This window comes from Cryobacterium algoritolerans, assembly GCF_004402785.1.
Classification (GTDB): Bacteria; Actinomycetota; Actinomycetes; order Actinomycetales; family Microbacteriaceae; genus Cryobacterium; species Cryobacterium algoritolerans.
Genome location: NZ_SOFP01000046.1, coordinates 227,250 through 314,400 on the forward strand (window position 1 = coordinate 227,250; position 87,151 = coordinate 314,400).

82 protein-coding genes, 7 tRNA genes and 1 pseudogene (1 of these 90 running past the window's edge) are annotated in these 87,151 nt (G+C 67.5%); 79 read left to right on the forward strand and 11 right to left on the reverse strand.

Going from position 1 to position 87,151, the window contains the following annotated elements; all coding sequences use genetic code 11:
• On the forward strand, window positions 1-210 hold the 3' end of the coding sequence (locus E3O19_RS09545; RefSeq protein ID WP_134567084.1) for an alpha/beta hydrolase family protein. Its footprint begins 978 nt before the window's first position; the window shows 210 of its 1,188 coding nt (coding positions 979-1,188); its start codon lies off the left edge, out of view; its stop codon occupies window positions 208-210.
• 39 nt (window positions 211-249) lie between these two features.
• Here the strand turns inward: E3O19_RS09545 and E3O19_RS09550 are convergent, their stop codons facing one another.
• Both E3O19_RS09550 and E3O19_RS09555 read right to left on the reverse strand, forming a co-directional pair.
• Window positions 250-693, reverse strand: a complete 444-nt coding sequence (locus E3O19_RS09550; protein ID WP_134567085.1) for a SufE family protein — start codon at window positions 691-693, stop codon at window positions 250-252.
• 71 nt (window positions 694-764) lie between these two features.
• A complete protein-coding gene (locus E3O19_RS09555) occupies window positions 765-1,667 on the reverse strand; it encodes a sulfurtransferase (protein ID WP_134567086.1) in 903 nt (300 codons plus the stop codon).
• 176 nt (window positions 1,668-1,843) lie between these two features.
• Here E3O19_RS09555 and zapE point away from each other — a divergent pair, with 176 nt between their 5' ends.
• The 3 genes from zapE to E3O19_RS09570 all read left to right on the forward strand — a co-directional run bounded on the left by zapE (window position 1,844) and on the right by E3O19_RS09570 (window position 6,223).
• The gene (zapE, locus tag E3O19_RS09560) at window positions 1,844-2,893 is read left to right on the forward strand and encodes a cell division protein ZapE (protein WP_134567087.1); all 1,050 of its coding nucleotides are present in this window, start codon (window positions 1,844-1,846) and stop codon (window positions 2,891-2,893) included.
• Between the two features lie 223 nt (window positions 2,894-3,116).
• Entirely contained in the window at window positions 3,117-4,388 is a 1,272-nt protein-coding gene (locus E3O19_RS09565) for an ammonium transporter (protein WP_134567088.1), read from the forward strand.
• Window positions 4,389-4,759: 371 nt separating this feature from the next.
• Window positions 4,760-6,223, forward strand: coding sequence for a flotillin family protein (locus E3O19_RS09570; RefSeq protein WP_166804531.1), 1,464 nt, complete (start codon window positions 4,760-4,762; stop codon window positions 6,221-6,223).
• Here E3O19_RS09570 and E3O19_RS17810 read toward each other — a convergent pair.
• Window positions 6,211-6,369, reverse strand: a complete 159-nt coding sequence (locus E3O19_RS17810) for a hypothetical protein (protein ID WP_166804522.1) — start codon at window positions 6,367-6,369, stop codon at window positions 6,211-6,213. The genes E3O19_RS09570 and E3O19_RS17810 overlap by 13 nt on opposite strands.
• On the opposite strand from E3O19_RS17810, the gene E3O19_RS09575 reads away from it, so the two are divergent.
• The 3 genes from E3O19_RS09575 (at window position 6,335) to E3O19_RS18330 (ending at window position 7,867) form a co-directional block, all read left to right on the forward strand.
• Window positions 6,335-7,066: a YqjF family protein gene (locus E3O19_RS09575; RefSeq protein ID WP_134567090.1), complete on the forward strand. Its 732-nt coding sequence runs from the start codon at window positions 6,335-6,337 to the stop codon at window positions 7,064-7,066. The genes E3O19_RS17810 and E3O19_RS09575 overlap by 35 nt on opposite strands.
• 380 nt (window positions 7,067-7,446) lie before the next feature.
• Complete coding sequence (locus E3O19_RS18580) at window positions 7,447-7,635, forward strand: hypothetical protein (RefSeq protein WP_134567091.1); 189 nt, start codon at window positions 7,447-7,449, stop codon at window positions 7,633-7,635.
• Complete coding sequence (locus E3O19_RS18330; protein WP_277613021.1) at window positions 7,568-7,867, forward strand: hypothetical protein; 300 nt, start codon at window positions 7,568-7,570, stop codon at window positions 7,865-7,867. The genes E3O19_RS18580 and E3O19_RS18330 overlap by 68 nt, the downstream gene beginning before the upstream one ends.
• A gap of 208 nt (window positions 7,868-8,075) precedes the next feature.
• Here the strand turns inward: E3O19_RS18330 and E3O19_RS09585 are convergent, their stop codons facing one another.
• Complete coding sequence (locus E3O19_RS09585) at window positions 8,076-8,786, reverse strand: M50 family metallopeptidase (protein ID WP_134567092.1); 711 nt, start codon at window positions 8,784-8,786, stop codon at window positions 8,076-8,078.
• 4 nt (window positions 8,787-8,790) lie between these two features.
• Complete coding sequence (locus tag E3O19_RS09590) at window positions 8,791-9,762, reverse strand: MinD/ParA family ATP-binding protein (protein ID WP_134567093.1); 972 nt, start codon at window positions 9,760-9,762, stop codon at window positions 8,791-8,793.
• Window positions 9,763-10,073: 311 nt separating this feature from the next.
• Between E3O19_RS09590 and E3O19_RS09595 the strand changes: the two genes are divergently transcribed.
• On the forward strand, window positions 10,074-11,477 hold the full coding sequence (locus tag E3O19_RS09595) for an acyltransferase family protein (RefSeq protein ID WP_134567094.1): 1,404 nt from the start codon (window positions 10,074-10,076) through the stop codon (window positions 11,475-11,477).
• Between the two features lie 197 nt (window positions 11,478-11,674).
• On the opposite strand, the gene E3O19_RS09600 is transcribed toward E3O19_RS09595, so the two are convergent.
• Window positions 11,675-11,747: transfer RNA gene (locus E3O19_RS09600), tRNA-Val, on the reverse strand.
• 153 nt (window positions 11,748-11,900) lie between these two features.
• Here E3O19_RS09600 and E3O19_RS09605 point away from each other — a divergent pair.
• The 19 genes from E3O19_RS09605 to E3O19_RS09695 all read left to right on the forward strand — a co-directional run bounded on the left by E3O19_RS09605 (window position 11,901) and on the right by E3O19_RS09695 (window position 26,954).
• A tRNA-Gly gene (locus E3O19_RS09605) sits at window positions 11,901-11,972 on the forward strand.
• A 49-nt stretch (window positions 11,973-12,021) separates the two neighbouring features.
• A tRNA-Cys gene (locus E3O19_RS09610) sits at window positions 12,022-12,095 on the forward strand.
• A gap of 24 nt (window positions 12,096-12,119) precedes the next feature.
• A tRNA-Val gene (locus E3O19_RS09615) sits at window positions 12,120-12,191 on the forward strand.
• Window positions 12,192-12,321: 130 nt separating this feature from the next.
• A tRNA-Gly gene (locus E3O19_RS09620) sits at window positions 12,322-12,393 on the forward strand.
• A 49-nt stretch (window positions 12,394-12,442) separates the two neighbouring features.
• Window positions 12,443-12,516 (forward strand) — tRNA-Cys (locus tag E3O19_RS09625).
• A 24-nt stretch (window positions 12,517-12,540) separates the two neighbouring features.
• Window positions 12,541-12,612 (forward strand) — tRNA-Val (locus E3O19_RS09630).
• A 765-nt stretch (window positions 12,613-13,377) separates the two neighbouring features.
• On the forward strand, window positions 13,378-15,351 hold the full coding sequence (thrS, locus tag E3O19_RS09635; RefSeq protein ID WP_241981304.1) for a threonine--tRNA ligase: 1,974 nt from the start codon (window positions 13,378-13,380) through the stop codon (window positions 15,349-15,351).
• Window positions 15,352-15,960, forward strand: coding sequence for an HIT family protein (locus E3O19_RS09640; RefSeq protein WP_134567096.1), 609 nt, complete (start codon window positions 15,352-15,354; stop codon window positions 15,958-15,960).
• Between the two features lie 71 nt (window positions 15,961-16,031).
• Entirely contained in the window at window positions 16,032-16,934 is a 903-nt protein-coding gene (gene pdxS, locus E3O19_RS09645) for a pyridoxal 5'-phosphate synthase lyase subunit PdxS (RefSeq protein WP_134567097.1), read from the forward strand.
• Between the two features lie 10 nt (window positions 16,935-16,944).
• Window positions 16,945-17,538: a pyridoxal 5'-phosphate synthase glutaminase subunit PdxT gene (pdxT, locus tag E3O19_RS09650; protein WP_134567098.1), complete on the forward strand. Its 594-nt coding sequence runs from the start codon at window positions 16,945-16,947 to the stop codon at window positions 17,536-17,538.
• A gap of 9 nt (window positions 17,539-17,547) precedes the next feature.
• Window positions 17,548-18,090: a DUF1697 domain-containing protein gene (locus tag E3O19_RS09655; RefSeq protein ID WP_134567099.1), complete on the forward strand. Its 543-nt coding sequence runs from the start codon at window positions 17,548-17,550 to the stop codon at window positions 18,088-18,090.
• Between the two features lie 139 nt (window positions 18,091-18,229).
• Entirely contained in the window at window positions 18,230-18,994 is a 765-nt protein-coding gene (locus E3O19_RS09660; protein WP_134567100.1) for a YebC/PmpR family DNA-binding transcriptional regulator, read from the forward strand.
• A gap of 6 nt (window positions 18,995-19,000) precedes the next feature.
• The gene (ruvC, locus tag E3O19_RS09665; protein WP_134567101.1) at window positions 19,001-19,603 is read left to right on the forward strand and encodes a crossover junction endodeoxyribonuclease RuvC; all 603 of its coding nucleotides are present in this window, start codon (window positions 19,001-19,003) and stop codon (window positions 19,601-19,603) included.
• The gene (gene ruvA / locus E3O19_RS09670) at window positions 19,600-20,223 is read left to right on the forward strand and encodes a Holliday junction branch migration protein RuvA (protein ID WP_134567102.1); all 624 of its coding nucleotides are present in this window, start codon (window positions 19,600-19,602) and stop codon (window positions 20,221-20,223) included. The genes ruvC and ruvA overlap by 4 nt, the downstream gene beginning before the upstream one ends.
• A gap of 2 nt (window positions 20,224-20,225) precedes the next feature.
• Window positions 20,226-21,302 carry a Holliday junction branch migration DNA helicase RuvB gene (gene ruvB / locus E3O19_RS09675; RefSeq protein WP_134567202.1) on the forward strand — a complete coding sequence of 359 codons (1,077 nt, stop codon included), beginning with the start codon at window positions 20,226-20,228 and terminating at the stop codon, window positions 21,300-21,302.
• A gap of 95 nt (window positions 21,303-21,397) precedes the next feature.
• The gene (gene yajC, locus E3O19_RS09680; protein ID WP_241981294.1) at window positions 21,398-21,781 is read left to right on the forward strand and encodes a preprotein translocase subunit YajC; all 384 of its coding nucleotides are present in this window, start codon (window positions 21,398-21,400) and stop codon (window positions 21,779-21,781) included.
• Between the two features lie 63 nt (window positions 21,782-21,844).
• Window positions 21,845-23,566 (forward strand): protein translocase subunit SecD, encoded by a 1,722-nt coding sequence (gene secD, locus E3O19_RS09685; RefSeq protein WP_134567104.1) that lies wholly within the window; start codon window positions 21,845-21,847, stop codon window positions 23,564-23,566.
• A complete protein-coding gene (secF, locus tag E3O19_RS09690) occupies window positions 23,566-24,576 on the forward strand; it encodes a protein translocase subunit SecF (protein ID WP_134567105.1) in 1,011 nt (336 codons plus the stop codon). Before secD ends, secF begins: the two co-directional genes overlap by 1 nt.
• Window positions 24,577-24,674: 98 nt before the next feature.
• Window positions 24,675-26,954, forward strand: a complete 2,280-nt coding sequence (locus E3O19_RS09695) for a RelA/SpoT family protein (protein ID WP_134567106.1) — start codon at window positions 24,675-24,677, stop codon at window positions 26,952-26,954.
• 29 nt (window positions 26,955-26,983) lie between these two features.
• Here the strand turns inward: E3O19_RS09695 and E3O19_RS09700 are convergent, their stop codons facing one another.
• The 3 genes from E3O19_RS09700 to E3O19_RS09710 all read right to left on the reverse strand — a co-directional run bounded on the left by E3O19_RS09700 (window position 26,984) and on the right by E3O19_RS09710 (window position 29,762).
• Window positions 26,984-27,529 carry a hypothetical protein gene (locus tag E3O19_RS09700; protein ID WP_134567107.1) on the reverse strand — a complete coding sequence of 182 codons (546 nt, stop codon included), beginning with the start codon at window positions 27,527-27,529 and terminating at the stop codon, window positions 26,984-26,986.
• A gap of 110 nt (window positions 27,530-27,639) precedes the next feature.
• On the reverse strand, window positions 27,640-28,872 hold the full coding sequence (locus E3O19_RS09705; protein ID WP_134567108.1) for a DUF349 domain-containing protein: 1,233 nt from the start codon (window positions 28,870-28,872) through the stop codon (window positions 27,640-27,642).
• A gap of 89 nt (window positions 28,873-28,961) precedes the next feature.
• Window positions 28,962-29,762, reverse strand: coding sequence for a peptidylprolyl isomerase (locus tag E3O19_RS09710; RefSeq protein WP_134567109.1), 801 nt, complete (start codon window positions 29,760-29,762; stop codon window positions 28,962-28,964).
• 173 nt (window positions 29,763-29,935) lie between these two features.
• Here E3O19_RS09710 and E3O19_RS09715 point away from each other — a divergent pair, with 173 nt between their 5' ends.
• The 21 genes from E3O19_RS09715 (at window position 29,936) to E3O19_RS18830 (ending at window position 48,910) form a co-directional block, all read left to right on the forward strand.
• On the forward strand, window positions 29,936-31,276 hold the full coding sequence (locus tag E3O19_RS09715) for a replication-associated recombination protein A (RefSeq protein WP_134567204.1): 1,341 nt from the start codon (window positions 29,936-29,938) through the stop codon (window positions 31,274-31,276).
• A 261-nt stretch (window positions 31,277-31,537) separates the two neighbouring features.
• A complete protein-coding gene (rpsD, locus tag E3O19_RS09720) occupies window positions 31,538-32,167 on the forward strand; it encodes a 30S ribosomal protein S4 (protein WP_134524780.1) in 630 nt (209 codons plus the stop codon).
• Window positions 32,168-32,321: 154 nt separating this feature from the next.
• A complete protein-coding gene (locus E3O19_RS09725) occupies window positions 32,322-32,696 on the forward strand; it encodes a DUF948 domain-containing protein (RefSeq protein WP_134567110.1) in 375 nt (124 codons plus the stop codon).
• Between the two features lie 155 nt (window positions 32,697-32,851).
• The gene (locus E3O19_RS09730; protein WP_134567111.1) at window positions 32,852-33,088 is read left to right on the forward strand and encodes a hypothetical protein; all 237 of its coding nucleotides are present in this window, start codon (window positions 32,852-32,854) and stop codon (window positions 33,086-33,088) included.
• A gap of 51 nt (window positions 33,089-33,139) precedes the next feature.
• Window positions 33,140-35,794, forward strand: a complete 2,655-nt coding sequence (alaS, locus tag E3O19_RS09735; protein ID WP_134567112.1) for an alanine--tRNA ligase — start codon at window positions 33,140-33,142, stop codon at window positions 35,792-35,794.
• Between the two features lie 3 nt (window positions 35,795-35,797).
• Entirely contained in the window at window positions 35,798-36,268 is a 471-nt protein-coding gene (gene ruvX, locus E3O19_RS09740; protein ID WP_174776914.1) for a Holliday junction resolvase RuvX, read from the forward strand.
• A 2-nt stretch (window positions 36,269-36,270) separates the two neighbouring features.
• Complete coding sequence (gene mltG / locus E3O19_RS09745) at window positions 36,271-37,566, forward strand: endolytic transglycosylase MltG (RefSeq protein WP_134567114.1); 1,296 nt, start codon at window positions 36,271-36,273, stop codon at window positions 37,564-37,566.
• Window positions 37,559-38,449 carry a shikimate dehydrogenase gene (locus E3O19_RS09750; protein WP_134567115.1) on the forward strand — a complete coding sequence of 297 codons (891 nt, stop codon included), beginning with the start codon at window positions 37,559-37,561 and terminating at the stop codon, window positions 38,447-38,449. The genes mltG and E3O19_RS09750 overlap by 8 nt, the downstream gene beginning before the upstream one ends.
• A 4-nt stretch (window positions 38,450-38,453) precedes the next feature.
• Window positions 38,454-39,662 carry a chorismate synthase gene (gene aroC / locus E3O19_RS09755; protein WP_134567116.1) on the forward strand — a complete coding sequence of 403 codons (1,209 nt, stop codon included), beginning with the start codon at window positions 38,454-38,456 and terminating at the stop codon, window positions 39,660-39,662.
• A gap of 43 nt (window positions 39,663-39,705) precedes the next feature.
• Window positions 39,706-40,215, forward strand: a complete 510-nt coding sequence (locus E3O19_RS09760) for a shikimate kinase (RefSeq protein ID WP_420898601.1) — start codon at window positions 39,706-39,708, stop codon at window positions 40,213-40,215.
• Complete coding sequence (gene aroB, locus E3O19_RS09765) at window positions 40,212-41,333, forward strand: 3-dehydroquinate synthase (RefSeq protein ID WP_420898602.1); 1,122 nt, start codon at window positions 40,212-40,214, stop codon at window positions 41,331-41,333. The genes E3O19_RS09760 and aroB overlap by 4 nt, the downstream gene beginning before the upstream one ends.
• Before the next feature lie 112 nt (window positions 41,334-41,445).
• Window positions 41,446-42,831 (forward strand): sigma-54-dependent transcriptional regulator family protein, encoded by a 1,386-nt coding sequence (locus E3O19_RS09770; RefSeq protein WP_134567118.1) that lies wholly within the window; start codon window positions 41,446-41,448, stop codon window positions 42,829-42,831.
• An 81-nt stretch (window positions 42,832-42,912) separates the two neighbouring features.
• Window positions 42,913-44,436, forward strand: a complete 1,524-nt coding sequence (gene exaC, locus E3O19_RS09775) for an acetaldehyde dehydrogenase ExaC (RefSeq protein WP_134567119.1) — start codon at window positions 42,913-42,915, stop codon at window positions 44,434-44,436.
• Window positions 44,437-44,547: 111 nt separating this feature from the next.
• A complete protein-coding gene (locus E3O19_RS09780) occupies window positions 44,548-44,970 on the forward strand; it encodes a DUF779 domain-containing protein (protein ID WP_134567120.1) in 423 nt (140 codons plus the stop codon).
• A gap of 94 nt (window positions 44,971-45,064) precedes the next feature.
• A complete protein-coding gene (locus tag E3O19_RS09785) occupies window positions 45,065-45,469 on the forward strand; it encodes a hypothetical protein (protein ID WP_134567121.1) in 405 nt (134 codons plus the stop codon).
• 35 nt (window positions 45,470-45,504) lie between these two features.
• Window positions 45,505-45,858 carry a zinc ribbon domain-containing protein YjdM gene (locus E3O19_RS09790; RefSeq protein WP_134567122.1) on the forward strand — a complete coding sequence of 118 codons (354 nt, stop codon included), beginning with the start codon at window positions 45,505-45,507 and terminating at the stop codon, window positions 45,856-45,858.
• A 16-nt stretch (window positions 45,859-45,874) separates the two neighbouring features.
• Entirely contained in the window at window positions 45,875-46,312 is a 438-nt protein-coding gene (locus E3O19_RS09795) for a type II 3-dehydroquinate dehydratase (protein WP_134567123.1), read from the forward strand.
• A 127-nt stretch (window positions 46,313-46,439) separates the two neighbouring features.
• On the forward strand, window positions 46,440-47,000 hold the full coding sequence (gene efp / locus E3O19_RS09800) for an elongation factor P (RefSeq protein ID WP_104100509.1): 561 nt from the start codon (window positions 46,440-46,442) through the stop codon (window positions 46,998-47,000).
• Window positions 47,000-47,419: a transcription antitermination factor NusB gene (nusB, locus tag E3O19_RS09805; protein WP_134567124.1), complete on the forward strand. Its 420-nt coding sequence runs from the start codon at window positions 47,000-47,002 to the stop codon at window positions 47,417-47,419. The genes efp and nusB overlap by 1 nt, the downstream gene beginning before the upstream one ends.
• A gap of 19 nt (window positions 47,420-47,438) precedes the next feature.
• Window positions 47,439-48,545 carry a DUF4190 domain-containing protein gene (locus E3O19_RS09810; protein WP_134567125.1) on the forward strand — a complete coding sequence of 369 codons (1,107 nt, stop codon included), beginning with the start codon at window positions 47,439-47,441 and terminating at the stop codon, window positions 48,543-48,545.
• A gap of 143 nt (window positions 48,546-48,688) precedes the next feature.
• The gene (locus E3O19_RS18830) at window positions 48,689-48,910 is read left to right on the forward strand and encodes a GNAT family N-acetyltransferase (protein ID WP_134567126.1); all 222 of its coding nucleotides are present in this window, start codon (window positions 48,689-48,691) and stop codon (window positions 48,908-48,910) included.
• 41 nt (window positions 48,911-48,951) lie between these two features.
• Here E3O19_RS18830 and E3O19_RS09820 read toward each other — a convergent pair whose 3' ends face one another.
• The gene (locus E3O19_RS09820) at window positions 48,952-49,482 is read right to left on the reverse strand and encodes a hypothetical protein (RefSeq protein ID WP_134567127.1); all 531 of its coding nucleotides are present in this window, start codon (window positions 49,480-49,482) and stop codon (window positions 48,952-48,954) included.
• A 246-nt stretch (window positions 49,483-49,728) separates the two neighbouring features.
• Between E3O19_RS09820 and E3O19_RS18835 the strand changes: the two are divergent.
• A pseudogene (locus tag E3O19_RS18835) lies at window positions 49,729-49,854 on the forward strand (nitroreductase/quinone reductase family protein); the annotation flags it as partial.
• A gap of 17 nt (window positions 49,855-49,871) precedes the next feature.
• On the opposite strand, the gene E3O19_RS09830 reads toward E3O19_RS18835, so the two are convergent.
• Complete coding sequence (locus tag E3O19_RS09830; RefSeq protein WP_134567128.1) at window positions 49,872-51,428, reverse strand: HNH endonuclease signature motif containing protein; 1,557 nt, start codon at window positions 51,426-51,428, stop codon at window positions 49,872-49,874.
• A 199-nt stretch (window positions 51,429-51,627) separates the two neighbouring features.
• Between E3O19_RS09830 and E3O19_RS09835 the strand changes: the two genes are divergently transcribed.
• The 30 genes from E3O19_RS09835 (at window position 51,628) to pyk (ending at window position 86,899) form a co-directional block, all read left to right on the forward strand.
• Complete coding sequence (locus E3O19_RS09835; RefSeq protein WP_134567129.1) at window positions 51,628-52,467, forward strand: class I SAM-dependent methyltransferase; 840 nt, start codon at window positions 51,628-51,630, stop codon at window positions 52,465-52,467.
• Between the two features lie 162 nt (window positions 52,468-52,629).
• Window positions 52,630-53,196 (forward strand): bifunctional pyr operon transcriptional regulator/uracil phosphoribosyltransferase PyrR, encoded by a 567-nt coding sequence (gene pyrR / locus E3O19_RS09840; RefSeq protein WP_134567130.1) that lies wholly within the window; start codon window positions 52,630-52,632, stop codon window positions 53,194-53,196.
• A complete protein-coding gene (locus E3O19_RS09845; protein ID WP_134567131.1) occupies window positions 53,193-54,143 on the forward strand; it encodes an aspartate carbamoyltransferase catalytic subunit in 951 nt (316 codons plus the stop codon). Before pyrR ends, E3O19_RS09845 begins: the two co-directional genes overlap by 4 nt.
• A complete protein-coding gene (locus tag E3O19_RS09850; RefSeq protein ID WP_134567132.1) occupies window positions 54,144-55,493 on the forward strand; it encodes a dihydroorotase in 1,350 nt (449 codons plus the stop codon).
• Window positions 55,486-56,028, forward strand: coding sequence for a PH-like domain-containing protein (locus E3O19_RS09855; RefSeq protein WP_134567133.1), 543 nt, complete (start codon window positions 55,486-55,488; stop codon window positions 56,026-56,028). Before E3O19_RS09850 ends, E3O19_RS09855 begins: the two co-directional genes overlap by 8 nt.
• A 1-nt stretch (window position 56,029) precedes the next feature.
• Window positions 56,030-57,220 carry a glutamine-hydrolyzing carbamoyl-phosphate synthase small subunit gene (gene carA, locus E3O19_RS09860; RefSeq protein ID WP_241981296.1) on the forward strand — a complete coding sequence of 397 codons (1,191 nt, stop codon included), beginning with the start codon at window positions 56,030-56,032 and terminating at the stop codon, window positions 57,218-57,220.
• Window positions 57,220-60,507: a carbamoyl-phosphate synthase large subunit gene (gene carB / locus E3O19_RS09865; RefSeq protein ID WP_134567134.1), complete on the forward strand. Its 3,288-nt coding sequence runs from the start codon at window positions 57,220-57,222 to the stop codon at window positions 60,505-60,507. The genes carA and carB overlap by 1 nt, the downstream gene beginning before the upstream one ends.
• A complete protein-coding gene (gene pyrF, locus E3O19_RS09870) occupies window positions 60,504-61,391 on the forward strand; it encodes an orotidine-5'-phosphate decarboxylase (protein WP_134567135.1) in 888 nt (295 codons plus the stop codon). The genes carB and pyrF overlap by 4 nt, the downstream gene beginning before the upstream one ends.
• The gene (gmk, locus tag E3O19_RS09875; RefSeq protein ID WP_134567136.1) at window positions 61,384-62,325 is read left to right on the forward strand and encodes a guanylate kinase; all 942 of its coding nucleotides are present in this window, start codon (window positions 61,384-61,386) and stop codon (window positions 62,323-62,325) included. The genes pyrF and gmk overlap by 8 nt, the downstream gene beginning before the upstream one ends.
• 104 nt (window positions 62,326-62,429) lie before the next feature.
• Window positions 62,430-62,687: a DNA-directed RNA polymerase subunit omega gene (gene rpoZ / locus E3O19_RS09880; protein ID WP_134567137.1), complete on the forward strand. Its 258-nt coding sequence runs from the start codon at window positions 62,430-62,432 to the stop codon at window positions 62,685-62,687.
• 27 nt (window positions 62,688-62,714) lie between these two features.
• Window positions 62,715-63,941, forward strand: a complete 1,227-nt coding sequence (coaBC, locus tag E3O19_RS09885; RefSeq protein ID WP_134567138.1) for a bifunctional phosphopantothenoylcysteine decarboxylase/phosphopantothenate--cysteine ligase CoaBC — start codon at window positions 62,715-62,717, stop codon at window positions 63,939-63,941.
• A gap of 123 nt (window positions 63,942-64,064) precedes the next feature.
• On the forward strand, window positions 64,065-65,258 hold the full coding sequence (metK, locus tag E3O19_RS09890; protein WP_134567139.1) for a methionine adenosyltransferase: 1,194 nt from the start codon (window positions 64,065-64,067) through the stop codon (window positions 65,256-65,258).
• A 2-nt stretch (window positions 65,259-65,260) separates the two neighbouring features.
• Window positions 65,261-67,360, forward strand: coding sequence for a primosomal protein N' family DNA-binding protein (locus E3O19_RS09895; protein ID WP_134567140.1), 2,100 nt, complete (start codon window positions 65,261-65,263; stop codon window positions 67,358-67,360).
• Window positions 67,361-68,278 (forward strand): methionyl-tRNA formyltransferase, encoded by a 918-nt coding sequence (fmt, locus tag E3O19_RS09900; protein ID WP_134567141.1) that lies wholly within the window; start codon window positions 67,361-67,363, stop codon window positions 68,276-68,278.
• Complete coding sequence (locus E3O19_RS09905; protein ID WP_134567142.1) at window positions 68,275-69,699, forward strand: RsmB/NOP family class I SAM-dependent RNA methyltransferase; 1,425 nt, start codon at window positions 68,275-68,277, stop codon at window positions 69,697-69,699. Before fmt ends, E3O19_RS09905 begins: the two co-directional genes overlap by 4 nt.
• 63 nt (window positions 69,700-69,762) lie before the next feature.
• Window positions 69,763-70,431: a ribulose-phosphate 3-epimerase gene (gene rpe, locus E3O19_RS09910; RefSeq protein ID WP_134567143.1), complete on the forward strand. Its 669-nt coding sequence runs from the start codon at window positions 69,763-69,765 to the stop codon at window positions 70,429-70,431.
• Window positions 70,432-70,443: 12 nt separating this feature from the next.
• A complete protein-coding gene (locus tag E3O19_RS09915; protein ID WP_134567144.1) occupies window positions 70,444-70,707 on the forward strand; it encodes a phosphoribosyl-ATP diphosphatase in 264 nt (87 codons plus the stop codon).
• Between the two features lie 62 nt (window positions 70,708-70,769).
• Complete coding sequence (gene hisG, locus E3O19_RS09920; protein ID WP_134567146.1) at window positions 70,770-71,609, forward strand: ATP phosphoribosyltransferase; 840 nt, start codon at window positions 70,770-70,772, stop codon at window positions 71,607-71,609.
• Between the two features lie 37 nt (window positions 71,610-71,646).
• Window positions 71,647-72,408: an imidazole glycerol phosphate synthase subunit HisF gene (gene hisF, locus E3O19_RS09925; protein WP_134567148.1), complete on the forward strand. Its 762-nt coding sequence runs from the start codon at window positions 71,647-71,649 to the stop codon at window positions 72,406-72,408.
• A 62-nt stretch (window positions 72,409-72,470) separates the two neighbouring features.
• Entirely contained in the window at window positions 72,471-72,866 is a 396-nt protein-coding gene (hisI, locus tag E3O19_RS09930; RefSeq protein ID WP_134567150.1) for a phosphoribosyl-AMP cyclohydrolase, read from the forward strand.
• 2 nt (window positions 72,867-72,868) lie between these two features.
• Window positions 72,869-74,407, forward strand: coding sequence for an anthranilate synthase component I (locus tag E3O19_RS09935; protein ID WP_134567152.1), 1,539 nt, complete (start codon window positions 72,869-72,871; stop codon window positions 74,405-74,407).
• Window positions 74,408-75,034: a Trp biosynthesis-associated membrane protein gene (locus E3O19_RS09940; protein ID WP_134567154.1), complete on the forward strand. Its 627-nt coding sequence runs from the start codon at window positions 74,408-74,410 to the stop codon at window positions 75,032-75,034. It begins immediately after the preceding gene.
• A 59-nt stretch (window positions 75,035-75,093) separates the two neighbouring features.
• Window positions 75,094-75,321, forward strand: a complete 228-nt coding sequence (locus E3O19_RS09945) for a DUF6704 family protein (protein WP_134567156.1) — start codon at window positions 75,094-75,096, stop codon at window positions 75,319-75,321.
• A gap of 4 nt (window positions 75,322-75,325) precedes the next feature.
• A complete protein-coding gene (trpC, locus tag E3O19_RS09950; RefSeq protein ID WP_134567158.1) occupies window positions 75,326-76,096 on the forward strand; it encodes an indole-3-glycerol phosphate synthase TrpC in 771 nt (256 codons plus the stop codon).
• A gap of 2 nt (window positions 76,097-76,098) precedes the next feature.
• Window positions 76,099-77,310, forward strand: coding sequence for a tryptophan synthase subunit beta (gene trpB / locus E3O19_RS09955; RefSeq protein ID WP_134567160.1), 1,212 nt, complete (start codon window positions 76,099-76,101; stop codon window positions 77,308-77,310).
• Window positions 77,307-78,116, forward strand: coding sequence for a tryptophan synthase subunit alpha (gene trpA, locus E3O19_RS09960; protein ID WP_134567162.1), 810 nt, complete (start codon window positions 77,307-77,309; stop codon window positions 78,114-78,116). Before trpB ends, trpA begins: the two co-directional genes overlap by 4 nt.
• 105 nt (window positions 78,117-78,221) lie before the next feature.
• Window positions 78,222-79,199: a prolipoprotein diacylglyceryl transferase gene (gene lgt / locus E3O19_RS09965; RefSeq protein WP_241981297.1), complete on the forward strand. Its 978-nt coding sequence runs from the start codon at window positions 78,222-78,224 to the stop codon at window positions 79,197-79,199.
• Window positions 79,200-79,315: 116 nt separating this feature from the next.
• Window positions 79,316-83,893 carry a glutamate synthase large subunit gene (gltB, locus tag E3O19_RS09970; protein ID WP_134567164.1) on the forward strand — a complete coding sequence of 1,526 codons (4,578 nt, stop codon included), beginning with the start codon at window positions 79,316-79,318 and terminating at the stop codon, window positions 83,891-83,893.
• Window positions 83,886-85,343 (forward strand): glutamate synthase subunit beta, encoded by a 1,458-nt coding sequence (locus tag E3O19_RS09975; RefSeq protein WP_134567166.1) that lies wholly within the window; start codon window positions 83,886-83,888, stop codon window positions 85,341-85,343. Before gltB ends, E3O19_RS09975 begins: the two co-directional genes overlap by 8 nt.
• Before the next feature lie 110 nt (window positions 85,344-85,453).
• Window positions 85,454-86,899, forward strand: coding sequence for a pyruvate kinase (gene pyk / locus E3O19_RS09980; protein WP_134567168.1), 1,446 nt, complete (start codon window positions 85,454-85,456; stop codon window positions 86,897-86,899).
• Window positions 86,900-87,151: the final 252 nt, after the last annotated feature.

Consider the following 87,151-nt stretch of genomic DNA (forward strand, 5'->3'; position numbering starts at 1 on the left):
GCCGAACTTGACCGGCCGGTCCTGCTGATGCACAGCGATGACGACGGTTACGTGCCGGCGACCGGTTCGCGGGCCCTTGCCGTGCGTCGACCCGACATCGTCACCTTCCTGCCGTTCACTGTCGCCCGCCACACCAAGCTGTGGAACTACGACCGGGAGAGCTGGAACCAGGCGATCATGAACTGGCTGGCGGCACTCCCGACACGGTGACTCGGGCTCGGGCTTTGGCTCCTGCGAGCAGCCGCGTGGTCAGGCACCGGTCTCGCGGAGCCGTCGTTTCGTGCGGGCGAGCATCGCCGTCATCCCGCGGATGCGCAGCGGCGACACGGCCTTCGTCAGGCCGATCGACTGCGGGTAGTCGTCAGGAACGGCGAGTACCTCCTCGGTGCTGAGGCCGTCGAGACCCTGAGCGAGGATGGACGCGAAGCCCCTGGTGGTCGGTGATTCCCTGGGCGCAGTCGCGTAGAGGTGCACCGATCTGCGGGCGTCGTCATCCACCTCGACGAACATGAACACGGGGGACTGGCACTCGACGACCCGTTCGAGAAGGTCGGGATGCTCGTCGTATCTCGCGGGGAGCGCCGGGAGCTCATTGGCGAACTCGAGCAGGAGCAGCAGGCGGTCGGGTTGCTCGAGGGCGAGGAAGTCACCCTGGATCTCGGCCAGTTTCGCGGGCAGTTCGGTGTAAGTCATCGAGCATATTCTGCCACGCGCCGCAGAGAGGCGGCGCGTGGCCGGCGAGCCGGGAACACTCGGCGGGAGGATCAGTGGGGGGACGGGGCGGCACCAGGGTCGGTGCCGAGCGCGATCGGCACGTGCACCGCGTTGCCCCATTCGGTCCAGGAACCGTCGTAGTTGCGGACGCCCTCGAAGCCGAGCAGGTGAGTGAGCACGAACCAGGTATGGCTGGAGCGCTCCCCGATCCGGCAGTAGGCGATCACCTTGTCGCCGTCGGTGAGACCGGCCTCGCCGCGGTAGATGGTGTCGAGTTCGGCCCGGGTGCGGAAGGTCGCATCCGGTGCGGCGGCGCGGGCCCACGGCACGGACGCGGCCGACGGGATGTGGCCGCCGCGGAGGGCGCCCTCCTCCGGGTATGCCGGCATGTGTGTACGCTCCCCGCTGTACTCCTCGGGGGACCTCACGTCGATCAGCGGATTGCCGAAGTGGGCGAGCACATCGTCCTTGAACGCGCGGATGGGCGCGTCATTGCGGGGGACGACCGGGTAGTCGACCGGTGTCACCCGGCTGGCGACGGTTGTGGTCTCGCGCCCCTCGGCGATCCACTTGTCCCGGCCTCCGTCGAGCAGGCGCACATCGGTGTGGCCGAAGAGGGTGAACACCCACAGGGCATACGCGGCCCACCAGTTGTTCTTGTCGCCGTAGATGACCACCGTCGTGTCCCGCGCGATCCCCTTGGAACCGAGCACTGCCGCAAAGGCGGTGCCGTCGACGAAGTCACGTTCCACCGGGTCGTTGAGGTCGGTGTGCCAGTCGATCTTGACGGCGGCGGGGATGTGCCCGGTCTCGTAGAGCAGCACATCCTCATCGGATTCCACGACGACGAGGCCGGGCTCGCCGAGGTGAACCTGCAGCCAGTCGGTGGACACAAGCCGCTCGGGGTGGGCGTAGGCGGCGAACTTGGGGGCCGGATCGAGTGCGACGGACATGGGGATAACCTCCGGGGAGCGTCGGAACGACACGGGATTGATTTGGCTGCGGTTTAGGCTGGTCAGCGTCCGCTCTTCGAATCTACGCGGTGTGGGCGGCGAACGCATCCGGTCGGTCACACGATGACCCGGAGGCGTGTTCCCACCAATCGACACAGAAACACGGGTGTTCCACCATGGCTCCAGAGGCGCCTCGCCGTCAGCCTCGGCTGATCGATCGTTCCCCCAGTATCACCGGAGCCGAAATCGTCGCCGAGTTGACGCCGCCACCCCAGTTCGAGCACGCCTCCTTCGATTCCTACCGGCCGGACCTGAACTTCCCGTCGCAACTCGAGGCCGTCGAGCGGTTGAACGCCTTCGCCGGCGCATGGCTGCCCCAGCGCCCCAGCGGTTTCTTCTCCCGCACCCGCAAGCCCAAACCAGAGCTTCCCGGGATCTACCTGGACGGCGGCTTCGGAGTGGGCAAGACCCACCTCCTCGCCGCGCTCTGGCATGCCGCCCCCGGCCCCAAATACTTCGGCACCTTCATCGAGTACACGGCGCTGGTCGGCGCCCTCGGCTACGCGGCCACGGTCAAGCAGCTCTCCGGCGCCCGTCTCATCTGCATCGACGAATTCGAGCTCGACGACCCGGGCGACACAATGCTGATGACCCGGCTGCTCGCGGAACTCGTCGCCTCGGGAACCCGCGTCGCCGCAACCTCGAACACCCCGCCGAACTCCCTGGGCGAGGGCCGTTTCGCGGCGATCGACTTCCTGCGGGAAATCCAGGCGATGTCGGCGAACTTCGAAATCGTGCGGATCGACGGCCTCGACTACCGCCGGCGTGACATCGAGGGCCACGCGATCGCCGTGTCGGAAGATGTGCTCGAGCACCTCGTCCGTGCCCTCCCGGGGCGGGGATCGATCGTCACCCTCGACGATTTCGGCGCCCTGATCCGACATCTCAGCACGGTGCATCCGTCGAAGTACATCAAGATCATCAACGGCATCGACGTGATCGCACTCACCGACGCCTACCTGCTGACCGACCAGACGGATGCTCTGCGCCTGGTGGCCTTCATCGACCGGGTCTACGACGCCGAGATCCCGATCATCGCCAGCGGCCAACCGCTCAACGAGGTTTTCGACGACGAGATGCTGTCCGGCGGGTACCGCAAGAAGTACCAGCGCTCCCAGTCGCGCCTGGTGGCGCTGACCACGGGAGAGCTCCCGCCGCACGACTGATTGGCGCCCCGGCCTGGCGCCCCGGCCTGGCGGCCGGGCCGGAACCGTGTCGGAAACGCGATGTTAACACGTTCGCCGACCGCGTAACGCGGCCGAAACATCCGCGCGCATTCGCCGAAACGTGGCAGTTCCAAACTAACTCTTGTACCCGCCGAGACACGATCAATTGCTCACCCTGTGCACGTCGACGGCAATCCTGAGTTAGAGAGAGGTAACCATGCCCATGGTTGAACTGTCAGTCCTGTTGAACGCCACGACGGATAAACTATCCCTTAACCTCAATTCGCTGTGGCTGCTCGTCGCGGCGGCCCTGGTGCTCCTGATGACGCCCGGCGTCGCGTTCTTCTACGGCGGCATGGTCAAGGCGAAGAGCGTTATCAGCATGATGATGATGAGCTTCGGCGCCATGGGTGTCGTGGGCGTGCTCTGGGTTCTCTACGGGTACGGCATGGCGTTCGGGCCGGCGCTCATCCCCGGCTTCCTGGGCAACCCGTCATCGTTGCTCGGCCTGAGCGGGCTGCTCGGCGCAGGCAAGGACGGCGCACTGGCGCCGGACCTGAACGGTCTCGCCTTCGCGGGTTTCCAGGCGACCTTCGCCATCATCACCGTCGCCCTGATTTCCGGCGCGATCGCCGACCGGGCGAAGTTCGGCGCATGGTTGATCTTCGCCGCCGTGTGGTCGACGCTGGTCTACTTCCCCGTCGCCTACTGGGTCTTCAACCTCGCCGACGGCTGGGCTCCCGCCGCACTCGGGGTCAATGACTTCGCCGGGGGCACCGCGGTGCACATCAACGCCGGTGCCGCCGGGCTGGCTCTCGCGCTGGTCCTGGGCAAGCGCGTCGGCTTCAAGAAAGGCATCTCGAAGCCGCACAACGTTCCCCTGACGCTGCTGGGTGCCGCTCTTCTCTGGTTCGGTTGGTTCGGCTTCAACGCTGGTTCAGAAGCCGCCGTCGACGGCATCGCCGCCCTCGCCTGGGTGAACACGCTCGCCGCTCCCGCCGCCGGCATCCTCGGCTGGCTGATCGTCGAGAAGATCAAGGACGGCAAGCCCACGTCGATCGGTGCCGCGTCCGGTGCCGTCGCCGGCCTGGTCGCCGTCACCCCGGCCTGTAACATCCTCACCCCCGGCTGGGCGATCGTGCTCGGCGTGCTCGTCGGCGCGGTCTGCGCGGTCGCCATCGACCTCAAGTTCAAGTGGGGCTTCGATGACTCGCTCGATGTGGTGGGCATCCACCTCATCGGCGGCATGATCGGCACACTGTTCATCGGCATCTTCGGTTCGGGCATCGGTCTCCTCGACACGGGCAGCCTGGCGCAGCTGGGAGTGCAGGCGATGGCCGCCTTCGGAATCGCGATCTTCTCGTTCGTGATGGCGTACGCAATCGGCTGGGTCATCCAGAAGACGATCGGCTTCCGGATCAACAACGAAGACGAGGTGGCCGGAGTCGACACCATCGTGCACGGCGAAGAGGGTTACGCTCTGGACACGGTCTGATCCTCGGGCCCCTCGGGCAGTGGTGGGACGGAGTCCGGTTTCAACCGGGCGCCGCCCCACTCTGTGCAGCAGCCCTGCGATAGTCCCGCCCACAGCCGTTGTACAGCCCCTTGCCGAGAGATCATTCCTGCGGGAAGCTCAACGTGCTGGCGATGCACCCGAACATCGCGAGATTCCCCGAGCCGGTTTCTTTATTGAGACCGGGTCGGGGATTTTTTTTGCCTGCCGGGTCCATGCCGGGCCCGTGGAGGCCGCCCTCCCGATAGCGTGGCCTGGACAGGACACGGATGCACGCCGTGCGGGGGTCCTGTCGCCGGCCGATGGCCGGTGATCAGCGCTGCCGCTGCCAGGGCGGAAAACGAAAGGATCCAATGTTAGATTTCCTGCTCAGTCCCATTCCCGGGTTCATCGTGCTGGCGGTCATCGCCTTCCTGATCGTGTTGCTCTATGCCCGGTCGATCTACAAGAACGCCGGCCCTGACGAGGCGCTCATCATCACCGGCAAGAAATCGAAGAAGACCATCGTCGACGGCGCCACCCTCGAGCAGTCCGGGCAGCGGGTCGTGCACGGCCAGGGAGTGTTCATCACCCCGTTCTTCCAGAAGGCCTTCAAGATCAGCCTGCGCAGCCGGGCCATCGAAATCACGGCCATCGCGCAGGACAAGATGGGTATCACCCTGACGGTCGAAGCGGTCGCCATCGTGAAGGTGGGCGACGACCCGGATGCCATCCGAGCCGCCGCCCAGCGCTTCCTCGGCCAGGACAAGAACATCGACAACTTCGCACTCGAGGTGCTGTCCGGTTCCCTGCGATCCTCGATCGGTGCGACCGACGTGATGACGATCATCCAGAAGCGCGACGAGCTCGGCGCCTCAGTGCTCGCCACCGCCCGCGAATCGCTGGCCAACCAGGGCCTGGACGTCGACTCGTTCGAAATCAAGGGCATCAGCGACGCCAACGACTACATCAAGGACATGGGTCGAGCCGAGCAGGCCAAGGTGCGCCGCCAGGCCGAGGTCGCCGAACACCAGGCCAACCGGGAGGCCCAGGAGGCGGCGATCGCCGCCGAACAAGCCATCGCCGTCGCCCAGAACACCCTCGCCCTGCGCCGCGCAGCCCTGCAGCTCGACACCGACAAGGCGGCCGCCGAGGCTGCCGGTGCCAGGCCGCTTGCCGAGGCGAAGACCCAGCAGGCGATCGTGCAGGAGCAGGAGCTCACGGCCCAACGCCGCGCGAGCCTGCGCAAGGCCGAGCTGGAATCCGAGGTGAATGCCGTCGCGGACGCCGAGGCATACCGTATCCGGGTCACCGCGGCGGCTGCCGCCGATGCAGCGGTGACCGCGGCGAACGCAGACCGGGACAGCCGCAAGGCGAATGCCGAAGCGATCCGTGCCGAGGGCCAGGCCAACGCCGACGCCATCCTCGCCCGCGGCGCTGCCGAGGCCGAGTCGACCCGGCTCAGCGCGGAGGCCCTCGCCCAGCAGTCGGAGGCGCTCATCCAACTGCGAATGGTGGAAATGCTGCCCCAGATCGCCCACGAACTCGCGGCGCCGATGAGCAACATCGACAACCTGACCGTCATCTCGACCGACGGCGCGAGCCAGCTCAGTAAGAGCGTGGCCGCGGGCTTCACCGAGGTGGATGCCGTGCTCTCCTCCACGATGGGGGTCGGTATCCGTGATCTGCTCGGCAGCCTCGTCGGCGGGGCGGTCGCCGGGCAGGGGTTCGCGAGGGCAGCGTCGCCGGTTGAACCGGCGGGGGAGCCGGCAGCCGTTGCCGCGTCCGATGCGTCGCCCATGTCGCAGCCGGAGGCGGCCGAGGTCTACGCCGAATAGCGGCGGCGCACCACGGGTGCGCGGTCGACGAGCCGGGTGCCGTAACGTGAACCATCGGCATCGGCATCGGCATCGGCATCGGCATCGGCAATACAGACAGGAAGGTCCACTATGACGGGTGCAGGGACGCAACCGATTTCGTCCATTGCGCCGCTGCTGGCAGGTCGTGCATCGGCCAGCCAGCGGTGGTCGCACCTGGTCTTCCTGCACTGGCGGGTGGAGGCGGCGCAGGTGGCCCCTCTCCTGCCTGCCGGGCTCGTTCCGGATGAGTTCGACGGCAGCAGCTGGGTGGGTCTGATTCCGTTCGTGCTCGACCGGGCGACGGTCTGGGGAAGCCCGCCGGTGCCATACTTCGGCAGTTTCGTCGAAGTCAACGTCCGCCTGTACGCCGTCGATGCCGCCGGCCATCGAGGAGTGGTCTTCGTGTCGCTGGAGGCCTCGAGGCTCGCCGCGGTGATTGCCGCCCGGACCCTTTTCCGGATTCCGTACCGCTGGTCCCGCACCAGGCTCGCCAGGTCGGCGGGGGAGTTCAGCTACACCTCCCGCAGGCACCTGGCTGTTTCCGCCCGGACTGACATCGTGGCGCGCCGCACGGACCAGCCTGTCGTCGACGATGCCCTGGCCGACTTCCTCACCGCGCGATGGGCACTTTTCACCACGGTGCGCGGTCGAACGGTGCACCTGCGCAACCACCATGAGCCGTGGCCATTGTTCCGCGCAGAGCTGGTGCGGCTCGACGACACTCTCCTGGCCGCGGCCGGGTTCCCCGATGTCGCCGACCGGCAGCCCGATTCCGTGCTCTACTCGCCGGGGGTGACCACTCGGTTCGGACGAGCCGGTTGAGGCGTTGGGCACCCGCAATACCTGCCGGAGCCGAGACGCTGACGGGTACCGTCGGGGCGAGGACCCCGTGATCAAGGCGGCGACCCCGATCGGCGTTTTCTCGGTGCTCCGGTCCGTGATCGGATTCCCGCGCTGCGTGTTCGTGCTGCCGGCACTGGCGAACAGCCTTGTTGCCGGGGACGCCTCCACCCGAGCGCCCCGGCCTGGTGGGTGGGCGCTCTCAGAAACATTCTGTCTGGTGTGCTGGGACAAGCGTCCGTGAGGCTGCGAGCTCAGCAGGCGCTGATCGGCCTTGTATCTCAGATCCGGGTGAGCTACGCCGAGAAGGTGGCGCCCCTGCTGGTGCATCCGGCCCTGGATGACCGGTCAGGTTTATCAGCATGTACTGGGGCATCGTCACGATCAACGCGCTCATCGCCATCGCCGGTGCCAACATCGCGATGATTCTGTTCGGCTGGCTGCAGGAAAAGATGAACCTCCTGCACGAACCTCCACCACCCCGTGGGTTGCAATGGTCATCAATGTTTCGCTGCTCAGAGACGAAAACCTACCCGCAGCGCTGTATGTGATCCTGATCGTTCAGGGAGTCTTCTTCTTCTTCTTCTTCTTTTCTTCTTCTTCTTCTTCTTCTTCTTCTTCTTCTTCTTGTGCTGCTGCTTCGCCCTCAACCAGTGGCTTCAGTATCGGCAGGTTGGCCCGTGGCGCAACTACGCATTCGGTGAAAAGACGTATCTGGTGCTCAGCCTCGCGGCAAAGTCACTCTTGGCGTGGCAGATCTTCGCGGCGTCGCTCGTTGCGTGACCAGAACGTTCTCCTGCGAAACGTGGGTCACGTAGCGGCGCGAGAGGGACATCAGATCGCCGAGCACTCGCCATGGCCCTGCAGTTCGAGTGTTGGCAAACTTCCTGCACTTCTCTCGGCCAGCACCGGAGCAGTTCGATCGAATGACCGTGATGGTGTCGCTCGACTCGTCTGGGACCAAGTGCAGAGGGGCCGGGACGAACTCCGGTCAGGCGGAGATCTGGAGAACGCTCGCCGCAAGTCCGACGCACAGCACCGCGACCAGGATGAACAGCCCAGCCCAGACGGTGCCCGGAACGTGGGTGAGCCGGGCGAGCTGGTCGGCATCGGAGGAGTGCCCGCCGCGGCGGGACCGGGACACCTGCAGTTCGAGCGCGGTGCGCACGGCGCCCAGCAGCAGGAACGTCGTGATCAGCAGGGCCCCGATTCCCTGGACCAGGGCAGAGCCGAACCAGGTGACCGCGAGGATAAGTGTGCCGGTCACCAGGACCGACCAGAGCCCGAACCAGTTGCGAATCTGAACGAGGATCAGCGTGAGCGCGGCGAGCATCAGCCAGAGCAATCCGGTGGCAAAACCGGCGCCCAGCATCGAGGCCGCGGCGAGGCCGAGCAGGGCCGGCGCGGTGTAACCGGCGAGCAGGGTGAGAATCATGCCGAATCCTCGCGGTCGTCCGCGGCTGACCGTGAGCCCCGACGTGTCGGAGTGCAGGCGGATGCCGCCCAGCCGGCGCCCGGTCAGTGTCGCCACCAGGGCGTGGCCGCCCTCGTGCGCGATGGTGACCAGATGGCGTCCATGCCGCCATAACGCCGGAACCAGAACGAACACGGCGGCCGTGAGCACGGTGAGCAGGGCTGTCGTCGGGGGGAGCGCATCCTGATGGGCGCAGACGCGCCCCCAGAAGCCGAGAAGTACGTCCACCGGCTCAGAGGCCTTCGGCAATCGTCGCCGTCGCGCGGAGCCAGGCCAGGCGAGTGTGCGGGGCCAGGGCGTGGATGTTCAGCGGTCCGCCGGCGACGATGGCCGGGTCGTATGGCACGTCGCAGACGGCCCGGGTGAGCTGGCCGAAGTGGTCGTGCAGCCGCCTGGAGAGCGCGGCGTCGACGGCCGTGGCCGGCATGGTCAGGATTGTGACGGCCTGGGCTACCTTGTCGGCGTGTCCCTTCTGGCGCAGTCCCTCCAGGAGCGCGGCCGCACCGTACCCGGTGTCCTCGCGAATCGTGGACACGACCACGAGCTGATCGGCCGTTTCGACCGCGGCCTCCCAGTTGGTGGCGCGCATGTTGTTGCCTGTGTCCACAATCAGCACCCGGTAAAAACGGCTGAGAATGCCGAAGAGCCTGCGGTATGCCGGTCCGTCGATGGTGGACACGCCCGCCGGGTCGAGATCGGACGCCAGGGCGTCGAACTGGGCATCCCCCTGTGAGTGGACATAGTTGTCCAGGTCACCGAGCCGAATCGAGTGTCCGTTGTCAAAACGGCCGAGGTCCCGCAAAAGATCCATGGCGGTATTCGTGTGCCCGCCGGCCATGATCCGTACCCCAAGGTTACCCATCGACTCGTTATTGTCCCAGGCAAGGGTGTATCCGCCGCGGTACATTCCCATGGTCGCGGCTATCAGCAACGTCGCAGTCGTTTTGTTCGCTCCGCCCTTGGGATTGAGCACCACGATCGTCCGTGGGCCGTCGAAGGCGCGTTGGACTCTACCGATCGCCCGGCGTTGCCCGCGCTCGGCGCGACCGGGGCCGCAGGCGATGAGTCCGCGGGTCAGCCGCACCACCCTCCCCTGCCACCCGTGCTGGGCCGGCCCAGCTGTCGACGGGTTGGCCGGCGGATGAGGGCTGAGGAAACCGGCATGAGCGGCGGAACCATCGGTGCTGGGGGTATTCAGCGTCATGGTCGGTCTCTTTCCGTCGTGATTCACCGGTGTTGCGCCTCATCGGGAATGGAGCTTCAACGTCCTCAACCGTAGGAGGTTCTCCACGGTCGTCCAAAACCGGTTGGTGCGGACCATGCTCCTGCCGGGCAACGGGCACCGAAACGGGCCTGACCTGCCTGCCGGCCGGGGGCCTGCGACGACGAGGCGATTCGGTGCAACACTGGGTCGCAACAGCAGCTCCGCCGGAACGGAGGTGGAAGTTGGCAAAAGTATCGCACAGACCGGCCACCGCGGTAGTCTCTGACCGGTCTGCGCCGCGAGATGCGGTGATGGACCTCACCCGCGTTGCCAGTCTCGTCATCGTGGTGATCGGGCACCTTTTGATGCTCGGAGCATCCGTCGCCGCTGACCACCGGTTGGTGGTCCAACGCACACTGACCCTGCAGTTCTGGTTCACGCCCGTGACCTGGATCGCACAGGTCATGCCCTTGTTTTTCGTGGTGGGAGGATTCGCCGGGGTGAGGAGCTGGCGCCGGATCGAGGCGCGGGGCGAAACGGCGGCCGTCTTCATCCGCGCGCGGGTGCTCCGCCTGGCCGGGCCGACCCTGCCGCTTTTCGCGTTCCTGGCGCTGGCGATCCTCGTGCTGCACCTTGCCCGGCTGGCCCCTGACACCGTGGCGGAGATCGCGACCGGGGTCGTCTCGCCGCTGTGGTTCCTCGCCGCGTACACCTTCTGCCAGGCCTTCCTCCCGGGCATGGCGACACTGCACACACGGGGGCCGATTCGACTGCTGAGCTGCCTTGCCGGAGCGATGGTGATCGTGGATGCCGTACGGATGGGCACACACACGCCGGAACTCGGTCTGCTCAACATGATCTTCGTCTGGCTCTTTGTGCAACAGATGGGCCTGTGGGCGGCCGATGGCTGGTTCGGCCGAAGGTCGCGTCGTTTCCTGCTTGCGCTCGCCGGCGTGAGCTACGCGGTGCTCGGTCTGATCACGACCGTCGGACCATACCCGGCGAACATGCTGGAGAACCTCAATCCGCCGACCGTGGCACTGGCCGTGCTGGCCGTCGGGCAGTTCTCACTGCTGATGGCCGCGCGACCGCAGCTGGAGCGCCTGATGCGGAGTGCGCTCCTGCAACGCGTCGTGGCCGGAATCGGTGCCCGGATGATGACGGTGTATCTCTGGCACCTTCCAGTTCTGGGACTCATCGTGGGAACGATGCTGCTCGTGCCCGTCCCGGGGCCGGTCCCGGGCGGCGCGGGCTGGTGGCTGACCCGCCCGCTGGTGCTCGCGGCTGCCATAGCTGCCCTGATGGGCGTCGCGGCGTTGTTCGGTCGATTCGAGCATCCGGCCCGGTCGCCTGCCGGTGCGGCGGGGGCGGTGCGCGACTGGCGCGTCGGCATGTCGACCGCTCTGATGATCATTGCGCCGTTCACCATCATGCTCTTCGGCCTCAACCTGGTCATCGCCGTGACGAGCGAGCTGTTGCTTGCCGTGGCGGTGCTGCTGCAGTCGCCGATGCCGTCGGCGCCACTAGGCGAAGATGCGAACCAGGTTCACCAGGATCGCCGCCAGAGCCAGGATGATCGCGGTGAGGGTCAGCCCGCGGCCGCGCGCGCCGACCGGGATGACCCCGAAGGCCTTGCCGGAGAGCAACACGCCGATGACCGCGAGGATGAGCCCCGCAGAGGGAACGGGCACGGCCAGGACGATCCCGGCCACTGAGAACCAGAACCCGGGCACCCGTCCCGGCGTCTTCGACCAGTCGACCCGAGGGGCGCCGAGTCCGAGGAGGCCGTTACCCTCCATGTTCGCACGCGGGTCGTCCACAGGCGATTCCTTCCGTTGCGTCAGTCTTGCACGATCCGCGCGGCTGGGTCAGCGGAGACACAAAAACCCCGGATGGCCGGGGTTTTAAACGGTGGGCGATACCGGACTCGAACCGATGACCTCTTCCGTGTGAAGGAAGCGCGCTACCAACTGCGCCAATCGCCCATTGTGGCCTGAGCAACAACCACGAGACTTGATACTAGCCCAGAGCAGGGACCTGGTGCACATCGAGCGGGGCTCAAGATGTCGGGTCCGCCGGTTTGAAAATGCACCGGGATATCGGCTAGAGTCTTCAAGCGCGCAGAAATGCGGGTAGTTGCGGATGTGGCGCAGTGGTAGCGCATCACCTTGCCAAGGTGAGGGTCGCGAGTTCGAATCTCGTCATCCGCTCGAATTGAATCGGCCGAAAGGTCGGTTCTTTTTGGTGTGGACCCTATGTGGTGGATTGGCCGAGAGGCGAGGCAGCGGCCTGCAAAGCCGTATACACGGGTTCGAATCCCGTATCCACCTCCAGTCCTGATGAAGTTTTCAAGATATGGGCGATTGGCGCAGCGGTAGCGCGCTTCCCTGACACGGAAGAGGTCACTGGTTCGATCCCAGTATCGCCCACAGACAAACCCCCGGTGAATTGGGGGTTTTTTTCTTGCCCGGTGCGTCCGCCACGCGGAAGCGACTGTGCGTGCGCCGATCCACGCCAGAATCGGCTAGAGTCTTCAAGTCAGCAGAAATGCGGGTAGTTGCGGATGTGGCGCAGTGGTAGCGCATCACCTTGCCAAGGTGAGGGTCGCGAGTTCGAATCTCGTCATTCGCTCGAATTGAATCGGCCGAAAGGTCGGTTCTTTTTGGTGTGGACCCTATGTGGTGGATTGGCCGAGAGGCGAGGCAGCGGCCTGCAAAGCCGTATACACGGGTTCGAATCCCGTATCCACCTCCAGTCCTGATGAAGTTTTCAAGATATGGGCGATTGGCGCAGCGGTAGCGCGCTTCCCTGACACGGAAGAGGTCACTGGTTCGATCCCAGTATCGCCCACAGACAAACCCCGGTTCGCCGGGGTTTTTTGTGCCTGGAGGAGATCGCGCATCATTCGTGCGGCGTCAGGTGCGAAACCTGGGCCGCCATAGCGCCCACTCCGACGACAGCCAGACACCGTAATCGGGTTTCTCCAACGTCCCGCCGAACACCTACGCAGGGGCCACGGGTTGGCGCCCCGCGTCCAGGTGCGGCCGGAGTCCCTGACCCTGCCGACGACCTCCTGAAGCCCATCCAAAGGATCGAGCACGGTGCCCGTGATCGGCACAGGCTGATAGATTCGGCGCCTTCGCTTCGCGGCGCCCGGGGACCCCAACGACCGGTGGGACATGAACGCCAACGACCAGGCCGACAGGGGAGAGAACCGGCCCCAGCCCCGGCACAGAACAACAAGACAGAGGACGAAACCGCCAACGACAAGCAGCTACGCGGCTGTTCCTGCGCCACCGCCCCATCCGTCTGCAGAAAGCGTTCATTGTTCTCTCTGGCCTGGCCTGATCCTCCCCGGGCGACACGCGTGCGCACACCGTCGAATTCGCACACCGCCCAATTAGAGGAACAGGTTGTCGCCTGCGCCTTCATCTGTTCCGACGGCTGCCTCGCGCCGCCAGGATTGCGCTGAACAACCGGAACGTGGTCGTGGCCGGGTTGGCGGGGACGGAGGCTTCATGTGCGCCGCTAAAGTTGGAGGGGTTCGCACACAATTGAGGAGTTACACACGTGGTTGACGGCTTTGAGCTTTTCACCGACCGGTCCGTTGTCGCAATGCGCGTCAACGGCGAGCTCAGGGACCTCGCTGCGACGGTGACACCGACGGATGCCGTTGAGCCGGTCACCCTCTCGTCGGCTGACGGTCTCAACATCCTTAGGCACTCGGCCGCGCACGTGCTCGCTCAGGCCGTGCAGAACGTGAATCCGGCCGCGCGCCTCGGCATCGGGCCGCCCGTCACCGACGGCTTCTACTACGACTTCGACGTCGCTGAGCCGTTCACCCCCGATGACATCAAATCGCTCGAGAAGGCCATGGACCGGATCATCCGCCAGGGCCAGCGCTTCGTGCGCCGGGTCGTCACCGCCGAGGAGGCCAGGGCCGAACTCGCCGCCGAGCCGTACAAACTCGAGTTGATCGGGCTCAAGGGGGTCTCGACGGGCTCGACCACCGGGGACGGCTCGACTACCGGGCCTGCTGCGGACGCCGAGCTGGGCGCCGACAACGAGTCCGTCGAGGTCGGCGGCACCGAACTGACTATCTACGACAACGTCGACCCGAGGACGGGGGAGACCGTGTGGAAGGACCTCTGCCGTGGTCCCCACCTGCCCAACACGCGCATGATCGGCAACGGCTACTCGCTCACACGGCTGGCCGCCGCGTACTGGCGCGGCTCGGAGAAGAACCCGCAGCTGCAGCGGATCTACGGTACGGCCTGGCCCACCAAGGACGAACTGCGCGCCTACCAGGCCCGTCAGGAGGAGGCCGCCAAGCGCGACCACCGCAAGCTCGGCGCCGAACTCGACCTGTTCAGCTTCCCGGAGGAGATCGGCTCCGGCCTGCCCGTTTTCCATCCCAAGGGCGGCATCATCCGCCAGGAGATGGAGAACTACTCCCGCAAACGCCACGCCGAGGCCGGCTACGACTTCGTCTACACGCCGCACATCACCAAATCGAACCTGTTCGAGACCTCCGGGCACCTCGACTGGTACTCCGACGGCATGTTCCCGCCGATGAAACTCGACGCCGAATACGACGCTGACGGTCACATGACCCGACAGGGCGTCGACTACTACCTCAAGCCGATGAACTGCCCGTTCCACAACCTCATCTTCCGCTCCAGCGGCCGCAGCTACCGCGACCTGCCGATGAGGCTGTTCGAGTTCGGCTCGGTCTACCGCTACGAGAAGTCCGGGGTGGTGCACGGCCTCACCCGGGTGCGCGGGATGACCCAGGACGACGCCCACATCTACACCACGAAAGAGGGGATGAAGGAGGAACTCACCTCCACGCTCAACTTCGTGCTGAAACTCCTCGCCGACTACGGCCTCGAGGACTACTACCTCGAACTCTCCACCAAGGATCCGAAGAAGTTCGTCGGCAGCGACGAGGCGTGGGACGAGGCCACTCAGACTCTCGCCGAGGTCGCCGAGGCATCCGGGCTCGAACTCGTCTCCGATCCGGGCGGAGCGGCCTTCTATGGTCCGAAGATCTCGGTGCAGGCGCGGGACGCCATCGGCCGCACCTGGCAGATGTCAACGATCCAGCTTGACTTCAACCTGCCCGAGAGATTCGATCTCGAGTACACCGCGTCCGACGGTTCCCGCCAGCGCCCGGTCATGATCCACCGTGCCCTATTCGGTTCGATCGAACGCTTCTTCGCCGTGCTCACCGAGCACTACGCCGGTGCGTTCCCGGTCTGGCTGTCGCCGGTGCAGGTCGTCGGCATCCCCGTGTCAGAGCAATACGGTCCCTACCTCGACGAGATCATCGAGCGGCTCACGGAGGCAGGGGTGCGCGCCCAGGTCGACCACTCGGACGACCGCATGCAGAAGAAGATCCGCAACCACACCAAGGCCAAGGTTCCCTTCCAGCTGATCGTGGGGGAGGAGGACCAGGCCAACGGCGCGGTCAGCTTCCGCTTCCGCGACGGCAGCCAGGACAACGGCGTTCCGATCGACGAGGCGATCAGCCGCATCGTCGCCGCGATCGAGACCCGCGCCCAGGTCACCGGTCAGGGGCAGAGCTAGATGGTCCCCGTAAACGACGACGTCGGCACCGGCGCGGCCGGCACCGGCGCGTCCGCCGACGACCGGTTCGGAGGGATCGAGCACTCGTCCGACTTCGCCGCGGTACCGGATGCCTTCCAGCGCCTGTGGACGCCGCACCGCCTCATCTACATCCAGGACGGCCAGCAGCCGGACGAGTCCGACTGCCCGTTCTGCCTCGCGCCGAACATGACCGACGAGAAGGCTCTGATCGTTGCGCGCGGCACGCACGCATATGTGTTGCTGAACCTGTTCCCCTACAACAGCGGGCATCTGCTCGTCTGCCCGTACCGGCACATCGCGACATACGACGAGGCGACGCCGGAGGAGGTCGCCGAAATCGGGAGCCTGACCCAGGTGGCGATGCGCGTGCTCACCGAGGTGTCCCACTGTGACGGCTTCAACATCGGCATGAACCAGGGCCGGGTCGCCGGCGCGGGCATCGCGGAGCACCTGCACCAGCACATCGTGCCGCGCTGGGCGCTCGACTCGAACTTCTTTCCGATCATCGCCAGGACGAAAGCAGTTCCCCGCCTACTCGGCGAGGTACGGCGCGAGGTGGCCGACGGCTGGCCGAAAGTCGAAAACTAGTTTCACTTTCACGCTCCGCGCGGCACTTCGCCGTGCGAAACACATGAAACGCATGGAATAGAATTATACCTATGACTGAAACCACTTCCGCCGAGCAGTTTGGTTCGAGCCGCGTCAAGCGCGGACTCGCCGACATGATGAAGGGCGGCGTCATCATGGACGTCGTCAACGCCGAGCAGGCCCGGATCGCCGAGGATGCCGGTGCCGTCGCCGTGATGGCCCTCGAGCGAGTGCCGGCCGACATCCGTTCCCAGGGTGGCGTCGCCCGGATGAGCGACCCCGACCTGATCGACAGCATCATCGCCGAGGTCTCCATCCCGGTCATGGCCAAGGCGCGAATCGGCCACTTCGTCGAAGCGCAGGTCCTGCAGGCCCTGAACGTCGACTACATCGACGAGTCAGAGGTGCTGAGCCCCGCCGACTACGTCAACCACATCGACAAGTGGAACTTCACGGTTCCCTTCGTCTGTGGTGCGACCAACCTGGGTGAGGCGCTGCGCCGCATCACCGAGGGCGCGGCCATGATCCGGTCCAAGGGCGAGGCCGGCACCGGCGACGTCTCCGAGGCCATGAAGCACATCCGCACCATCAAGGGTGAGATCGCTCGCCTGTCGTCGCTGAGCAAGGACGAGCTGTACGTCGCCGCCAAGGAACTTCAGGCCCCGTACGAGCTGGTCGCCGAGATTGCCGGCACGGGCAAGCTCCCCGTAGTGCTGTTCGTCGCCGGCGGCGTGGCCACCCCGGCCGACGCGGCCATGATGATGCAGATGGGCGCCGACGGTGTGTTCGTCGGCTCCGGCATCTTCAAGTCGGGCAACCCGCAGGCTCGCGCGAACGCCATCGTGAAGGCCGTCACGTTCTACGACGACCCCAGCGTCGTCGCCGCCGTGTCGCGCGGACTGGGCGAAGCCATGGTCGGCATCAACGTGTCCGACCTGCCCGCACCACACCGCCTTTCCGAGCGAGGCTGGTAGTCACTCGTCCGTGAGCGTTGGAGTTCTCGCCCTCCAGGGTGATTTTCGTGAGCATGCCGAGGTTCTTCGGTCCCTCGGCGCCGACGTCGAACTCGTTCGCCGCCCGGAGGAACTGGCCCGCATCAGCGGGCTGGTGATCCCGGGCGGCGAGTCCAGCGTGATGGACAAGATGGCTCGCGCGTTCGGCCTCGCTGAGCCGCTCCGCGCGCAGATCAGAGCTGGACTTCCCGTATACGGCACCTGCGCCGGCCTGATCATGCTCGCCGACAGCGTCCTCGACGCGATCCGCGGACAGGAGAGCCTCGGCGGGCTCGACATCGCGGTGCGCCGCAATGCCTTCGGCTCCCAGACGGCGTCCTTCGAAACCGACCTCGACGTTCCCGTGCTCGGCGCCACCCCGGTGCATGCGGCGTTCATCCGTGCGCCGGTCGTCGAGACCGTCGGACCGCGCGCCAGGGCGCTGGCCACCCTCGCTGACGGCCGCTGCGTCGCCGTCGAGCAGGGGAACCTCCTTGGCACCTCCTTCCACCCCGAGATCACCGGAGAGCACCGGTTCCACGAGTACTTCCTGGGTACGGTCGCGCGGGTCGGATTCCGTGGCTGAGGCCCGCCAGTGACCCGGTTCGTCGCCCTCCTGCGCGGCATCAACGTCAACGGAATCACGATCACGATGAACGACCTCCGCGGCACGTTCCAGGCCCTCGGCCACACCGGCGTGGAGACTGTCCTGGCCAGCGGCAACGTGCTCTTCGACACCGACCTGACGGATGCCGCCGCACTCAAGGCGCAGATCGAACGAGCCCTCAGCGGCAGGTTCGGCTACGAGGCGTGGATCGTTCTCATCGACACGGACAGCCTGGCGCGGGTGGTGCGGGACTTCCCGTTCGATCCAGGCCGGGACGGCTGGCATCCGTACGTGCTCTTCGGATCGGTACCGGCCGTGCTGGGCGAACTCGCCGCGGAGGCACCCGGGCTGGACCCGGCCGTCGAACGGGTGGCGTCCGGAGACGGGGTGCTCTACTGGCAGGTGCTCCGCAGCGTCGGCATCACGAGCCCGTTCAGCAAGATCACGGGCAAGGCCAGGTACCGGTCGACGACGACGACCCGCAACCTGCGCACCCTGGACAAGCTGCTCGCCGCGCCACCGGCTCGATGAAACGGTTCCCCACCGGGCACCTCGGGTTAGAATGAGCAGCACCCAATCGGTGCGATGACCACGCAGTACTGCGTTCGGCGGCACCGGGCCGGCACTGGCCGACACCGATCGACAGCCAAGCGAGACAAACGGGAGATTCATGTCCGGACATTCCAAGTGGGCGACAACGAAGCACCAGAAGGCAGTCACCGACTCTCGTCGGGCCAAGGCCTTCGCGAAGTTGATCAAAAACATCGAGGTCGCGGCCCGTATGGGCGGCATCGACTTGTCCGGCAACCCGACCCTGGTCGACGCTATCCAGAAGGCCAAGAAGACGTCGGTTCCCAATGAGAACATCGACCGCGCCGTCAAGCGCGGCGGCGGACTGACCGGCGAGGCCGTCGACTACTCAACCATCATGTACGAGGGCTACGCGGCCCACGGCGTCGCCATCATGATCGAGTGCCTGACCGACAACAAGAACCGGGCCGCGGCCGAGGTACGCACCACCGTCACCCGCAACGGCGGCAACATGGCCGACCCGGGCAGCGTCGCCTACAACTTCCACCGCAAGGGTATCGTCGTCGTTCCCAAGGGCAACAACGTCACCGAAGACGACGTGCTCGCCGCCGTGCTCGACGCCGGGGCCGAAGAGGTCATCGACGAGGGCGACAAGTTCGAGGTCCTCAGCGAGGTGCACGATCTCGTCGCCACCCGCACGGCCCTGCAGTCGGCGGGAATCGACTACGACTCCGCCGACGTGGCCTTCATCCCCCAGCTCAAGGTCGAGGTCGATGCCGAGACCGCCCGCAAGGTGTTCCGGTTGATCGACTCGCTCGAGGAACTCGACGACGTGCAGAACATCTACAGCAACTACGACGTGTCGGTCGAGGTCATGGCGGAACTCGAAGCCGAAAACGAGTAGCGGACGATGAGCGTCCGGGTGCTCGGCATCGACCCCGGGCTCACCCGCTGCGGTGTGGGCGTGGTGGACGTCGCGGGAAACCGCACCGCGACCCTGGTGGACGTCACCGTTCTGCGCAGCGGTCCCGACCTTCCACTGGAACAAAGGCTGCTCCTGATCAGCCGGGGACTCGAGGAGATGCTGGACCGTCACAAGCCGGCCTTCGTCGCGATCGAGCGGGTGTTCGCGCAGAACAACGTGCGTACCGTGATGGGCACCGCCCAGATCAGCGGTGTCGCCCTGTTGCTGGCGGCCCAGCGCGGCCTGCCGGTGACGCTGCACACCCCGAGCGAGGTCAAGGCCGCGATAACGGGTTACGGGTCGGCCGACAAGGCGCAAGTCGGTGCCATGGTCGCCCGCGTTCTCGGCCTCGCCGAGGTGCCCAGGCCAGCGGATGCCGCCGACGCCCTGGCCCTCGCCATCTGCCATGCCTGGCGCACCGGAATCTCCGGTGGAACGCTGCCCAGCGCGCCCGGTGTCACGGCCGGTACCCTGACCCCGGCCCAGAGGGCGTGGCGCGCCGCCGAACGAAGCTCGGTGTCGCCCGTGCCCCGTAGTCTTGAGCGGTGATCTCCTCCGTACGTGGCCTCGTCCTTTCCGCCCTGGGTTCCACGGCTGTGATCGAGGTCGGGGGAGTCGGCCTCGCCATCCAGGTCACCCCCACGACCGCGCTGTCGCTCCGCACGGGCACCGAAGCGCGCCTGGCCACCACCCTGATCGTGCGTGAAGACTCCCTGACCCTGTACGGCTTCCCCGGCGCCGACGAACTCGGAGTCTTCGAACTTCTCGTCGGCGTGACCGGGGTCGGTCCCAAGTCCGCCCTCGGCGTGCTTGCCGTGCTCACCCCCAACCAGATCGCGCAGGCGGTCGCGGCCGAAGACGACGGCGTCTTCCGTCGGGTCAGCGGCATCGGGCCGAAGACCGCCAAGCTCATAGTGCTCTCCCTGGTGGGCAAACTGGCCGTCACACCCATGGCATCCGCCACCGGCCGCCCGGTGGCCAGCACCGTGGCCGCGGGCGTGCAGGCCGCGCTGATCGGCCTTGGCTGGTCGGAGCGGGTGGCAGCGCAGGCCGTCGAGGAGACGCTCGCCGATGCCGCCGACCCCGACCAGGTCGGCGTGGCGAGCCTGCTCCGCCTGGTCCTGGCCCGCCTCGGCCCAGCCCAGCAGGCATCGGAGCGCCGCTCATGACCATGAACCCCGGCGCGACCAACCCGGGCCTGGCCGGCGACCCCGGCGTCGAAGTGACCAACCCTGCGCTCGAGGGAGAGGCGGAACTCGCCTTCGAGGGTGCCCTCCGCCCCCGCAGCCTGGGCGAGTTCGTCGGTCAGCACAAGGTGCGCGGACAGCTGCAGCTCCTGCTGACCGCCGCGACCATGCAAAACCGAACGCCCGACCACATCCTGCTGGCCGGCCCGCCCGGACTCGGCAAGACCACCCTGGCCATGATCATCGCCTACGAGGGCAACCGCCCGCTCCGGATGTCCAGCGGCCCGGCCATCCAGCACGCCGGAGACCTGGCCGCTGTGCTCTCCTCGCTGGTGCCCGGCGAGGTTCTCTTCATCGACGAGATCCACCGGATGGCCCGGTCCGCGGAGGAGATGCTCTACCTGGCGATGGAGGACTTCCGAATCGACATCATGGTCGGCAAGGGAGCCGGAGCCACCTCGATTCCGCTCGATCTCGCGCCGTTCACCCTCGTCGGCGCCACGACGAGGTCCGGCCTGCTGCCGAACCCGCTCCGCGACCGGTTCGGCTTCACCGCCCACCTCGAGTTCTACGCGGAGTCGGAACTGGAGCTGGTGCTCGGTCGCGCCGCCAGGCTGCTCGACCTCCCCATCGACCGGGAGGCCCTGGCGGAGATCGCCGGGCGCTGCCGTGGCACCCCTCGGATCGCGAACCGCCTGCTGCGCCGGGTGCGGGACTACGCGCTCGTGCACGGGGGAGACGCCGACCTGGCCGCCGTGCACGCGGCGCTGGAGCTCTATGATGTGGACGCGATCGGGCTGGATCGACTCGACCGCGAGGTCATGCAGATCGTCCTTACCCGTTTTGGGGGTGGGCCGGTCGGGCTGAACACCCTGGCCGTGTCGGTCGGTGAGGAGTCGGAGACAATCGAAGCGGTCGTTGAGCCGTTCCTGGTGCGGATAGGCTTCCTCACGCGCACCCCGCGTGGGCGCGTGGCTACTCCGGCGGCCTGGCGGCACTTCGGTCTCGCCGGTCCGCAGGTCACCGCGCCTCCGGTCGCCCTCACCCTGGATGACCTATAATTCGAGTTGGTTCGCCACGAGCCACTCGCGCAAGCTTCGGCCACCGCGCCGCAACCGGAAGGTTTCACAGTTTTATGGATCCGTTGACTCTTGTCATGCTCGCCGTTCTGGCCGTGCTTGTCTTTTTCATGTTCCGCAATGGCCGCAAGCGCCAGAAGGACCAGGCAGCACTGCAGTCCCAGATGGTGGCAGGGGCCGAAGTCATGACCAACTTCGGCATGTACGGCACCATCCTGTCGATCGATGAGGAAGCCAACAAGGTCGCCCTCGAGATCGCCCCCGGCACCGTCGTGCACCTGCACCGTCAGACCATTGCCCGCGTCGTCGAGCCCACCGTGGCCGAGAGCGACTCAGAGGTCGAGCCTGCGCCGACCGCCCAGCTGAACCAGGACAACGCGATCGTCATGGGCGAACCCGAGTTCGGCCAACGAGTCACCGATGCAGATTCCGACGAAGAACCCAAAAAGGGCGACGCGTAACCAAACCCTCTCCCGTGCCCGCGCCGGTGGCGCAGGCATGTGAAAAGAAAGCTGAGTTTCAAGGTGGCAAAGTCGACTCCGGCCAAGAAGGCCTGGCGTTCCCTGACGTGGCTGGGTGTGATCATTGTCGGTCTGATCGCCCTCAACAGCGCCGGCGTCCTCACCGGAGGCGGTTCCTGGGCCCCCAAACTGGCCCTGGACCTCGAGGGCGGCACGCAGATCATTCTCGCGCCGAAGCTCGAGTCCGGTCAGTCGGTTTCCCAGGAGCAGCTGAACCAGGCCGTGTCGATCATCCGGCAGCGGATCGACTCCGCCGGGGTCTCCGAAGCGGAGATCAACACCCAGGGCGGCCAGAACATCGTCGTGTCCATTCCCGGGATCCCCGATGACGCGACGATCAACCGGATCGAGTCCTCGGCGAAGCTCGAGTTCCGCCCGGTCCTCGTCGCGGCGGCACCCTCGGCGGCCAGCGTCGGTGGTGACGCCACCTCCAGCGCGACCCCGTCGCCCACGGTTGACCCAAACCTCTCCACCACCCCCACCGCGGTCCCGACCAACGGCAGCGACCTCAGCTACGTCACGCCGGCGCTCCAGGCCCAGTACGGCGCGTTCGACTGCAGCAAGATCGACACATCCAATGTGGCACCGGCCAAGGAACCCCTGGTCACCTGCGAGTCTGACGGGTCGGTCAAGTACATCCTCGGCCCGGTCGAGGTGAGTGGCCAGAACGTCTCCAACGCCACCAACGGCCAGAAGACCACCCAGAGCGGCGCCACCACCGGCGAATGGGTGGTCAACATCGCGTTCGACGGCACCGGAACCACGGACTTCGCCACTGTCAGCACCCGCCTCAGCGGCCTCAAGGGGGTGCAGAACCAGTTCGCCATCGTGCTCGACGGCAAGGTCATCTCGGCTCCGCGCACCCTGGCCGTGATCACCGACGGAAACGCGCAGATCAGCGGAAACTTCACCCGGGACTCCGCCAAGACGCTCGCGGACCAGCTCAAGTTCGGAGCGTTGCCGATCAGCTTCACCGTGCAGAGCCAGGACACAATCTCGGCCACGCTGGGCTCGACCCAGCTCGGCAGCGGCCTGATCGCAGGCCTGATCGGCCTGATCCTCGTCGTGCTTTACTCGCTCGTGCAGTATCGCCTGCTCGGCCTGGTGACGGTGGCGTCGCTGACGGTGGCGGCCCTGATCACCTACCTTCTGATCACTATCCTGTCCTGGCGGCAGGGCTACCGCCTCTCGCTCGCCGGGGTCGCCGGGTTGATCGTCGCCATCGGCATAACCGCCGACTCGTTCATCGTCTACTTCGAACGGGTGCGTGACGAACTGCGCGATGGTCGCGGACTCGAGTCCGCGGTCGAGGCAGGCTGGAAGCGCGCCCTCCGCACCGTGCTGGCGTCGGATGCGGTGAACTTCCTCGCCGCCGGCGTACTGTTCATCGTCGCCGTCGGCAACGTGAAGGGCTTCGCCCTCACCCTCGGACTCACGACGATCGTCGACGTCGCCGTCGTGATGCTCTTCACCCACCCGATGCTGCAGCTTCTCGCCCAGACCCGGTTCTTCAATGAGGGCCATCGGTTCTCCGGGCTTGACCCGCGTGCACTGGGTGCCACCTACCGAGGCAGGGCCAGGTTCGCTCCCTCCACACAGCTGCCGTCCGGAAAGTTGGCCTCGGCAAGTCGCGAGGCCGCCAAGCGTCAGACCATCGCCGAGCGCAAGGCGGCAGAACTCGTCGGCTCCAGTACGGATCGGTCGACCGACGGGAAGGATTCCTAATGGCCAGCTTCTCCCAGTTCGGCAACGACCTGCACACCGGTAAGCGTTCGTTCAACATCATCGGACGACGCAAGACCTGGTACACGGTCGCGGCGGTGATGATCCTAATCGCCCTCGTGGTGCCGCAGGTCCGCGGCGGTTTCGTTTTCGGCATCGAGTTCACCGGTGGGTCCGAATTCGTGGTGTCGGACGTGCCCAAGCAGGATCAGGCGATAGCCGCCAAGGCCGTGAACAGCGTGGTGCCCTCCGCCGTACCCAAGGTCTCCAACGTCAGCAACACCGGCATCCGGGTTCAGACGGACCAGCTCAGCAGCCAGGCAACCCGTTCGGTGCGTAACGCCCTGGCCAACTCGTACGGTGTGCCGGTCGACAAGGTTACGGCGTCGTTCATTGGCCCGTCGTGGGGCGCGGACATCACCGGCCAGGCACTCCGCGGCCTCATCATCTTCCTTGTGCTCGCTGCCATCGGCATGGCGCTGTACTTTCGCACCTGGAAGATGTCCCTTGCTGCTATGGTCGCGCTGCTGCACGACCTGCTCATCACCGCCGGGTTCTACGGCATCACCGGTTTTGAGATCACACCGGCCGCCGTCATCGGCTTCCTCACCATCCTCGGCTACTCCCTCTACGACACGGTCGTGGTCTTCGACAAGATCAGGGAGAACACCAGACAGGACGGGCCGGAATCACGGCGCACCTTCGCCGAGTCGGTGAACCTCGCAGTGAACCAGACGCTCGTGCGCTCGATCAACACCTCGATCGTCGCCGTGCTGCCGGTCGGCTCGATCCTCTTCATCGGCGCGTTCGTACTTGGTGCCGGAACCCTGAGGGACATTTCCCTTGCACTCCTGATCGGGATCATCGCCGGAGCATACTCGACCATCTTCATCGCCTCGCCCCTCTACGCCCAGCTCCGCACCCGCGAGCCTGATGTGCGTAAGCGTGACAAGAAGGCGCTGCTCCTGCGCGCAAAGGCAGGCTCGGCCTCCAAAGTAGAGGTCTCCGTGTGAACCGTGTATTCGCGCCGGTACTCGGGGCTGCCCGACTTCCGGTAATCTGATTCAACTCTTCGAAGAGGGATAATTGGGTGAGGAAGTGAGGTGACACGATGACCGAGATAACGACTCCTCCTGCCTCGTCGTCGTCAGCGGCGTTGCCGCCGGCCTCCCTTCGACGCCTGGTACCGCGGATCTTCTCCCGGGCACAGCCGGCCGGCGCGGTGGACACCCTGTTGAAGACCGTGCGGATGCACCATCCGAAGGTCGACCTGTCGATCATCGAACGTGCGTACGCTGCAGCTGAGGGAGCCCACGAGGGCCAGTTCCGCCGAAGCGGAGAGCCGTACATCACCCACCCGGTCGCGGTCGCCCAGATCCTCGCCGACCTCGGCATTGGTCCGAAGACCGTCGCGGCGGCGCTACTTCACGACACCGTCGAAGACACCGAGTACACGCTTGACCAGCTTCGCTCCGACTTCGGCGATGAAATCACGATGCTCGTCGACGGTGTGACCAAGCTCGACAAGGTCAAGTACGGTGACAGCACGCAAGCCGAGACCGTGCGCAAGATGATCGTGGCGATGTCCAAGGACATCCGGGTACTCATCATCAAACTCGCCGACCGGCTCCATAACGCGCGCACCTGGGGTTTCGTGCCGGCGGAGTCCGCGGTCCGCAAGGCGACCGAGACGCTGGAAATCTACGCCCCGCTCGCGCACCGGCTGGGCATCCAAACGATCAAGTGGGAACTCGAAGACCTCTCCTTCGCCGTGCTCTATCCCAAGCTCTACGCCGAGATCGAGAGCCTGGTCAAGCAGCGCACGCCCCAGCGGGAAGAATTCGTTCAGCACGTCATCGACGCCATCGTCGACGACCTCAAGGCCGCCCGGATCAGGGGCAAGGTCGCCGGCCGACCGAAACAGTACTACTCGATCTACCAGAAGATGGTGGTGCGCGGCCGCGAGTTCGACGAGATTTACGACCTCGTCGGCATCCGCGTGCTCGTCAACTCGGTGCGCGATTGCTACGCCGTGCTCGGAGCCATTCATGCCAGGTGGACGCCGCTGCCCGGCCGGTTCAAGGACTACATCGCCACCCCCAAGTTCAACCTGTACCAGTCCCTGCATACCACGGTGCTCGGCCCGAGCGGCCGAGCCGTCGAGATCCAGATCCGCACCCAGGAGATGCACCAGCGTGCCGAGTTCGGCGTGGCGTCGCATTGGAAGTACAAGGAGCAGACCACCGGGAAGAGTTCGGGGCCAGGCCCACAGAGCGACACGGACATGGCGTGGCTCGCGCACATCTCAGACTGGCAGGCCGAGACGGCCGATCCCGGCGAATTCCTCGACTCCCTCCGTTACGAGATCGGTGCCAAGGAGGTTTACGTCTTCACCCCCAAGGGCAGGGTGATCGGGTTGCCGACAGGCGCGACTCCCGTGGACTTCGCCTACGCCGTGCACACCGAGGTCGGCCACCGCACCATGGGTGCCAAGGTCAACGGGCGGCTCGTGCCTCTGGAAAGCCCGCTGATCACCGGAGACGTGGTCGAGGTTTTCACCTCGAAGAACCCCGACTCCGGTCCGAGCAAGGACTGGCTCAACTTCGTCAAGAGCCCCCGTGCCCGCAACAAGATCCGCCAGTGGTTCACCAAGGAACGGCGCGACGAGGCGATCGAGCAGGGCCGGGATGCCATCGCCCGCGCCATGCGTAAGCAGAACCTGCCGCTGCAGAAGCTGATGAACCAGGACTCCTTCGCCGAGGTGGCGGCGGTGATGAAGTATGAAGACGTGTCCGCGCTCTACGCCGCCGTAGGCGAGGGACACGTGTCCACGCAGTCCGTGCTGGAAAAGGTCGTCGCCACGCTGCAGAGCGTGGAGGAGAGCGATGCCACGGACCTCCCGTTCGCCCCGCACGGCAGAACCCAGACCCTCCGGAACAGCGACTCAGGAATCCTCGTTCGCGGCGCACCCGACATCCTGGTCAAACTGGCGCGCTGTTGCACGCCCGTGCCCGGCGACAAGGTCGTCGGCTTCATCACCCGCGGGGCCGGGGTGTCGGTGCACCAGGCCAGCTGCCGCAATGTGCAGTCCCTGCTCAAGGAACCCGAACGGATGATCGATGTCGACTGGGCTCCGACGTCGAAGAGCCTGTTCCTAGTGCAGATCCAGATCGAGGCGCTCGACCGGTCTGGTCTGCTGTCGGATGTCACCAGGGTGCTCTCCGAGCACCACGTGAACATCCTGTCGGCGACCGTGCACACCTCGAGTGACCGCCTCGCGATCAGCCGGTTCGTTTTCGAGATGGGTGACACCACCCACCTCGACCGCGTGCTGAACGCGGTCCGACGGATCGACGCCGTCTACGACGTCTATCGCGTCAATGACGGCTAGGTGGCTGGACGGCTTACGATACGTTGCGGCTAACGGTGGCCGGACGCTGCGAGCCGATTCAGCGCGAGGCGGCGAAAGGGCACGTACGCTCGGTTACAGCGCAGCAGTGCCTGCTCGGGGCCGTCCGGTCCGCACAGGCTGAGGAGCGCGTCGATCAGCGGGACGACGTCGACGTCGGGCTTGGGCCAGCGGGCGAGGTCGACGAGCGTGCGAAGCGGCCGGGTCACCCGAAGGCCGGCGATCGTCACCGTGTCCGCCGGTGGGCAGGTCACCTCGCGCAGGATCAGCCGGGCCGAGGGCTGCGGATGCACCCGCGCGCCGACGTCCACGCAGAAGTGGTGACGTCGCGGCTCAGGTGCGAGTCCGTAGATCCACGCCGCGGTCAGGCGTTCGGCGATTGCCCTGGGCGGCACGAGGAGCGCCGCGGCCTGTGCCCGCGTGAGCGGCCCGTCGGGTTCGTCGACCGCGCACCAGAAATCGCCCAGGCTGAAAAGCTCACCGTCCAGCCGGGCGCTGGACAGTTCGGCGACCGGCAGGTCCAGGCCGGACAATACGGAGCGCAGCCTGGTCGTCATGCGCCCAGAGTGAAGCCGGCATGGGCGCCCGGAGAAGCGAAACGGGGATCTGTGGACAGATCCCCGTTTCCACGGCTGTGGACGAGCCGGACAGAACCGGCTCGGCCCTACTACTGCCCGATGGCTTTCAGCCACGCCTTGCGGGTCTCGAGGGCTTCGGTCGCCGCGGCGATGGCTGCGGCATTCTTCCCTGCCCTGGCTTCGTCGAGCTCAGCCTCGAGCTTGGCGATGGCATCGTGCAACTGGCCGGCGAGACCTTCGGCACGGGCCTTCGTCTCCGGGTTGTTTCGCTTCCAGTGATCGTCGTCGAGCTTGCGGACGGCGGCCTCCACCTTGCGCATGCGGTCCTCGACAACCTTCACCGAGTCGCGCGGAACCTTGCCGAGTGCGTCCCAACGGCGCTGGATCGAACTGAGGGCGCTGCGCGCCTTGGTGCGGTCCATCTCGGTGAGCAGCAGTTCGGCCTCGGTCAACAACTCGAGCTTCTGCGCCAGGTTGCCTGCGAACTCCTCGTTGTCCTGGGCGTCGATCTCGCTCTTCACCGAGTACAACACGTCGCCGGCGGCCTTGAACTTGGCCCACATGGCGTCGTCCTGCTTCTTACCGCTGCGCCCGGCCGACTTCCAATCGTCCAGGAGGGTGCGGTAGACGGGGATGCCATCGGCACCCTTCGGGGCAAGCGCCTCCGCCTGCTCGATGAGCTGCTGCTTGCGGTTGCGGACGTCCTTGTGGGCGCTGTCCAGCTCGGCGAAAAAGGCCTTGCGGTTCTGCTCGATCGTCGTGCGTGCGGCGCGGAATCGCTTCCACAGGTCGTTGGCCTCGCCCTTGGGGATGCGAGGCGCGTCGTGCTGGTGTGCCTGCCACTTCGCGAAGAGCGCCTCCAACGCGGCGCTGGTCTGCTTCCACTGAGTCTTGGCAGGATCCTCGGCGGCAAGCGTCTCGGCCTCGGCCACGATGGCGGCGCGCTCTGCGACGGCGGCAGCGGCCGCTGCCTTCGCCTCGGCACCCTGCTGTTCGGTGAGCTCAGTCACGGCACCGCCCAAGGCTCCGAGGCGAGCCGCGAGGGCAGCAAGGTTGCCGACGGCGTTCGCGGTTGCGACGGCCTCGGTCAGATGCGCGACGGACTTTGCGATGTCTGCTGCCGGAGCGCCGCCCTTGGCGCGCTGTTCGAGGAGCGTGACTTGTCCATTGAGCTCAACGTACTTTCGCTCGAAGTAGGCCAGGGCCTCTTCCGGGGTAGCGTCCGGGTACTGGCCGACGGCACGCTCGCCCGTCGCCTCGCGCACGTAAACCGTGCCGGATTCGTCTACGCGACCCCATGGTTGCTGATCTGTCGTAGTCAAGAGCCTCACCTTTAAATGTCGTTGTCTGCCCACGAATGAGCCAATACCCGTCCAAGCCTATTGCAAGGCCGACCGCTGTTCGCCTGAAACTACTTAACTGATACCTGAGTGATGGTCGTCGGGACGACGGGCTTGCCATCGGTGGCGCCGCCCTCCACCCCTGCGGCCACGATCTCGGCCTTCACCCGGTCGAGTCCGCTGGTTACCCGGCCGAGCACGGTGTAACCGCCCACGGCGTCCGCCGGAATGGTCGTGTCCTCGTACACGATGAAGAACTGGCTGCCGATGCTGTACGCGTTTCCGCCCTGGCGGGCCATGGCGATGGTGCCGGCCGGGTAGACGTTGTCGGCCGGGGCGTTCTCGACCGGACCGTAGCTGTAGCCGGGGCCGCCCGTGCCGTCGCCCTTGGGGTCGCCGCACTGCAGCACGGAGAATCCGCCGGTGGTGAGCCGGTGACAGGACACGCCCATGTAGAAGCCGGACTTGACCAGGCTGATCGTCGAAGACACGGCCTGCGGGGCTGTGGCGCCGTCGAGTTCGATCCCGAGGGGGATGCCATTGAGGTCCATCGTTCCCGTCCACGTGCGGCCCGCCGCGAGCGTGCTGGCGGGCACGTCGCCCGTATTCGCCCCGGCGGTGGCGGTCGGCGCGGCACCGGGCGTCGCCGCGGCCGAAGCCGACGGCGCGGGGGTGCCCGGTCCGCCATTGAAGAAGAAGACCTGGGCGGCTATGGCGAGCACGATCACGACGGTGACGCCGACACCGGCCAGGACGTTGTCGCGCATGCGCCGGTTCTCCTGGTGCTCGTGCACGGCCCGCCGGGCCTGGTACGCCCGGATGCGGGACCTGGCCTCGCGGTTTTCGCGGTCTTGCTTCTTGTTCGATACCACGTCGAATCCTCCAAGGGCTGCCACAGGGGCCAGGTCAGACAGGGAAAATGGGGGCACGCGCGAGCCCGGACCACGTTGAACTCTACGCCAGCAACACTCGGCGGCCGTCCAGCCGCGCGGGCGGCCGCCGATGGCTGATCGGCCCCGTCACCGGCACAAACTACGCTGGACTCATGGTCGATGTTCAACCGGGTCTGCGCAGCGGCGCAACACCCCTTGCCGTGCGAATGCGCCCGACGTCGCTGGCCGAGGTCGCCGGGCAGCGGCACCTCCTCACGCCGGGCTCCCCGCTGGTCAGCCTCGCCAGCGACAAGACTGGCGAGCAGGGCTCCGTCTCCGTCATCCTCTGGGGCCCACCCGGAACCGGCAAGACCACGCTCGCCCAAGCGATCGCGCACAGCTCCGGGCGACGGTTCGTCGAACTCTCCGCCGTCTCCGCGGGAGTGCGCGACGTGCGCCAGGTGATGGAGGAGGCTCGCACGAGCCGCGACCTGTACGGCCTGTCCACCGTCTTATTCCTCGACGAAATCCATCGATTCAGCAAGGCCCAGCAGGACGCACTGCTGCCCGGGGTCGAAAACGGCGTGATCATCCTCGTCGCCGCCACCACCGAGAACCCGTCGTTCTCGGTCATCTCGCCACTGCTGTCCCGGTCGCTGTTGCTCACGCTCGAGACACTGAGCGATGACGACCTCGGCATCGTCGTCGACCGGGCGGTCACCGACCCTCGCGGCCTCGCCGGGAGGTTCACGCTCGACCCAGATGCCAGGGCCATGATCATCCGGCTCGCCTCCGGCGACGCCCGGCGGGCCCTGACGGCGCTGGAGGCGGCATCCGTCTCGGCGGCCACGGCCGTCGAACCGGGCTCCGACGAACCAGCACTGATCACCACCGAGATCGTCTCGCTCGCCGTGGACCGGGCGCTGCTGCGCTACGACCGCAACGGCGACGAGCACTACGACATCATCAGCGCCTTCATCAAGTCCGTGCGTGGTTCGGATGTCGACGCGTCCCTGCACTACCTCGCCCGGATGATCGAGGCAGGGGAGGACCCCCGCTTCATCGCCCGCCGGATCATCGTGCTCGCGTCGGAGGACATCGGCATGGCCGACCCGCAGGCCCTGGTCATCGCGGTTGCCGCGGCCGATGCGGTGCAGCTGATCGGCATGCCGGAGGGCCGCATCCCGCTCGCCCAGGCCGTGGTGCACCTCGCCACCGCCCCGAAATCCAACGCCGCGTATATGGCGCTGGACAGGGCCATCGCCGACGTGCGGGCCGGCAAGACCGGCCGGGTCCCGAAGTCCCTCCGCGATGCCCACTACGCGGGGGCGAAACGGCTCGGGCACGGCAAGGGGTACAAATACCCCCACGACGACGTCCTCGGCGTGCTCGCCCAGCAGTACCCGCCCGACGAGCTCAAATCGGTCAGGTATTACGAACCCACTGAGCACGGGAATGAGCGTGAGGTGTCCGCCCGGCTCGCGAAGCTCCGCCGGATCATCCGCGGCCAGTAGGCGAAGCTCCGCCGGATCATCCGTGGCACGCCACCAGGTCGGCGGCAGGAGAACCGCCGGAACATTCGCTGTGGTAGCCTGATCTCGCCTACAACGGGTTTGGCATGCGGCTGCGTCCAGACCTAAGTTGAGGGGATTGCTCTGTAGCCGAGGGTCCCGTGGCACCACCCCTCTGATCTCCCATGACGTCCCGCGTTCTCATTTGAGAGCGCCAGCGCCCTGGATTCCCCGTTTTGTTTGCCGTTCCATCGAAAGGACACCGTGTCTACCAAGTCACGTACCCGCAGTAAGACCCGCCTCTCGCGGGCACTGGGCATCGCCCTGACCCCCAAGGCCGCTCGCTACCTCGAGAAGCGTCCGTACGCTCCGGGCGAGCACGGCCGCACCAAGCGCAAGACGGACTCCGACTACGCGGTGCGCCTTCGTGAAAAGCAGCGCTTACGTGCCCAGTACGGCATCCGCGAGGCACAGCTCAAGATCGCCTTCGAGGAAGCACGTCGCGCCCAGGGCCTGACCGGTGAAAACCTGGTCGAGATCCTCGAGACACGTCTCGACGCCCTTCTCGTGCGTTCGGCCATCGCCCGCACCACCGCTCAGGCCCGCCAGATGGTCGTGCACCGTCACATCCTGATCGACGGCCAGCTGGTGGACCGCCCCTCCTTCCGCGTGAAGCCGGGGCAGCTCATTCACGTCAAGGCCAAGAGCGAAGGCATGGAGCCGTTCCAGGTCGCAGCTGCCGGCGGTCACGTCGACGTGCTCCCGAAGCTTCCGCCGTACCTCGAGGTCGAGATCGACAAACTGCAGGCGCGCCTCGTGCGTCGCCCGAAGCGGATCGAAATCCCCGTGACGTGTGAAGTCCAGCTCGTCGTGGAGTACTACGCGGCCCGCTAGGTCCCGATTCACGTGCATCGCCGCCGCGCGGTGCATCTGAACTACGCTGGAGAGCGGATCATCCTTCGGGGTGGTCCGCTCTTTGCTTTTTATCCCGCCGCGCCCTTCCGTGTGGCGCCTTGTCGCATGCCGAATCTGGAATGGATGGTTGTCAATGTCAGGTGGGGATATCGCCGGGCTGATCGCGGCCGCCGTGTTCGCGGTACTTGTCGGCGTGCTCGCGGTTCCGCTCGTCAAACTCGGCCGTGTCTTCGACGAGACGACGGCGGCCATTCGGGAACTGAGCCAGAACGTAACGCCCCTCCTCGAGGAGACGACAACCACCATCCAGGAAACCAACAAACAGCTGGCCAGGGTGGACACCATCACCGGGAACGTGGCGGATGTCACCGGCAACGTCTCCGCCCTCGTCGCCCTGGTCGCGGCGACCGTCGGGGGTCCGATGGTCAAGCTGGCTGGGTTCTCGGCCGGTGTCCGCGCCGCCGTACTGGCCGCTCGGCCGTCCCGCGCCCGTCGGAGGCGCGGCTAGTCGGCTACGCTGGAAAGGTGCCGGTCGAGTCTGGGATTCGCCGGCCAGCCCGTGTTCGACGGCATGCACGACCCGCAACTGCCGTCCAACGCATGTCTCAACCCGGATCCGGGCCGCCACAATCAGGGTCTCCACACACCTCAGGGAGCATTGTCATGAAGAACTTCATCTGGTTCGTCGTCGGCGTCGGCGTCGGTCTTGTCATTTCCCGCGAAGCGAGCAAGACGCGCCAGGGCAAGCAGTTCTTCAGTGACCTCGACACGAAGGCCCGCGAGTTCGGCGAAGCCATCTCCGAGGGTTACCGCAAGCGCGAGGCCGAATTGCGCGACGCGATCGGGGATGCCGCTGCCGGCGACGCGGGCGTCGCCATCGGAAACCTGGCCAAGCCGTAGGCTGACCGCCCGGCAACCCTCTCCACCTCGTCTCAACGAACTACGGAACACATGCAGACTGCTGAAATTCGCGGGCGCTGGCTCGACTTCTTCGCCGATCGCGGGCACACCGTTGTCCCCTCCGCGTCGCTCGTGAGCGACGACCCCACACTGCTCTTCACTGTTGCCGGCATGGTGCCGTTCGTGCCGTACCTGACCGGTCTCGTGCCTGCCCCGTACCCGCGTGCGACCAGCGTGCAGAAGTGCATTCGCACCAACGACATCGAAGAGGTCGGCAAGACCCCGCGCCACGGAACGTTCTTTCAAATGAACGGCAACTTCTCGTTCGGCGACTACTTCAAGGAACAGGCGATCGGTTACGCCTGGGAGTTGTTGACGACGTCGGAAGCCGACGGCGGGTACGGGTTCGCCGAGAAGGACCTCTGGGTCACCGTCTACGAGGACGACGACGAGGCCTTCCGTTACTGGAGAGCACTCGGCCTGCCCGAGGGACGAATCCAGCGCCTCGGCATGGACACGAACTACTGGTCGACCGGCCAGCCCGGACCGGCCGGTCCCTGCTCCGAGATCTTCTTCGACCGGGGCCCGGCCTACGGCATCGACGGCGGCCCGGCCACCGACGACGACCGGTACGTCGAAATCTGGAACCTCGTCTTCATGCAGTACCTCCGCGGCGAGGGCACCGGCAAGAACGACTTCGTCATTCTCGGTGACCTTCCGAAGAAGAACATCGACACCGGCATGGGGCTCGAACGCGTCGCCTTCCTCAAGCAGGGTGTCGAAAACATGTACGAGATCGACCAGGTCCGCCCGGTTCTCGACCGCGCAGCCGAACTCTCCGGGCGCCGCTACGGCGCCTCCCACGACGACGACGTGCGGATGCGGATCGTCGCCGACCACGTGCGCTCCTCCCTGATGCTGATGAGCGACGGAGTCATGCCGTCCAACGAGGGCCGCGGCTACATCCTGCGCCGGCTGATGCGTCGCAGCGTGCGGGCGATGCGCCTCCTCGGCGTCGACACGGCGTCCTTCACCGAACTATTCCCGGCATCACGCGACGCAATGGCGAGCGCCTACCCCGAGGTCAAGGCCGACTTCTCTCGGATCAGCCAGGCCGCCTACGCCGAGGAAGCGACCTTCCTCCGCACGCTGGCCAGCGGCAGCAGCGTGCTCGACCTCGCCGTCGCCAAGACGAAGCAGGCCAACAAGAGCGTCCTCCCCGGCCAGACCGCCTTCCTCCTCCACGACACCTACGGGTTCCCGATCGAGATCACCCTCGAAATGGCCGAGGAAGCCGGGCTGAGCGTCAACCGGGATGCCTTCGACACCCTGATGAGCAAGCAGCGGGCCATGGCCAAGGCCGACGCGAAGGCGAAGAAAACGCACCTCGCGGACCTGTCCGTCTACAGCGCCTTCCGCGCCGAGGGTGAAACCACCTTCACCGGGTACGAGACACTGCAGACCGAGTCGACCGTGCTCGGCATTATCGTCGACGGCGTGTCCGTCACCAGCGCTGTGGCCGGCGAAATCGCCGAGGTGATCCTCGCCGAGACCGCACTCTACGCCGAATCGGGAGGCCAGGAGGCCGACGCCGGACTCATCGTCGGCACCGGCTACGAGCTCGAGGTCCTCGACGTGCAGAAGCCCGTCAAGGGCCTGATCAGCCACAAGGTCCAGGTCGCAAGCGGCGAGGTCGGCGTCGGCGACCAGGCAACCAGCGTGGTCGACCCCGACTGGCGCCGCGGCGCCCGGCAGGCGCACTCCGGTACCCACGTGCTGCACGCCGCCCTCCGCCAGGTGCTCGGCCCGAACGCCCACCAGTCCGGCTCGTACAACAAGGCCGGCTTCTTCCGCCTCGACTTCTCCTGGAACCAGGCGCTGTCCCCGGCGACGCGCAGCGAGATCGAGGAGATCTCCAACAACGCCATCCGCGACAACCTGCCGGTCACCACCAGGGAGCTGCCGCTGGCCGAAGCCAAGGCGCTCGGCGCCATGGCCCTGTTCAGCGAGAAGTACGGCGACCGTGTCCGCGTCGTCGACATCGGCGGCCCCTGGTCGCGGGAGCTGTGCGCCGGAACCCACGTCACGACGAGCGCCGAGATCGGCATGATCAGCCTGGTCAGCGAGGCATCCGTCGGCTCCACCAACCGGCGGGTCGAATCGCTCGTCGGCCTCGAGGCGTTCCGCGACCTCGCCGCCGAGCGTTCCATCGTGTCCCTCCTCACCTCGAGCCTCAAGACGCCGAAAGATCAACTGCCCGCGCGCATCAACGAACTGGTCCTGAATCTCAAGGCCGCCGAAAAGAAGATCGCCGTGTTCGAAGCCAGGGCGCTCACCGACAAGGTTCCAGCGCTGGTGGCCACCGCCGCGCGCGCCGGCTCTGTCATGGTGGTGGCCGAGAAACTCGGTACCCTGGGCTCCGCCGACGACCTGCGGATGCTGGTCACGGCCACCAGGGAACGCCTCGGCAGCGAACCTGCGGTCGTCGCCCTCGCTGCGGTGGTCGCCGACAAGCCGGTCGTCATCGTCGCCACCAATCAGGCCGCCCGGGACGCCGGCCAGCGGGCGGGTTCGCTCGCGAAGCAGGTCGCCGGGATCCTTGGCGGCGGCGGCGGCGGAAAAGATGACCTCGCCCAGGGTGGCGGCACGAATGTGGCAGCCATCCCGGCGGCCCTCTCCGCCGTTCGCACCACCGTCGCGGGCTGACCGGTGCGTCACGGCGTGCGCGTCGGGGTTGACGTCGGGACCACCCGGATCGGGCTGGCCAGGAGCGACCCGTACGGCATGCTCGCGACGCCGGTCGAGACCGTCAGCCGAGACCACTCAGGTACCACCGACGTGGTGCGGATCGTGGCCGTGGTGGCCGAACTCGACGCCATCGAGGTGGTGGTCGGACTACCTCTGGCCCTCTCCGGCAACCGGACGGCGTCAACCAACGACGCCGTCGGGTTCGCCGAGGTGCTCGCGCGGAGCCTGGCCGTGCCGGTGCGTCTGGTCGACGAACGCCTCTCCACCGTCGCCGCCCAGTCCGTGCTCCGGGCCGCCGGGCGGAAGGCGAAAACACAGCGCCCAGTGGTCGACCAGGTTGCCGCGACTATAATTCTCCAGCATGCCCTGGACACCGAACGTGCCCTCGGAAAGCCACCCGGCTCGCCCGTAGCTCCGACCGAAGGGCCGTAACCGTGTCGAATCTTCCCCCCGAGCCCGTTGATCCGCCGCGCGTACCCGACTCCGTTGACTGGGATGCGTTTCTCGGCGGACGGGCCCAGGGGGAGGACACGCCGGCGGCCGAACCGGTTCCCGCCGCAGCGCCGGTGACGGCCCTCCCGTCCAGGCGCGCCATCCGCGATTCGCACATCGGGGGCACCCGGTCCAGCCGGCGCACCCAGCTCGCCCCGCCGAGGGAGAAGCGCAGCCGGAAGGGTGCCTGGGGCTGCCTGGTTGTGCTCCTGGTCTTAGCCGGCCTCGTCGCCGGGGCGGCTGTGTTCCTGCAGGCGCCGATCGCCCAACTGGTCGCCACCGTGCAGGGCCCGGCCGATTACGCCGGCACCGGCACGAAGAAGGTCGTGTTCATGATCCACGACGGCGAGACCGGCCAGGACATCGCGCAGTCCCTGGCCGACCAGGACGTGGTGAAGAGTTTCGACGCGTTCTACGGTCTGCTGTTGAAGGAATCTCCGGCCCCGGTGTTCCAGCCCGGCGCCTACCAGCTCTCCGCGAAGATGAGCGCCCGGGCGGCACTGGGCGCCCTGGTGGACCCGGCTAACAAGCTCAAGCAAACGGTGGTGGTGCCGGAGGGCACCGCGGCCGTCGACGTGCTCCAGCTGATCAGCGAGGGCACGAGCCTGCCGCTGGCCGACCTCACGGCCGCCGCGGCAGACCGGGCCACCTTCGGGCTGCCCGGCGAGGCGACAACCCTCGAAGGCTTCTTGTTCCCCGCCACATACACCTTCCCACCCGGGGTGTCGGCGCATGACGCGGTCAAGACTCTCGTCGACCGTCAATTCAAGGCCCTTGACAGCGCCGGCGTCGCCCCGGCCGACCGGTGGCGAACCGTGGTGCTTGCCTCCCTGATCCAGCGTGAGGCCGGCCTCGCCCCGGACTACTACAAGGTTTCGCGGGTCTTCCTCAACCGGCTCGACCCGGCCAAGTGGGCGAGCGGGCTCCTCCAGTCCGACGCCACGGTGGCGTACGGCACCGGCAAGACCAACCTCGTGACCACGACGGATGCCGAACGCGCCGACACCGGAAACACCTACAACACCTATCTGCACCCCGGGCTCCCCGCCGGGCCGATCTCCAACCCGGGCGACCTCGCCATCGACGCGGCCCTGCACCCGGCGGACGGCAGTTGGCTGTTCTTCGTCACCTGGAACCTCGACACCGGTGAGACGATTTTCTCCACCACCGCGGACGAGCATGCGGCCGCCGTGGTGAAATGGCAGTCCTGGATGAAGGAGCACCCCGAATATGGTTGATTCCACCTCGTTCCCAGGCACCCCCGCCGGCACCCGGCTGGCCGTGCTCGGCTCGCCGATCGCCCACTCGCAGTCGCCGGCCCTGCACCGGGCCGCGTACGCGGCGCTCGGCCTCGACTGGGGCTACGACGCCATCGACGTCCCGGCCGGCAGCCTGGGCGAGTTCCTCGCCGATCTCGACTCCGACTGGCGAGGACTTTCCTTGACCATGCCTCTGAAACACGAGGTGCTCGGCCACCTGGCCGGCCTCGACCGGGTCGCGACCGTGACCGGCTCGGCGAACACCGTGTTGATCGGCCAGGTCGACGGCCGGCGCACGCTGCACGGCTTCAACACCGACGTCACCGGCCTGGTCAGGGCACTCGCCGAAGGCGGCATGCGGCGTGCCGGCCATGTGACCGTGCTCGGTGCCGGCGCGACCGCGGCCTCAGCGGTCGTCGCCGCCGCCGAACTGGGCGCCGAAGCGGTCGAGGTGCTCGCGCGCACCCCCGCGAAGGCAGCCCCGCTGGTCGAACTGGGCCGCAGCGTCGGGGTCGTCGTGACGCTCTCCTCCTGGGCCGGTGCCTCCGAGTCGGGCCGCACCAGCGACCTCGTGATCAGCACCCTTCCCGGTGGCGTCACCCCGCGGGACGACTTCCCCGTCGAGTTACGCAGCCAGGCGCTGCTCCTCGATGTGAGCTACTCGCCGTGGCCGAGCGCCCTGGCGTCGTCGTGGTTGGAGGCGGCAGGCACGGTGATCTCCGGACTGGAGTTGTTGCTGTACCAGGCCGTCGTGCAGGTTCGGATCTTCCTGAGCGGGGATCCGTTCGAACCGTTGCCCGGCGAGGACGCTGTGCTCGCCGCGATGCGCGGCGCGCTGAGCCGACAGCCTGTGAAAGAATAAAGGCATGCTTCGTTGGCTCACCGCCGGAGAGTCCCACGGTCCCGAACTCATCGCCATTGTCGAGGGTTTGCCCGCTGGGATCCCGGTTTCTCTTGATGCGATCCGCCTCGATCTTGCGCGCCGCAAACTCGGTTACGGCCGAGGTGCCCGGATGTCGTTCGAACAGGACGAACTCAACGTCTCCGGGGGAGTGCGGCACGGCTTCACCCTCGGTGGTCCGGTCGCCCTGCGGATCGGCAACACCGAATGGCCCAAGTGGGTCGAGGTGATGAGCCCCGAACCGGTGGACGCTTCGGCAACCACCCGCGGCCGCGGCGCCCCGCTCACCCGCCCCCGCCCCGGCCACGCCGACCTGACCGGGATGCAGAAATACGGCTTCGACGAGGCCCGCCCGGTGCTCGAACGCGCCAGCGCCCGGGAGACCGCCGCGAGGGTTGCCCTCGGCGCGATCGCCAGGTCCTTCCTCGCCGAACTCGGGATCACCCTGGTCAGCCACACCCTTGCGATCGGGCCGGTCCGCGTTCCGGAAGACTCACCGCTGCCGAGCGCCGCCGACGTCGACGTGCTCGACGCCGACCCACTGCGCTGCTTCGACGCCGCCACCTCGGCCCTGATGGTCGCCGAGGTCGACCTGGCGCACAAGGAGGGAGACACCCTCGGCGGTGTCGTCGAGGTGCTCGCCTACAACCTTCCCCCCGGACTCGGTTCGTTCGTGCACTGGGACCGTCGCCTCGACTCGCAGCTCGCGGCCGCGCTGATGGGCATCCAGGCGATCAAGGGAGTCGAGGTGGGCGACGGCTTCCTCACCACGACCCGCCGCGGCTCCGACGCCCACGACGAACTCGTCCAGGCCGACGGGGCCATCCAGCGCGTCAGCGACAGGGCCGGCGGCACGGAAGGCGGCATGAGCACCGGAACCGTGCTGCGTGTACGGGCGGGCATGAAACCGATCGCCACGATCCCGCGGGCTCTACGAACCGTCGACGTCGCCACCGGCGAGGCCGCCCCGGCGCACCACCAGCGGTCGGATGTCTGCGCCGTGCCGGCCGCCGGGGTGGTCGCCGAGGCCATGGTCGCGCTCGTGCTCGCCAACTCGGTGCTCGAGAAGTTCGGCGGCGACGCCCTCGAGGAGACCAGACGCAACCTGGAGTCCTACCTCGCGCACATTCCAGCGAACCTCAAAACGGGCGCGTCGAGCGACGCCTCCCTGTGAGCCGCCGGCGTGAGGCGACCCGGGCCGGGTCGGGGCGGAGAGCGTGACGGACCATCCGTTGCTGCCCCTGGTGCTGATCGGGCCGATGGCCTCCGGGAAATCGAAGGTGGGCCGCCGGGTCGCAAAAACCCTCGACCTGCCGTTCATCGACACCGACACCCGGATCGTTGCCGATCATGGTCCGATCCACGAGATTTTCGAGAGGCACGGCGAGGAGTACTTCCGGGCGCTGGAACGCCAGGCCGTCGCCGACGCCGTCGCCGAGGACGCCGTGGTGTCCCTCGGTGGCGGAGCCGTGCTCGACCCTGCCACCCAGGCCGCCCTCTCCCGGTGCACCGTCATCTACCTGAGCGTGTCAGCCAATGCCGTCAGGGCCCGCATCGGCGGCAGGAAACGTCCGCTGCTGAAGGACGGCCTCACCGACTGGAAACGCATCTATGCCGAACGTCGGCCCCTCTACGAAGCCCTGGCGAACACGAGCTTCGACACCTCACACCGACCGCTTGACGTCATCGCCAGAGACGTCGTGAAATGGGTAAGAAAGAGATCGTGACCGGAATAACTGTGCCAGAATCCACCGACCCGACCCCCGAAGCCGCGGCAAGGACGGTGATCAGGGTGAGCGGCACCGAACCCTACCCGGTGCTCGTGGGCCGAGGCCTCGTCGCCGACGTCAGCGAACAGCTCGGCGACACGGTCGCCAAGGTGCTGATCGTGCACACCTCCACCCTCGGCGCCAGGGCCGTCGCCCTGCGCGAGAGCCTTCTCGGCCGTTACGAGGTGCTGATCGCCGAGGTGCCCGACGCCGAGGCCGCGAAACGGGTCGAGGTGGCCGCGTTCTGTTGGCAGGTGATGGGCCAGGCCGACTTCAGCCGCACGGATGCCGTGATCGGTTTCGGTGGCGGCGCCGTCACCGACCTGGCCGGTTTCGTCGCCGCCACCTGGTTGCGAGGGGTTCGTCTCGTGCAGGTCCCGACCAGCGTGCTCGGTATGGTCGACGCCGCCGTCGGCGGCAAGAACGGCATCAACACCGCCGAGGGCAAGAACCTGGTCGGCACGTTCTACGCCCCGGCAGCAGTGGTGTGCGACCTCGACATCCTCGACGATCTCCCGCGCAACGAGCTCCTGGCGGGTTTCGCCGAGATCGTCAAGGCCGGGTTCATCCAGGTCCCGGAGATACTGGACATCATCGAAGCGGACGTCGCCGCGGTGACCGACCCGACGACACCGCAGTTCCGTCGGGTGCTCGAGCTGGCGATCGGGATGAAGGCTCGCGTCGTGGGCGAGGACTTCAAGGAATCCGGGCTGCGCGAGATCCTGAACTACGGCCACACGCTGGGCCACGCCGTCGAGCATGCGGAACGTTACGGCTGGCGTCACGGGGCTGCCGTCGCCGTGGGGATGATGTTCGCCGCCGAGCTGGCCCGGCTGAGCGGGCGGCTCTCGGACGAGGCCGTGGACCGGCACCGGAGCATCCTCGAATCGCTGACCCTGCCGACGAGCTACCCGGTCGGCCGCTGGAGCACCCTTCTGGCCACCATGCAACGGGACAAGAAGACCCGCAGCGGAATGCTGAGGTTCATCGTGCTCGACGACGTCGGCAAGCCGACCGTGCTCGAAGGACCGGACTCGTCGCTCTTGTTCGCTGCGTACCAGGAGATCGGGTCCTGACCTGCGCCTGATCTCGTGGGCGGTGCGGGCATTCGACCAGGTGTGCCTAGAATGACAATTGACCGGGAGATATTCTTCGGTCGCCCCTGACCAGAGCCGATCGGAGGTGGGAATGACGAGTCCGTGGACCGTCGATTCGATCGGCGAACCAGGTCCCGAGTTGTTCGTGAAACTGGAACAGGCGCACGAGGCCGCGCTCACCGACCGGATCGTTAGATCCGGCGTGCGCCGGCTGGTGCAGGAGTCCTGGGACAGGTCGCTCACCCTCCGCCTCGACCCGTCAAAGCTGGCCCCGGAGCGCGAGGTCAGCGCCGGGGAACTCCGGGATCTGCGCGACCGACATCCGTTGGCCGCCGTGCTGCCCGTCGTGCACAACCTTCTGATCCGGCATGCCTTCGCCTCCGGCCTGATCGTGGCCATCGGTGACGAACGCGGCCGCCTGCTCTGGATCGACGGCGACCGCGTCGTTCGGCGCAAGGCCGAGGAAATGCTGTTCGTTGAGGGTTCCGACTGGTCAGAGCGGCGGGTCGGCACCAGCGCGCCCGGCACGGCGCTGGCCCTGGACCATGGAATCCAGATCCAGCGCGCCGAGCACTTCAGCCAGCTCGCGCATCCGTGGAGCTGCACCGCTGTACCGATCCACGACCCCGACACGGGAGCGATCCTGGGTGTCATCGACATCACCGGCGGTGCGGAGGCGGTGGCGCCGCAGACCCTCCCACTGGTGGAGGCCGCCGTGGCAGCGATGGAGGCCGAGCTGCGGATCCAGCGGCTGAGCCGCCCGGCCGGCCGACCCAGGGTGGCCAGGTCCCCCACCGTTTCCGTGACCACGGCGGCACCCGGGCCGGCGCCGCTGCGCGCCGTACCCGCGCGCCTGGACGTACTCGGCCGCGATCACGGGCGACTCGAAAACGGGGCAACCTCCGCCGTGATCAGCCCGCGGCACGCCGAGATCCTCACCCTGCTCGCGTGGAATCGCGACGGCCTATCCGCCGACCGTCTCTCGGTGCTGCTGACCGACCAGTCGGACTCCGTGGACAACCTCCGCGCCGAGATGGTGCGGTTGCGCCGGGTGCTCGGGCAGGCGACCCCGCCGATCGGCATCGCCTCCCGGCCGTACCGCCTCGAGTCGGCCGTCGACCTCGACGCCCTCCGAGTGCTCGCACTGCTCGAGCGAGGCGCGCACCGGGTTGCGCTTGGGGCCTACCGGGGACCGGTGTTGCCCAGTTCGACGGCGCCCGGCATCGTCGACATCCGGGCCGAAGTCAGTGCACGGCTCCGGGAGGCGATGCTCACCGACGCCTCGGCCGAGCTGCTGCTCGAGTACGCGCGCACCGACGAGGCCACCTACGACAGCGAGGTGTGGCGGGCGTGCCTCGAGCTGCTGCCCGCGCGGTCGCCCAAGCGGGCGTCCGCCGTGGCCAGGCTGAAGCGGATCGAGGCGGAACTCGACCCCGCAGGCTCGGCGGGCGAGGCCCGCAACCCGCCGCTACGGTGAAGCAACCTTTCCTTTCCTAGGCTCGACGCCAGGTCCGCAGCACGCGGTACCCACCGACAATGTCGTCGACGAGGAGAGAACATGACCGTCTATTCCAAGCCCGGAACACCAGGCTCGCTAGTCACCTTCAAGACCCGGTATGAGAACTGGATCAACGGCGGGTGGGTCAAGCCCGTCAAGGGCCAATACTTCGAGGACATCTCCCCGGTCGACGGCAAACCGTTCGCCGAGGTTGCCCGCGGAACGGCCGAAGACATTGAACTGGCCCTCGACGCCGCCCACCGGGCCGCACCAGCCTGGGGCAAGACCAGCGCCACCGAGCGCGCGGCGGTGCTCAACAGGATCGCGGACGTCATCGACGCCAACCTCGAACTGCTCGCCGTCGCCGAAACGTGGGACAACGGCAAGCCGATCCGGGAACCGCTGAACGCCGACCTGCCCCTCGCATCCGACCACTTCCGCTACTTCGCCGCCGCGATCCGATCTCAGGACGGCGACCACGCCGAGCTCGACAACGACACCGTGTCGTACCAGTTTCACGAACCGCTCGGCGTCGTCGGCCAGATCATCCCCTGGAACTTCCCGATCCTGATGGCCGTCTGGAAGCTGGCCCCCGCCCTTGCCGCGGGGAACGCGATCGTGTTGAAACCGGCCGAGCAGACTCCCGTGTCCATTATGGTGCTGATCGAGCTGATCGGGGACATCCTGCCGCCCGGGGTGCTCAACATCGTCAACGGCTTCGGCCTGGAGGCCGGCAAGCCGCTCGCGTCGTCGCCGCGCATCCGCAAGATCGCCTTCACAGGGGAGACCACCACCGGCCGGTTGATCCTGCAGTACGCCAGCGCGAACATCATCCCCGCCACCGTCGAACTGGGCGGGAAGAGCGCGAACATCTTCTTCAGCGACGTCGCCCAGGAGCAGGACAGCTTCTATGACAAGGCGCAGGAGGGCTTCGTGCTCTTCGCCTTCAACCAGGGCGAGGTGTGCACCGCCCCCAGCCGGGCGCTGCTGCAGAAGCCGATCTACGAAAGCTTCCTCTCCACCGCCGTCGAGCGCACCCGGAAGGCGATCCAGGGCAACCCGCTCGACACCGACACCCAGGTCGGCGCGCAGGCCAGCAACGACCAGCTCGAGAAGATCCTCTCCTACATCGACATCGGTAAGCAGGAGGGCGCCCGGGTGGCGCTCGGCGGCGAGCGGGTCGACCTCGGCGGTGACCTCAGCGGCGGTTTCTACGTGGAGCCGACGATCTTCGAGGGCAACAACAAGATGCGCATCTTCCAGGAGGAGATTTTCGGCCCGGTGCTCGCCGTGACGAGCTTCACCGACTACGAAGACGCCATCTCCATCGCCAACGACAACCTCTACGGGCTCGGCGCCGGCGTCTGGTCGCGGAACGGCAACGTGGCCTACCGGGCAGGACGGGACATCCAGGCCGGCCGCGTCTGGATCAACAACTACCACCACTACCCGGCCGGCGCCGCGTTCGGCGGGTACAAGAGCTCCGGCATCGGCCGTGAGAACAACAAGCTGGCCCTCGGCCACTACCAGCAGACGAAGAACCTGCTCGTGTCGTACTCCGAGAAGCCGCTCGGCTTCTTCTAACCAAAGCCAACTGCCCAACCGATGCAGTGCCGGGCAGGGCCACCGACCAACCGGTCGTCGGCCCTGCCCGGTTCCACCTCGCAACACGAATTCACGAAGGAGCACCCGACCATGTCCGAACCAGCATCAACGGCCACCGTCGTCGGCACCATCACGGTGCCGGGGGAGAACCTTCCCCGGGTCGAACTCAGCACCACGGCCGTCTCCACCCTCCGGGAGCTGTGGGAGGACTTCGGGCCACTGATGTTTCACCAGTCCGGCGGCTGCTGTGACGGTAGTTCGCCGATGTGTTTCCCTGCCGGGGAGTTCATCACCTCCGACCGGGACGTACTCCTCGGCCGCCTCGACATCGCCCCGGCCGGTGCAGAGCCTCAATGGATCGATTTCTGGATCTCTGCCGAGCAGTTCGAGTACTGGAGCCACACCTTCCTCACCGTTGACGTCGTCCCCGGCCGGGGGAGCGGTTTCTCGGTGGAGGCACCCCGCGGGGTGAGGTTCCTGATCCGGTCGCGCCTGATGGACTCGTTCGCCTGACCCTGTTCGCCCGGTTCTCCTCGGCAGGACGCCGACGGGGGCAACCCTGTGCACAGCCGCGTCGCCGCGCCGCGCAGGGGACATTCTGATCGGCATGACCCGCTCGCTCCGCATCGAAGACTCCGCCCCGGTGACGACCATGGCGGAGGCGCGAGAGCGGGTGCGCGACCTTGTGGGGCACGCGGTCCAGCCCCAGCTCTGGTTCATGCTGCTCGACCGCCACGGCCGCCAGCTACCACTGCTGATCCCGGTGGACGGCATCCCGCTGCGCCCCGAGTCGGGACGTCTGACCGTGCTGGCGGCAAGGCTGAACGATCTCCTCGCCGAGCTCGCCCCCGGCGGCAGCGTCATCGTCACCCTCGAACGGCCGGGCTCGGCCGCCCTGACGCCTCCCGACCAGGCCTGGGCAGGGGAGCTGGCCAAGGCCTTCGGCACGGTCGTGAAGATCACGGGCATGTTCGTGGCGCACGACGACGGCGTCTGCGAACTGCGGGCGTGATCCAGGTCCCCGCGCCCCTCGACTATTCTGGGGACGTGAACGAGACCTTGCCCCCGTGCCCTGAATGCTCCAGCGACCTCACCTATGAGATGGGTGCGCTCCTGGTCTGCCCGCTCTGCGCGCACGAATGGACCCCCGAGCACGACGACGACGCCGAACCGGCCGGGGATGCCGTGATCACGGATGCGTTCGGCACGGTGCTGGCCGATGGGGACACCGTCACGGTGATCAAGGACCTCAAGGTCAAGGGCAGTTCGAGCGTGATCAAGGTCGGCACCAAGGTGCGCGGAATCCGCCTGGTCGACGGCGTCGGCGACCACGACATCGACTGCAAGGTGGACGGCGTCGGCTCGATGCAGCTCAAATCCAGCCTGGTGAAGAAGGTCTGACCTCTAGGCTGGGTGGATGAGCACAGTCCTCGTCCTGAACGGTCCGAACCTGGGGCGCCTCGGCAGCCGCGAACCCGACGTGTACGGTTCGGCGAACCTCGAGCAGCTGCGCACCATGCTCACCCAGGCGGCCCCGGAGGAGGTCACGGTCGACGTGCGTCAGACCGACGACGAGGCCGAACTGATCCACTGGCTTTATGAGGCCGTCGACGAGCGGATCCCGGTCATTCTGAACCCCGCCGCGTTCACCCACTACAGCTATGCGCTGCGGGACGCCGCCGCCCTTGTCACCAAGGCGGGCATCACCCTGATCGAGGTGCACCTTTCCAACCCGCACGCGCGGGAAACCTTCCGTCACACCAGCGTGGTCAGCGCCGTCGCGACCGGCGTGATCGCCGGATTCGGGTTCGACTCCTACCGGCTCGCACTGGACTTCATCACCCGCTCTCCGTGATGCCGGCCGCCGACCGCGACAGGCCGGACGTTCCCTTTGGCGCATGGCCCAGGGCCAACTACACTCGTCTGGGGCCGTTTCGGCCGCGCACCTTCCTAATTGAACTAATTGAACGGAAATCCTTTCCATGGCATCAACCGCCGATATCCGCAATGGCGTCGTCCTCAACATCGATGGCCAGCTGTGGGCAGTCACCGATTTCCAGCACGTCAAGCCGGGCAAGGGCGGTGCCTTCGTTCGCACCAAACTGAAGAACGTCGTCACCGGCAAGACCGTCGACCGCACCTTCAACGCCGGTGCCAAGATCGAGACCGAGAACGTTGATCGCCAGGACTTCCAGTACCTGTACGCCGACGGCGACTCCTACGTCTTCATGGACGTCTCCGACTTCGACCAGCTGCACGTCCCGGCCGTCGTCGTCGGCGACGCGGTGAACTTCATGCTGGAGAACCAGAACGTGACCATCGCCCTGCACAACGGCAACCCGCTCTACGTGGAGCTGCCGGCATCCGTGGTGCTCGAGATCACGTACACCGAGCCGGGGCTCCAGGGCGACCGTTCCACCGGCGGCACCAAGCCCGCCACTGTGGAGACCGGTTTCCAGATCCAGGTGCCGTTGTTCCTCGAGCAGGGTACCCGCGTCAAGGTCGACACCCGCACCGGTGACTATCTGGGCCGCGTCAACTAGTGAGCGCACGGACCAAGGCACGCAAGCGCGCCCTCGACATCCTCTACGCCGCCGATGTGCGCCAGACGACCATCCCGGAGTCGCTCGCCGTCGAAGCCGAACGGGCCGCGAATGAGCCCGCGCGGATGGCCTCCTGGTTGTACGCCCGTGACATCGTCGACGGGGTCGTCGAGCACCGCGAGGAGATTGACGAACTGATCGAAACGTACTCGCAGGGCTGGTCCCTGGCCAGGATGCCCACCGTCGACCGCGCAATCCTGCGCATCGGAATCTGGGAGATTCTCTTCAACGACGCCGTGCCGCACGCGGTTGCCATCGACGAGGCGGTCGAGTCCGCGAAGATCCTGTCCACGGATGACTCCGCCGGCTTCGTGAACGGACTGCTCGGCCGGATCGCCCAAACCGCTCCAACCGTGTAGCGCTTCAAGGGGGACAACAATGACCACCGACCCGACGGACCAGCCACAGGGGAACCCGGACAAACCCGAGGGCGTCCCGGACGTCCCGGCTTGGGCCCAGGACGGTTCGGAGGTCCCGGCATCGCCTTTCTCGCCGGTCGCCCCGGTCAGCCCGGTCAGCCCGGTCGGGCCGGGCTTCGAGCCGCACTCAAAGGCCAATCCGGTGTTCCCGCAGACCTACGGCCAGCAGCCGTATTCCGCGGTACCGAAGACCAACACACTGGCGCTCGTGTCGCTCGTGTCGTCGTTCTTCGTCTCCCTCGTCGCGGTCATCACCGGCCACATCGCCCTCGGCCAGATCAAGCAGCGCGGCGAAGCCGGCCGCGGCCTCGCCCTCGCCGGCCTGATCATCGGCTACGTCGGCATTGCCACCACGGCCCTGTTCCTGGTGCTCGCCGTCGCCTTCGCGGCGACGTTCGGCGCCATCATCGCGGCCGTCGCCGGCGGTGCCGCAGGCCCGTTCCCGACCGTCTCCGACACGCCCTCCGAAGCACCCGCCGACTCCTCGTCCCCAACCGGCCAGGTGGGCGCCGCCGACTTCGACGCGGGATACCTCGCTGTCGGCACCGGGCCGAAGACCGTCGACGTCTACTTCGACCCGATGTGCCCGTACTGCAAACAGTTCGAGGACGCCAACGGCGCCCAACTGAGCGCCGCGGTCGACGCAAACGCCATCACCCTGCGGCTGCACGCGCTGACCTTCCTCGACCCGGCGTCGCAGGGCACCGACTACTCCTCGCGGGCATCCGCCGCCCTCACCTGCCAGGCCACCCTGCGCCCCGAGTCCACCCTCGACTACCTGGCCGCTCTGTACACGCACCAGCCGGCCGAGAACTCTCCCGGCTTCACCGACGACCAACTGGTCGCGCTCCAGGGTTCCGACATCGACTTCACGGACTGCGTGGCGAGCGATCGCTACCTCGCCTGGTCGCAGGACAACACGAAGACGGCCCTGAACGGGCCGATCCCCGACGCGGAGATCTACTCGATCCAGGGCACACCCACTGTCCTGGTGGACGGTGCACAGTACCTGGGAGCCATCGACGATCCGCAGGAGTTCGCAGCGTTCGTCGCCGGCCGAATGTAGTTCCGGCTCATGTTGCGCGTCGTCCCGCAGAAACTCGGGGGCGACGAGCCGTGGAAATCCAGCCTGCTGATCCGTCGTACTGGGCGGCGATCACGGGAGCAAACCGGTCGGGGCGGTGATCCCAGATCGCCACCGCACGCTTCATGGTGGCTCCGGACGCGCGGGGGCAGGGCGTCGGCCGCACCCTGGGAGTCCACGTGGTCGACGTGGCCAGGTCGCGCCGCCATCGCGCCATCCACCATCCAGCTCAATGCCGTCGTCGAAACGCGCGGGCCTGCGGATTGTGGCACGGTCTCGGCTGTGAGGTGATCGGCACCGTTCCTGGAGCGTTCGAGCCCGACCCCGCGGCCGCCCGGCCGCTGTAGCGCGGCCGCAGCGGGCGTCGAACCCCGGCGTGCGTCGCTGACTAGTCGTCGTGGCTCTGCTGGTGGTCCCGGCTGGACATCCCGGAAGCGATGTACACCGTCCGGTTCGCCGCCGGTTGGATGAGCACGGTCGGGTCTGCGCAATCCTCTGGCACCGCGATGGTGGCGGCGATTCGACCGTCGCCGGCCGAGCTCAGAGAGAAGGGATCGGTGGATTCACCGACGGTGCCGCTGCAGACGAGGGTGGCGACGACGGATGCGACCGGGTTGACCCCGGTGCCGCGTGGCGGCGGAATCACGAGTCCGCGAATGTTCACCCTGATCCGCCCGTCCTCACTCACGATCGCCGTACTCCGGTCATTCACCCAGGGCGCACCCCCGGGGTTGATGCCGGCGATGACCGGGCTCGCCGGAGCCGGCTGGCTTCCCAGGAGGTGGACACGCACGACGGAGTGGCCGCCGCGAGAATCGTCGCCGGTGTCGGCAAGGGCCGGCCCGACGGAGAATGCGGTGAGGGTAAGGGCGGTTGCGGTGGCCGCGGTGAGTATCCGGCCTGTTCGAGTGAGGTGCACGATCGTCTCCTGTGTCGCTTGCACTGAGCAGGCCCGGATCCGGAACCCGATACTGATAACAACGATGCAGAGGGTCTCTCGGTTCAACTCCGCGGCAACCAGGATCCGCCTGAGGCATCTGATCCCGGCGAATGGGACATGATGGGTCACTGTCAGCGGTCAGGAACGGTCGGTGATCGTCGGGTACTACGAGGACGGTCCGAACCATGGTGGCCATGGCGATGAACGGCGGGGTGCGCAGGGGAGCCGGCGTGGCGGCTGAACCTGCAGGCTAATCCACCGGCACGGATTCAACTCGCCGACGGGATGCGCCGGGTCGTCAGCCATGCCGCGACCGTTGCGGAGCAGGCCCGGCTGTGGGAACGGTGGTCTTGTTTGTCAGACGCGGGTCAGGAGCGCGCGGCCGAGGCGGTCCGGGCGCGGTTTCGGTTGGTCGGGTGCCATTTCTGCTGCGGGTCGCACCAGGTTGGGGCTTTGACCTGGGGTGAACCGCGGACCATCCGGATCTTCCAGCCGGAGGTGTCGATGTAGTGGTGGTGGAACCAGCAGAGCATGACGCCGTTGTCGATGTCGGTCAGGCCGCCGGCCCACCAGGGGATGACGTGGTGGAGTTCGGCCCAGTGTGTCGGTGACGTGCAGCCGGGGATGATGCAGCCGCCGTCGCGAGCGGCGATCGCGCGGCGTTGGGCCCGGCTGAAGAAGCGCTCTTTCAGGCCGAGCCGGAGCACCTCCTGGTCCCGGCCGAAAAGGACGGTCTGCGAGCCGCCGGCGCAGAGGCGTTGCTGCACACTCGACAGGGAGATCGGGGCCTGGACCCCGTCGACCCAGCCGACCCCGGTGCCGCCCTGCAGGTCGCTGGCGTTCACGTGCACGAGCACGGTCGGCGCGGCCCCGCCCAGGGTCGGGGTGCCCGGGTCGCGGGCGGCCCGGTCGAAAACCGCCCGGAGGATGTCGGCGCGTTTCTCACCCCCGGTGCGATCATCCCCGGCACCGCCAAGGGCCGAGGCCGCGGCATCCGCAGCCTCGGCGCCAGGGACCAGGGCGCCGCCGTCGATCCGCGCCTGCTCCTCAGCCGTGGGGAACGCGGGCGTGGCGTGGGCGGAGAGGTAGGTGTCGAAGAGCACGTTCATGATTCCACGCAGCTCGGGGGTGACCCTGCCCCGCAGTGGGTAGAGGCCGTCCTTCAACAGGCCGAAGCCGAGGTTGCTGCGGCCCTCCAGCACGGGTTCGGTCGGCGCGGTTCTGTCGGGATCGAGCCGGGCCTGCCACTGCAGCACGATGCCACGAAGGATGTCGGTGCCGAACGCGAGCCCCTCACCGGACAGGCCCCGGGTTTCCTCGGTCACCGCCCCGGTCGCACACGCCACCAGGACTCGCTCGGCGGTGTGCAGGTCGTCGGGGGCGACCCGGGCGCTGATCTGCTCCAGGCCGGTCACGATCACCTCAGCCGCCTCCAGTCCGAGGTCCCCGGCGGTCAACGCGGCGGCTACCACGGGGTAGAACGGCGGCAGGGTCACCCCGATCCCGCTGCGGGCGCTCACGAACCCGCCCAGCAGCGACCGGCGCCTGGCCTCCCGCACCGAGACCCGAGTCGCCCGTACGATCACCTCTAGGCCGTCACGGCAGCCGAGCGCGGCCGGAAAGGCGGGCTGGGAGTGCCCCGCGGTGATCCGCACCGCCCGGCTGTCGACCTCGGTCGCGGTGGCCACCCTGGCCAAATCGATGCTTCGGCCCAGATCCTCCACCGCGGATAACAGCGCGACCGCGTCCAGGTCACCCAGCCGGGCCAGCGGCAGCGCAGCCAACGCCGCAGCCATGGTGCTCTTCAGGGCAGCCAGCCGCTGCAATGGCGACAGCCCCGCAGCATCCGGCACACCACCGCCGGTGCCAGTATCCGCCTCGGCAAAGGCGGTGGTGGTGGCGCTGGGATCAGGGGTTCCTGCCATGACATCAGAACATCATTTTTAGAACAAAGATGCGAGTATAACTCAAGTTTCTAGTCTGTGAATTCGTATTTCGTGCACGATGGCGTTGAGCGGGATCTCCCGACGGGGTACGTCGCCCACCTGGGTCCATGACCGCTCTTGTTCGTTTTTACACCGGTCACGTAGTCTGGAGAGCTCGACGAAGCCGAGCGGGATGAGGATGACCGTGCAGCACCATTTCGACACCAATCGGGCCAACTGGGACGATCGAGCCTCGGCCCACGCCGCGCGAAACGGACTCGGTTACCAGGTGCAGCGATACATTGACGATCCCGAGCTTCTCTCGGAAATCGTGCGCTTCGATCTCGACCGGCTCGGCGATATCACGGGGCTGCGCACGGTGCACCTGCAGTGCCACATCGGAACCGACACACTCTCCCTGGCCCGGCTCGGTGCGCGTGTCACCGGTCTGGACTTCTCCCCGGTGGCCCTTGCGGAAGCCCGCTCCCTGGTCAAGGACAGCGGCGACCAGGTCGCCTTTGTCCAGTGCGATGTGTACTCGGCGCTATCGGTTCTCGAGCCGGCACGTTTTGACCTCGTCTATACGGGGATCGGGGCGCTCTGCTGGCTGCCCAGCATCGACCGGTGGGCGGCCGTCGTGGCCGGGCTGTTGGCACCGGGCGGGCGTCTCTTCCTTCGCGAAGGCCATCCGATCCTGTGGACCATGGACGAGAGGCTTGCCGACGACCTGCACCTGCGTTTCCCGTACTTCGAGCAGGAGGAGCCGCTGGAATGGGACGACGACTCCACCTATGTGGAGACCGACCGGCCGATCACCGCCACGAAGACCTTCGAGTGGAACCACGGTCTTGGCGAGATCGTGACCGCGCTTCTCGCCGCGGGCCTCTCCCTCACGATGCTCGTCGAACACGACAGCGTTCCCTGGGAGGCCCTTCCCGGTCAGATGCTCCGACGCGAAGGCGGCGAGTATGCCCTGGCTGCGCGAGCCGGCGTCGCGCCATTGAGCTACACGATCCAGGCCATGAAACCGCTGCGCTGAGACGGGCCGGTCTCGACGGACTGTACCACCGGGCTGTACCACCGGGCTCGACCACCGGGCTCGGCCGCGGTGGCCCGTCACACCGGCGGCGCGGCTGCTAGGCTATGCTCGAATAGACATCCTTTAACAGCCGTCCGGTGAGGCGGGGAAGGAGGTCCGGTTATGGCACGCACAGTGCTGAGCCAGGCTGACATTGCCCGAGCGTTGACTCGGATCTCGCACGAGATCCTCGAGTCCAATCGAGGACCAGACAAACTGGTGATCCTGGGCATCCCGACCAGGGGAGTCGTGCTCGCCCAACGGATAGCCGAGACAATCCAGCGCATCGAACCCACGGCGACGGATGTGCGGGTCGGATCCCTCGACGTGACCATGTATCGCGACGACCTGACCCGCACCCGAACCCGGACACCGTCGCGCACCCTGGTGCCCGGCAGCATCGACGGCGTCACGGTCGTACTCGTCGACGACGTGCTCTACTCGGGCCGCACCATCCGCGCCGCCCTTGACGCACTCGGCGACCACGGCCGCCCCACCATCGTGCGCCTGGCCGTGCTCGTCGACCGCGGTCACCGTGAACTGCCGATCCGCGCGGATTTCGTCGGAAAGAACCTGCCCAGCTCCACGGATGAGCGCATCAACCTGCACCTGCTCGAGGTCGACGGTGACGAATTCGTGAGCATCGACGGCGGGGCCGTCAGTGACCTCGCCGGGCAGGACGCCCGATGAAGCACCTGCTCTCGACCAAGGGACTGGGCCGAGCCGAGGCGATCGGGCTGCTCGACATCGCCGAGGACATGGCCGACGTGGCCAACCGGGAGGTCAAGAAGCTGCCGACGCTGCGCGGTAAGACAGTGGTGAACCTGTTCTTCGAGGACTCCACCCGCACCCGGATCTCCTTCGAGGCCGCCGCCAAGCGGCTCAGCGCCGACGTGATCAACTTCAGCGCGAAGGGATCGAGCGTGTCGAAGGGCGAGAGCCTCAAGGACACCGCGCAGACCCTGGCCGCGATGGGAGCGGACGGCGTCGTCATCCGTCACCCGGCCTCCGGCGCCCCCGAGGTGCTCGCCGCGAGCGGCTGGATCGACGCGGGCATCATCAACGCCGGCGACGGCACCCACGAACACCCCACCCAGGCGCTGCTCGACGCGTTCACAATCCGCCGCCGGTTACACGGCTCCGCCTCCCGCGGCAAGGGCCTGGACGGGGTGAGGGTCACCATCGTCGGCGACGTGCTCCATTCCCGCGTCGCCCGCTCAAACCTGTGGCTTCTCACCACGCTCGGCGCTGAGGTGACCTTCGTCGCCCCGCCGACACTGCTCCCGATGGACATGTCCGCGTGGCCCGCCGCCGTCGGGTTCGACCTCGACGCAGCCATCGCCGCGAAGCCCGACGTGATCATGATGCTGCGCATCCAGGCCGAACGGATGAACGCGGCCTTCTTCCCGAACAGCCGCGAGTACTCACGCCGCTGGGGCCTCGACGACGAACGGTTCGCCCGGCTGGCTCCAGCTAGCATTGTCATGCACCCCGGCCCGATGAACCGCGGCCTCGAGATTTCCTCGGCGGCTGCCGATTCGGCGGCGTCGACCGTGCTCGAACAGGTTGCAAACGGGGTTTCCGTGCGGATGGCGGCGCTTTACCTGCTTATGTCCGGTGACCGGGAGGACTCCTAAATGCCCAACCATCGCACTTCAGGCACGCCCTGGCTCATTCGCGGCGCCACGCTTGCCGACGGGACCCGCACCGACCTCGTGCTGGCCGACGGACGCATTGCCGAGATCGGCTCCGGCCTTTCCCGCCTCGGCGCGACCACGGTCGACTCCGACGGCCTGATCGCCCTGCCCGGCCTCGTCGACCTGCACACCCACCTGCGCGAGCCCGGCTTCGAACAGAGCGAGACCATCCTCACCGGCAGCCAGGCTGCCGCGGTCGGCGGCTTCACGAGCGTCTTCGCCATGGCGAACACCTCCCCGGTGCAGGACACCGCGGGGGTCGTTGAACAGGTCCTCGCCCTCGGCGAGCAGGCCGGCTACGTCACCGTGCAGCCGATCGGCGCCGTGACCGTCGGCTTGGCGGGGGAGCGGCTGGCCGAACTTGGCGCCATGGCGACGAGCCGCGCGCGGGTTCGGGTGTTCTCCGATGACGGGTTCTGCGTCTCCGACCCGCTGCTGATGCGACGGGCCCTCGAATACGTCAAGGCGTTCGACGGCGTCATCGCACAGCACGCGCAGGAGCCGCGCCTCACCGAGAAGGCCCAGATGAACGAGGGCGCACTGTCCAGCGAACTCGGGCTGGCCGGTTGGCCGGCGGTGGCCGAGGAATCGATCATCGCCCGCGACGTGCTGCTCGCCGAGCACGTCGGCTCCCGCCTGCACGTGTGCCACGTGTCCACTGCCGGTTCCGTCGACGTCATCCGCTGGGCGAAGGCCCGCGGCATCAACGTGACCGCCGAAGCCACCCCGCACCACCTGCTGCTGACCGAAGACCTCTTACGCGGCTACGACGCCCGGTTCAAGGTCAACCCGCCGCTGCGCCGCACCGAGGACGTCGAGGCGCTCCGCTCCGGGCTCGCCGACGGCACCATCGACATCGTCGCCACCGACCACGCCCCTCACCCGGTAGAGGCCAAAGACTGCGAGTGGGATGCCGCCGCCAACGGGATGGTCGGCCTCGAATCCGCTCTGTCCGTCGTGCACGCGGCCGTGGTGGAGAGCGGCCTGCTCGGTTGGTCGGACGTGGCCAGGGTTCTCTCCGCGGCGCCGGCCCGGATCGGCCGGGCCCCCGGCCAGGGGCAGGGCATCATCGTCGGCGCCCCCGCCGAGCTGACCCTCTACGACCCCGCCGCCAGCCGGGTGTTCGGCCGGGCCGACCTCGCCGGCAAGGGCGCCAATTCGCCGTACCTGAATATGACGCTTCCCGGTCGGGTGATCGCGACCTTCCACCGCGGCTACGCGACGGTGCTGGACGGCGCACTGCGATCGGCCGGCGAGATCAGATCGGAACGGGAGAACAACCATGGATAGGTCCATCCCCGCCGTCATCACGGCGCTCGTGCTACTGGGGCTGCTCGCGCTGATGGCGCGCAGCTGGCGCGCCCGCGGACGCCGCGACGTCGCCCTTCCGGCCGGCTATCCGCTTCCCGGAAATACCACCCCGGAGCTGGCTTCGGCGGCGGTGTTCTACGTGGCCACCACCGGGCGGGGGACACCGCTCGAACGCCTGAACATCCGCGGGCTCGGATTCCGGGCCAGGGCCACCGTCACCGTCACCGAGGCCGGCATTCTGCTCTACCTCGCGGGCGAAGAAGCCGTCTTCATCCCGGCCGACGCCGTCGAACTGCTCGAAGCGGCGACCTGGACCATCGACCGGGCGGTCGAACCCGACGGATTGCTCATGCTCGGCTGGCGCCTGAACGCACCGGCGACCGAGACCGGGCAGGTCGTCGACAGCTACTTCCGCATCATCGACCCCACCGAACGCGTCACCGTGAACGACGCGATCCGAACCATTGCGGCCGACGCCCTGCGCCCGGCCGCGCACGACGAAAGCGAGGCGTAGCGTGAGCAACGCGGCGACCCAGGACCACCCGGAAACCCGAACGACGGACCCCGCAGTGCTCGTGCTCGAGGACGGCCGCCGCTTCGTCGGCCGCGCATATGGCAGCCGCGGACGGACCCTCGGCGAGATCGTCTTCGCCACCGGGATGACCGGTTACCAGGAGACCCTCACCGACCCGTCCTATGCCGGGCAGATCGTGCTGATGACAGCGCCGCACATCGGCAACACCGGCGCCAACGACGAGGACATGGAGTCCCGTCGGATCTGGGTGTCGGGTTTCGTGGTTCGGGAACCCGCCAGGATCGCCTCCAACTTCCGGTCGACCCGGCGTCTCGACGACGACCTCGACGACGGCGGCGTGGTCGGGATCAGCGGGATCGACACCCGTGCGATCACCCGGCACATCCGCTCGGCCGGCGCAATGCGCTCCGGCATCTTCTCCGGCGACGCCTTCGGGCTCTCCGACGGGGAGCAGCTCGAACAGGTGCGTTCCGGCCCGGCCATGCGCGGCCGTAACCTCTCCGACGAGGTGTCGACGGTCGAACCGTTCTCGGTGCCCGCCAAGGGGGAACGGATCGGCTCGGTCGCCGTGCTCGACCTCGGCGTGAAGACCTCCACCCTGAACCACCTCGCCGAGCGTGGTTTCGAAGTGCTCGTGCTGCCGCAGTCGGTGACCGCAGAGCACGTGCTCTCGCTGGACCCGTGCGCCGTGTTCTTCTCCAACGGCCCCGGCGACCCGGCCGCCTCCGACGCACACGTCACCCTCCTCCAGGAGGTGCTGCGCGCCGGCGTGCCCTACTTCGGCATCTGCTTCGGAAACCAGCTCCTCGGCCGGGCCCTCGGCTTCCGCACCTATAAGCTGCCGTTCGGTCACCGCGGCATCAACCAGCCGGTGCTCGACAAGACCACGGGCCGGGTGGAGATCACCTCGCAGAACCATGGCTTCGCCGTGGACATGCCGATCGAGGGGATCAGCGACTCCCGCACCGGGTTCGGTCGCGTGGAAGTGAGCCACTACAGCCTCAACGACCAGGTGGTCGAGGGCATCCGCTGCCTCGATATCCCCGCGTTCTCGGTGCAGTACCACCCGGAATCGGCGGCCGGCCCGCACGACGCCGAGTATCTTTTCGACAGGTTCAGGGACGTGGTGGTCGCCCATATTGCGACCATCGGAGCAGGAGACGCCAAGTAATGCCCAAGCGCGACGACATCAACAGCGTCCTTGTCATCGGAAGCGGACCGATCGTGATCGGCCAGGCCTGCGAGTTCGACTACTCCGGCACCCAGGCCTGCCGTGTGCTCCGAGCGGAGGGGGTCCGGGTGATCCTCGTCAACTCCAACCCGGCCACGATCATGACCGACCCCGACTTCGCCGACGCCACCTACATCGAACCGATCACCCCCGAGATCCTCGAGACGATCATCGCCAAGGAACGCCCGGACGCGATCCTGCCGACCCTCGGCGGCCAGACGGCGCTCAACGCGGCCATCCAGCTGCATGAGCGCGGCATCCTCGAGAAGTACGAAGTCGAACTCATCGGCGCCTCGTTTGAGGCGATCCAGAAGGGCGAAGACCGCCAGATCTTCAAGCAGCTCGTGATCGACGCCGGGGCCGGCGTCGCCCGCTCCCACATCGCGCACACCGTCGACGAGGCGATCGGTTTCGCGGAGGACCTCGGCTACCCCCTCGTCGTGCGCCCGTCCTTCACCATGGGTGGCCTCGGCTCCGGCTTCGCCTACACCGAGAACGACCTGCGCCGGATCGTCGGTGACGGCCTGCACCAGAGCCCGACGACCGAGGTGCTCCTCGAGGAGTCGATCCTGGGCTGGAAGGAATACGAGCTTGAGATGATGCGCGACACGGCCGACAACACCGTCGTCGTCTGCTCGATCGAGAACGTCGACCCGGTCGGGGTGCACACCGGTGACTCGATCACCGTCGCCCCCGCACTGACCCTGACCGACCGCGAATACCAGAAGCTCCGCGACATCGGCATCGACATCATCCGCGCCGTCGGCGTCGACACCGGCGGCTGCAACATCCAGTTCGCGATCGACCCGGCCGACGGGCGGATCATCGTGATCGAGATGAACCCGCGGGTGTCCCGCTCCTCCGCCCTGGCCAGCAAGGCCACGGGCTTCCCGATCGCGAAGATCGCCGCCAAGCTCGCCCTCGGCTACCGGCTCGACGAGATCACAAATGACATCACCGGGGTCACCCCGGCCAGCTTCGAGCCCACCCTCGACTACGTCGTGGTGAAGGTGCCCCGGTTCGCGTTCGAGAAGTTCCCGGCAGCCGATCCTCGCCTCACCACGACCATGAAATCGGTGGGCGAGGCCATGGCGATCGGCCGCAACTACGCCTCCGCGCTGCAGAAGGCGCTTCGCTCACTGGAGAAGCGCGGTTCCTCGTTCCACTGGGGCGCCGAAGACCGCACGGTCGACGAGCTGCTCACCGTCGCAGAAGTCCCGACCGATGGCCGCATCGTCACCGTCCAGCAGGCACTGCGCAAGGGCGCGACGATCGAGCAGGTCTTCCAGGCCACCAAGATCGACCCGTGGTTCATCGACCAGATCGTGCTGATCAACGAGATCGCCGCGGAGGTCTCCGCGGCCGAACGTCTCGACACCGACGTCCTCCGCAGCGCGAAGGACCACGGTTTCTCCGACGCCCAGATCGGTGAGCTGCGAGGCTTCGGCGAGGCGGATGTCCGCAAGGTACGCCACATCCTCGGCGTGCGCCCGGTCTTCAAGACCGTCGACACCTGCGCCGGGGAATTCCCCGCGCTCACCCCGTACCACTATTCCAGCTACGACCAGGAGACCGAGGTCGTGCCAAGCGACCGGAGGAAGGTCGTCATCCTCGGCTCCGGCCCGAACCGGATCGGGCAGGGCGTCGAGTTCGACTACTCCTGCGTGCACGCCTCCTTCGCGCTGTCGGAGGCCGGCTACGAGACCATCATGATCAACTGCAACCCGGAGACGGTCTCGACCGACTACGACACCTCCGATCGGCTCTACTTCGAACCGCTCACCCTCGAGGACGTGCTCGAGGTGATCCACGCGGAAAGCCAGAGCGGCGAACTCGTCGGCGTGGTCGTGCAGCTCGGCGGCCAGACCGCGCTCGGGCTGGCCAAGGGCCTCGAGGCCGCAGGGATCCCCATCCTGGGCACCTCGCCGACCGCCATCGACCTCGCTGAGGAACGCGGATTGTTCTCCGGCATCCTCGACCAGGCCGGCCTGCTCGCACCGCGCAACGGTGTGGCGACCGACTTCGCCGGCGCCGTCGTCGTCGCGGAGGAGATCGGTTACCCGGTGCTCGTCCGGCCGAGCTACGTTCTCGGCGGCCGCGGCATGGAGATCATCTACGACAGCGCCTCACTGGCCGACTACTTCAGCAGGATGGCCGGCCAGGGCATCATCGGCCCGTCGCATCCGCTGCTCGTGGACCGGTTCCTCGACGACGCGATCGAAATCGACGTCGATGCCATCTACGACGGCACCGAGCTGTACATCGGCGGCGTGATGGAGCACATCGAAGAGGCCGGCATTCACTCCGGCGACTCCAGCTGCACCCTTCCGCCGGTGACCCTCGGCCGCGCCGAAATCGACCGCGTCCGCGAAGCCACGCTCGGCATCGCGCAGGGCATCGGCGTACGCGGCCTTCTCAACGTGCAGTTCGCGATCGGCGCCGGGGTGCTCTACGTGCTCGAGGCCAACCCGCGCGCCTCCCGCACCGTGCCGTTCGTCGCCAAGGCGCTGGGTATCACCCTGGCCAAGGCCGCCTCGCTGATCATGGTCGGCACGAGCATCGCCGAACTCAAGGCCGAGGGCAAACTGCCCCTCGTCGACGGTTCCCGGGTGCCAATGGAATCGCCCGTCGCCGTGAAGGAGGCCGTTCTCCCGTTCAACCGGTTCCGCACTCCAGCCGGCCTGGTCGTCGACTCCGTGCTCGGCCCGGAGATGCGCTCCACCGGCGAGGTCATGGGCATCGACAGGGACTTCCCCCGGGCATTCGCGAAGAGCCAGCTTGCCGCCTACGGCGGAATCCCGCTCAGCGGAACCGTTTTTGTCTCGGTCTCCGACCGGGACAAGCGTGCCATCATCCTGCCGATGCTTCGGCTGCAGCAACTCGGCTATGAGATCGCCGCCACGGAAGGCACCGCCGAAGTTCTCCAGCGCAATGGCATCCGTGCCCGGATCGTGACCAAGTTCAGCGAGAAGAGCGGGACGGACGACGTGTCGATCGTCGAACTGATTCGCCGTGAAGAGGTGCAGATCGTCATCAACACCCCCGGCGGTCGCACCGCGCGCGCCGACGGCTACGAGATCCGCGCTGCCGCCGTCGCCGGCGACCTCCCGCTGTTCACGACGATCGCCGAGCTGAGTGCCGCCGTAGCGTCGATCGACGCCATCCGTGGTGGCTTCGAGGTGACTTCGCTGCAGGAGTACGCCACCACTCGAACAAACGCCCTGTGAGCCGCGGTTCGCCCGCGGCGGTTACCGCGTCGTTCGGGGACCGCCTCGAGGCGGTCTTCACCGCGCGGGGCCCGTTGTGCGTGGGGATCGACCCTCATGCCTGGCTCCTGGCCGACTGGGACCTGCCGGACACCGCCAACGGCGCCGAGTCCTTCGGGCGCACCGTGGTCGAGGCGTGCGCCGGACAGGCAGGAATCGTCAAGCCGCAGGTCGCCTTCTACGAACGCTTCGGCTCGGCCGGCTACGCAGCGCTCGAGCGCGTGCTGGCGGATGCCCGCGCCGCGGGTCTCCTCGTGATCGCCGACGTCAAGCGGGGCGACCTTGGCACCAGCGCCGAGGCCTATGGGCAGGCGTGGCTCTCCGCGGGCTCACCGCTCGAGGTGGATGCCATCACGGTGAACGCCTACATGGGCGTCGGCTCACTCGCCGCCGTCATCGCCCAGGCCGGACGGGAGCGCAAAGGGCTCTTCCTGCTCGCCGCCACCTCGAACCCCGAGGCCGAGGCCATCCAGCGGGCGGTCGTGGCCGGCGGGGGCCAGGCCGGCCTCACCGTGGCGGGCGCGATCTTCGCGGACGTCGCCGCACGGAACGCGCAGGACCCCACGCACGCCCTCGGGTCCCTCGGAGTCGTGCTCGGCGCCACCCTCGACCTGGCGGCATTCGGGGTGGACCTGGCCGTCGCACCGGCCCGATCGCTCACTCCGATCCTGGCCCCCGGCTTCGGACACCAGGGCGCGGAGGTATCCGATGTGAGGAACTTGTACGGGGGGTACGCTCAAGGCGTTATCGTGAGTGAATCGCGTAGCGTTCTTTCGGCCGGTCCCGGCCGAATTGTCGAGACGATAGCGCGCCGAGTACGTGAAGCTGGAGCGGCCCGTGGCTGAGAATCGCCCTACCCCACCCGACGTCGACCGGGTCGCGGCCTCACGCGCCGCCGTGGCCGCCAGGCGCGCCCGCGCAGCCGTGAAAGATCAAGTCGCGCACGGTAAACGCTCGGCGCTCGAGGTGCTCTCCACCGCGATCAGCAGCCCCGACGGTGTCGAGGGGCGGCTGCGCGTGACCGAATTCCTGATCAGCATCCCGGCGATCGGCGTCACCAAGATGCGACGCATCATGAGCCGGCTGGAGATATCCCCGTCAAAGCGCCTCGGCGGCCTCGGAAAGCACCAGCGCGATCGGCTGCGGGACTTCCTGTCCACCAGGTCGCGCCAGAGGCGGGGCGCATCCCCCGCCCGGCTCGTCGTGCTCGCCGGGCCGACAGCGGTGGGCAAGGGAACCGTCGCCGGGTATATCCGCGAGCACTATCCCCAGGTGCTGCTGTCCGTGTCGGCCACCACGAGGGCGCCACGGCCGGGGGAGGCCGAGGGAGTGAGCTACTACTTCGTCGACGACACCGAATTCGACCGGATGGTCGAGGCAGGGGAACTCCTGGAATGGGCGGTCGTGCACAACGCCCACCGCTACGGCACCCCGCGAGGCCCCGTCGAAGCGGCACTGGCCCGCGGCGACAGCGTCCTGCTCGAGATCGACATCCAGGGTGCCCGCGCCGTTCAACTCGCGATGCCCGAGGCCAGGCTGCTCTTCCTCCTACCGCCGACGTGGGACGAATTGGTGCGCCGCCTGATCGGCCGCGGCACCGAAAGCCCGGCAGAGCAGGCCCGTCGCCTAGAGACCGCCAAGCTCGAATTGGCGGCCCAGGAGGAGTTCGATTACCGTGTCGTCAACCATGACGTGGCCGAGGCGGCCCGCGAGGTCGTAGACTTGATGAATCTGCGTCAGGCACCCCAGCTGCCTGAGCGCCCGATTCTTCGTAGCTGAGACGCGTCGACACTCGCGCGTCCAGCCGATCCAGCGTCACCCGCACCACCGATACCCGCTGCGATACCACCTGCAGCACGAACCGCTCTGAAGGAGTGACACCAATGGCCACCAAGCCCACTGGCATCATTGACCCGCCCATCGACGACCTGCTCACCAAGGTCGACTCCAAGTACGCCCTCGTGGTTTTCGCGTCCAAGCGCGCTCGTCAGATCAACGACTACTACGCAGACCTGCACGAAGGCAGCCTGTTCGACAACGTCGGACCATTGGTCGACTCCACGGTCGACGACAAGCCGCTGTCGGTCGCACTTCGCGAAATCAACGAAGACAAGCTCGTCTCCCGCCCAATCGTCGAGTAGTCGACCGGGCACACTCGAGCGCGCAGGATGTCGTCAGGTCGCACGATCGTCGTCGGGGTAACCGGCGGCATCGCTGCCTACAAGGCCGTCAACATCGTGCGCGCTTTTGTGTTGCGCGGCGACTCCGTGCACGTCGTCGCGACGCCGGCCGCCCTGCGCTTCATCGGCAAGCCAACCCTCGAGGCCATCTCCCGTAACCCCGTCCACACCGACCTCTACGAAGGGGTCGCCGAGGTTCGGCACGTGGCCATCGGCCAGTCGGCCGACCTGATCGTGGTCGCACCGGCCACCGCGAACACCATCGCCAAGCTCGCCTGCGGGCTGGCCGACGACCTGCTCGGGAACACTATCCTGGCCAGCACGGCGCCGCTCGTGATCGCTCCGGCGATGCACACCGAAATGTGGAACAACGCCGCCACCCAGGCGAATATCGCGACCCTGCGCGAGCGCGGCGTCGTCGTCGTCGGGCCGGGGACGGGCAGGCTCACCGGCGCGGACTCCGGGGCGGGCCGGATGGAAGAGCCCGACACGATCGTGACCGCGGCCCTCGCCGCGCTGGACGCAGCCGACCGGGCTGCGCCCGCCCGTCGCGTGACGCCCGGCGACCTCGACGGGAAACGGATAGTCATCTCGGCCGGGGGAACCAGGGAACCCCTCGACCCGGTGCGGTATCTCGGCAACCGGTCCAGCGGCAAACAGGGTGTCGCGCTGGCCGAGGCCGCCGCCGCCCGAGGCGCCGTGGTCGTCCTCGTCGCCGCCAACCTGGAGGTGCCGGCACCGGAGCACGTGGAACTGCGCCTCGTGAGCTCCGCCGCCGACCTCGAACGGGCGATGAACGTGGCCGCGGGCGACGCCGACGTCATCATCATGGCGGCTGCCGTTGCCGACTACCGGCCCGCGGAGGTGCGCGCCGACAAGATCAAGAAGGACGACACTGGCGACACCCTCGTGCTCACCCTCGTGCGCAACCCGGACATCCTGGCCGGGCTGGCCGCCGCGAAGAAACCGGGGCAGGTCGTCATCGGGTTCGCCGCGGAGACCGAAACCGACCCGGACAGGCTCCTCGGCCTCGGCCGGGAGAAGGCCGCACGCAAGGGCTGCGACTACCTGGTCCTCAACAGGGTGGGCTGGACAGAGGGCTTCGCCTCCGAACGTAATGCGGTCAGGGTGCTCGACAGCCGCGGAGATATAGTGATTGAGGCCTCCGGCAGCAAAATGTCGGTGGCCGAGCGCATCCTGGACCTGCTCCGCTGATTCCTGCTGAGCCGGACCGGCGCCGCCGAGATCGCCGTTGACCTCGGCTGCCCGGCGACCCGCTGGGCGTTCGCTGCAGCCGTTTTCCCACACGTACACGCACCACCAACAGAGACGGGCCAGATGAGCGATCTACGCCTCTTCACCTCGGAGTCAGTCACCGAAGGCCACCCCGACAAGATCTGCGACCAGATCTCCGACAGCATCCTGGACGCGCTCCTGGCCGAGGACCCGCACAGCCGGGTCGCGGTGGAGACGCTCGTCACCACCGGCCTCGTGCACGTCGCCGGTGAGGTCACCACCGAGGCCTACGTTGAGATCCCCTCGATCGTGCGCAAGTGCATTACCGACATCGGCTATGACTCGTCAGATGTGTGGTTCGACGGGCGTTCCTGCGGCGTGGAGATCTCCATCGGCGGCCAGTCGCCCGACATCGCCCAGGGCGTCGACAACGCCTTCGAGCACCGCGAAGAGTCCAGCATCGACGACTTCGACCGGCAGGGCGCCGGCGACCAGGGCATTATGTTCGGCTACGCCACCCGGGAGACCCCCGAGCTCATGCCGATCCCGATCTGGATCGCACACCGCCTCGCCGAACGCCTCGCCGAGGTGCGCAAGTCCGGCGAACTTGACTACCTCCGTCCCGACGGCAAGACCCAGGTCACCATCGGCTACGACGGCATCACCCCGCGCACCGTCGAGACCGTCGTGCTCTCCACCCAGCACTCCAAGACCGTCTCTAACGAGCAGCTTCGCGCGGAGGTCGAGGAACTCGTCATCCGTCCGGTGCTGGACCGGGTCGAACTCGACTCCTCCGACCTGAACATGCTCATCAATCCGACCGGACGCTTCGAGATCGGCGGCCCGCAGGGTGACGCCGGCCTGACCGGGCGAAAGATCATCATCGACACCTACGGTGGCTCGAGCCGCCACGGCGGGGGAGCCTTCAGCGGCAAGGACCCGTCGAAGGTCGACCGGTCCGCCGCGTACGCGATGCGCTGGGTGGCCAAGAACGCCGTGGCCGCCGGCCTGGCCGAGCGCCTCGAGATCCAGGTTGCCTACGCGATCGGCAAGGCCGCCCCGGTGGGGCTCTACGTGGAGACGTTCGGCACCGGAACCATTCCTGACCGGGAGATCACCCAGGCGATCAGGGCGGTCTTCGACCTGCGTCCGGCCGCGATCATCCATTCCCTCGACCTGCTGCGCCCGATCTACGCCAAGACGGCCACCTACGGCCACTTCGGCCGGGAGCTGCCCGAGTTCACCTGGGAGAGGCTCGACCGGGTCGAGGAGCTGAAGAGCGCAGCCGGGCTGTAGCGATGACCCGCACCGGCCTCGTGGCACGGGTGCTGATCGATTCGCCCCTCCCGCAGCTTGACCATCTCTTCGACTACCGCATCCCGGAGGAGCTCGCGACGCTCGCACGGCCCGGAGTGCGGGTGCGCGTGCCGCTCCGGTCTGCCGGACGGGTGGCCGACGGTTACCTGATCGAGGTCGTCGGCCAGGCCCCGGCCACCGCTCCGACGGGGAAGGAACCGACGACCCTCGACGAGGTCACACCCGATTACCACGGCAAGCTGAGCCCGCTCGATTCGGTCGTGTCCGAGGCGTCGGTGCTCACCCCCGCAGTGTGGAAACTGGCCAGGCGGGTCGCCGACCGGGCCGCCGGCAACGCCAGCGACATCATCCGGCTCGCGGTGCCGCCACGGCAGGTGCGGGTGGAGAAGGCGTGGCTGGCCACCTTGGCTGCGACGGCTGCGACGGCTGCGACGGCTGCGACGGCTGCGACAGACGCGCCGGACGCCGTCGACCCGGCATCCGTGCGGTGGGAGGCGGAGGACGCGTTCGTGGCTCCGACGGATGCCTTCGCCGACTACCCGGCCGGCAGCCTCGACAACGTCGTCGCGGAGCGGAAACGGCTCTGCGTCGCCGCCGTGCCGACCCTGATGCTCCTGCCCGGTGGACTGACCGTCGGGCGCTGGGCGCACACCATGGCCGAGCTCGCCGTGGCCGCCCTGTCCACCGGAAAGAGCAGCGTCCTCGTGGTCCCCGACTACCGGGACCAGGACCAGGTGCAGGCAGCACTCGACCTCCTCGCCCCGATCGGCACGGTCAGCCGGGTCGACGCGCGCCAGCCGAACGCCGACCGGTATCGGGCCTTCCTGGCCTGCCTGGCCCCTGCGCCGCGGATCGTCCTGGGCAACCGCTCCGCCGTCTACGCCCCGGCGCACGACCTGGGCCTGATCGCGCTCTGGGACGACGGCGATCCCCTGCACGGCGAACAGCTCAGCCCCTATGTGCACGCCAGGGACGCCGCTCTCGTGCGGCAGGGCCAATCCGACTGCGCGCTCGTTTTCCTCGGGCACACCCGCACGGTGGAGGTGCAACGCCTCGTCGAACTCGGTTGGCTCGGCGAAGTACACCCCGCACGGAACCAGCACCCCCGGGTGATCCCCACTGACTTCCAGGCCGCCCCCGACCAGCAGGCTCGCGCCGCCCGCATTCCCTCGGCCGCCTGGCAGGCGGCCAGGGACGCCCTCCAGCATGGGCCGGTGCTCGTGCAGGTGGCCAGCCCCGGCTACGCACCGATGCTCGCCTGCCAGACCTGCACGAAGGCAGCCCGCTGCACCGTCTGCCAGGGCCCGCTCGGCCTGGCCTCTGCCGCCTCTCTGCCGTCCTGTCGCTGGTGCGGCGCCCTGGCGGCCGACTGGAGCTGCGTGCACTGCGAGGGCCGCAAACTGAGGGTCGTCAGCCTGGGCACCGGCCGCACCGCCGAGGAACTCGGCCGTGCCTTCCCCGGGGCCAGGGTCATCATCGCCGACGGGGACCACCAGGTGCAGCAGGTCAGCGCCGAACCTGCCCTCGTAATCGCCACGCGCGGCGCCGAGCCGATCGCCGCCGGCGGCTACCAGGCCATCCTGCTGCTCGACGGGGAACGAATGCTCGCGCGTGAGTCGCTCCGCGTCGGGGATGACAGCCTCCGCGCCTGGTGCAACACGGCGGCCCTGGCCGCTCCCGGGGCGTCCGTGATGCTCGTCGGAGTCGGCGGTGCGCTCGCTCGAGCGCTGAACGCCTGGCAACCCGAGGCGCACGCGACCGCAGAGCTGGTCGACCGGCGGCAGCTGCGCTTCCCGCCCGCCGTGCGGGTGGCCTCCGTCACCGGCACCGCGGAGGACGTCGCGGCGGCGCTCGTCGACCTCGACCAGGTTCCCGGCCTCGACGTGCTCGGCCCGGTGGCCACCGACATCCCCCTCGTGCGCGCCATCGTGCGTTTCCCCTACGCGAGCGGCGACGAGGCCTCCCGCCTGCTCAAGGCCGCCATCGTGCGCAACGCCGCTCGGCGGCGGCGCCCGAAGGGGGCTCCCTTCCGCGCGGCACCTACACTCAAAGTACGATTCGACGACCCGGAGCTGCTCTAAATGAAAATCGTCTTCGCCGGCACCCCCCAGGCGGCAGTGCCCAGCCTGGCGCTGCTGGCCGACACCCGGCACGACCTCGTCGCCGTGGTGACCCGTGCGGACGCGTCCCTCGGCCGCAAGCGCACACTCACCCCGTCCCCGGTCGGGCAGGGTGCCGCAGACCGCGGCCTCCGCCTGCTCAAGACCAACCGCCTCGACGAGGCCGCCACCGCCGAGATCGCGTCCCTCGCGCCCGATCTGGGCGTGATCGTCGCGTACGGGGGGCTGATCAGGGAACCGCTGCTGTCCGTGCCGCGGCTCGGCTGGATCAACCTTCATTTCTCACTGCTTCCCCGCTGGCGCGGCGCCGCACCGGTGCAGCGCGCCCTGATCGCCGGTGACGCGCTTACCGGCGCCGCGGTCTTCCAGCTGGTGCCCGAACTGGACGCCGGCGCGGTCTTCGCCGTGCAGTCAGAGGCGATCGGCCGGCAAGCGACCGCGGGTACCCTGCTCGCTGGGCTCAGCGAAAGCGGCGCACGGCTGCTGCTCGGTGTGATCGACGATCTCGCGGCCGGGCGGGCGACCGCGGTCACCCAGACCGGGGAAGTCACCCTCGCCCCCAAACTCACCCTCGACGACGCGCGGATCGACTGGTCCGCGCCGGCGGACACCGTCTATAACAGGGTGCGCGGGGTCACCCCCGAGCCTGGCGCGTTCACCACGGTGAACGACGGGCGCCTCAAACTCCTCGATGTCACCCCGACCCATGGGGCCCTGCCGCAACCGGCAGGAGTGATTCGAGAGATCGACAAGAAAGTGCTGATTGGAACCGGGACCGAGCCGCTCGAGCTCGTCACGGTCCAACCGGCGGGAAAGACGAAGATGACGGCAGCGGATTGGTGGCGTGGAGTGACGGCGACGGAGGTGGTCGCCTCATGAGCGACGAGCCCGGCTGGGGCCGACAGCCGGAACGCCCGCACCCGCACCACGATTTCGTCCAGCCGGCCAGGCGGGTTGCCTACGAGGTGATCGCGGCCGTGCGCGAATCCGACGCCTACGCCAACCTGCTGCTGCCCACCCGCATCAAACGGGCCGCCCTGAACACGGCGGATGCCGCCCTGGCCACCGAGCTCACCTACGGCACCCTGCGGATGCAGGGGTTCTACGACCGGGTCATCGCCGAAGCGGCCGGCCGGCCGGTGTCCGCCATCGACCCCGCCATCCTGGACGTGCTGAGACTCGGCACCCACCAGCTCCTCGCGACCCGCGTCGCGACCCACGCCGCGGTGAACGAATCGGTCGAGCTGGCCAGGCAGGTCGGCTCCCGCGCCGCCACCGGCTTCACCAACGGGGTGCTGCGCACCATCTCCCGGTCCAGCACCGAAGAATGGCGCGAGCGGATCCTCGCCGACGCCACGGGAGAGGATGATCGCCTCGCGATCGAACATTCGCACCCGGTGTGGGTCGTCCGCGCGTTCCGCCAGTCCCTGCGGCTCGAGGGCCGCGAAGCCGAACTCGAAGACCTGCTGATGGCCGACAACGCGGCTCCACGGGTGAACATGGTCGTCCTCCCGGGCCTCGTACCCGCCGCGGAGACGGCAGGCCTCGGCGAGCCCAACGCTTTCTCACCGACCGGATTCGTGCTCGCCGGCGGCGACCCGGTGCACCTCATGCACAACCACAACGGCCGCATCCGGGTGCAGGACGAGGGCTCGCAGCTGGCGGCACTGGCCCTCAGTCGAGCCCGGCCGGCCGTCAAGGGGGAGCGCTGGCTCGACCTCTGCGCCGGTCCAGGCGGCAAGGCGGCCCTGCTCGCCGCCGAGGCCCTCGCCGCGGGCGCTGAGCTGGTGGCCAACGAAGTCGTCCCCGCCCGGGCCACGCTTGTGCGCAAGGCGCTGGCCGCCGTTCCGGCCGACGTCCCGGTCTGGGAGGAGGACGGCACGACCTTCGGCGACAACCACCCCGAGGCCTTCGACCGGATCCTCCTCGACGCGCCGTGCACGGGCCTCGGCGCCCTGCGCCGCCGCCCGGAGGCCCGTTGGCGCAAACTGCCGCGTGACGTCGCGGAGCTCAGCGACCTGCAGTCAGGACTGATCGACGCCGCCCTCGGATCCCTCAAGCCAGGCGGCATCCTCGCCTACGTCACCTGCTCGCCGCACATCGCGGAGACCAGGGGCATCGTGGCGACCGCGGTCAAGAAATGGGGCGGCACCGTTCGCGCCCTCGACACCGCCGGGGTCGTGCAGGCCATCGCCAGCTCGTCGCTCGACCTGCCAGGCGGCGGCGGAAGCGTGCAGCTCTGGCCGCACCGGCACGGCACGGACGCGATGTTCATCACCCTGCTCGAACGCACGGCCTGACCCCACGTCCCGGCCGCGGGGGCCGCCCGGTGGCGGGCGGATGCCACGGGCTAGGGTGAGGTCATGCCCTCCAGGATCAACCCGAGCATTCTCGCCGCCGACTTCGCCAACCTCGAACGGGAGCTGGGGCGCATCCGCACCGCCGACCTCGTGCACGTGGACATCATGGACAACCATTTCGTGCCGAACCTCACCTTCGGCCCGCCCGTCGTCTCCCGCCTGGCTCAGGTGTCGCCGCTGCCCTTCGACGTGCACCTGATGATCGACAACCCCGAGCGGTGGGCCCCCGGCTACGCGGAAGCCGGGGCCTTCTCGGTGACCTTTCACGCCGAGGCCACCACGAACCCGGTCGGCCTGGCCCGGAAGCTGCGGAGCATCGGAGCCCGGGCCGGCATTGCGCTCAAGCCGGGTACCGCGGTCGAGCCGTATCTCGAACTGCTGCCTGAATTCGATCAGGTCCTGGTCATGACGGTCGAGCCCGGCTTCGGCGGCCAGAGCTTCATGCCCTCGACCATGCGCAAACTCGGCACGCTGGCGGCGACCGTCCGCAGGACCGGCCTGGACGTCTGGCTTCAGGTCGACGGGGGCATCACCGAGGAGACCATCGTGATCGCAGCCGAGGCCGGCGCTGACACCTTCGTCGCCGGCTCAAGCGTGTTCAACGCCGCCGACCCCGCCGCCCAGATCGCCCGGCTGCGCGCCGCCGCGGACGAACACCGGCACGCGCACTAGTAACCTAGGGGAGTGAAGACATTCGACGACCTCTTCGCTGAGCTGAGCGACAAAGCACGATCCAGGCCCGAGGGCTCCGGAACCGTGCGTGAGCTTGATGCCGGCGTCCACGCCATTGGCAAGAAGATCGTTGAGGAAGCCGCGGAAGTCTGGATGGCGGCCGAATTCCAAAGCGACGAGGAGACGGCGGCCGAAATGTCGCAGCTCATCTACCACGTGCAGGTGCTCATGCTGGCGAAGGGGCTCACCCCGGCGGACGTGTACCGGCATCTGTGATGGTTCGGCCCGCGGCCGACTCCGTCTACCTCCCCGCAAACGTTGAACGCTGAAAGTACACCATGTTGAGAATTGCCGTGCCCAACAAGGGCTCGTTGTCCGAAACCGCCGCTCAGATGCTGTCCGAGGCCGGGTACACCGGTCGTCGCGACCCGCGCGACCTCGTCGTCGCCGACCCGCGCAACGACGTTGAGTTCTTCTACCTCCGGCCCAGGGACATCGCGACCTACGTCGGCTCAGGAGCCCTTGACGTGGGCATCACCGGCCGGGATCTGCTGCTCGACTCCCGCTCCCCGGCCCGCGAGATCGCCAGCCTCGACTTCGGCGACTCCACCTTCCGATTCGCCGGTCCCGCCGGCCGGTTCACCGCTCTCTCTGACCTGTCGGGCCTGCGCGTCGCGACCAGCTACCCCGGCCTGGTCGAGGCGTTCCTGGCCGAGCATGACGTCACGGTCAACCTCGTCACCCTCGACGGCGCCGTCGAATCGGCGGTCCAGCTGGGGGTCGCGGATGCAGTCGCCGACGTCGTCTCCACCGGCTCCACCCTGCGCAAGGCCGGCCTGGACATCTTCGGCCCGGTCATCCTCCAGTCGACGGCGGTGCTGATCACCTCCGAGAACGGGAAACCCGGAATCGCGACGCTTCTGCGTCGACTCCAGGGCGTGCTCGTGGCCCGCCAGTATGTGCTGATGGACTACGACATCCCGGCGTCCCTGCTCGATGACGCCTGCCTGCTCGCCCCCGGGATCGAGTCGCCCACCGTCTCCTCCCTGCATGACCCCGACTGGGTCGCTGTACGGGTGATGATCCCGCGTTTGAACACGAATCACGTCATGGACGCGCTCTACGAACTGGGCGCGAGGGCCATCCTGATCAGCTCCATCCACAACGCCCGCCTATGACCGTCGGTTTACGGGGAGAATTGTCACGGAGGAAATTGTGAGTCTTGCTGTGCGGGTTATTCCCTGTCTCGACGTGGCCAACGGCCGCGTGGTGAAGGGCGTGAACTTCCTGAACCTGCGCGACGCGGGCGACCCGGTCGAACTCGCCCGCCGGTATTACGAGCAGGGCGCCGACGAACTCTGCTTCCTCGACGTCACCGCGACCGTCGACAACCGGTCGACGACCTACGACGTCGTGCGCGCCACCGCGGAGCAGGTGTTCATCCCGCTCACCGTCGGCGGCGGCATCCGCAGCGTCGAGGATGTCTCCCGGCTGCAGGCCAGCGGCGCGGACAAGGTCGGAGTCAACAGTGCGGCCATCGCCCGGCCGGCACTGATCGGGGAAATTGCCGACCGCTTCGGCTCCCAAGTGCTCGTGCTCTCACTCGACGTGAAACGCAGCGACCGCACCGAATCCGGGTTCGTCGTCACCACCCACGGCGGCCGCACGGAAACCGACCTGGACGCCGTGGCGTGGGCGTGCACGGCGATCAAACTCGGTGTGGGCGAGCTGCTCGTCAACTCCATCGACGCCGACGGCACCAAGGCCGGCTTCGATCTCGAACTCATCGCGATCATGCGCGAGCTCAGCCGGGTGCCGGTGATCGCCTCCGGCGGTGCCGGACGGGTAGAGGACTTCCCGCCGGCGATTGCGGCCGGCGCGGACGCGGTCCTCGCGGCTTCCGTCTTCCACAACGGCGAACTGACCATCACTGATGTGAAGCGCGAGCTTCACGCCGCCGGGATGCCGGTGCGCTGATGAGCCCCGAACAACCGGCTAAAGCCGACCGACCGATGATCCCCGAACGAGAGGGCGCCACCATGAACGACCAGTCACGCGCATCCGTCGATGCCGGCCTCGCGCTGGCCGCCTTCAACTCCGACGGCCTGCTGCCGGCGGTGATCCAGCAGTGGGACACCGGTGAGGTGCTCATGCTCGGCTGGATGGATCGGGAGGCGCTGCGGCGTACCCTCACCGAGGGCCGCGTGACCTTCTGGTCGCGCAGCCGCCAGGAATACTGGCGCAAGGGCGATACCTCCGGGCACGGGCAGTACGTGAAGTCCGCCGCGCTCGACTGCGACGCCGACACCCTCCTCCTGCGGGTCGACCAGGTTGGTGCCGCGTGCCACACCGGCACGCACACCTGCTTCGACGGCCGGGGCATCGACGCCGCCACCGGCACCCGCCCGGCCGCACCAGCCGAAGTGGTGAATTGACCGTGGCGGTCGACGAGACCACGGCCGGGACGACCACCGCCGAACAGTTCGGCGCGCTCGGCCCAGAGCACCGCGTCATCCCGGTCATCCGTGAACTCTTCGCCGACGGGGAGACCCCGGTCGGCATCTACCGCAAGCTCGCCGCCGGGGCGCCGGGCAGCTTCCTGCTCGAGTCGGCTGAACAGGGCGGGATCTGGTCGCGGTTCTCCTTCGTCGGAGTGTCCTCCTTCGGCGTACTGACCCAACAGGGTGACGACACCCGGTGGATCGACTACGGAGTGGGCGCCGACCGTGCGCTCGGCGGCGCGGCCGGTTTGGGCCCGCTGGCGGCACTGTCCGCCCTCTTCGAACGCTGGCAGACGCCATGCCTTCCCGGTCACCCGCCGCTCACCGGCGGCCTGGTCGGCTTCATCGGCTGGGAGGCCATCCGCCAGATCGAGCGGCTGCCTGGCAGGCCGCCGGCCGACTACGACGTACCAGGCGAGGCGTTCAGCTTCGTCGCGGACCTCGTTGCGATCGACCACAGGTACGGCACCGTGCAGCTGATCGCGAACGTGCTCAACGACGGAACGGACACCCCGGCTGACCTCTGGGCGAGCGCCCAGGCCCGGCTCGACTCCCTCCAGGCCCGGCTCGCCGCGCCGTCGGAGGCCTGGCTCGCCGAGGTCGACCTGTCGAGCGTACCCGCGCCGGAGATGCGCACCACCCGCGCCGACTTCCTCGCCTCGGTGGAGGTCGCCAAACAGCGCATCGTCGACGGTGACATCTTCCAGGTCGTCATCTCCCAACGCTTCGACCAGGCCTGCACTGCCGACCCGATCGACGTCTACCGGGTGCTCCGCAGCCTCAACCCCAGCCCGTACATGTACCTCCTCAGCCTCGAGTCCACGACCGGCGAACCATACTGGATCGTCGGCTCCTCGCCGGAGGCCCTGGTCAAGGTGCAGCAGGACCGGGTCTTCACCCACCCGATCGCCGGGTCCAAGCCCCGGGGAACCACCCCGGAAACCGACGCCGACTTCGAAACGGAACTCGTCGGCGATCCCAAGGAACGAGCCGAGCACCTCATGCTGGTCGACCTTGCCCGGAACGACCTGCTCAAGGTGTGTGCGGCCGGCTCGGTGGAGGTCACCGAGTTCATGCGGATCGAACGGTTCAGCCACATCATGCACCTCGTCTCGTCGGTGGAGGGCAACCTCCTGCCCGGCAAGACTGCCATCGACGTGTTCCGGGCGACCTTCCCTGCCGGCACCCTGTCCGGCGCACCGAAACCCAGCGCCTTGGCGATCATCGACGAACTGGAACCCACCCAACGCGGTGTCTACGGGGGAGTGGTCGGCTACTTCGGCTTCGCCGGGGACGCGGACCTCGCCATCGCAATCCGAACGGCCACCATCATGAACGGCGTCGCCAGGGTGCAATCCGGGGGCGGCCTCGTCGCCGACTCCGACCCGGCATCCGAATACCAGGAGTCGCAGAACAAGGCGGCCGCCCCGCTGCGCGCCGTGGCCGTGGCCAACGCCATGAAGCGGGTGCGCTGAGTGACCGCTCGCCGACTCAAGCTCGCTGTCATCCTGCTGGTACTCGCAACCAGCGGCCTGGCCCTTCTGGCCTGGAGCCAGGTCTGGATCACCGCCGACGCCCTGCAACCCGGCGCGGCTCCGAAAACCCTGGAGGTGACCGGTTCGACTGCCGCGCCCGGTCTGACCGCGCTCGCCCTGGCCGGGGTGGCCCTCGCCGGCGCGCTGACCATCGCAGGCCCCGTCATCCGCGTCGTCCTGGGCCTGCTCGAAATCCTGCTCGGTTTTTCGGTCGGCCTCGCCGCCGCGCTCGCGCTGGGCGACCCTGCCCGGGCCAGCGCCGCCCTGGTCACCGCGGCGACCGGGATCGCCGGCAAGGAATCCGTCACCGACGGGGTCGTCGCCTCTGTCTCCACGCCGTGGCCCTACCTGGCCCTCGTTGCCGGCTTCGCAATGGCCGCGGCCGGTGCGCTCATCCTCGTGACCGCCCGCCGCTGGCCCGGCACCGGCTCGAGGTACCAGGCCGTGCGGTTCGAAGCCGCGGATGCCGCAGCCCACTCGAGCGGTACGTCCAACGATCCGTCCAGCGACGCCGTCGACGATTGGGACGGCCTCACCCGCGGTGAGGACCCGACAGCTCGTCGCTAAAGACGGTGGCCGTCAGGCCGCTAGACTTGACCTGCACGTCAACGCACAAAAGGAGATCCATGAGCTTCGAGTCGGTAGACCCTGGCGAAGGCCATTCCATTGCGGCCTGGACCGCCGTCACCATCATGCTGCTGGCCATCACCATCGGCACCGTGGCGTTCTTCCTCGCGCAGCCCTGGCTTGTCTGGGCCTCCGTGGCGCTGCTCGTTGTCGGTCTCGCCGTTGGCTGGGTGCTGTCCAAGGTGGGCTACGGCGTAGCCGACGCCACGCATCACGAAGTCCACTAGCCGAGTGCTTTCCGAGCTGCTAGCCGGGGCGATCGCCGACGCGGACCTGCGCCGTCAGAATCGCCCGTACGCCGTCGTCCAGGCGGCTGCCCTTGCGCGCCCGCCGGCCATCGACGCCCTGTCCGCGCTCGCCCCGGCGGATCGGGTGAAGATCATCGCCGAGGTGAAGCGGGCAAGCCCGTCCCGCGGCACCATCGCCGAGATCCGCGACCCGGCCGCCCTGGCCGTGTCCTACGAGTTCGGCGGCGCCAGCGCCATCAGCGTGCTGACCGAGGGACGCCGTTTCCTCGGCTCGATGGCCGACCTCGAACAGGTCCGCTCGGCAGTGTCGGTGCCGGTGCTCCGGAAGGACTTCATCGGTGACCCGTACCAGGTGCTCGAGGCCCGCGCCGCGGGCGCCGACCTCGTGCTGCTCATCGTCGCGGCCCTCGACCAGGCCAGCCTGGTCTCGCTGCACGACCTGGTGCGTGAACTCGGTATGACCGCCCTCGTCGAAACGCACAGCGCCGACGAGGTCGACCGCGCCCTCGATGTCGGGGCCAGCCTCGTCGGGGTGAACGCCCGCGACCTGTCCAGCTTCGCCCTCGACCAGGACCTGTTCGGCCGGTTGGCCGATCGGATCCCGTCCGGCGTGGTCCGGGTCGCCGAATCCGCCGTCAAGACGGCGGCGGATGTCGCGCATTACCGTGCCGCCGGTGCCGACATCGTGCTCGTCGGCGAAGCGCTCGTCACGAGCGACCCCATCCGCACACTCACCGAATTTCTGGCGGTATAGACATGTCCCTCAAAGCAGAAGCAGGCCCGTACTTCGGGGATTTCGGCGGACGATTCGTTCCGGAGTCCCTCGTGGCGGCGCTCGACGAACTCACCAACGAGTACACCCTCGCCCGATCAGACCCGGCCTTCGCCGCTGAGCTGATGGAGCTGCACCGCACCTACACGGGGCGTCCGTCCATCATTACCGAGGTGCCCAGGTTCGCCGCGCACGCCGGCTGCGCCCGGGTCATCCTGAAGCGCGAAGACCTCAACCACACCGGCTCGCACAAGATCAACAACGTCCTCGGGCAGGCCCTGCTGACCAGGCGCATCGGCAAGACCCGGGTGATCGCGGAGACCGGGGCCGGCCAGCACGGCGTGGCCACGGCAACCGCCGCAGCCCTGTTCGGGCTGGACTGCGTCGTCTACATGGGCGAGGTCGACACTGAACGCCAGGCCCTCAACGTGGCCAGGATGCGGCTGCTCGGCGCGGAGGTCGTGCCGGTCACGACCGGGTCCCGCACGCTCAAGGACGCCATCAACGACGCCATGCGCGACTGGGTGACCAACGTCGAGAACACCAATTACATCTTCGGGACCGTCGCCGGCCCGCACCCGTTCCCGGCGATGGTGCGTGACTTCCAGAAGATCATCGGCGAGGAGGCCCGCCAGCAGGTCCTCGACCTGACCGGGCGCCTCCCCGACGCCGTCACGGCGTGCGTGGGCGGGGGCTCCAACGCGATGGGCATCTTCCACGCGTTCCTCGACGACGCCGACGTGGCCCTCTACGGTTACGAGGCCGGCGGCGACGGAGCGGAGACCCTCCGGCACGCGGCGACGATCACCAAGGGGCGCCCGGGCATCCTGCACGGCGCCCGCAGCTTCCTGCTCCAGGACGAGGACGGCCAGACCGTCGAGTCGCACTCGATCTCCGCCGGCCTCGACTACCCGGGCGTCGGACCGGAGCACTCGTGGCTGGCCAGTATCGGCCGGGCGACCTACCTGCCGATCACCGACGCGGAGGCGATGAGCGCCCTGCGGCTGCTCAGCATCACCGAGGGGATCATCCCGGCCATCGAATCGGCACACGCTCTCGCCGGCACCCTCGACCTGGGCAAGCGGCTCGGATCGGACGCCACCATCCTGGTCAACCTCTCCGGCCGCGGCGACAAGGACATGGAAACCGCGGGACGATACTTCGACCTGCTCGACAAGGGTGCGGCACAGCTATGACGACGACGGTGAGCACGGTCGAATCCACCATCACCCTGCGGCGGCAACAGGGCGGTGGCGCCCTGATCGGCTACCTGCCGGTCGGGTTCCCGACCCTGTCCGAGAGCATCGACGCGGCGGTCGCCCTGGTCGCCGGTGGTGTGGACATTCTCGAACTGGGTCTGCCGTACTCCGACCCGGTCATGGATGGCCCGGTCATCCAGGCGGCCACCCAGCAGGCGCTCGCCAATGGCTTCCGGCTCCGCCATGGCATCGAGGCCGTCGCGGCGATCACCTCCCAGGTTGATGCCCCGGTGCTGGTGATGACCTACTGGAACCCGATCGTGCAGTACGGCGTCGAGCGGTTCGCCGACGACCTCCACCTCGCCGGCGGCGCAGGCCTGATCACCCCCGACCTGGTCCCCGACGACGCGGCCGACTGGTTCGCCGCAAGCGACCGCGCGGGCCTCGACCGTGTCTTCCTCGCCGCACCGTCCTCATCCGACGACCGGCTGGAGCAGGCGGTCAAGGCGAGCCGCGGTTTCGTCTACGCCGTGTCCACCATGGGGATCACCGGCGCCCGAAGCGACGTCGACTCGGCGGCCCGGGTGCTCATTGACCGGCTGCGCGCGGTCGGTTCGACGAGCGCCTGTGTCGGACTGGGCATTTCCACCCCCAGCCAGGTGCGGGAGATCCTCGGCTACGCGGACGGCGCCATCGTCGGCTCGGCGCTGGTGAGGGCGCTCGGCGACGGTGGAGTCCCAATGGTTGCAGCCCTCGCCCGCGACCTTGCCGCCGGTGCCAGGGACATCCGCCCCGCAGTCTGAGGTATGTTGACCGAGGCGGTCGTTCGGCGCCTCGACAGTTTTGTCGGCCGACCCCCGGTTCCGGCCAACCCGGAGTGACCTCGTCACGATGAAAGGTAATACCAGGTGTCTTTTCTGCTGAGCATCCCGAGCCCCAGCCCGGAGTGGAGTTTCTTCGACGTTGGACCGTTCCGGATCCACGCCTACGCACTCTGCATCCTGGCCGGGATCATTGCCGCCACCGTGCTGACCTCGCGTCGCCTGACCAGCCGAGGCGGCGAACCGGGCGTGGTGCTGGACATCATCCTCTGGGCCGTCCCGCTCGGCATCGTCGGGGCACGGATCTACCACGTGCTGACCCACCCGGGCGACTACTTCTACCCGGGCGCCGATCTGCTCCGCACCCTGTACATCTGGGAGGGCGGCAACGCCATCTTCGGGGCGCTGCTCGGCGGCGCCGTCGGAGCGTACATCGGCTGCCGCCTGTCCGGCATCCGCTTCTGGGCCTTCGCGGATGCGCTGGCTCCCGGCATGCTCGTCGCCCAGGCGATGGGACGGCTCGGCAACTGGTTCAACCACGAGTTGTTCGGTCTGCCGACCACCCTGCCCTGGGGTCTCCAGATCGAAACCGGCAACCCGGCGTACCCGGTCGGCCTGCCGGTTGGCACACTGTTCCACCCCACCTTCCTCTACGAGATGATCTGGAACGTCATCGGCGTGGCCGTGATCCTATTGCTCGAACGCCGGCTCACCCTGCGCTGGGGCAAGGCCTTCGGCGTGTACCTGGTCTGGTATGGCTTCGGACGCAGCTTCTTCGAGTCGATCCGGGTCGACCCGAGCGAATTCTATTTCGGAATCCGCACCAATGTCTGGGCCGCCTACGCCGCAATCCTGATCGGCCTGGTCCTCCTCATTGTTCAGAGTCGGCGCCACACCGGCACCCCGGTCAGCGCCTACCGGCCCGGCCGCGAGTGGAAGGGACCCGATGCTGAGGTAGAATCTGATGAGTTTGATTCGGATACCGAGGATCACGGTGATGACGCCGTCGGACCGACCGGATCAGGCGATGTTGCAGCCACAAGCACCAGCAACTCGCGCCTCTAGCCCCAGGGAAAACCCGCTACGGCTTGTCACCCGGTACCACGGGCCGCCGCGCACATGATCACTTTCAGCGGGCCAGCGTCGTCCCCACTTGCCAGTCACTTCGTGAGGACGGTCCCATGCCGCACACCCCCCTCTTCTCGCGCTTCAGCAGCGTGCCGAAGCCCCAAGGGTTGTACAACCCTGCCGACGAACGTGATGCGTGCGGCCTCGCCATGGTTGCAACGCTGCGCGGCACGGCAGGCCACGACATCATCACGCTCGCCCTCGACGCGCTCCGCAACCTCGAACACCGCGGCGCGGTGGGCTCGGATGCCGGAACCGGCGACGGCGCCGGCATCATCACCCAGATCCCCGACGTTTTCCTCCGCACCGTCACGGACTTCACCCTCCCCGAGGCCGGCCGTTACGCCGTGGGAAACGTCTTCCTGCCGACCGACCCGACCTCCCGCAGCACGATCAAGCGCGAGATCGCGCGGATCGTGCGCGAAGAAGGGCTCACGATCCTCGGCTGGCGTGAGGTTCCGGTGCGACCGGACGAGGTCGGGAACCTGGCCAGGGCGGCGATGCCCGCCATCCAGCAGCTCTTCGTGCAGAGCGACCGCACCGACGACACCGGGTTGTCCGTCGGCGACATCGCCCTGGACCGCCAGGCGGTGCGGTTGCGCAAGCGTGCCGAACGCGAACTGGAGATCTACTTTGCCTCGCTGTCCTGCCGGACCATGGTCTACAAGGGCATGGTCACCACCCTCCAACTGGAACCGTTCTACCCGGACCTTTCCGACCCTGGGTTCGTGTCCAAGCTCGCACTGGTGCACTCCCGGTACTCCACGAACACGTTCCCGTCCTGGCCTCTCGCCCAGCCGTTCCGGATGATCGCGCACAACGGCGAGATCAATACCGTGCAGGGCAACCGCAACTGGATGCAGGCACGCCAGTCCCAACTCGAATCCGAGCTGCTCGGCGACCTGGCCCCACTGCTGCCCATCGTCACCCCGGGCGGCAGCGACTCCGCCTCTTTCGACGAGGTCGTCGAACTGCTCAGCCTGACCGGGCGTTCCCTCCCGCACGCCGTGATGATGATGGTGCCCGAGGCCTGGGAAAACCAGACCGACCTCGACGAGGAACGCCGCGCGTTCTACGAGTACCACTCGATGTTGATGGAACCGTGGGATGGACCCGCCGCCATCGTCTTCACCGACGGATCCCTCGTCGGTGCCACCCTCGACCGGAACGGGCTGCGCCCCGGCCGTTACCTGATCACCGACGACGGACTCGTCGTGCTGGCCAGCGAGATCGGCGTGCTTGACATCGACCCGAGCCGCGTCGTGCGCAAGGGCCGTCTCCGTCCCGGCAAGATGTTCCTCGTCGACACCGTCGCCGGCCGCCTGATCGAGGACGACGAGATCAAGGCTGACCTGGCCGCCAGTGAGCCGTGGGGTACTTGGCTCGACGCGGGACGGATCAACCTCAAGGACCTGCCCGAGCGGGAGCACATCGTGCACCCACCGGCATCCGTCGTCCGCCGCCAGCGCACCTTCGGCTACACCGAGGAAGAGGTGCGGGTGCTGCTCGCCCCGATGGCACGCACCGGCGCTGAACCGCTCGGAGCGATGGGTTCCGACACCCCGATCGCCGTGCTCAGCGATCGGCCGAGGCTCATCTTCGACTACTTCACCCAGCAGTTCGCGCAGGTGACGAACCCGCCGCTCGACTCGATCCGGGAAGAGGTCGTCACCTCGCTCAAGCTCGGGCTCGGCCCCGAGCGCAACCTGCTCTCGGCCGGGCCGGAGCACGCCAGGCAGGTCGTCCTTGACTTCCCGGTCATCGACAACGACGAGCTGGCCAAAATCCAGCACATCGACACCGCCCCCGGCAGCCGCACGACCACCACCATCCGGGGTCTCTACCGGTTCGATGATGGGCCGGACGCCCTGTCGACCAGGATCGCCGAGATGTGCGTGGAGGCCGACGCGGCCATCGAAGCCGGCGCGATGTTCATCGTGCTCTCCGACCGTGACTCCAACAAGGACTTCGCCCCGATCCCCTCCCTCTTGATGATCGCCGCCGTGCACCACCACCTGATCCGCACCGAGAACAGGATGAAGGTCGGCATCGTCGTCGAGGCCGGCGACGTTCGGGAGGTGCACCACGTTGCGCTCCTGATCGGTTACGGAGCTTCGGCGGTCAACCCGTACCTGGCGATGGAGACCTGCGAGGACCTCGTCCGCAGCGGATACCTCACCTCCGGCACGCCGGAACAGGCCGTGCGTAACGTGATCAAGGCCCTCGGCAAGGGGGTGCTCAAGATCATGTCGAAGATGGGCATCTCCACGGTGTCCTCCTACGCCGGCGCCCAGACATTCGAGGCCGTGGGGCTCAGCCAGGAGTTCATCGACCAGTATTTCACCGGCACCACCAGCAAGCTCGGCGGGGTTGGTATCGACGTCATCGCCGCGGAGAACGAGGCCCGCCACGCTTCCGCCTACCCGGAGGATGCCGCCGTCACCGCGCACGAACGCCTGAACACGGGAGGCGAGTACCAGTGGCGCAGGGATGGCTCACCCCACCTGTTCAACCCGGAGACCATCTTCCGTCTCCAGCACTCCACCCGCAACCGCCGCTACGACATCTTCCGCGAGTACACGAAACTCGTCGACGACCAGGCCGAAAGCCTGATGACACTGCGCGGCATGTTCACATTCGACACCGGCAAGCGCCACCCCGTTCCCCTGGACGAGGTTGAGTCGATCGAGTCGATCGTCAAGCGGTTCGCCACCGGCGCGATGAGCTACGGTTCCATCTCGCCTGAGGCTCACGAGACGCTCGCCATCGCGATGAACCGCCTCGGCGGCAAATCCAACACCGGCGAGGGCGGCGAGGACCTCGATCGACTGATCGACCCCGAGCGGCGCAGCGCCGTGAAGCAGGTCGCGTCCGGCCGGTTCGGCGTGACCAGCATGTACCTGTCGCACGCCGACGACATCCAGATCAAACTCGCCCAGGGTGCCAAGCCGGGCGAGGGCGGCCAGCTGCCGCCGACGAAGGTGTACCCGTGGATCGCCCGCACCCGCCACGCTACCGCGGGAGTCGGCCTGATCTCGCCGCCGCCGCACCACGACATCTACTCGATCGAAGACCTCAAACAGTTGATCTTCGACCTCAAACGGGCCAATCCCAAGGCGCGGATCCACACCAAACTGGTCAGCCAATCCGGCATCGGCGCGGTCGCGGCCGGCGTCGCCAAGGCGCTTTCCGATGTGATCCTGATTTCCGGCCACGACGGCGGCACGGGCGCCAGCCCGCTGAACTCGCTCAAGCACGCCGGAACCCCCTGGGAACTAGGCCTCGCCGAGACCCAGCAGACGCTGATGCTCAACGGCATGCGGGACCGGGTGGTGCTGCAGGTTGACGGACAACTCAAAACCGGCCGAGACGTCGTCATCGGCGCGCTGCTCGGAGCCGAAGAGTTCGGCTTCGCCACCGCCCCGCTGATCGTCGAGGGCTGCGTCATGATGCGCGTCTGCCACCTGGACACCTGCCCGGTTGGCGTGGCCACCCAGAACCCCGAGTTGCGCAAGCGTTTCACCGGCAAGGCCGAATACGTGATCAACTTCTTCGAGTTCATCGCACAGGAGGTGCGAGAGTACCTCGCCGGCCTTGGTTTCCGCAGCCTCGAAGAGGCGATCGGACACCGGGAGATCCTCAACGTCGACGGCGCGCTCACACACTGGAAGGCATCCGGACTGGACCTGTCGCCGATCCTGGTCGGGCCGGACTTCTCCGCCGGGGAACCGAGGCAGTCCGGCCGCCCGCAGGAGCACGAGCTGGAACTGCATTTCGACAACGAGCTCATCCGCCGGAGCGCCAGCGTGCTCGACCACGGCGGCAGGATCGCCATCCGGCTGCCCATCCGCAACACCGAACGGGCGGTCGGAACGATGCTCGGCCACGAGGTGACGGTGCGCCACGGCGAACAGGGTCTCCCGGCCGGTTCGATCGACGTCACCCTGATCGGATCCGCCGGCCAGTCCCTCGGGGCGTTCCTGCCGAGCGGTATCACCCTGCGGCTCGAGGGCGACTCGAACGACTACGTCGGAAAGGGCCTCTCCGGTGGGCAGATCATCGTGCGCCCCGACCGGCGCAGCCTCTTCCCCGCGGAGCAGAACGTGATCGCCGGGAACGTGATCGGCTACGGCGCGACCCAGGGCAGCATGTTCATCCGTGGCATCGTGGGGGAGCGGTTCATGGTCCGCAACTCCGGTGCGACCGCCGTCGTCGAAGGCGTCGGCGACCACGCCCTCGAGTACATGACCGGCGGGCTCGCGGTGATCCTCGGCGAGACGGGACGCAACCTGGGGGCCGGAATGAGCGGTGGAACTGCCTACATTTACGACCTCCAGAGCGACAACGTCAACTTCCAGGCACTCCAATCCGGGGAACTGACCATGTCGTCGCTCGGCATCGCAGACCAGGAAATCGTTCGTGACCTGCTCGAACAACACCGCGACCACACCGATTCACCGCTCGCCGCCCGGTTGCTCGCCGACCTCGAAACCACCATGTCCACATTCGTCAAGGTGCTGCCGCGTGACTACGCGGCCGTGCTGGCAACCAGGCAGAATGCAGTCGCCGAGGGTCTCGACCCCGACGGCGACGTTGTCTGGAACCGCATCCTGGAGGTAACCAATGGCTGATCCGAAGGGCTTCCTCAAGACCACGGAGCGTGAAACCCCGGCCCGTCGTCCAGTATCCGTGCGCCTGATGGATTGGAAAGAGGTGTACGAGCAGGGGGATGCGGCGCAGCTGAAACGCCAGGCCGGCCGCTGCATGGACTGTGGCGTGCCTTTCTGCCACCAGGGTTGCCCCCTCGGGAACCTGATCCCCGAGTGGAACGACCTCACCTGGCGGGACGAGGGCCGGGAGGCGATCGAACGCCTGCACTCGACGAACAATTTCCCCGAGTTCACCGGCCGGCTCTGCCCGGCACCCTGCGAATCCGCCTGCGTGCTGGCCATCAGCCAGCCCGCCGTCACGATCAAGCAGGTGGAGGTGTCCATCATTGACCAGGCGTTCGCCAACGGCTGGGTGCAGCCGCAGCCACCGGGGCGCCTCACCGGTAAGACCGTCGCCGTCGTCGGCTCCGGCCCGGCCGGGCTTGCTGCGGCGCAGCAGCTCACGCGCGCCGGGCACACCGTCGCGGTCTTCGAACGCGACGACCGGATCGGCGGGCTGCTGCGCTACGGCATCCCCGACTTCAAGATGGAGAAGAAGCACCTCGAGTCGCGCCTGGCGCAGATGACCGCTGAGGGAACCAGATTCCGGGCGGGCGTCACCATCGGCGTCGACATCACCTGGGATGCCCTGCGTGCCAGGTACGACGCCGTGGTGATCGCCACCGGCGCCATGGTGCCCCGTGATCTCCCGATCCCCGGGCGGGACCTGCCCGGGGTTCACTTCGCGATGGAATACCTGGTCCAGCAGAACAAGGTCGGGGCAGGCGACGCCGTCGACAGGCAGATCACCGCGGAGGGCAAGCACGTGGTCGTGCTCGGCGGCGGCGACACCGGCGCGGACTGCATCGGCACAGCGCACCGGCAGCTGGCGGCATCCGTCACCAACCTCGCGATCGGCAAGCAACCCGGCACGAGCCGGCCGGACCACCAGCCGTGGCCGCTCTCGCCGACGCTGTTCGAGGTGTCGAGCGCCCACGAAGAGGGCGGCAGCAGGCAGTACCTCGCGTCTACGATCGAGTTCCTGGCGAACGCCGCAGGCGAGGTGCGCGCCATCCGGGTCGCCGAGACCGAGTACCTCGACGGTCGCCGCGTGCCCAAGGCGGGCAGCGAGCGGGAGATCCCCGCGGATCTCGTGCTTCTGTGCCTCGGCTTCACCGGGCCGGAATCCCGCGACCTCACCGCACAGCTGCAATTGCCGGTCGACGACCGGAGTAATGTCGAACGTGACGGCAACTACCAGACCAGTCACGAGGGAGTGTTTGTTGCCGGAGACGCCGGTCGCGGCCAGTCGCTCATCGTATGGGCGATCGCCGAAGGCCGGGCTGCGGCAGCCGCCGTCGATCGTTACCTCGAAGGTGAGACCCTACTCCCTGCTCCGGTCAAACCGACCGACCATGCCTTCGTAATCTGATTGGTCCGTAACCAAGTGATCCCCACCCAAGAGACTCACCACCCCGTGGTCTCTGCCCCCACGAAAGCACCACAGCGCCGAAAAGGCGCGGAAATCGGAGAATTTTCAGTATGAGACGCGCCAAAATCGTCGCCACCCTCGGGCCGGCAGCATCCAGCTACGATCAAATTCGAGCGCTCATCGATGCGGGCGTCGATGTCTGCCGGATGAACCTCAGCCACGGAGACTACCAAGTCCACGAAAGCGTTTACGCGAATGTTCGCAAGGCGGCGAATGACTCCGGCCGTGCGGTTGCCGTCATGGTCGACCTGCAGGGACCGAAGATCCGTCTCGGTAAGTTTGAAGGCGGCCCTTACGAACTGGCCGTCGGCGACATCTTTAAGATCACCACCGAAGAGGTCCTCGGTACCCGGGAACTCTCCGGCACCACCTACAAGGGACTTCCCCAGGACGTCAAGGCGGGCGACTTCCTCCTCATCGACGACGGCAAGGTCAAGGTCGAGGTCGTTGTCACGAACGGCACCGTCGTGACCACCAAGGTCATCGTCGCGGGCCCCGTCTCGAACAACAAGGGCATCAACCTTCCCGGCGTCGCCGTCAACGTGCCGGCCCTGTCCGAAAAGGACGAGGCCGACCTGCGCTGGGGTCTCCGGCTGGGAACAGACCTGATCGCTCTGTCGTTCGTGCGCGACGCCGCCGACATCACCCGCGTGCACGAGATCATGGCTGAAGAAGGCCGCCGCGTCCCCGTGATCGCGAAGATCGAGAAGCCGCAGGCCGTCGAGAACCTCGAAGGCATCGTCGACGCGTTCGACGCCATCATGGTCGCCCGTGGCGACCTGGGCGTCGAACTGCCTCTCGAGGCCGTGCCGATCGTGCAGAAGCAGGCGGTTGAGCTCGCTCGTCGCATGGCCAAGCCGGTCATCGTGGCCACCCAGATGCTGGAATCCATGATCCACAGCCCGGTGCCCACACGCGCCGAAACGTCCGACGTGGCCAACGCCGTGCTCGACGGTGCTGACGCGGTCATGCTCAGCGGCGAGACCAGCGTCGGCGAATACCCCGTCGTCACGGTCCAGACCATGGCGCGCATTGTGGCGTCGACGGAGGACCACGGTCTGGAGCGCATTGCTCCGCTGACGAACAAGCCGCACACCCAGGGTGGGGCGATCACCCTCGCCGCCATCGAGGTTGCCGAGTTCGTCGACGCGAAGTTCCTCTGCATCTTCACCGAGTCGGGCGACTCGGCCAGGCGGATGTCTCGCCTGCGTTCGAAGATCCCGATGCTGGCCTTCACCCCGGAGCCCGGCATCCGTCGTCGCCTTGCCCTCACCTGGGGCATCCAGACGTACCTGGTCGACCGGGTCACCCACACTGACGCCATGTTCGGACAGGTCGATGACATCCTGCTCAGCCAGGGCCTGGCCCAGCTCGGTGACAAGGTCGTCGTGATCAGCGGATCCCCTCCCGGAATCGCAGGCTCCACGAACGACATCCGTGTGCACCGCGTCGGCGATGCGCACAACGAGGTTCACCCGGCCTACGCCAAGAACTAGTTCGTTCCGAGGAAGCCCCGCCGCCCGGCTGAGCCGGGCGGCGGGGCTTCCTCGTGCCCCCCTCGTGCCCCCACCGTGCCCCCCTCGTGCCCCCACCGTGCCCCCCTCGTGCCCCCACCGTGCCCCCCTCGTGCCCCCACCGTGCCCCCACCGTGCCCCCACCGTGCCCCCACCGTGCCCCCACCGTGCCCCCACCGTGCCCCCACCTCACCACCGTGCCCCCACCCGGCCGCGAGAGTGCAGAAAACGCCC

Bases quoted from the DNA above. Each gene is read 5' to 3' on its own strand.
- E3O19_RS09550 (WP_134567085.1), bottom strand. From the start codon at position 693: ATGACTTACACCGAACTGCCCGCGAAACTGGCCGAGATCCAGGGTGAC.
- E3O19_RS09555 (WP_134567086.1), bottom strand. From the start codon at position 1,667: ATGTCCGTCGCACTCGATCCGGCCCCCAAGTTCGCCGCCTACGCCCAC.
- zapE (WP_134567087.1), top strand. From the start codon at position 1,844: ATGGCTCCAGAGGCGCCTCGCCGTCAGCCTCGGCTGATCGATCGTTCC.
- E3O19_RS09565 (WP_134567088.1), top strand. From the start codon at position 3,117: ATGGTTGAACTGTCAGTCCTGTTGAACGCCACGACGGATAAACTATCC.
- E3O19_RS09570 (WP_166804531.1), top strand. From the start codon at position 4,760: ATGTTAGATTTCCTGCTCAGTCCCATTCCCGGGTTCATCGTGCTGGCG.
- E3O19_RS09575 (WP_134567090.1), top strand. From the start codon at position 6,335: ATGACGGGTGCAGGGACGCAACCGATTTCGTCCATTGCGCCGCTGCTG.
- E3O19_RS17810 (WP_166804522.1), bottom strand. From the start codon at position 6,369: ATGGACGAAATCGGTTGCGTCCCTGCACCCGTCATAGTGGACCTTCCT.
- E3O19_RS18580 (WP_134567091.1), top strand. From the start codon at position 7,447: ATGTACTGGGGCATCGTCACGATCAACGCGCTCATCGCCATCGCCGGT.
- E3O19_RS09590 (WP_134567093.1), bottom strand. From the start codon at position 9,762: ATGACGCTGAATACCCCCAGCACCGATGGTTCCGCCGCTCATGCCGGT.
- E3O19_RS09595 (WP_134567094.1), top strand. From the start codon at position 10,074: ATGGACCTCACCCGCGTTGCCAGTCTCGTCATCGTGGTGATCGGGCAC.
- thrS (WP_241981304.1), top strand. From the start codon at position 13,378: ATGCGCGTCAACGGCGAGCTCAGGGACCTCGCTGCGACGGTGACACCG.
- E3O19_RS09640 (WP_134567096.1), top strand. From the start codon at position 15,352: ATGGTCCCCGTAAACGACGACGTCGGCACCGGCGCGGCCGGCACCGGC.
- pdxS (WP_134567097.1), top strand. From the start codon at position 16,032: ATGACTGAAACCACTTCCGCCGAGCAGTTTGGTTCGAGCCGCGTCAAG.
- E3O19_RS09660 (WP_134567100.1), top strand. From the start codon at position 18,230: ATGTCCGGACATTCCAAGTGGGCGACAACGAAGCACCAGAAGGCAGTC.
- ruvC (WP_134567101.1), top strand. From the start codon at position 19,001: ATGAGCGTCCGGGTGCTCGGCATCGACCCCGGGCTCACCCGCTGCGGT.
- ruvB (WP_134567202.1), top strand. From the start codon at position 20,226: ATGAACCCCGGCGCGACCAACCCGGGCCTGGCCGGCGACCCCGGCGTC.
- yajC (WP_241981294.1), top strand. From the start codon at position 21,398: ATGCTCGCCGTTCTGGCCGTGCTTGTCTTTTTCATGTTCCGCAATGGC.
- secF (WP_134567105.1), top strand. From the start codon at position 23,566: ATGGCCAGCTTCTCCCAGTTCGGCAACGACCTGCACACCGGTAAGCGT.
- E3O19_RS09695 (WP_134567106.1), top strand. From the start codon at position 24,675: ATGACCGAGATAACGACTCCTCCTGCCTCGTCGTCGTCAGCGGCGTTG.
- E3O19_RS09700 (WP_134567107.1), bottom strand. From the start codon at position 27,529: ATGACGACCAGGCTGCGCTCCGTATTGTCCGGCCTGGACCTGCCGGTC.
- E3O19_RS09715 (WP_134567204.1), top strand. From the start codon at position 29,936: ATGGTCGATGTTCAACCGGGTCTGCGCAGCGGCGCAACACCCCTTGCC.
- E3O19_RS09725 (WP_134567110.1), top strand. From the start codon at position 32,322: ATGTCAGGTGGGGATATCGCCGGGCTGATCGCGGCCGCCGTGTTCGCG.
- E3O19_RS09730 (WP_134567111.1), top strand. From the start codon at position 32,852: ATGAAGAACTTCATCTGGTTCGTCGTCGGCGTCGGCGTCGGTCTTGTC.
- alaS (WP_134567112.1), top strand. From the start codon at position 33,140: ATGCAGACTGCTGAAATTCGCGGGCGCTGGCTCGACTTCTTCGCCGAT.
- E3O19_RS09750 (WP_134567115.1), top strand. From the start codon at position 37,559: ATGGTTGATTCCACCTCGTTCCCAGGCACCCCCGCCGGCACCCGGCTG.
- aroC (WP_134567116.1), top strand. From the start codon at position 38,454: ATGCTTCGTTGGCTCACCGCCGGAGAGTCCCACGGTCCCGAACTCATC.
- E3O19_RS09770 (WP_134567118.1), top strand. From the start codon at position 41,446: ATGACGAGTCCGTGGACCGTCGATTCGATCGGCGAACCAGGTCCCGAG.
- exaC (WP_134567119.1), top strand. From the start codon at position 42,913: ATGACCGTCTATTCCAAGCCCGGAACACCAGGCTCGCTAGTCACCTTC.
- E3O19_RS09780 (WP_134567120.1), top strand. From the start codon at position 44,548: ATGTCCGAACCAGCATCAACGGCCACCGTCGTCGGCACCATCACGGTG.
- E3O19_RS09785 (WP_134567121.1), top strand. From the start codon at position 45,065: ATGACCCGCTCGCTCCGCATCGAAGACTCCGCCCCGGTGACGACCATG.
- E3O19_RS09795 (WP_134567123.1), top strand. From the start codon at position 45,875: ATGAGCACAGTCCTCGTCCTGAACGGTCCGAACCTGGGGCGCCTCGGC.
- efp (WP_104100509.1), top strand. From the start codon at position 46,440: ATGGCATCAACCGCCGATATCCGCAATGGCGTCGTCCTCAACATCGAT.
- E3O19_RS09810 (WP_134567125.1), top strand. From the start codon at position 47,439: ATGACCACCGACCCGACGGACCAGCCACAGGGGAACCCGGACAAACCC.
- E3O19_RS18830 (WP_134567126.1), top strand. From the start codon at position 48,689: ATGGTGGCTCCGGACGCGCGGGGGCAGGGCGTCGGCCGCACCCTGGGA.
- E3O19_RS09830 (WP_134567128.1), bottom strand. From the start codon at position 51,428: ATGGCAGGAACCCCTGATCCCAGCGCCACCACCACCGCCTTTGCCGAG.
- E3O19_RS09835 (WP_134567129.1), top strand. From the start codon at position 51,628: ATGACCGTGCAGCACCATTTCGACACCAATCGGGCCAACTGGGACGAT.
- pyrR (WP_134567130.1), top strand. From the start codon at position 52,630: ATGGCACGCACAGTGCTGAGCCAGGCTGACATTGCCCGAGCGTTGACT.
- E3O19_RS09845 (WP_134567131.1), top strand. From the start codon at position 53,193: ATGAAGCACCTGCTCTCGACCAAGGGACTGGGCCGAGCCGAGGCGATC.
- E3O19_RS09850 (WP_134567132.1), top strand. From the start codon at position 54,144: ATGCCCAACCATCGCACTTCAGGCACGCCCTGGCTCATTCGCGGCGCC.
- E3O19_RS09855 (WP_134567133.1), top strand. From the start codon at position 55,486: ATGGATAGGTCCATCCCCGCCGTCATCACGGCGCTCGTGCTACTGGGG.
- carB (WP_134567134.1), top strand. From the start codon at position 57,220: ATGCCCAAGCGCGACGACATCAACAGCGTCCTTGTCATCGGAAGCGGA.
- rpoZ (WP_134567137.1), top strand. From the start codon at position 62,430: ATGGCCACCAAGCCCACTGGCATCATTGACCCGCCCATCGACGACCTG.
- coaBC (WP_134567138.1), top strand. From the start codon at position 62,715: ATGTCGTCAGGTCGCACGATCGTCGTCGGGGTAACCGGCGGCATCGCT.
- metK (WP_134567139.1), top strand. From the start codon at position 64,065: ATGAGCGATCTACGCCTCTTCACCTCGGAGTCAGTCACCGAAGGCCAC.
- E3O19_RS09895 (WP_134567140.1), top strand. From the start codon at position 65,261: ATGACCCGCACCGGCCTCGTGGCACGGGTGCTGATCGATTCGCCCCTC.
- fmt (WP_134567141.1), top strand. From the start codon at position 67,361: ATGAAAATCGTCTTCGCCGGCACCCCCCAGGCGGCAGTGCCCAGCCTG.
- E3O19_RS09905 (WP_134567142.1), top strand. From the start codon at position 68,275: ATGAGCGACGAGCCCGGCTGGGGCCGACAGCCGGAACGCCCGCACCCG.
- rpe (WP_134567143.1), top strand. From the start codon at position 69,763: ATGCCCTCCAGGATCAACCCGAGCATTCTCGCCGCCGACTTCGCCAAC.
- hisG (WP_134567146.1), top strand. From the start codon at position 70,770: ATGTTGAGAATTGCCGTGCCCAACAAGGGCTCGTTGTCCGAAACCGCC.
- hisI (WP_134567150.1), top strand. From the start codon at position 72,471: ATGAACGACCAGTCACGCGCATCCGTCGATGCCGGCCTCGCGCTGGCC.
- E3O19_RS09945 (WP_134567156.1), top strand. From the start codon at position 75,094: ATGAGCTTCGAGTCGGTAGACCCTGGCGAAGGCCATTCCATTGCGGCC.
- trpB (WP_134567160.1), top strand. From the start codon at position 76,099: ATGTCCCTCAAAGCAGAAGCAGGCCCGTACTTCGGGGATTTCGGCGGA.
- trpA (WP_134567162.1), top strand. From the start codon at position 77,307: ATGACGACGACGGTGAGCACGGTCGAATCCACCATCACCCTGCGGCGG.
- gltB (WP_134567164.1), top strand. From the start codon at position 79,316: ATGCCGCACACCCCCCTCTTCTCGCGCTTCAGCAGCGTGCCGAAGCCC.
- E3O19_RS09975 (WP_134567166.1), top strand. From the start codon at position 83,886: ATGGCTGATCCGAAGGGCTTCCTCAAGACCACGGAGCGTGAAACCCCG.
- pyk (WP_134567168.1), top strand. From the start codon at position 85,454: ATGAGACGCGCCAAAATCGTCGCCACCCTCGGGCCGGCAGCATCCAGC.